General features: G+C 31.4%; 82 protein-coding genes, 9 tRNA genes, 2 pseudogenes and 1 riboswitch. Of the genes and pseudogenes, 41 read left to right on the forward strand and 52 right to left on the reverse strand.

Annotation, left to right across the window (positions count from 1 at the left end):
* A partial coding sequence (locus ACWI69_RS01010; protein WP_448820013.1) for a sensor histidine kinase occupies positions 1-840 on the forward strand: 840 nt, incomplete at its 5' end.
* Between the two features lie 41 nt (positions 841-881).
* Positions 882-2,444, forward strand: a complete 1,563-nt coding sequence (locus ACWI69_RS01015) for an ArnT family glycosyltransferase (protein WP_448820014.1) — start codon at positions 882-884, stop codon at positions 2,442-2,444.
* 93 nt (positions 2,445-2,537) lie between these two features.
* Here ACWI69_RS01015 and ACWI69_RS01020 read toward each other — a convergent pair whose 3' ends face one another.
* The 14 genes from ACWI69_RS01020 to ACWI69_RS01085 form a co-directional block, all read right to left on the reverse strand.
* Positions 2,538-2,780: a hypothetical protein gene (locus tag ACWI69_RS01020; protein ID WP_448820015.1), complete on the reverse strand. Its 243-nt coding sequence runs from the start codon at positions 2,778-2,780 to the stop codon at positions 2,538-2,540.
* Between the two features lie 148 nt (positions 2,781-2,928).
* On the reverse strand, positions 2,929-3,681 hold the full coding sequence (gene cobK / locus ACWI69_RS01025; RefSeq protein ID WP_448820016.1) for a precorrin-6A reductase: 753 nt from the start codon (positions 3,679-3,681) through the stop codon (positions 2,929-2,931).
* Positions 3,678-4,409, reverse strand: coding sequence for a precorrin-3B C(17)-methyltransferase (gene cobJ, locus ACWI69_RS01030; RefSeq protein WP_448820017.1), 732 nt, complete (start codon positions 4,407-4,409; stop codon positions 3,678-3,680). Before cobJ ends, cobK begins: the two co-directional genes overlap by 4 nt.
* Positions 4,396-5,382, reverse strand: coding sequence for a cobalt-precorrin 5A hydrolase (gene cbiG, locus ACWI69_RS01035; protein WP_448820018.1), 987 nt, complete (start codon positions 5,380-5,382; stop codon positions 4,396-4,398). The genes cobJ and cbiG overlap by 14 nt, the downstream gene beginning before the upstream one ends.
* A 6-nt stretch (positions 5,383-5,388) precedes the next feature.
* Complete coding sequence (cobM, locus tag ACWI69_RS01040; RefSeq protein WP_448820019.1) at positions 5,389-6,144, reverse strand: precorrin-4 C(11)-methyltransferase; 756 nt, start codon at positions 6,142-6,144, stop codon at positions 5,389-5,391.
* Complete coding sequence (cobI, locus tag ACWI69_RS01045) at positions 6,123-6,848, reverse strand: precorrin-2 C(20)-methyltransferase (protein WP_448820020.1); 726 nt, start codon at positions 6,846-6,848, stop codon at positions 6,123-6,125. Before cobI ends, cobM begins: the two co-directional genes overlap by 22 nt.
* Positions 6,848-7,423: a precorrin-6Y C5,15-methyltransferase (decarboxylating) subunit CbiT gene (cbiT, locus tag ACWI69_RS01050; protein WP_448820021.1), complete on the reverse strand. Its 576-nt coding sequence runs from the start codon at positions 7,421-7,423 to the stop codon at positions 6,848-6,850. The genes cobI and cbiT overlap by 1 nt, the downstream gene beginning before the upstream one ends.
* 3 nt (positions 7,424-7,426) lie before the next feature.
* Positions 7,427-8,056, reverse strand: a complete 630-nt coding sequence (cbiE, locus tag ACWI69_RS01055; RefSeq protein WP_448820022.1) for a precorrin-6y C5,15-methyltransferase (decarboxylating) subunit CbiE — start codon at positions 8,054-8,056, stop codon at positions 7,427-7,429.
* The gene (cbiD, locus tag ACWI69_RS01060) at positions 8,049-9,176 is read right to left on the reverse strand and encodes a cobalt-precorrin-5B (C(1))-methyltransferase CbiD (protein ID WP_448820098.1); all 1,128 of its coding nucleotides are present in this window, start codon (positions 9,174-9,176) and stop codon (positions 8,049-8,051) included. Before cbiD ends, cbiE begins: the two co-directional genes overlap by 8 nt.
* Positions 9,173-9,817 carry a precorrin-8X methylmutase gene (locus ACWI69_RS01065; RefSeq protein WP_448820023.1) on the reverse strand — a complete coding sequence of 215 codons (645 nt, stop codon included), beginning with the start codon at positions 9,815-9,817 and terminating at the stop codon, positions 9,173-9,175. The genes cbiD and ACWI69_RS01065 overlap by 4 nt, the downstream gene beginning before the upstream one ends.
* Positions 9,805-11,133 carry a cobyrinate a,c-diamide synthase gene (locus ACWI69_RS01070; protein ID WP_448820024.1) on the reverse strand — a complete coding sequence of 443 codons (1,329 nt, stop codon included), beginning with the start codon at positions 11,131-11,133 and terminating at the stop codon, positions 9,805-9,807. The genes ACWI69_RS01065 and ACWI69_RS01070 overlap by 13 nt, the downstream gene beginning before the upstream one ends.
* A complete protein-coding gene (cobD, locus tag ACWI69_RS01075; RefSeq protein WP_448820025.1) occupies positions 11,133-12,185 on the reverse strand; it encodes a threonine-phosphate decarboxylase CobD in 1,053 nt (350 codons plus the stop codon). Before cobD ends, ACWI69_RS01070 begins: the two co-directional genes overlap by 1 nt.
* 20 nt (positions 12,186-12,205) lie before the next feature.
* Positions 12,206-13,153 carry an adenosylcobinamide-phosphate synthase CbiB gene (gene cbiB, locus ACWI69_RS01080; protein ID WP_448820026.1) on the reverse strand — a complete coding sequence of 316 codons (948 nt, stop codon included), beginning with the start codon at positions 13,151-13,153 and terminating at the stop codon, positions 12,206-12,208.
* The gene (locus ACWI69_RS01085; protein ID WP_448820027.1) at positions 13,153-14,637 is read right to left on the reverse strand and encodes a cobyric acid synthase; all 1,485 of its coding nucleotides are present in this window, start codon (positions 14,635-14,637) and stop codon (positions 13,153-13,155) included. Before ACWI69_RS01085 ends, cbiB begins: the two co-directional genes overlap by 1 nt.
* Positions 14,638-14,763: 126 nt before the next feature.
* A riboswitch (cobalamin riboswitch) is annotated at positions 14,764-14,941 on the reverse strand.
* Positions 14,942-15,136: 195 nt separating this feature from the next.
* On the opposite strand from ACWI69_RS01085, the gene ACWI69_RS01090 reads away from it, so the two are divergent.
* The gene (locus ACWI69_RS01090) at positions 15,137-16,675 is read left to right on the forward strand and encodes a hypothetical protein (protein ID WP_448820028.1); all 1,539 of its coding nucleotides are present in this window, start codon (positions 15,137-15,139) and stop codon (positions 16,673-16,675) included.
* Between the two features lie 62 nt (positions 16,676-16,737).
* On the opposite strand, the gene ACWI69_RS01095 is transcribed toward ACWI69_RS01090, so the two are convergent.
* From ACWI69_RS01095 to ACWI69_RS01105, 3 genes are all read right to left on the reverse strand, one after another.
* A complete protein-coding gene (locus ACWI69_RS01095) occupies positions 16,738-16,971 on the reverse strand; it encodes a diol dehydratase small subunit (RefSeq protein WP_448820029.1) in 234 nt (77 codons plus the stop codon).
* A 27-nt stretch (positions 16,972-16,998) separates the two neighbouring features.
* On the reverse strand, positions 16,999-17,358 hold the full coding sequence (locus ACWI69_RS01100) for a YMGG-like glycine zipper-containing protein (RefSeq protein ID WP_448820030.1): 360 nt from the start codon (positions 17,356-17,358) through the stop codon (positions 16,999-17,001).
* An 85-nt stretch (positions 17,359-17,443) separates the two neighbouring features.
* Positions 17,444-17,605: a DUF6693 family protein gene (locus tag ACWI69_RS01105; protein WP_448820031.1), complete on the reverse strand. Its 162-nt coding sequence runs from the start codon at positions 17,603-17,605 to the stop codon at positions 17,444-17,446.
* 162 nt (positions 17,606-17,767) lie between these two features.
* Between ACWI69_RS01105 and ACWI69_RS01110 the strand changes: the two genes are divergently transcribed.
* The 4 genes from ACWI69_RS01110 (at position 17,768) to ACWI69_RS01125 (ending at position 21,700) form a co-directional block, all read left to right on the forward strand.
* On the forward strand, positions 17,768-18,445 hold the full coding sequence (locus tag ACWI69_RS01110; protein WP_448820032.1) for a flavin reductase family protein: 678 nt from the start codon (positions 17,768-17,770) through the stop codon (positions 18,443-18,445).
* A gap of 70 nt (positions 18,446-18,515) precedes the next feature.
* On the forward strand, positions 18,516-19,871 hold the full coding sequence (locus ACWI69_RS01115) for an MATE family efflux transporter (protein WP_448820033.1): 1,356 nt from the start codon (positions 18,516-18,518) through the stop codon (positions 19,869-19,871).
* A 13-nt stretch (positions 19,872-19,884) separates the two neighbouring features.
* Positions 19,885-20,805, forward strand: coding sequence for a calcium/sodium antiporter (locus tag ACWI69_RS01120; protein WP_448820034.1), 921 nt, complete (start codon positions 19,885-19,887; stop codon positions 20,803-20,805).
* A 61-nt stretch (positions 20,806-20,866) separates the two neighbouring features.
* Positions 20,867-21,700: an alpha/beta fold hydrolase gene (locus ACWI69_RS01125; RefSeq protein ID WP_448820099.1), complete on the forward strand. Its 834-nt coding sequence runs from the start codon at positions 20,867-20,869 to the stop codon at positions 21,698-21,700.
* 16 nt (positions 21,701-21,716) lie between these two features.
* Here ACWI69_RS01125 and ACWI69_RS01130 read toward each other — a convergent pair whose 3' ends face one another.
* Positions 21,717-22,370, reverse strand: coding sequence for a YczE/YyaS/YitT family protein (locus ACWI69_RS01130; RefSeq protein WP_448820035.1), 654 nt, complete (start codon positions 22,368-22,370; stop codon positions 21,717-21,719).
* 160 nt (positions 22,371-22,530) lie between these two features.
* On the opposite strand from ACWI69_RS01130, the gene thiE reads away from it, so the two are divergent.
* The 5 genes from thiE (at position 22,531) to ACWI69_RS01155 (ending at position 27,201) form a co-directional block, all read left to right on the forward strand.
* Positions 22,531-23,175 (forward strand): thiamine phosphate synthase, encoded by a 645-nt coding sequence (thiE, locus tag ACWI69_RS01135; RefSeq protein WP_448820036.1) that lies wholly within the window; start codon positions 22,531-22,533, stop codon positions 23,173-23,175.
* 133 nt (positions 23,176-23,308) lie between these two features.
* Complete coding sequence (locus tag ACWI69_RS01140; RefSeq protein ID WP_448820037.1) at positions 23,309-24,019, forward strand: complement resistance protein TraT; 711 nt, start codon at positions 23,309-23,311, stop codon at positions 24,017-24,019.
* Between the two features lie 122 nt (positions 24,020-24,141).
* Positions 24,142-25,692: a hypothetical protein gene (locus ACWI69_RS01145; protein WP_448820038.1), complete on the forward strand. Its 1,551-nt coding sequence runs from the start codon at positions 24,142-24,144 to the stop codon at positions 25,690-25,692.
* Positions 25,693-26,373, forward strand: coding sequence for a LytTR family transcriptional regulator DNA-binding domain-containing protein (locus tag ACWI69_RS01150; protein ID WP_448820039.1), 681 nt, complete (start codon positions 25,693-25,695; stop codon positions 26,371-26,373).
* Between the two features lie 18 nt (positions 26,374-26,391).
* The gene (locus ACWI69_RS01155; RefSeq protein ID WP_448820040.1) at positions 26,392-27,201 is read left to right on the forward strand and encodes an alpha/beta fold hydrolase; all 810 of its coding nucleotides are present in this window, start codon (positions 26,392-26,394) and stop codon (positions 27,199-27,201) included.
* A 56-nt stretch (positions 27,202-27,257) separates the two neighbouring features.
* Here ACWI69_RS01155 and ACWI69_RS01160 read toward each other — a convergent pair whose 3' ends face one another.
* From ACWI69_RS01160 to ACWI69_RS01195, 8 genes are all read right to left on the reverse strand, one after another.
* Complete coding sequence (locus tag ACWI69_RS01160; RefSeq protein ID WP_448820041.1) at positions 27,258-31,940, reverse strand: autotransporter domain-containing protein; 4,683 nt, start codon at positions 31,938-31,940, stop codon at positions 27,258-27,260.
* 32 nt (positions 31,941-31,972) lie between these two features.
* Positions 31,973-32,491 carry a hypothetical protein gene (locus ACWI69_RS01165; protein WP_448820042.1) on the reverse strand — a complete coding sequence of 173 codons (519 nt, stop codon included), beginning with the start codon at positions 32,489-32,491 and terminating at the stop codon, positions 31,973-31,975.
* A 227-nt stretch (positions 32,492-32,718) separates the two neighbouring features.
* Positions 32,719-32,795 (reverse strand) — tRNA-Met (locus tag ACWI69_RS01170).
* A 3-nt stretch (positions 32,796-32,798) separates the two neighbouring features.
* Positions 32,799-32,873 (reverse strand) — tRNA-Gln (locus tag ACWI69_RS01175).
* Between the two features lie 3 nt (positions 32,874-32,876).
* A tRNA-Lys gene (locus ACWI69_RS01180) sits at positions 32,877-32,952 on the reverse strand.
* 7 nt (positions 32,953-32,959) lie between these two features.
* A tRNA-Gly gene (locus tag ACWI69_RS01185) sits at positions 32,960-33,035 on the reverse strand.
* 15 nt (positions 33,036-33,050) lie between these two features.
* Positions 33,051-33,126: transfer RNA gene (locus tag ACWI69_RS01190), tRNA-His, on the reverse strand.
* Between the two features lie 7 nt (positions 33,127-33,133).
* Positions 33,134-33,221: transfer RNA gene (locus ACWI69_RS01195), tRNA-Leu, on the reverse strand.
* 113 nt (positions 33,222-33,334) lie between these two features.
* Here ACWI69_RS01195 and ACWI69_RS01200 point away from each other — a divergent pair.
* The 3 genes from ACWI69_RS01200 (at position 33,335) to ACWI69_RS01210 (ending at position 36,342) form a co-directional block, all read left to right on the forward strand.
* Entirely contained in the window at positions 33,335-33,481 is a 147-nt protein-coding gene (locus ACWI69_RS01200; RefSeq protein ID WP_448820043.1) for a hypothetical protein, read from the forward strand.
* Positions 33,482-33,571: 90 nt separating this feature from the next.
* Positions 33,572-35,392 carry a glutamine--fructose-6-phosphate transaminase (isomerizing) gene (gene glmS / locus ACWI69_RS01205; protein ID WP_448820044.1) on the forward strand — a complete coding sequence of 607 codons (1,821 nt, stop codon included), beginning with the start codon at positions 33,572-33,574 and terminating at the stop codon, positions 35,390-35,392.
* Positions 35,393-35,484: 92 nt separating this feature from the next.
* Entirely contained in the window at positions 35,485-36,342 is an 858-nt protein-coding gene (locus ACWI69_RS01210; RefSeq protein ID WP_448820045.1) for a DMT family transporter, read from the forward strand.
* 46 nt (positions 36,343-36,388) lie between these two features.
* Here ACWI69_RS01210 and ACWI69_RS01215 read toward each other — a convergent pair whose 3' ends face one another.
* The 7 genes from ACWI69_RS01215 to ACWI69_RS01245 form a co-directional block, all read right to left on the reverse strand.
* Positions 36,389-38,434 (reverse strand): TonB-dependent receptor, encoded by a 2,046-nt coding sequence (locus ACWI69_RS01215; RefSeq protein WP_448820046.1) that lies wholly within the window; start codon positions 38,432-38,434, stop codon positions 36,389-36,391.
* Positions 38,435-38,658: 224 nt separating this feature from the next.
* Positions 38,659-39,129: a C40 family peptidase gene (locus tag ACWI69_RS01220; protein WP_448820047.1), complete on the reverse strand. Its 471-nt coding sequence runs from the start codon at positions 39,127-39,129 to the stop codon at positions 38,659-38,661.
* On the reverse strand, positions 39,116-39,502 hold the full coding sequence (locus ACWI69_RS01225) for an META domain-containing protein (protein WP_448820048.1): 387 nt from the start codon (positions 39,500-39,502) through the stop codon (positions 39,116-39,118). The genes ACWI69_RS01220 and ACWI69_RS01225 overlap by 14 nt, the downstream gene beginning before the upstream one ends.
* Before the next feature lie 49 nt (positions 39,503-39,551).
* Positions 39,552-40,823 carry a hypothetical protein gene (locus ACWI69_RS01230; RefSeq protein ID WP_448820049.1) on the reverse strand — a complete coding sequence of 424 codons (1,272 nt, stop codon included), beginning with the start codon at positions 40,821-40,823 and terminating at the stop codon, positions 39,552-39,554.
* 68 nt (positions 40,824-40,891) lie between these two features.
* A tRNA-Thr gene (locus ACWI69_RS01235) sits at positions 40,892-40,967 on the reverse strand.
* A gap of 8 nt (positions 40,968-40,975) precedes the next feature.
* Positions 40,976-41,060, reverse strand: a tRNA-Tyr gene (locus tag ACWI69_RS01240).
* A gap of 7 nt (positions 41,061-41,067) precedes the next feature.
* A tRNA-Leu gene (locus ACWI69_RS01245) sits at positions 41,068-41,155 on the reverse strand.
* Between the two features lie 154 nt (positions 41,156-41,309).
* Here ACWI69_RS01245 and ACWI69_RS01250 point away from each other — a divergent pair.
* The 4 genes from ACWI69_RS01250 to ACWI69_RS01265 all read left to right on the forward strand — a co-directional run bounded on the left by ACWI69_RS01250 (position 41,310) and on the right by ACWI69_RS01265 (position 45,311).
* On the forward strand, positions 41,310-42,083 hold the full coding sequence (locus tag ACWI69_RS01250) for a threonine/serine exporter family protein (RefSeq protein ID WP_448820050.1): 774 nt from the start codon (positions 41,310-41,312) through the stop codon (positions 42,081-42,083).
* Positions 42,083-42,514 carry a threonine/serine exporter family protein gene (locus ACWI69_RS01255; protein ID WP_448820051.1) on the forward strand — a complete coding sequence of 144 codons (432 nt, stop codon included), beginning with the start codon at positions 42,083-42,085 and terminating at the stop codon, positions 42,512-42,514. Before ACWI69_RS01250 ends, ACWI69_RS01255 begins: the two co-directional genes overlap by 1 nt.
* An 87-nt stretch (positions 42,515-42,601) precedes the next feature.
* Positions 42,602-44,014, forward strand: a complete 1,413-nt coding sequence (locus tag ACWI69_RS01260; RefSeq protein WP_448820052.1) for an MATE family efflux transporter — start codon at positions 42,602-42,604, stop codon at positions 44,012-44,014.
* Entirely contained in the window at positions 43,971-45,311 is a 1,341-nt protein-coding gene (locus ACWI69_RS01265; RefSeq protein WP_448820053.1) for an MATE family efflux transporter, read from the forward strand. The genes ACWI69_RS01260 and ACWI69_RS01265 overlap by 44 nt, the downstream gene beginning before the upstream one ends.
* Before the next feature lie 31 nt (positions 45,312-45,342).
* Here ACWI69_RS01265 and ACWI69_RS01270 read toward each other — a convergent pair whose 3' ends face one another.
* Positions 45,343-45,981, reverse strand: coding sequence for a flavodoxin family protein (locus ACWI69_RS01270; protein WP_448820054.1), 639 nt, complete (start codon positions 45,979-45,981; stop codon positions 45,343-45,345).
* 115 nt (positions 45,982-46,096) lie between these two features.
* Between ACWI69_RS01270 and coaBC the strand changes: the two genes are divergently transcribed.
* The 5 genes from coaBC to hydA all read left to right on the forward strand — a co-directional run bounded on the left by coaBC (position 46,097) and on the right by hydA (position 52,804).
* Positions 46,097-47,281 (forward strand): bifunctional phosphopantothenoylcysteine decarboxylase/phosphopantothenate--cysteine ligase CoaBC, encoded by a 1,185-nt coding sequence (gene coaBC, locus ACWI69_RS01275; protein WP_448820055.1) that lies wholly within the window; start codon positions 46,097-46,099, stop codon positions 47,279-47,281.
* A 38-nt stretch (positions 47,282-47,319) separates the two neighbouring features.
* Positions 47,320-48,738, forward strand: coding sequence for a TolC family protein (locus ACWI69_RS01280; RefSeq protein WP_448820056.1), 1,419 nt, complete (start codon positions 47,320-47,322; stop codon positions 48,736-48,738).
* Positions 48,739-48,752: 14 nt separating this feature from the next.
* A complete protein-coding gene (locus ACWI69_RS01285) occupies positions 48,753-49,904 on the forward strand; it encodes an efflux RND transporter periplasmic adaptor subunit (RefSeq protein ID WP_448820057.1) in 1,152 nt (383 codons plus the stop codon).
* Positions 49,905-49,918: 14 nt separating this feature from the next.
* Positions 49,919-51,397, forward strand: a complete 1,479-nt coding sequence (locus ACWI69_RS01290) for a DHA2 family efflux MFS transporter permease subunit (RefSeq protein WP_448820058.1) — start codon at positions 49,919-49,921, stop codon at positions 51,395-51,397.
* Between the two features lie 63 nt (positions 51,398-51,460).
* Positions 51,461-52,804, forward strand: a complete 1,344-nt coding sequence (hydA, locus tag ACWI69_RS01295) for a dihydropyrimidinase (RefSeq protein WP_448820059.1) — start codon at positions 51,461-51,463, stop codon at positions 52,802-52,804.
* Between the two features lie 29 nt (positions 52,805-52,833).
* Here hydA and xdh read toward each other — a convergent pair.
* The 8 genes and pseudogenes from xdh to dpaL all read right to left on the reverse strand — a co-directional run.
* A pseudogene (gene xdh / locus ACWI69_RS01300) lies at positions 52,834-54,354 on the reverse strand (selenium-dependent xanthine dehydrogenase); the annotation flags it as partial.
* Between the two features lie 41 nt (positions 54,355-54,395).
* Positions 54,396-55,391, reverse strand: a complete 996-nt coding sequence (locus tag ACWI69_RS01305; RefSeq protein WP_448820060.1) for a 2Fe-2S iron-sulfur cluster-binding protein — start codon at positions 55,389-55,391, stop codon at positions 54,396-54,398.
* A 14-nt stretch (positions 55,392-55,405) separates the two neighbouring features.
* A complete protein-coding gene (locus tag ACWI69_RS01310; RefSeq protein ID WP_448820061.1) occupies positions 55,406-56,503 on the reverse strand; it encodes a 4Fe-4S binding protein in 1,098 nt (365 codons plus the stop codon).
* 16 nt (positions 56,504-56,519) lie between these two features.
* Positions 56,520-57,863, reverse strand: a complete 1,344-nt coding sequence (locus tag ACWI69_RS01315; RefSeq protein ID WP_448820062.1) for a nucleobase:cation symporter-2 family protein — start codon at positions 57,861-57,863, stop codon at positions 56,520-56,522.
* A gap of 21 nt (positions 57,864-57,884) precedes the next feature.
* The gene (ssnA, locus tag ACWI69_RS01320) at positions 57,885-59,210 is read right to left on the reverse strand and encodes a putative aminohydrolase SsnA (RefSeq protein ID WP_448820063.1); all 1,326 of its coding nucleotides are present in this window, start codon (positions 59,208-59,210) and stop codon (positions 57,885-57,887) included.
* 10 nt (positions 59,211-59,220) lie between these two features.
* Entirely contained in the window at positions 59,221-60,804 is a 1,584-nt protein-coding gene (locus ACWI69_RS01325; protein ID WP_448820064.1) for an N-acyl-D-amino-acid deacylase family protein, read from the reverse strand.
* A gap of 15 nt (positions 60,805-60,819) precedes the next feature.
* On the reverse strand, positions 60,820-62,007 hold the full coding sequence (locus ACWI69_RS01330) for a YgeY family selenium metabolism-linked hydrolase (protein ID WP_448820065.1): 1,188 nt from the start codon (positions 62,005-62,007) through the stop codon (positions 60,820-60,822).
* Between the two features lie 33 nt (positions 62,008-62,040).
* On the reverse strand, positions 62,041-63,255 hold the full coding sequence (gene dpaL, locus ACWI69_RS01335) for a diaminopropionate ammonia-lyase (RefSeq protein ID WP_448820066.1): 1,215 nt from the start codon (positions 63,253-63,255) through the stop codon (positions 62,041-62,043).
* 265 nt (positions 63,256-63,520) lie between these two features.
* Here dpaL and ACWI69_RS01340 point away from each other — a divergent pair, with 265 nt between their 5' ends.
* Complete coding sequence (locus ACWI69_RS01340) at positions 63,521-65,245, forward strand: sigma 54-interacting transcriptional regulator (RefSeq protein WP_448820067.1); 1,725 nt, start codon at positions 63,521-63,523, stop codon at positions 65,243-65,245.
* A 15-nt stretch (positions 65,246-65,260) separates the two neighbouring features.
* Here ACWI69_RS01340 and ACWI69_RS01345 read toward each other — a convergent pair whose 3' ends face one another.
* Entirely contained in the window at positions 65,261-65,959 is a 699-nt protein-coding gene (locus ACWI69_RS01345; protein ID WP_448820068.1) for a LexA family transcriptional regulator, read from the reverse strand.
* Positions 65,960-66,128: 169 nt separating this feature from the next.
* Here ACWI69_RS01345 and ACWI69_RS01350 point away from each other — a divergent pair, with 169 nt between their 5' ends.
* The 3 genes from ACWI69_RS01350 to ACWI69_RS01360 all read left to right on the forward strand — a co-directional run bounded on the left by ACWI69_RS01350 (position 66,129) and on the right by ACWI69_RS01360 (position 68,949).
* A complete protein-coding gene (locus ACWI69_RS01350) occupies positions 66,129-66,260 on the forward strand; it encodes a hypothetical protein (protein ID WP_448820069.1) in 132 nt (43 codons plus the stop codon).
* 347 nt (positions 66,261-66,607) lie between these two features.
* Positions 66,608-67,522 carry a glutaminase A gene (gene glsA, locus ACWI69_RS01355; protein WP_448820070.1) on the forward strand — a complete coding sequence of 305 codons (915 nt, stop codon included), beginning with the start codon at positions 66,608-66,610 and terminating at the stop codon, positions 67,520-67,522.
* A gap of 38 nt (positions 67,523-67,560) precedes the next feature.
* Positions 67,561-68,949, forward strand: a complete 1,389-nt coding sequence (locus ACWI69_RS01360; RefSeq protein WP_448820071.1) for an alanine/glycine:cation symporter family protein — start codon at positions 67,561-67,563, stop codon at positions 68,947-68,949.
* Positions 68,950-69,040: 91 nt separating this feature from the next.
* Here the strand turns inward: ACWI69_RS01360 and ACWI69_RS01365 are convergent.
* From ACWI69_RS01365 to ACWI69_RS01385, 5 genes and pseudogenes are all read right to left on the reverse strand, one after another.
* A pseudogene (locus ACWI69_RS01365) lies at positions 69,041-70,530 on the reverse strand (UxaA family hydrolase).
* Positions 70,531-70,556: 26 nt separating this feature from the next.
* Positions 70,557-72,098 (reverse strand): glycoside hydrolase family 28 protein, encoded by a 1,542-nt coding sequence (locus ACWI69_RS01370; RefSeq protein ID WP_448820072.1) that lies wholly within the window; start codon positions 72,096-72,098, stop codon positions 70,557-70,559.
* 12 nt (positions 72,099-72,110) lie between these two features.
* Positions 72,111-73,043: a carbohydrate ABC transporter permease gene (locus ACWI69_RS01375; protein ID WP_448820073.1), complete on the reverse strand. Its 933-nt coding sequence runs from the start codon at positions 73,041-73,043 to the stop codon at positions 72,111-72,113.
* 2 nt (positions 73,044-73,045) lie between these two features.
* Positions 73,046-73,924, reverse strand: coding sequence for a carbohydrate ABC transporter permease (locus ACWI69_RS01380; protein ID WP_448820074.1), 879 nt, complete (start codon positions 73,922-73,924; stop codon positions 73,046-73,048).
* Positions 73,924-75,045: a glycoside hydrolase family 88/105 protein gene (locus ACWI69_RS01385; RefSeq protein WP_448820075.1), complete on the reverse strand. Its 1,122-nt coding sequence runs from the start codon at positions 75,043-75,045 to the stop codon at positions 73,924-73,926. The genes ACWI69_RS01380 and ACWI69_RS01385 overlap by 1 nt, the downstream gene beginning before the upstream one ends.
* A gap of 228 nt (positions 75,046-75,273) precedes the next feature.
* Between ACWI69_RS01385 and ACWI69_RS01390 the strand changes: the two genes are divergently transcribed.
* Complete coding sequence (locus tag ACWI69_RS01390; RefSeq protein ID WP_448820076.1) at positions 75,274-75,609, forward strand: GntR family transcriptional regulator; 336 nt, start codon at positions 75,274-75,276, stop codon at positions 75,607-75,609.
* A gap of 15 nt (positions 75,610-75,624) precedes the next feature.
* Complete coding sequence (locus ACWI69_RS01395; RefSeq protein WP_448820077.1) at positions 75,625-75,966, forward strand: FCD domain-containing protein; 342 nt, start codon at positions 75,625-75,627, stop codon at positions 75,964-75,966.
* Between the two features lie 39 nt (positions 75,967-76,005).
* On the opposite strand, the gene ACWI69_RS01400 is transcribed toward ACWI69_RS01395, so the two are convergent.
* Positions 76,006-77,337 carry an MATE family efflux transporter gene (locus ACWI69_RS01400; RefSeq protein WP_448820078.1) on the reverse strand — a complete coding sequence of 444 codons (1,332 nt, stop codon included), beginning with the start codon at positions 77,335-77,337 and terminating at the stop codon, positions 76,006-76,008.
* Positions 77,338-77,529: 192 nt separating this feature from the next.
* Between ACWI69_RS01400 and ACWI69_RS01405 the strand changes: the two genes are divergently transcribed.
* The 5 genes from ACWI69_RS01405 to ACWI69_RS01425 all read left to right on the forward strand — a co-directional run bounded on the left by ACWI69_RS01405 (position 77,530) and on the right by ACWI69_RS01425 (position 83,714).
* Entirely contained in the window at positions 77,530-78,804 is a 1,275-nt protein-coding gene (locus ACWI69_RS01405; protein WP_448820079.1) for an ABC transporter substrate-binding protein, read from the forward strand.
* A 71-nt stretch (positions 78,805-78,875) separates the two neighbouring features.
* Positions 78,876-80,126, forward strand: coding sequence for an ABC transporter substrate-binding protein (locus ACWI69_RS01410; RefSeq protein WP_448820080.1), 1,251 nt, complete (start codon positions 78,876-78,878; stop codon positions 80,124-80,126).
* 9 nt (positions 80,127-80,135) lie between these two features.
* Entirely contained in the window at positions 80,136-81,836 is a 1,701-nt protein-coding gene (locus tag ACWI69_RS01415) for a hypothetical protein (RefSeq protein WP_448820081.1), read from the forward strand.
* 11 nt (positions 81,837-81,847) lie between these two features.
* Entirely contained in the window at positions 81,848-82,705 is an 858-nt protein-coding gene (locus ACWI69_RS01420; RefSeq protein WP_448820082.1) for a sugar phosphate isomerase/epimerase family protein, read from the forward strand.
* A gap of 31 nt (positions 82,706-82,736) precedes the next feature.
* On the forward strand, positions 82,737-83,714 hold the full coding sequence (locus tag ACWI69_RS01425) for a hypothetical protein (RefSeq protein WP_448820083.1): 978 nt from the start codon (positions 82,737-82,739) through the stop codon (positions 83,712-83,714).
* Positions 83,715-83,749: 35 nt separating this feature from the next.
* Here the strand turns inward: ACWI69_RS01425 and ACWI69_RS01430 are convergent, their stop codons facing one another.
* Positions 83,750-84,127: a hypothetical protein gene (locus ACWI69_RS01430; RefSeq protein ID WP_448820084.1), complete on the reverse strand. Its 378-nt coding sequence runs from the start codon at positions 84,125-84,127 to the stop codon at positions 83,750-83,752.
* A 177-nt stretch (positions 84,128-84,304) separates the two neighbouring features.
* Between ACWI69_RS01430 and ACWI69_RS01435 the strand changes: the two genes are divergently transcribed.
* From ACWI69_RS01435 to gltS, 3 genes are all read left to right on the forward strand, one after another.
* On the forward strand, positions 84,305-84,595 hold the full coding sequence (locus tag ACWI69_RS01435) for a GNAT family N-acetyltransferase (protein WP_448820085.1): 291 nt from the start codon (positions 84,305-84,307) through the stop codon (positions 84,593-84,595).
* Between the two features lie 73 nt (positions 84,596-84,668).
* Positions 84,669-85,316: a Dph6-related ATP pyrophosphatase gene (locus tag ACWI69_RS01440; RefSeq protein ID WP_448820086.1), complete on the forward strand. Its 648-nt coding sequence runs from the start codon at positions 84,669-84,671 to the stop codon at positions 85,314-85,316.
* A gap of 158 nt (positions 85,317-85,474) precedes the next feature.
* Positions 85,475-86,671, forward strand: coding sequence for a sodium/glutamate symporter (gene gltS, locus ACWI69_RS01445; protein ID WP_448820087.1), 1,197 nt, complete (start codon positions 85,475-85,477; stop codon positions 86,669-86,671).
* 60 nt (positions 86,672-86,731) lie between these two features.
* On the opposite strand, the gene ACWI69_RS01450 is transcribed toward gltS, so the two are convergent.
* Positions 86,732-87,127: a hypothetical protein gene (locus ACWI69_RS01450; protein ID WP_448820088.1), complete on the reverse strand. Its 396-nt coding sequence runs from the start codon at positions 87,125-87,127 to the stop codon at positions 86,732-86,734.
* A 279-nt stretch (positions 87,128-87,406) separates the two neighbouring features.
* Between ACWI69_RS01450 and ybaK the strand changes: the two genes are divergently transcribed.
* The 3 genes from ybaK (at position 87,407) to ACWI69_RS01465 (ending at position 89,637) form a co-directional block, all read left to right on the forward strand.
* On the forward strand, positions 87,407-87,880 hold the full coding sequence (gene ybaK, locus ACWI69_RS01455; protein ID WP_448820100.1) for a Cys-tRNA(Pro) deacylase: 474 nt from the start codon (positions 87,407-87,409) through the stop codon (positions 87,878-87,880).
* A 19-nt stretch (positions 87,881-87,899) separates the two neighbouring features.
* Entirely contained in the window at positions 87,900-88,925 is a 1,026-nt protein-coding gene (locus ACWI69_RS01460; RefSeq protein WP_448820089.1) for an AEC family transporter, read from the forward strand.
* Positions 88,926-89,040: 115 nt separating this feature from the next.
* A complete protein-coding gene (locus tag ACWI69_RS01465; RefSeq protein WP_448820090.1) occupies positions 89,041-89,637 on the forward strand; it encodes a YdcF family protein in 597 nt (198 codons plus the stop codon).
* A gap of 26 nt (positions 89,638-89,663) precedes the next feature.
* On the opposite strand, the gene ACWI69_RS01470 is transcribed toward ACWI69_RS01465, so the two are convergent.
* Positions 89,664-91,778 carry a type I restriction endonuclease subunit R, EcoR124 family gene (locus tag ACWI69_RS01470; protein WP_448820091.1) on the reverse strand — a complete coding sequence of 705 codons (2,115 nt, stop codon included), beginning with the start codon at positions 91,776-91,778 and terminating at the stop codon, positions 89,664-89,666.
* Between the last annotated feature and the right edge of the window lie 84 nt (positions 91,779-91,862).

A 91,862-nucleotide genomic window follows, 5' to 3' on the forward strand; every position in this document is an offset into this window, starting at 1 on the left:
TTTGCTTTCACAATATTGTTTAAAAAAATAAAAAAACAACTCTCTCTATTAGAAAATATAAATTCAAATATCACTTTGGAGAACTTAAAAGTTATAAAACCTACTAACTATTTTAAAGAGTTTGACAACATCCTATATTCATATGAAGATATGCTACTGAGACTGGATACACAAAATAAAAAACAAATCGAGTTTGTACAAAATTCATCTCATGAACTAAAAACTCCTCTTTTCATAATCGGTGGATATATTGATATGATTAAGCGTTGGGGGAAAAAAGACCCAGAAATATTTAATGAAGCTTTAACTTCTATTGAGGATGAAACAAAAAGTATGAACTTACTTATTGAAAAACTTTTATTTATTGCAAAAGAGTCTGAAATAAAGAGTGAACGAAATGAAGTTGAACTCTCTGAGGTCATTTTAGGATGTATCTCCAGCTTAAAACACCAGTATCCTGAATCTAGTATTAACTTTACTCCTGAGTATACAATCATTCAATCGGATGAGGGACTAATAAAATTGCTAATAAAAAATATTTTAGAAAATTCTATTAAATATGGAAAAAATGAGCCAATTGATATAACCATTGCAAACGATACTGAACAGAATCAAGCTATTTTAACCATTGAGGACCATGGACTTGGAATGTCTCCTAATGAACTACACCACATCTATGATCGATTCTTTAGAGCCAATAAATCTCGTAGTAAAGACATCCAAGGACACGGGCTTGGAATGTCTATCGTTAAAAGAATTGTAAGTCTTTTAAATTTGGATATAAAAATTTCTAGCGCTCCAAATGTAGGAACAACTGTTAAAATATTTTTTAATTTATAAAATTTCCACTATACTTTAAAAATTTCAAGGAGGCTTTACCGATGTTCAAAGATAAAAAACTTTTATCGATTTTAGGCTTAAGTTTTATCTCTTTCTTCAGTACAATTTGGATTCGAAAGGCAGATTTAATGGAATCCAGAAATTTTATTACTGCGAGAGAGATTGTTTTTAATAATAAATGGTTTGTCACGACTTTAAATGGACAATATCGATTTGAAAAACCTCCACTACCAACTTGGTTTACTGCGATTGTTATGAAAATTTCAAATAACTTTTCCGACGAATGGATACTTCGATTACCTGTAGCTTTAGTTTCCATTTTATTAATCTTTTATATATATCGATTTGTTCAAGAGTTGTCCAAAAATAAAACTCTCCCTTTTTTGGTGTCTTTTGTTGCTCTAACTACATTTATGATAACAAAAGTTGGAGGAGAAAATGCTTGGGATGCGTATCCATATATCTTCATGTTTGGATCAATCACCTATCTTTTAAAAAGTATAAATTCTAAAAGTAACTGGAACCTCCTACTGGCAGCTGTACTTTTAGCTGCTTCTTTGCTGAGTAAGGGACCTGTGGCTATCTATGGAATGTTTCTCCCCTTTGTTATATCGTATATTTGGGTTTATAAATTAAAAAAAATAAAAGATAACAGTGGAAGAATTACCATCTACATCTTAATAGGATTGATTTTGGCATCTATTTGGCCTATTGCTATGATTTTAGAAAACAAAGAACTATTTTTTGCAGTTATGGATAAAGAGAAAGATACATGGACAAGTAAACATATTAAAAGTTTTTTCTTCTATCTTAACTATTTTTACTTTATGGGAGTCTGGATGTTTTTCGCCATTGCCACTTTTTTTAAGAAATGGTGTCTAAAAAGCAATGATGAAAACAAACTTTTTAAACTTGGAATTCTTTGGTCCATTTTAACTTTCTTGCTACTGTCATTTATAAAAATGAAAAAAGAAAGATATGGTTTCCCAATGTATATAGTATCCTCTATTCCAATCGGCATCATTTTAAACTACTATTTAAACAGTAATTGGAATATTTTAAAAAAATCAGATAAAGTCTTATTTTATATCCAAGCTATTTTTATAGCAATTCTGTCTATTGGAAGCATCGGAATTATCTTATGGAAAAAACCTACTCTTTACTACTTAGCTATTCCATTTATTATTTTACTAGTGTATCTTTTCAAAGATAAGCTAACTGATAAAGAAAATTTTAAAAAAAGAGTAATATATCTAAGTGGCTTTCTTTTGCTAATAGTTAACTGTAACTTAACATGGATTGTCGAAAATGAAATTCGTAATAAAAAATCTTCAAATATAACGCCTTTGGAAACTCTGCAAAAAAATAAAAAACTGTTTAATATCTATTCAAATGATTTTACTATTGAGGATGTCTGGAGTGTTGGACAAAATATACTCACTTTGGATAATACTACCAATCTCCCTGAAAAGTTCTATATTCTATCTAAAAATTCTAATTTTGCTTTAGAAAATAACTATAATATAGAATCTAAAGAAACTTATAGCAGATTTAAAGATGATGATGCTCTTATATATATCTATAAAGTTATCAACAATAGATAGTTAATTTTACTTTTAAATATAAAAAGAAAAAAGACTGTGTCTACTCAGTCTTTTCTCTTTTCACTTTATTATCCACACTTTATCTAAAATAGTTTATCTCAATTTATTTATGATGAATTTAACATTTTTTCCACTGACCTCTGCAAGTTCCTCTTCCTCAACCGGCACAGCTCTTAAAATATTATTTTCATAGTTAAAAATCTCTTGTGTTTTAGTTATTACAGAACTTTTTAAAGAAAATTGGTTGTTCTTAATCTCCTTATTTTTTAGACCTTTTGCATATATATTTATCGCTAATAATAATCCTGCTGTAATATACACAATTTTTTTACTCATTTTTGACCTGCCTCCATATATTTCATATAACGTAAATATACAGTTTTTCATATAAAATGTCAATGTCATTATATAAATAATGAATAATATAATCATTTATATAATAAATAATTACTATATTTTAAATTTATGTTTTGTTAAATGTCATTTAATTTGTTTTTTGAATTATATGTTTTATAAGTTCTTTTATATCAGAGAATACCACTGGGTATTCTACATTTGGTCTGGACAACATTATTGATATTGCTCCAACCTCTCTTGCACTCTCTATTTTTTCTCTCTCTCCACCTGTGCTTCCACCTTTTTTACTCACAATATATTTTATATCAAGTTGTCTCATCATTGCAATATTTAACTCTTTGGAAAACGGTCCTTGCATAGCTATAATATTTTTAGGTAAAATCCCTAAATCCTCAGCTTTTTTTACCATTTCCCATTTAGGAAGAATTCTAAAATATATGTTTGATTTATTTTTTATATTTTCAAACCGGTAAAGATTATTACTTCCCAATGTTACCAAGATATTTCCCTCTAAAGTTTCTAAATACTTTATCATAAAATCCAACTCTGAAAACTCTACAACTCCATCTTCAGATACTAAATTCTCTCTCTCAAATCTTACATACTCAATACCACTCAATTTTGAACATTCAATAGCATTTTTAGAGACCTCCTCCGCATATGGATGGGATAAATCTACAATTTGTTCAATATTATTTTCTTTTACAAAACTTCTCATGTTATTTAGATCTAATCTTTTACAAAATATCTTTATATCTTTCATCTCTTCCAGCAACTTTCCACCATACTCTGTTGCAGTTGTCACTACCAGCCTCTTTTTAAAAGGAAAGGACTCTATAAAATCCCTAGAGTCCTTTGTTCCACCTATAACCCAAATCATATATGATACCCTCTTGGAGTTATCATTCTATCATTAGAAACATATGTTTTTGAGTTCCCTATTATAACAACTGTAAACATATCTATTTCATAATTTAAAAAGTCTTGTAAATTCGTTAAAGTATAGTTTTCGTCCTCTCTTCCAACGTGCCTCAACAACGCAACTGGAGTTTCTGGTGCTTTATGTTTTAACATTAGTTCTCTAGCTTCAACTATTTGAGTTGTTCTCCCTTTACTTTTCGGATTATAAAGAGATATTATAAAATCTCCCTCTGCAGCTTTATCAATTCTTTTTGTTATTACATCCCAATCGGTTAATAAATCACTCAAACTTATTGTCGCATGATCATGCATCAAAGGAGCTCCCACAACTGCCGCTCCAGCCACTGATGATGTCACACCAGGAATAACCTCAACTTCGTATCCCTCTTTTTGAGCTATCTCTATCATTATTCCAGCCATTCCATAAATCCCAGCGTCTCCACTACTAATCAATGCCACATCTTTTCCAGACTTAGCAATTTCCAACACTTGCTCACATCTAGCAACCTCTTTTTTCATCCCAGACACATAAAATTCTTTTTCGGCAAACTCATCTTTTACTAAGTCTACATAAGTTATATATCCTGCTATTACATCCACATTTTTTAAAATTCTATAAGCTCTGACCGTAATATCGTCCATATTCCCTGGACCTATTCCTACAACATATATTTTACCTTTTTTCATAAACAGATCTCTCCTCATAGATAGAAATTGTTATTCCATCCTTTTTTGCTTTTATTTCTATAAATTTTCCATTTTTACTTGATGTTAAATATGCACATGGTTCCGAGACAGCTCTTACACCTATCTCTTTTTTAACAAAATCTGATCCTTGAAACATATTTTCCACTGTTAATATCTCTTCTCTACTAACAATCTTTAACTCTTTTCCCAATTTTCTGACAGTTTCAACAATTCCTTTTTCATCAGCTTTCAAATCCACCGTTGCAAAATGTTTTATACTTTTAACCGAAAGATTATATTTTTTTAATGTCTCCATTAAAAATTCATAAACTTTCTCCTCTTCAATTCCTCTTCTCGATCCTATACCTATAACTAAATTCTCAGGATATAGATGTATGGTTTCTATGTTTTCTTTATTTGAAACAATCATAACTCCTTCTGGATTTTCATCACATATATTCTTAGGAAGGCTCAACTCAACATTTTTCCCGTCCACTATCAAAGATGTAACTTTTTTAGCCTTTTCTAAAGATTCCAATCTACAATTTAATTTTTGAGATAAAGTGTCCACTGCTATTTTTCCTGTTACATCTGAACTAGTTGTTATAATTGGAACCAGTCCAAATATCTCATGAAGCTTTTGAGCCAAATCGTTTGCTCCACCTAAATGTCCAGAAAGAAGAGATATTACAAAATTCATTCCTTCATCTATTACAACTACTGCTGGATCCGTATCTTTAGATTTTATTAAAGAAGCAATTTTCCGAATAACAATTCCAGTTGCCATTATAAAAATATGTCCATCATATTCATTAAAAACACTATTTAATTTATCAGTAAAATTTTCTATCTGAATACTGTCAGCTATTTTAAATTTTGAAAGGGTAAAAACATCAACTCCTTTAATTTTATTCCCAATCTCTATTCCATTTAGCCCTGCTCCCCTTGTTACAGTCCATACTGCCAGCTTCACTATTTCTCAATTCCTTTTTCTGAATTCATGTGTAAAATATTTATCATATAGTAAAGATTTCTCATATTTATCCCCTAAAAAATCTCCTACTAAAATTTGAGCTGTTTTAGTTATATTGTCTTTTTTAACTTTTTCTTCAATTGTTTCTAATGTTCCTAAAACAATTTTCTGATCTTCCCAAGTAGCTCTTTGAACAACCGCTATCGGGGTAGTCATTGGATAATGGGTTGCCAACCTCTTTACAACATCACCTATCATATGTACCGATAAGAAAATTGCCATTGAAGCTCTGTGTGACGCTAACGACTCTAAACTTTCTTTTTCTGGAACTGGAGTTCTCCCTTCTAATCTTGTACAAATTACTGTTTGAGATATACTAGGTAGAGTAAATTCTTTTTTTACTGCAGCTGCTGAAGCTAAAAATGAACTCACTCCCGGAATTACCTCATATTCTATTCCATGCTCATCTAGCATATCCATCTGTTCTCTATGAGCCCCGAATATTGCAGGGTCTCCCGTATGTACTCTAACAACTTTTTTTCCCTCTTTTACAGCTTTTACAGTTACATCTATAACCTCTTCTAAAGTCATTGAGGCTGAGTTATAAATCATTGCCCCATCTTTATGACATTCTATAACTTGTCTTGGAACTAAAGAGCCCGCATAAATTATCACATCCGCTTCCTTGACCAATCTTTGACCTTTAACTGTAATCAATTCTGGGTCTCCCGGTCCTGCTCCTATGAAATAAACTTTTTCCATTGATTGATACCACCTTTTTTTAGTATTAACGTTGTAAAGTAAGGAATCTCTTCCTCGTTCATCTTTGTTAAATCAAAATTTATCTCCTGCGTCTCTTTACCACAGTTTGAAACCATTATTACATTTTCTAAATTTCCTGTAATTTCCAACCCTTCCCTAAGTTTATCAAAATTTCTAGATACCTTCATAAATACAATATTATCCGCCGAATTTATTTCACCAACAATATCTGTTTCCCCATTTAATGATACCACTTTTAAAGATTCCTCTCCTATAACCAGTGGTAAATTAAATCTCGAAGACATATCCGAAAAAGATGATATTCCAGGGATTGTCTCCACTGGTATCATACCGTCTAAATATTCAAGAATATAAACATATGTGCTATACGTCATTGGATCGCCAATTGTTAAAAATCCAACTTTCTTCCCATCCCTTAAATGTTCAAGTATCATATCAGCATTTCTTTTTCTAAACTCTTTTCTGGCTTCTACACTTTTTAACATTGGAAACTCAACAAACAAAGTTTCTGCTCCATCTTTTAAGTATTCTCTGGCTATTTCGTATGCCGTACTTCCCTCAGACCTTTTAGCCTCCGGTAAAACTACCACATCCAGCTCTTTAAAAGCTCTTATAGCCTTTAGCGTTAACATTTCAGGATCTCCCACTCCCACTCCTATTCCATAAAACTTTGCTGTCGACATTACTTCGTTTCCTCCTTATCCGCTGCTATTATATATATTGGATTTTCTCCATACATCATTGTATATGGTCCTACATTCTTGCCTCTAGATACAATAACATTTACAACTTCTATATTTTTAAAATTTAACTCTTTTAAAAGTTTTGTAGCATCCGCTAAAGTCTCTAAAGTTATTGCATTTATAACCACTCTAGAGCCCTTTTTTGAGTATTTAATAAAATGTTCAAGTATAGTTCTCATTGAACCTGTTGACCCACCGATAAACATTCTATCATACTTTATAGTTGGTATTGCTTCTGGAGCTCTACCAACAACCACTTCTATATTATCTAATCGAAACCTATTTATATTTTCTTTTAAAGTTTCAATACCTTTTTCTTCTTTTTCAATGGCAAAAACTTTACCATTCCTTAAATATGTCGCTGCCTCTATTCCTATAGTTCCAGTTCCAGCCCCCACATCTATTAAAACAGAATCATCTTGCAATTGTAATTTTGCTATAGAAATTGCCCTAATCTCTTGTTTTGTCATAGGTAGCTCTTTTTGAACAAACTCTTTATCATAAATATGTCCCATCTCTCAAACCTTTCTTATAATTGTTACATTCATTCCATATTTTTTATTGTATTTTGTGTAATCTTTAACTAAAAATCTTGTAATAGCTTCATCTTTGTAGGAAAGTCTCTCTCCTACAATAATTTCAGCATCTATAACTCCATTTTTCACAAGTGTTTTGCTTATTTCTATTGGATTATTTTCTTCGTCGGTCAATAACACTACTCCACTTTTACTATTTTTAAATATCTCTATATAGTCATTTTTTCTCCCATGAACACTGCAAAGTTGATAGTGTTCCCAAGTCAATTCTATTTTAGAAAATAGATATTGGAAAGAGGATATTCCCGGAATAACATTAAACTTTTGTTCAGGAAAACTCTTTTTTAAATACGTAAGTAAACTATAGTAACCTGTATCCCCAGAAACTATAAATACCATATTTCTATCTAAATTTTCTAAAACGAATCCCTTCATCTCCTCCAATTTTTTCATGACGTAGGTATGTTGGTCAGTTAAAAGAGAGCTAATCTCTTCCAATTGTCTCCCACCACCTATTACTATCTCTGAATTTTTTATTCTGTCTATCCCTGCCTTTGTCATATAATCAAGATTTCCCGGTCCAAGTCCAACTACTGATATCTCTTTACTCAATTTTTATCTCCTCTAACATACTGTAAAATCTATCACTATATCCTAAAATGTCTCCTCTGTAATTAAAAAGAATTGACTGAAACTCTATATTATCTCTTGAAAACTCAGTTGATTTCTTTGCTACTTTATTAGCAATTAAACTAAATAAACTCTCTTTTTTAGATATATACTCCGTGGCTTCTTCGGCTGTATTTGCCTCTAAGACTTTTAAAATATTTTCTCTAGGTTCATCTATCAAGATAGCATTTGCTGCAATTATTTCCAATCGAGCATCAGCTACTCGACTATGAGTATTAAAAATTCCACCTGCCACTTTAATAGCTTTCCCTATGTGTCCAATCAATAGTATTTTTTTAAATCCTAACTTCACTGCACTTTCAATCATAAAACCAATATAGTTACTCGTCACAACCATCTGTTCAATATCTATATTATTATCTACACAAAATTGCTTCCCGTGATTTCCAAAAGCGAATACAACCCATTCTCGAGGGCTATTTTCTTTCAAAACTTTTAACTCAGCAAACATAGATTTAGTAAGTGCATCTTCACTCATAGGCTTAACTATTCCAGTAGATCCTAAAATAGAAATTCCTCCCGTTATTCCCAGTTTTCCATTAAAAGTTTTCAAGGCTCTTTCCCTACCTTTTGGAACATAAATAGTTACTACTACTTTTAGTCCAGACTCTTTAAGTAGTGGATTTAGAACCTTTACTATCATCTCCTGTGGACCTGGATTTATTGCTGATTTTCCCGGTAGAACTTTAAGACCTTTTTTAGTCACTAATCCAACTCCTCTCCCACCTACTATGAGTAGATTATCAAACCTATGGGCTCTTTCTATATCCGGTAATCTCTCCACAACTCTTACCTTAGCACATACCTCTATGCCATTTGTAACATCTGGGTCATCTCCTGCATCTTTCAATACAACGCCTCTTGCCCAGTTATTTCCTCTTTTTTTCGAATGAACTGGAATATTCAACTTTATTCCATTTAGTGTTGTTATTTCGACACTTTCACCTATCTTTTTTTCCATCAAAAGATTTAATGCAACAAAAGCTGCCACACAAGCACACGTACCAGTTGTATATCCTGTTCTTAGTTCTTTCTCCATCAGAATCCTTCTCTCTTATGCAACTGATATAGAATTCCGTGAAGTATTGAAACAGCTACAGGACTTCCTCCTTTTCTACCTCTAACAATGATGTATGGTATTCCACTTCCCGGTAGAATCTCTTTTGATTCAGCTGCTCCCACAAATCCCACAGGAACACCGACTATTAATGCTGGCTTTTGAACTTTTCCAGAATCTATAAGTTCTTTTAATCTAAATAGTGCTGTCGGTGCATTTCCAATCAGATATATATCCGTATTTGGGTCTTTTGCCGCGTGTTCTATTCCAACTATCGATCTAGTTACCCCTCTTTCCTTAGCTTCCTTTGCTACGTCTTTATCTGAAACTAAAGAATATGCAGAATATCCATATTTATCCAAAGTAATTTTACTTAAACCATTGGCTATCATATTGGTATCACAATATATTTTTCCACCTTTTTTTAAGGCCTCCAGACATGATTCAACTGCATCTTCTGAAATCTCCAATAAATCTGCATATTCAAAATCAGCTGTTGTATGTATAACTCTTTTTACTATCGGTAAATGAACAGAGGAAAATTGTTTTGCTTTTTCTCCCAGCTCTTCCTCTATTATTTCAAAACTTCTTATCTCTATGTCTTGTGGTCTTTTTATATACGCCATCTTTTTGCTCCTTCTAACATCTGCTTTAATATATCCAAATTTTTAAAAAAATGTAAGTGCGGGTATCCCGCTATAAGATTTTTATTTTTATAGCCACATAGCCACTCTCTACCATCAAATTTTGTTAATTTAAAAACCCTTTCATCATAACCCGTCTTATCTATACTGGAATAGTGAAACTCATGAGCTTTTCCGCTCAGCGCACCAAAACTTATATCCACATATCCAAATCTACTAATAAAAAGCTTCCCTGTCATTTTTACACTACAATCTATTAATTGTGCCATAGAATAACTTTTTTCATCCAATGTTTTTATTCCTTGACTAAGATACATAAATCCTCCACATTCTCCATAAATATGTCCTCCAGACCTATGAAACTCTCTTAAAGAATCTAAAAACTCTCTATTGCTTGACAGTTCTTCCAAATAATTTTCTGGATATCCTCCACCGAAATACAATAAATCAACCTCAGGTATTTGCTTATCTTTTATAGGAGAAAACTCTATAAGCTCTATACCCATTCTCTGTAAAAGTTCCAAATTATCCTCATAGTAAAATGAGAAAGCTTTATCTTTAGCTACTCCTACTTTTAACCCTAGATATAAATTTTCAATATTTTTAAAAATATCTACATTTTTTTCTGACTTTTTCAATCTAGCTATATCCTCTATTTTTTTTAAATCAATAGTCTTTTTAATCTCTTCTTTTAAAATCTCTTTTTTATCCTTTAAATCTTCAACTTCATCCGCTTGAAGTAATCCTAAATGTCTACTGCTGATTCCTAAGTTCTCATCTTTCCTCAGGTAGCCTAAACATGGTATTCCTGCATAGTTTTCTATGGCGTCTTTTAACATTTCGTAGAGTTTTTCACTATTTACTTTGTTTATTATAACCCCAGCTATATTAACTCTTGGATCTAAATTTTTATAGCCTAAAACCTCTGCTGCAATACTTGTACTTTTTCCTGCTGCATCCACTACTAAAATAACCGGCAAATTTAAAACTCTCGATAGATGGGCAGTGCTATAGTTATCTAGAGAATTTCCTAATCCATCATAAAGCCCCATAACCCCTTCAACAATAGATATTTTTTTACTATGTTTTTCAAAACTATACTTCACACCATCTTCACCCATTAGAAATAAGTCTAAGTTATAACTTTTATTTCCCGTTATAAATTTGTGAAAACTAGGATCTATATAGTCCGGTCCTACTTTAAAGGGTGCCACATCTTCAAAAACTGCCATAAGTCCCATAGATATTGTAGTTTTTCCTATACCACTTTTTGTTCCTGCTAAAACAAAACCTTTCATTATCTCAGCACTCTCCTTAAAGCCTCCAATACTCGCTCATTCTTTTTTCTATCTTTTATTGCTAATCTTATATAACTTTCATCTAAAAACATAAAGTTCGAGGCATCTCTTACTAATATGCCATTCTCTATCATTTTTTTTCTAAAACTTTTAGCGTTATCATTTAATAATTTCACCAGTACAAAATTAGTTTCTGTTGGAGTTACCTCTATATTCTCAAATTTGCGTAGCTCCTCATAAAACCATATTTTTTCTTTCTTTATCCAATTTTCAGTTTCATGTATATATGAAGTATCTAAAAGCATAGTTTTCCCAGCTATTTCTGCTATTCCATTCACACTCCACGGCTCTCTAATATTTTTTATTCTATTCAAAATTATTTTGTCATATGTTAATCCATAGCCCAATCTAACTCCCGGAAGTGCAAAAAACTTAGTCAATGCCCTTAAAATGAATATATTTTTATTTTTTAATGAAAACGCTGTTTTATCTTTCCATCTCTCGATAAATTCAATAAAAGCCTCATCTATAAATAGTTTTTTATTTTTTTTCTCTAAAAAATCAGCAATTTTTTTTATTTTTTCAAGGTCTTGAAACTTCCCAGTTGGATTATTTGGATTACATATAACCACAACATCCTCATCTGTTATAAACTCCAGTAGCTTATCTTCATTTAAAGAAAAATCTTTGTTCAACGGAAAGAAAGTTACATCTTTTCCTCCAGCTCTAGCAGCTCTTTCATACTCTGCAAAAGTTGGTGCGACTATCAAAATTTTCTTGCATTCTATTGCCTTCATATACAAAAATAAAACTTCTGTGGCACCATTTCCCACTACCACATTTTCTATAGAGCAGTTATTATAGTTAGCAATCGCCACTCTTAGCTCCGTATAATCTATATCTGGATATTTTTCCAAAGATTCAAAATTTTCTATAACTGCCTTTCTAAAACTATTTGGAACACCCAAAGGGTTTATATTAGAACTATAATCCAAGACATCTATCCCACTATCTCTTTTCAATTTATATATATTTCCACCATGTAAATCCATATTATTTCACTTCCCGTATCTTATAGTAGTTGAGTAAATATTGTAAATAGAATCATACCTACAAAAGATGTCATAAACATTATTCTATAACATTTTTTAATATCGTCACATTGAAACTCTTTTAATTTATCTCCTATTGTAGGCTTTTCAAAATATTTTCCAAAATATTTTGTTTTACCACCAAATTGAACTCCTATGGCTCCTGCAAAAACTGCTTCCGAATGACCAGAGTTTGGACTCGAATGATTTTTTCTGTCTCTAAAAAACACCTTTAACGGTCTTTTTATCCCCATTCCCAATATAAAAGTCGCAATTGGAATTATTAACAAACCAGATAATCTTGCTGGAATAAAATTAAAAAAATCATCCACCTTTGCTGAAACCATCCCAAAGTCTATATATCTATCATTTTTATATCCAACCATTGAATCGAGGGTATTCACTGCCTTATATCCCATTGCCAATGGCAATGCCAATGAAATTCCTCCAATTGTCATTAAACTTCCTAAAAACGCATAAAACATAGGAGCTATCACCCCATCAACACTATTTTCAGCTATTGTTTCCATTGTACTTCTCACAACTTGTATCTCATCCATTTCACCCGTATCCCTACTAACTAGATATGAGAGCTCTTTTTGAGCCTTTTTTAAATCTCCGCTTTTTAGAATTTTATATACTTTAATCCCTTCTGCCCCTAAACTCTTTGTTGCTAGAGTTGTATACAAAAAGAAAATTTCTAAAAACTGGGATGCCTTAGCTATATGGTATGAAAGTATTCCTGTTGTAAGTATAACTGTAAAAGTTAATAACCCGCCATAAACTCTTTTATTTTTCAATGAGTAGATTCTATTTTCAATAAAAGTTATATATTTTCCAATAAACCTAACTGGGTGTGGAAACCAATAGGGATCACTTAAAACTAAATCAAGTAGATACGCTATCCAAATCTTTAAAATGAAGTTCATTAGTTCTCCTCCAAAATCTTATAAATAGCTTTCATATCTATATTTTCTCTAAATATTCTTTCTAATTTATCCAACTCTTGGAGTCTATATTCATCAAAAGTTATTGCACTGTTTCTCTTTTCCAACCCTTTTTTCTTTCTTATATTATTTAAAATAAAATCGGTAAACTCTCTATTATCAAAAATACCATGCAGATATGTTCCAAAAATATTATCTTTTACTGTTGCTATTAATCTATTATCTGAGGTTATTGATTTTTCTTTCCCAGTCGTTACTCCCTGATGAATTTCATATCCCTTAACTTCAATATTTCCCAACCCCTTTAATAGCCCCATCTCTCCTTTTAATAATCCTGTATACTGCGTCGTCACTTTTTCTTTTTCCATTGTAGTTTCTATATCTAAAAGTCCCAATCCCGGTAGTTCTTTTATATCTCCCTCCACTCCATAGGGATCCAATACTTTTTCTCCTAAAATTTGAAATCCGCCACATATACCAATAATAGGAGTTCCCTTTCGAGAAATTTTTATAATCTCTTGTGCAATTCCTTTTTCTTTTATATCTTTTAAATCATCTATTGTATTTTTAGATCCAGGTATGACTATCAAGTCCTCATCTCCCAACTCATGAAATGACGTCACATAATTAACATCTACATCCTTATTTGCTAGTAAAGCATCAATATCTGTAAAGTTAGATATATGTTTAAGTTTTATAACTGAAACTTTTATATCTCCTTTTTTTGATTTAATCCTACTAAACTTTTCTGTTACTCCATCCTCGTCCTCTATGTCTAGCTCAAAGTATGGCATGACTCCTAAAATTGGAACCCCTGTCAGTTCCTCTATCTTTTCCAGTCCCGGCTTTAATATATCAACATTTCCTCTAAACTTGTTTATGATTACACCTTTTACTCTAGCTTTTTCCTCTGGTTCCATCAAAGATATAGTTCCGTATATCGACGCAAAGACGCCCCCTCTATCTATATCTGCAACTAAAATAACAGGAGCATTCACCATTTCAGCTAAACCCATATTCACTATATCATCCTGTTTTATATTTAACTCTACCGGGCTTCCAGCTCCTTCTATAACACATATTTGATTCTTAATCTTAATTGTATTATAGGCTTCAATTATATCTTTTTTTAATATCGATTTGTAATTTCCGTACTCAAGGCCTCCCATATTGCCGATAGATTTTCCATTGACAATAACTTGAATTCTCCTATCACCTGTAGGCTTTAATAAAATTGGATTCATAGTATAATGAGCTTCTTTTTCACACGCCATTGCTTGAAGTGCCTGTGCACGCCCCATCTCGTGTCCTTCTTTTGTTATATACGAATTCAATGCCATATTTTGAGATTTAAAAGGTGAAACAGTATATCCATCTTTAAAAAATGCTCTACATAACCCTGTAACTGTTATACTCTTCCCTGCACCTGAAGATGTCCCAACAACCATTATGTTCTTATGTTTCATTATATCATTTCTCCTAACTTATGAAGTTTATCGGAAATATAAAAATTGCGAAAATGAATAGAATATTGCTAATTAGAATTGAAATTGACAGTTCTAAATACAAATCTGTTCACCGCAGATTTTATATTTTCTTTTATATTCATGGCAGATATCCTGACTCAGATTCATCCTACTCTTAGGCCTTCCCATAAAAACTACAGTGGCTTAGTCTAATTTCGTCCTCCTTACAGTGGCGGGACCGTGCGAGATTTTCACTCAACTTTCCTTTTAATCAAATTATTGAACCATAAACAATATACATATTTATCATAATTATACATAATGATTATGTACAAGTCAATCTTTTTTAACGGTTTATGTTTAAAAACTAAACTATAATCGCTTAATATTTTATATAAATAAATCTATAGAAATAAATTTTAATAATAAAAAAGAAACTTTAATTTTTATTTGTAGATTAAATGTAACATATTAATTTTTTATAAGGGAGTGGTTAAGTATGAACGATGTTAAAACAAGTAAACAACCTCTTATCGTAGAGGATAGGATTATCAATGTACCTCCGTTGTTTGCAGAACTTTTCGCTTTAAATCCTAAAAATTTTAAAAAATGGCTAGTTGGAGCAAAAAATTCAAGCAAATCTTACGAAGATCTCAAGGTAAAAGATATCTTAAATACAAAAGTTAATGCTACTGTAGATGACGAAGCATTTCTTTTAGACATAACATTTGGGAATACGACACATAAACTATATCTAAAAAAACCTCAAGCTAATAAAGGATTAGATTTTATACTTACAGAAGGCGATAAATTCAAAATAGAAACTAATTTACACCTTACTGCAATAGGTGATAATAAATGTAATATTCACCTTGAAACAACACTGTTGGAAAGTAAGTATCGTTTTCACCCAATAGTGTCATTCGAATTGAAACACTTCTTCAAAAAAAGTTTAACAAACTTTATTGAGGAGTGTGAAAAAAGCTACAGCACTTTTGAAAGTGAGGAAAAAACTATAGAAGCCGAAGTTCTGAGTTTCTATCAAAACAATATAACTGCTTTTAATTCCTTGATTGAGCCACTAAAAAATGATTTAGGAGAAGATTCCTATTTGGAAATCCAAAAAAAATTAAAAACTTTGGGTATGGATACATCTGATAAAGTTACTAAAATTTTTACAAACTTAGCAGGAGTTATTCCCTCAGAAGATTTATCATTGATCAACGATAGAATTATTCAGTTTATCAAAGAGCATATATTTGTTTTAAAAGGTATTACTAAAAAAAGTAATTCAGAAAATTTAAAAGATATTAGCACTATCACCAAATTACAACTAGACAATATAAACTTTATCGTACCGCAAATATTAAAAGATATAGATTCTAGCAAAATTGTCGAAATTGAAAATCAATTGAGTGATTTATTAGCTACTATTGTTAAAGATATTGAAGATATTATAGATGAGATTAAGAATAAAGTTCCACCACAACATTTTAAAGATTTGGAACTTGGATTTATAAATATTCTTAAAACTGATTTAGATTCTGCTCAATCATTACTTGATAAAATAACTTCTGGAAATGCGACTCTTACAGCTAAAGAAGCTAAAATTTTAAGCTACTTGAAGGAATCTGTTGCTAAAGTGGAAACTACTGCGAATAATCGAGATAATCAAGCCTATGTTTCTGTTTTAAATATGATTGAAAAATCTTTAGACCAAGTTGAACAAGATATGAAAAATATTAGTTCAAATATAACTGCTGATAAAATTGAGTCTACAAAAACTTTAATAAAGTCAACAACTGACACTTCATATAAGGCTTTAACAAGCTTCTTATCCACTATGACTCCTGAAAATTTGGAAAGTAATAAGGCAAATGTTGATAAAAAAATAGATGAAATTTTAGATAGATACGTTAAAGCTATTAAAATAATTTCTCCTTCAATACCAGATGAAAAATTATCTAGCATGAAAGAAAAAGTAAAAGAGTTACTGACAAAGGAGTATGACTCGTTTTGTATATCAACTAAGAAATAAAATTTATAAAAAAATGTAGCTCCTAACAGGGCTACATTTTTTCATTAAAACCTTTTTTACTCCTAGTCCTTTCTGAGCTTTCCTTTCATCTCATAAAACACTACAGCTCTTCTAACAAAGTTAGCGTTCACTATCGCACCGTATTCGTTTTCAAGTTCGTCAGCCATAGCTAAGAGTTCCTCTTTGGATAGTCTATTAGCTCTTAGAGCACTATAAACTTCCAATATTTTTTCATCCAAAACACTTTGTAATACGATATTACCCGACAATTTTCTACTTGTAGTTTTTGAATTCATTTCTATCCCCTTCAACTGGAGTTCTTCTTAATAAGGCTGACTATAGTAAGGTTTATTGTATTGTGGTTGATTATACTGTGGCTGATTGTTATAGTATGGTTGATTATATTGTGGCTGGTTGTATTGCGGCTGATTATTGTAATATGGTTGTTGGTTAGTATCTTTTATAGCTTGTGTTTGATCCTGAACTGAACCAACTAAAGCTCCAGCTGCTGCTCCTATTCCTGCCCCTAAAAGAGTAGCTCCTGTATCTCCACCTATTGCTTGCCCTAAAAGTGCTCCTGCACCTGCTCCAACTGTTGTTGATCCAATTGTATTCGATCCAACATTTGAGCAACCTGATAAAATCATTACTGATAAAACTGATAATATTAAATATTTTTTCATATAAACTCCTCTCCTAATAGTTCTTTGATGTTTTTAATATTTTTTAATTATTTAAGTCCCTATTTAATAGCTTTCATATTCATTGCTATTCTTCCACAATGACAGTTCTATTTATCATAAACTTTATAAGGGAGAATAAAAAGAATGGAGAGGCTAAGCCAAAAGTTATTATGACTAAAATTGTCCATCCCAGTAAAAATAACAAACTATCTGCAAATCCTACATCACATCTTAATCTTCTTGCCATTTTTCTTCACCTCTTTTTATTTATTATCTTATTCTATAATAATATATTTTTTCTTTTAAATTTACAAGATTTTTCTAAATATCCGTATGATATTATAGACATTAAATAATTAATATTGTATAATAAAGAGATAAAATAAAAGAGAAGTAAGGAGCTATCATAATGACAAAAGAACTATTTAAAGGAAGTGTAGTTTTAAATCCTGTTCCTGCTGTAATTATAACATCTAGAAATAAAGATGGAGTAAATAATGCATTTACTGTTGCATGGACTGGTACTATTTGTACTAATCCTCCCATGCTTTCTATCTCTATTAGACCTGAGAGATTATCGTACGAATACATCAAAGAAACAATGGAATTCACAGTCAACCTACCTAACACTTTCCAAGTGAGAGAAACTGATTACTGTGGAGTTATCTCTGGAAGAGAGGTCGATAAAATCAAACATCTTGGATTGACAGCTAAGCCCGGAGAATATGTTAATTCACCATATTTAGAGGAGTTTCCTATAAACATTGAATGTAAGGTTAAACAAATTATACCTCTTGGAACTCACGATTTATTTTTAGCTGAAGTGGTTGGTTCTCATATCAATAAAAATATTATTGATGAAAAGGGTAAGATTCATTTTGAATGGGCAAATTTAATTAACTACTGTCATGGTGAGTATTTTCCAATGTCTAAAAAACCTATCGGTCAGTTTGGTTTCTCTGTTGCTAAAAATCCCCTGTTAATAGAAAAATATAAACATATAAAGTCTTATACAGAATACAAAGATGAAAAAAACAAGAAAAAACCTAGAAAAAAAATTAAGGGAAAAATTAAAAAGAAAAAATAAAATACAATATAAAAGAGCAGATGGGCAGCTTATAACCCATCTGCTCTTTAATTTACAAAAGGAGTGTCGTATGTTTCAAAAGTTTAAATTCGAAAAAAGTTTTATTAAAATGTTAATGGCTCTAGCCATTCCCATCATTTTACAAAGTTTAATCACAGCATCATTAAATCTTCTTGATAACATTATGGTTGGAAAACTTGGAGAAAGCGAAATTGCTGCAGTTGGCTTATCCAACCAGTTTTATATGATTTTTTTCTACTCGGTAGCTGGTATCGGAATGGGAGCTTCTATTTTTATGTCCCAACTTTGGGGTAAAAAAGATGTAAAAAAAATCCATGAATTTTTGGATTTATCTCTTATAATCTCCCTTGGAGTCTCTATTCTATTTGCTGCAGTAGCATTTATTTTTCCGGCAAATATAATCCATATTTTTTTAAATGACCCAGTTGTTACTTCCTTAGGGATTAGTTACTTAAGAATTGTTGCTGTAAGCTATATTCTATCATCTATAACTCTAGCTTATTCAATGGCCTTACGAAGTACAGCACAAACTAAATTACCTATGTATGGAAGTATTGTTGGAATTGCTTTTAATGGTCTTTTAAATTATATTTTTATATTTGGTAAATTGAGAGCTCCTAAAATGGGAGTAGCTGGTGCTGCTTTAGGAACAACTATTTCTAGAGCTATGGAGCTTAGTTTTATTTTATTTATGATTTATAACTACAACAATGTTATTGCCACAAAATTTCATAGTTTAAAAGAACTATCTATAAAAAAATTAAATGAGTTCTTTAGAATCGCCTCTCCAGTTATTTTTAATGACATCATGTGGATTTTAGGAATTTCAACCTATTCCATTGCTTATGCTAAGCTCGGTGTTAATGCTACTGCAACCATGCAAATTGCAATTACTGTCAATAATATGTTTAATATATTTGGTATTGGTATTGGAGCTGCTTCAGCTATAATCATTGGAAATAAAATTGGTGCTGGTTTAAGAGAGGAAGCTCACTTTCTTTCTATAAAAATCTCTCAATTTGGAGTTTTCTTGGGAGTAGTTATCGGTATCATCTTCTACCTTATTTCACCTATTTTTGCAGGAATATTTAAAATAACTCCCGAAACTGCTAAAAATGTAATTGCCGTTTTAAAAATAATGGCACTCTTTATTCCTGCAAGATTTTATGCTATTATACAGGTAATAGGTACTTTAAGAGGTGGTGGAGACGTTGTTTATGCGATCACAACTGAGATGATTGGAATTTGGATTATAGGAATTCCTATGGCTTTCACAGCTATTCATTTCATCCCTGAACTATCTATAACGACTTTATACTTCATAATCTGTTTAGAAGAGCTTGTCAAATGTGCAATAACTTATCCACGTGTTATGTCATATAAATGGATTAGAAGCTTAGTTTAACTCAGGAGGAATTATGTTATCTTTAATTATTTTACTTATTGGAGTTATCTTTCTAGTTTTGGGAGCGAATTATCTTGTTGATGGTGCTTCTGTCATAGCTAAAAGATTCAACATTCCGAATATTGTTATTGGACTTACAATTGTAGCTTTTGGAACTTCTGCACCAGAGCTTGTCGTAAACGTTATTTCAGCCCTAAATGGGAAATCTGCTATTACTTTAGGAAATGTTATTGGAAGTAATGTCATAAATATCCTTGTTATTTTAGGAATTACAGCTATTATCTATCCACTGACTGTTTCTAGAAATACTGTCAAATTTGAAATACCAATAGCAGTTTTTGCTTCAGTTTTAACGTATCTTTTATCTAAAAATGGAATTTTAAGTAAACTTGATGGAGTTATCCTACTAGGTTTTTTCATATTATTTCTTATGTATAACACCTATCTAACTGTTATAAACAGAGAAGAAAGCGAGCTAGAAGTAAAAAATTACTCTCTACCTATCGCTATCGGCGTAACAATCCTTGGATTTATTCTTCTAGTTTTTGGAGGAAAATTCATTGTTGATTCCGCCGTCAATCTTGCTAGAAACTTTGGAATTTCCGAAAGAGTAATCTCTATTACAGTTGTTTCTTTAGGAACATCTTTACCAGAATTGGCGACCTCCGTAGTTGCTGCCCTTAAGAAAAATACTGATATTGCTATCGGAAACGTTGTCGGTTCTAATATCTTTAATACATTCTTCATCTTGGGGATATCAGCTGTTATCACCCCTATAAATGTTCCAAACAGTGCGTTTATAGATTTAATTCTAAATATGGTTGCATCCGTTCTTCTTTTGGCATTTGTTTTAAGAAATTATAGATTAAATAGAATCCATGGTCTTCTATTTTTAACAATCTATTCGACTTATTTATATTCTCTTTTCAGATAGGAGAAAAAAGGAGGCGATTCAAATCGAAATAATCTATAACAATTGTGAATCTGCTATCGGAATTGTTCAAATAATACATGGTATGAGTGAATACTCTAAAAGATATATGGACTTTGCAGATTTTTTGAATAGAAATAGATATATTGTTGTTCTATCCGACCATAGAGGACATGGTGAAGATGCTCTAAAAAATGGAACTTTAGGAGCTTTTAGTGGTTCTTTTGACATTCTAGTTTTTGATCAAGTCAATATAAGCAAAAAATTAAAAGAACAGTTTCCTAATCTACCCATCTGTATTTTAGGACATAGTATGGGATCTTTCATAGCCCAAAAACATATGAAAGTATATTCTAAAGAAAAGTTTAGTTACATCTTTATGGGAAGCTGTTATGAAAGAAAATTTATGACTTTTATTGGAAAGATTCTCTTTAAATCAATCTCTTTCTTTACTAATAATCCAAAAAAAATTTTTAATAATATTATTTTTTTAGGTACTAATTCTAGAGTAAAAGAAAAAGGTAAAAATAGTTCATCTTGGTTAAGTAGAAACCCTGAAGTTGTCAAGGAATTTTTGAATAACCCTCACTGTGGTTTTAGCTATACGTCTAAGTTTTATTATAATTTTTTAGATTTTTTATCCAAACTTTACAATAAGCCAAGTTTCAACTTCATAGATAGAGAAACACCGATTTTAATTATCTCTGGAGAAGATGATCCAATTGGTCTTTACGGCATAGGAGTAAAATCTCTTTATAATTTTTACTTAAATTTAGGATTCAAACTTTTATCCTTAAAACTCTATAAAAATTGTAGACATGAAATTCTAAATGAGCTAAATAAATCTCAGGTGTATGAAGATATTCTACTCTGGATACAAAAAGAAGGAAGAGATTAAATCTTCCTTCTTTACTTTATTTTAATACTTTTCCTTTTAAAAACTTAAATTCTGATATCAAGCTTCTATGTTCTAATTTTTTTATGTCTTGACTGTTAAGCTTAAAAAAATATTGAATCAATGGTCCTACACAAAGAGATGAAACTACAGTCCCAACTCCTATTGTACCTCCTAAAACATATCCAATTCCTAATACAACAATCTCTATACAAGTTTTTATTTTCCACAGTGGATGACTCGATTTTTTAGTTAAAACTACCATCAGTCCATCTCTTGGACCACATCCAAGTCCAGTTGAAATATACACATAACAACCATAACTAAATATTAGTATACCCACTGCTAAAATAAAGATTTTTTTTAGTAACATATCTCCCTTAGGCACTACATCTAAATAGATATACATATCAATAAATATCCCCACCAATAAAAAATTTATTACTGTCCCGCTTCCAATTGGCTGTTTTAAAAACATACTGAGTAGAACAACAACAGCACCGACTAGAAGATTTGCCTCTCCCAACGTTATTCCAATACTTCTATTCAATCCTTGATTTAAAACGTCCCACGGAGATAGTCCTAAATTAGAGTTTAAAATAGTTACAACTCCCAATGCACATAATAATAACCCCAATACTAATTTTAAGTATCTCAATATTTCCTGCTTCATAGTCTTTTCCTTTCATAATTTCACTTGGAACATTATATCACTTTTAAGAAAAAAAGAAAATTTTATTTGATTTTTTTTTCATTTACCGTAAAATGTCCTTATTAGTGATTACTCTATTATGAATTAAGAAAAAATATGAAAATGAATTGGAGGTTTTTTAATGAAAAAATTTGATTTACCTACCGGAGTTTACGCAATCACAGATTCAAAATCTGGAAAAGACAAAAATTTTTTAGAATACTGTGAAGATCTTTTAAAAGGTGGTGCTAAAATTCTACAATACAGAGAGAAAAACAGAGATTCAAAAAAACTCCTAAGAGAAGCACAAGATTTAAGAAAACTAACACTAAAATATAAGGCACTTTTTATAGTTAATGACTACTTAGATATCGCTCTTTTATCCGAAGCTGATGGAATTCATCTGGGGCAGGATGACCTTCCTATAAGAGAAGTAAGAAAAATTTTGGGATATGATAAAATTATTGGAATTTCTACTCATAATCCTCAAGAAGCTCAACAAGCTATCGCAGATGGAGCTGACTATATCGGTGTGGGTCCAATTTTTCATACAGAAACTAAAGAGGATGTAGGCGACCCAGTCACACTAGAATATCTAGACTTTATAAATAAAAATATCAGTCTTCCCTACGTTGCAATTGGAGGAATTAAGGAAAATAATATAGATAAAGTTTTATCTATGGGAGCAAAATCTATCTGCCTTGTTTCTGAATTAGTTGGTGCAAATAATACTTTTGAAACAACTAAAAAAATTAATAATCTTATTAAAAACTGGCATAAAAGTTAATAAAATATCAAATTTTGTACATTAAAACAGATATTTTATGTAAACAAATGTGGGATTTCATGTAACTTTTATTTACAAAAAAAAATTTAATGGTTATAACAAACTAAAAATATATAAATTAGAGGTGACATTGATGAAGAAAATAGTATTGTTTATCATATCAACTTTGATATTCTTAACAGGATGTAGCAGTGTAAATACAGTAGTGAAAAAAAGAAACTTAGAGGTACAGACTCAGATGTCGGAAACAGTTTGGCTAAATCCAGAGTATATCGGAGATAAAACCATTTTTGTTCAGATAAAAAATACAACTCCAAAACCATTAAATATTGAAAATAGTATAAAAAGTCTTTTAATTTCAAAAGGATACAGAGTAATAACTGATCCTAAAAAAGCAAATTATTGGCTACAAGCTAATATTTTGAAAGTAAATAAAGAAGATTTGAAAAATAGTAATCCAGCAGAAGCGGGGCTAGTTGGTGCAGGAATAGGTGGAGTCTTAGGTGCATATAACACTGGTTCTGCAAATACTGCAATTGGATTGGGATTGATAGGTGGTGTTGCAGCTACAGCGGCAGATGCTTTAATTGAAGACACGTATTATGTTATGATAACAGATATAGTAGTCAGTGAAAAAACAGATAAAAAAGTAGGTGTAGACAATGTAAACCTTATAAAACAAGGAACAAGAGGAGTAGCTGCCACAAAATCTGTAGATTCTGGTAATATGAATAAATATCAAACACGTGTGGTTAGTACAGCAAATAAAGTTAATTTAAAATTCGAAGAAGCGATTCCATTACTGGAAAGAGAGCTTATAAACTCAATTTCTAATATTTTCTAAACAATACCCCAATCAAATTTTCTCTTATAAAAAGAAAATCTTGATTGGGGTATATTTTTCTTGTGTATTTTTCACAAGAAAAGATATAATAAAAAATATAACAAAAATAATAAGGAGAGAAAATGAACAAAAAAAGTCTTATTTTCATTTTTTTAGTAACTATCTTATTTTCCTTTAAATTGTTGGAGTTATCTAAAACAAAAAAGGATTTTATATATGTAGTTCCTAAAATAAAAAATTTTGAAGTGTTAGAGAGAAATATTGGAGAATACACACTATCCCCAATTAACGGTAACATTTTAAAAGAGAAAATAGAACAGCGTAATTTTTTAAATGGTAGTTTGTTTTATAACGTTCCAAATGGAGAGTACCTCTTACAAGGAAAATACAAAGGTGATTCAGATGAATATATTTTGAAAAAGCAAAAAAATTGGGAAAAAATATATCTAAATTTAGAAGGTGTAAAATTTTCTAAAATGCAGGAGATTTTTTTAAATTTTTTAACAGTGTGCTTAATAGGGTTTAATATCTTTATATACTTGAATAGCAGACATAGAATACCTAAAGGTAATAGTTTAAGAGTCATATTTTTTCTCTTAATAGGAAAAATGCTATTTAGCTTGCGTATAGGATTTCAAAATAATTATCTAATTATTGCTGAGTATGCAATAACTCGAATACTTTTATTTTTATTAATTTTTTATTTTTTGGAAAATATATTATCTAAAAAATTTAAAAAATTTAGAATTTTTATTTGGTGTTGTTTAGGAGTTGTTTATTTTTATATTATAGTAACACTATTAATACTATATTCCCCACAATTTTATGTATATCTACTGGAGGAATCACCCAAATTTTTAAATACAATTAGAATAGCTAGAAAGGCAGTAGATTTGACTAGAATAATCTTTGTAATAACAATTTTTCAATTTTTTATTCAAAGAAGAAAAGTTCGAAAAAAAATATCTTTCAGTTGGATAGTAGTAGGAATAACATACTTTGTCTTAGAATTTTTTAGAGAATTATTTCCTGCAGAAAGAAATTTATACTATTTTATTGAACTGATGGAGATATCCTATATCTACTGGTGTCTTGTTTTTTATATTTTTAAAATATATACAGAAAATGTGATGAGAGCTATAAGATACTCGATAGGTGCAACCTTGAGTTACATTTCTCTTTTTTACTTTGAAACTTTAACAGAACCAGCAGTCATCTTAGGAACTATAATTATTTTAGATTTTTATACGAATATTTTTGAAAATATTATAAAGTATAAAAATGAAGCCATAGATAAAATATATAACAGGTTGTGTTTGGTTAGAGATATTAAGACATTTGAAAAGATTCTTCGAAAAGAAATTTTAAAAAATGTGACTTTAAAGGATCTTGAAATTAAGGTACTACTCGATCCAGAAGAGTATGTAAACTTTATTGTTGAAAATGATGATAGTGATGTTGTTATTCCAAAAGAGATGATAAAATTAGAAGAGTACAGTTCAGCATACAGAATTGGATTTAATGAAAATAAATATATAGCTCTGATTTTTATTGAAGAGGGGGATACTCCTTTGACGATAGAAGAGCAAAATTTTTTGCTAGATCTTTCTGATAAAATTTCAAGTATAGTTAGCAAAATCCGATTGGACTCTTTATATGAGGAGTTGATTTAGATGATACTAGGAATAGATGTAGATAATAATTTAAAAATAATTTTAAGTGAAGTTATCCCCTATAAATGTATAGATTTAAGAAAAAATAGTGATGAAATACGAAATGTTGATGTCGTTGTTATTGATTCTAAAGCGGAAAAACTAAATGAAAAATTAATTGAGTATAAAAAATTAAATTTAAAAATAGTCGTATTAGTCGGTGAAAACGAAACCAGAGAGATGAGAAAATTATTTTTGAGTAACTTGATAGATGATTGTCTAATTAGAAAGGATATTTTCGAATTAGAAGAGTGCATACAAAAATTAGAGAAAAAAGATAATAACCTTAGCGCCTTTTATCTATTTGATAGTTTTAAAAGAGGAATATATGATTTCTCTGAGATAAATTATATAACATATTCAAGCGTTTCACGGAGAACAGAGTTTCATCTAACAAATTCAGAAATTTTTGATATAAAGAAAAACTTTTCAGAAGTAGAAGAGAAAATTATCCATACAAATATTTTTTATAAATTGGATAGAGGAACTATAATCAATGTTCAATTAGTAGAAGTTCTAGACTATAAAGAAGAGATAATAGTTTTTAAAAATAGAGAATTTATCTATACAAGTAAACTAAAATTGAAAGAACTTGAAGATAAATGTAATTTGATGAACAATAGAATTGTTCTAGGTCTATAATATTGGGGTGATGATGATATGTATGTTACATTAAGAGAAAATAAAAAAATAAAAGTAAATATTTTAGGTGAGGGCGAGCCTATAATTTTTGTCCATTCCTACCTTTGGGATAGTAATCTGTGGAAACCTCAATTAGAAAAACTTTCAAAAAATTTTAAATGTATCTCCATAGATTTATGGGGACATGGAGAATCTGACCCCTTAAGTAAAGAAGATAGTTGCTCACTAAAGGATTTAACACTGGATATTATCAATATAGCTAATGAACTGGATATAAACCAATTCAATTATATTGGTTTGTCCGTTGGAGCTATGTTAGGAACTTATTTAGCACTAGATTACAGCGATAGAGTTAAAAAATTGATTTTGATGGATGGTTATTCCGGAAGCGAACCAGTTTTAACTCAAGAAAAATATCTTAGCTTATTAAATAGTATTGAAAATCTAAGGTATATCCCTGAAGAACTTGCAAATATAATTACTCCAATGTTCTTTAGCAAAAATGAAACGCTTATAGAGGGTATTCTTTATAAAAATTTTAAAAATGAACTTATAAATAAAAAAGAAAAAAATATTGACACTATTGTAAAACTAGGTAGAGCTATTTTTCAAAGAGAAAATCTTTTAGACCGAATGAAAAATATTAAAAATCCAATACTATTTTTAGTTGGAGAGGAAGATATGCCTAGACCTCCACATGAAAGTCTCCAAATGAGTAGTTTAGTTAAAAATTCAGATTTAGTTATTATTCCCAAGGCTGGTCATATCTCTAATTTAGAAAACCCTAGTTTTGTAAATACTCAAATTGTAGATTTTTTAAATAAGTAAAACAAAAAAGCAGGAAGAAAACAGACATTCTTCCTGCTTCTGCTATATTCAAAATTTTAGAATTTATACCCTAATCCTAATACAACCTTATTTGTACTTGTACTACTTCCAAATTCATATCCATAAGATAAATCGTAGAATAGTCCGTTCTCTTTTTCAAAGCTAGCTCCAACTCCCACAGTAGTTCTTGCATTTCCTATATCGTATCCATCTACAGCAAAATAGCTTCTTCCTACTCCATTAAAACTTGCAGATAGCTTCTTATTGTTATCTCCTGTAGTAAATTTCTGATTAAACGTAAGTTTCAACTCACCTTTAGTTCCAGAATTCTGAATCTCTTTTACGAAATCTATTCCTATATCAAAATTAACTAAACTTTGACTTACAGAATCTACAGATATTGCCCAAGGATTATTCCCCTCATTTATTGAATCTTGATTTAAATAGTTGTAAGAAGTAGCTAATCTAGGCTCTAATCTCATATCAGCTTTAAAATCATATATATACTTAGCTTCTGCAAATATATTAGCACCATTGTTGTTAAATTTATCAGAGTTACTAAAATAATCATAAGCGTTGTTAATTTTGTTTGTAGAGCTATATTTATTATGTTGATATCCTCCTCCTACAAGGAATCTAAAGTTCTCATAAGCCATTTTTCCATATGCTCCAAAGTAAAATGTATCTCCCTCTAGTTTAGCGTCAGTTGAAGTATATTTAGCATTTTGTTTTCCAGCTCCAAAACTTAGACCTATGGATGTGTTACTAGTTACTCCATACTCTCCCGCCACAAGAGCTCCAGCGGTCATAAAAGTCATATCAGGTGAATTCGCATCCTCATGTCTTCCTATTCCTTCAGCTTGAACTAGCCACTGGTCAGCTTTTGGCACAGCTGTAAATTTTTCAGTTCCCAATTGATATAGATTCATACTGTCATACGCAAGCTTATTTCCAAGAGAATATACATTTCTGTATTTAGTTTTAAAAAGTAAATTTTCAAGGTCAGATTCAGTTCCATATGTTATCGTGTTATAGACATTAGACCACGTTTGAGAAGATGTAATACTTTCAATAATATCTTCTAAACCTGGACTCATTCCCATAGCTTCAGCTGTTTTTATTGACAGATGTATAACAAAATCTGGGTCTGGAAGAAGTAATTGTGTTGTTTCCCAACTAAGATCATAAATAAATTGAGTAGCCTGAACCTGATTCTTATTCAAATTCACTGTAGTACTTTCTAAAGTAATATCAGCAGAAATTAATCCCTTGTTAACTATATCAGTAGCATCAATATAAAGAGTTCCGTCTCCCTCTATAACTTTATTAGCTGAACCTTGAAGAGTCAGATACTGTCCAGCTTCTCTTTCTTCAATTTCAAGAAGAAGTGCAGTGTCCCGTTCAGATAAATTAAGATGGGTAGTAGTTGCTCCATCAATTCTTACACTATTTGTAAATATAACCTTATCTTTAAAATTAACTTTTTCAAATTCATCTATTGTTCCAGAGAAAGTAGTTTGAAAACTTATAAGAAGATTTTTTGTAATCGAAACGCCTTGTCCATTCATATTTAAAGTGTCATACCCTATCCCTCCATTTAGTACAGTTTCTTCAGTAGAAAAGTTTATAGTAGAGGAATCTAAAGTTAAATAATCATCACCATTACCAAGTGAAACGATTCCATTAATTATAGAGTTTTCAATAGTAAACATATCATTGTCATGTCCACCTAAAATATCTCCGTAAATCTCAGAGCTATTAAACACAACTTTATTCTCTCCATCTCCAACCATAATACTTCCTTCAATTAATGAATGTTGTATAGTAATTTCGTCAGCCCCAGCTCCTGTAATAACGTCCCCTTTAGCTCCATTTATACTATTAGCTGTTATAGCTGAATTTAGAATAGTTATATAACTTGCACCTAAAGCTTCATGAAAATCTATATTTCCAGAAAGAAATGATTCTTTCAAAGTTACAGTCAGATCATCTACAACAGGTGAAGGGGTAATTGGCTCTGCAATAGTAATATTTCCTGTTATATATCCATTTTCACTGGTAAAAGTACTATTCTCTCTCATTCCTACAGCGATATCATAAGCATTAATTGTACCACCAGAAAGGAGAACTTCAGAACTATCCGTAATATATAATCCCTTGTCAGCCGCATTTATCGTTCCTGTTATAACAAGAGCTGATTTTTCAGCATTATCAGCAATCACTAAATAATCGTCACGATTAAATTCAGATGTGACATTTAAAGTTCCTACAAGTTCAGTCCCGTCAAGTATAACAGTTCTAGCAGTAGAAACAACTCCCTCTCTGTCAAGGCTTCCGTTTCCAGTGATAACATATCTATTGTAATCTGTATCAAGATCTATTTTATCCTTATAAATCTCTACAATACTTTCACCAGCATAACCTATTATATTTCCATTGGAATCTTTAATAACTCCATAGTCATTATAATTTCCACTGAAAAACTCATCTAGATATGTAGGTTCTTCGGGAACAAAATTTGCAATTATAGTTCCATTATTAATCGCCCATGAAAGTTCATTTTCATCAGTGGACATAGCTAAAGACCCTTTATCGTTTAGGATAATAGTTCCTTTATTTTTTACAGTTGCTCCATCTAAAGCTTCCATCCCTATACCATAACCTGTTACCTTTATATTTCCCTCATTCAAAGCAAAAGCTCCAGAACCACCCACTCTTATACCAACACTGTAACCAAAATCTTTCGATAAATCCAAAGTTTTTATAGAAATATTGCCTTTATTTATAAATTGATTATTCAAACCTATTAACTCTACTCCTACAACACCTCCATCTGCCACAAGTTCAATATTTCCAGTATTCAAAATATCTCCATCATCTCCCAAAAGCCCTATTCCCAATAATTCGCTACTAATATCTCCACTATTATTGATAGTAGTTTCATTTCCTACAACATAAACTCCGATAAAATCAGATGTGATAGTCCCAGAATTTTTAATATCTGTTTTAAAACCTAAAGAGGCTATTCCAATACCTTCAGATAAAATATTTTTGGTATTTGATACCTCATTATAGTTTCCAATAGCTTCTATCCCCAAATTTAAAGCTTTCAAATTCCCTGAGTTTTTAATCGTGTTATAATCCCCTTCAGACTTTATTGCCACAGAAGAACTATCTATCTCAGCGGTTAAATTTTTTCCATCTAGAACAAAAGCCGTATTACTAATAACATTGTAGTCACCTAACGATTCAATACCAGTCTGAGCTATAATTTTACCTTGATTTTCCACATAATTAACATTCCCAATAGATTTAATTCCAGTTATAGCTTGTATTACAGCCTGAGTTGGTGTTGGCTTTATTAAACTTCCTATTTGAGTACCTACACCAGTACCCGTATTTTTAATAATATTATTGTATAATCTTACTTCATTTACCTGACTATCAACTGTAGTAGATAAAATCCCAACCTCAAGAGCTGTAATTTTACCTTGATTATCAATAGTATTATTATTTCCAGTAGATTTAATTCCAACTTCTTTAGCTTCAATACTTGCTTGTGAAAACGGATCCACAAGTGGGATTCCACTTCCATGACGAGAGTTTGTAATAATATTTCCATCTCCCTCAGAAACAATAGCATTTTTAGCAACAATTTTACCTTGATTATCGATAATATTATTAGCACCAATAGATAAAACTCCATCTTCAACTGCCGTAATTCCAAAATTCATTCCCTCAAGGAGTTCTCCTATATCTCCACCTACAGCTCCAATTATATCTTGAATAAGTGAACCTAAAGCAACTCCCTTATTCGTTATTTTATTGTTATCTCCTTCCGAAACAATTCCTCTTCCAGCTACTGTAAAAGTATTAGTAATATCTTTATAATCTCCTTTAGAGTTTATACCAATTCCAGCTCCATCCCCGCCAATAAGACCTAAAAGTGTGTCTAAATTCAAATCTGGAGATTCCAAAAGATCACCTATATTCTCTAAATTTAAGCCTATATTCAGTATAATCCCATTATTATGTATCTTTGCAAGATTTTCAACAGAACCACTACCATCAGAATTGATTCCAATACTACTTCCTGTCACAACTATAATTCCTATTCCACCATTTATTAAATCTAAATTATTAGATATATTCACGTGGTCACCTTCTGTATCTATTCCCACTGTTTTTCCAAGAACTATATTCCCATCAACAAAATCTAAACCAACACCTACTATAAATGAATTATTTGTAACAGCACCTATTGAAGCAGAAGATTTTGTCACTGCTTCATTTATAAACTTAATTCCAGCTGAAGTATCAGTCAAAAGAGATAGGTTCACCAATGTACCATTGTTTATAACACTATTTCCCACTCCCTCAGAATAGATAGAATAACCTTTTAGAAGATTGGAGCCCATTGATTCAGGTAGTTCAATATCACCTATCAAAGGAAGTCCTAAGGTTATAAGAGTTCCTTCGTTAATAATCGAATTACTATCACCCACAGAACTCATTCCAAGAGCTGAAATCACAGTTCCAGTATTTAAAAGTTCATTGCTCATACCACTGGAGGTAATACCAGGAGCACCATAGATGTTCCCAGTATTAATAAGAGCATTGCCATTTCCTTTAGAAGCAATTCCCATTATACCGTAAACATCTCCAGTGTTAACTACCGTATTTCCATCACCTTTGATAACTGCCACAAATCTGCCATTGATATCGGCGTTATTAGTCACACTATTTTCGTCACCCTTAACGATTGCACCGACTATAGTGGAGGAAACGTTATACCCCCCCCATTCTCAGAGGCAGCAGAATTTTTATTTATTCCAAGAATCACTTCATTCCCATTGCCTTCAACTATTGTTCCAATTATACTTTCAAGCTCATTCATTGAAACTTTATTTTCATCACCAAGTATGAGAGTTCCAAGAACAGCCTCAACTCTCTCAGCAATAATTTTATTTTCATTACCCGCTATTGCACTTCCTATAATACTTCTAATATCCTCGTAATCATATTCAGCACCATTTCCAACTATTATTTCATGTTTTGACAATTCAATCTTTATTATCTCTATAACTTCTTCAATTAAATAATCAATTGGCCATTTAGAAAATCCCGGATCATCTACCTCATACTGTGTATTAGTATCTTTTATTTCAACATTTTTTGTTTCCAAAGCAAAAGCATTTGTCCCTAAAAGTATTGCGACTACACTACCTACAGTTATATTGATTTTTCTCTTAAGAAATCTCTTACAAACTTTCTCATACCTCTCTAACATTTAACCCTCCTCATACATTTTTTATATTTAAAATACAAACTGTTAGCAATAACAACAGTAATTAAAAAAATTTTAAATATTATGAGTGGATATACTTTTAATCGTTAAAACTTCCTTTATTTTTTTTCATATGTAATGAATTTTAAAGATAAAAAAAACACATCTTCCTAAGAAAAATGTGCTTATGCTTTCCTCTATTTATTTTTGAGCCATTTCAAGAATCTAAATGGTGCCTAGAAAAGGATTCGAACCTTCGACCGCTCGGGTATGAACCGAGTGCTCTAGCCAACTGAGCTATCTAGGCTAATGGCTGGGGTGGCTGGATTCGAACCAACGCATGACGGAGTCAAAGTCCGTTGCCTTACCGCTTGGCGACACCCCAAAATGGTGCGTCATACTGGGCTCGAACCAGTGACAACACGATTAAAAGTCGTGTGCTCTACCATCTGAGCTAATGACGCATCTTTATGGAGCGGGAGACGAGGGTCGAACTCGCGACATTCAGCTTGGAAGGCTGACGCTCTACCAACTGAGCTACTCCCGCATTTTAAAATTTTTATGGGGTGACCGACGGGATTCGAACCCGCGACAACCAGTGCCACAAACTGGCGCTCTACCAACTGAACTACGGTCACCATAAAATGGTGCCTGGGGCCGGAATCGAACCGGCACGCTATCAGATAGCTCAGGATTTTAAGTCCTGTGCGTCTACCTATTCCGCCACCCAGGCGTTGATTTATCAGTGTTACTTTTAACAGAATCATAGTACCATTTTTTTTATAAAAAGTCAACTTACTTTTTTGTTTTTTATAAAATTTTTTTTATTGCAACTTTTCTCAAGTTATGATACCATTGAGTGACTCTGTATTTAGAAGAATTAAAAAGAAAATAAGCGCCAGAACTTTTTTTAAGTTGACGAGGACTGGAATCATCGAACATTCGGCGGGTATTCCAGAGGTGACTACAACCTTAGACCTTCTACAAATCTAAAGGGTGACTTTTAGGACAAAGGAAAGTAAGTAGTGATTCTTCTTAAATATAAAGAACATTGAAAATTAAATATTTTAAGGAGGATTTTTTATGTGTGGAATTGTTGGTTACATAGGAAAAGGAGATGCTAAAAACGTAGTTTTACAAGGTCTTGAAAAGCTTGAGTACAGAGGATATGATTCGGCAGGTATTGCAATCATAAAAGACTCTAAAATCATAGTTGAAAAGAAAAAAGGTAAACTAAAAAATTTAGAGTCTCATTTGGAAGGAATGGATTTAAACTCTCATATCGGTATTGGTCATACTAGATGGGCAACTCATGGTGAACCATCTGATAGGAATTCTCATCCTCATTTTAGTGAAGATATGTCTATTGCAGTAGTTCACAATGGAATTATTGAAAATTATTCAATCTTAAAAAATGAACTTATTCAAAAAGGTTATAACTTCAATTCTGATACAGACACAGAAGTTGTAGCTCATCTTATCCACTCGCTTTATAAGGGAGATCTTTTTAAAGCTGTTACAGAGACGTTAAAATGTCTTAGAGGTAGCTATGCTCTTGGAGTTCTTCACAAAGATTTTCCAGATCAAATTATTTGTGCGAGAAAAGATAGCCCTCTTGTAATTGGAATAGGTGAAAATGAAAACATTATTGCTTCTGATGTTCCCGCACTTCTAAAATATACTAAGAACGTGTATTTTTTAGAAGATGGAGATATAGCAAAATTAACCGCTGATTCCATTGAAATTTTTGATAAAACTTTAACTTCTGTAGAAAGAGAGATTAAAGTTATAGAATGGGATTACGAACAAGCTACTAAAGGTGGATTCTCTCACTTTATGATCAAGGAAATTTTTGAACAACCAGAATCTATTAGAGAAACTTTAAACAGAAGAATCCAAAATGGAGTTATTGATTTTTCTGATGTTTTATCCGATAGTGAGATTGAAAGATTTGACATGATTCATATTGTCGCTTGTGGAACCGCATATCACGCTGGTCTTCAAGGACAACATGCGTTAAGAGAAATTTCGAGAATTAACTCTTTAGTTGAAATCGCATCTGAATATAGATATATGAATCCTTTTGTCAATGAAAATACACTGGCTATTTTTGTAAGTCAATCTGGTGAAACACTAGATACTCTTGCTGCTTTAAAAGAAGCAAAAGCCAGAGGAGCCAAAACATTGGCAATTACCAATGTTGTTGGATCAACTATTTCAAGAGAAGCTCATAGTACGATATATACTATGGCTGGACCAGAAATTGCAGTTGCATCAACAAAAGCTTATACAACACAAGTGGCTATTTTTCAACTACTAGCTATATATTTAGCAGAAAAGAAAGGAAGAGTATCCAGAGAAAAAGCAAATAAGCTAATCTCTTCTTTATATAGTATTCCAGAAAAAATTAAAACTACTTTAGAGAACAGTGAAACTATTAAAAATGTTGCAAATTTTATGAAAGATAAAAATAATGGTTTCTATATTGGAAGAGGTGTCGATTTTGCCACTGCTTTAGAAGGATCATTAAAAATGAAAGAGATTACATATATCCATACTGAAGCTTTTCCAGCTGGAGAATTAAAACACGGATCTATAGCTTTAATTGAACCTGAAACTCCAGTAGTCGTTATAGCTATGCAGTCAAACCTATTAGAAAAAACAATATCAAATATAAAAGAACTAAAAGCTAGAGGAGCACATATTATAACTATTGCAAGAAAAAATTGTAAAGAAGCTATTGATGTCTCCGACAATTTTATTGGGGTTGAAGATATCGAAGATGTTTTTTCTGTATTGTTAGCGATTATTCCATTACAACTTTTATCATATTTTACATCTTTAGAGAAAGGTATTGATGTGGATAAACCTAGAAATCTAGCAAAATCTGTAACTGTTGAGTAATTAAAAAGAGCCTGATAGGCTCTTTTTTTGTACTTATTAAGTAGAATTTAACATTTTTTCATGTTATAATACTTTTACTTTAGGAGGTTATTATGAATGATGATAGATTAAAAGGTACAATTTGGATGTGTATTTCCGCTTTAGGTATGGCACTAATGGGAGCTACCGTTAAATTTATTGGAAGTGAAATATCAACTTTTGAAAAACTTTTTTTTAGAAATCTTGTTGGAGTAATTATGTTACTGTTCACTATAAAAGGACAAAATATAAACATTTGGGGAAGTAGCAATCGAAGCAAATTATTTATGGTTTATAGATGTGTTACTGGATTGACTGGTGCAGTTCTATATTTTTATTGTATAAACAAACTATATCTAGCTGATTCAGCTCTACTAAATAAACTTTCTCCATTTTTTGTAACTATTTTTGCAACACTTTTTTTAAAAGAAAAATTAGAGCGACACCAAGTTCCAATTTTAATTGTAGTTCTATTTGGTGCTCTTCTTGTTATTAAGCCCAAATTTAGTTTTGAAATGCTCCCTGCTTTAGCTGGGTTTCTATCTGCTATTTTTGCCGGTGGTGCTTATACTTTAGTTAGATATCTTAGAACTATGGAGGAACCTGCAACTTTAGTTTTATGGTTTTCAGCTTTTTCCATGTTTGGTATGGTTCCACCTATGCTAATCGAAGGATTTACTGTTCCTAATAATGTTCAATTATTTTATCTTATTTTAACTGGCGTATTTGCAACTATTGGGCAAATCGGTCTAGCACACGCCTATAAATATGCTCTAGCTAGTGAGGTTTCAATCTATCAATATTTAAGTATTATATTTTCAGCTATAATAGGTTTTATATTTTGGAAAGAGATTCCTGATATTTTAAGTATAATTGGTGGTCTAATAATCATTGGGGCTGCTATCTTTAATTATAAATTATCAAAAAAGTGATTGCAAAAACAATCACTTTTTTATTTTATTATATCCAATTCCTTCTTTAAAATATATATGAAATACCAACAGTCACTGCTCTTCCTACTGCAGGATAGTATTGTCTTCTAAATTTCCACTCATTGTTCTCATAGTTATCATCCCAATATCCAGCATATTCATCATATTTTTTATCAAATATATTTTCAATTCTTCCTGTTATCATTAAATCTGGTGTAATTTTATAGTAAGCAGATAGATCGAATGTCACATATTCGCCTGTATTTTTTCCTCTTAAATTCTCTAAATCATCTAAATCGTATGATTGACTATAATAGATTCCTTCAAAAGTTGTAGAAAATTTCTCACTGAAATTATATGTCAATCCACCTGTTATTTTCCAATTTGGGACACTTGGTATTTCAGAACCTGCATATTCCCCATCTATAACTTTACTCTTTATATAAGTTACAGATGATTTTAAAATTAATCGATCTATGTAATGCTCAATAACCCCTTCAAATCCAACTCTTTCTGTCTTTCCTATGTTGTAATTTACCATACCTGTAAACTCTGGTGGTATTGCCGAATATATTTCATCATAAGTTTTCTTATAAAATGTTGAAAACGAAAGATAAGTATTGCTAATAAAATCCTTAATCCCAACTTCTACTGTATCTTGAAGTTGTGGGTTTAATTTTTCCGAATTTTTTGTGTATCTCATTTCAGACGCTATTGGAGTTCTAAAAGCCCTATTATACGAGATATATGTAGAACCAGTATCTGAATATAGATAGTTTGCACCCAATTCATAAGAGTAGTTATTATATTTACTATCATCTTTTGTCCCTATTTTTTCCCAACTATTTAAACTTGCATCTCTCCAATAGAAATTATATTTTGAATAATCGTATCTTATTCCTTGACTCAGTTGTAACTTTCCATACTCATATTTGTTCATAAAAAATGTTCCAAAGTTCTCTTTATAAGAGTCACCTGATTTTACAATTTTGTAATCTGTTATTTTATCTTTTCCATTTGCTCCTAGTCCAGTCACTTTTTTATATTCTTGTCCAACTGAATAGGGCTTAAATACTTCATCCAAATAATCAACTCCAAATATAAAGTACCCATTAGAATCATATTCATGTTTTATTTGAGTTTTGATATATTTCCTTTCATCATCTCCATCTCTTTTATAATTCCCATTATAATTGCTATCTTTATCTCTGCTGAAATTACTATTTTTCCTGTAATAATAATTTCCATATATTAGAAACTCCGTATCTGAAGATATATTTTTAGTAATTTTTAAATAGTTATCATTTGATTCATATTTAGTTCCGGATATTTTCCCCGGATTTTTTCTATCATTTTCAGATATATATTTAGGAACTGCTACTCCCAATTTATTTTTATCTCTATTATAAGTGTACTTGTACTCAATTTCTCCATCTTCTAAAAAATATTTAACTTTTAAATTAAGTGAATGGTTTCTAAAATCCTCATGTTTCCTCCAACCATTATTACTATCTTCAACAAAAGCCACCTCAGTTAAAAGTCTCTCTGTTATTTTTGTACCATAAAGAAATCCATATTTTCTAGTGTCATAGCTCCCATAATCTCCAAAAATATTTCCATAAAAATCTTTATTTTCAACATTCTTAGTTAATACATTAACTACACCCCCTATAGCTTTATCCCCATAGAGTATATTCCCTCCCCCGGGAATAACCTCCACTCTCTCTATCATTGCTAATGGTAAGTTTGATATTTGACTAGGTGATACTGGTACTCCATCCAATGTCACTAAAGAATTTCTATCGCTATACATAGAGTTTAGCCCTCTTATATCAAATTTTATTGTTCCTGCATATCTCGTCACTCTTACTCCTGGTACATTTTTTAATACATCCACCAAATCTTTAGCACCGCTATCTTTGATTTCCTGTGAAGTGACAATACTTATATTTGCAGAAGTATCTCTCACAGTAGTCTCAAAGTTTTCAGTTGTTATAACACTATCATTCAATTTAACAACTTTATCTGGATTCTCTCCGAAAGATATAATTGAAAATAGTAAATAACTCATTCCTAATAACTTTTTACTCATTTTTCCTCCCATTTTTTCCCCATAAAAAACAATAACTTAGGGTTACGTGGGATTTTCACCCATCTTTTTCTATTAAATTTTTTGGTATGTAAAATACTTTTATAATATAGTTCTTTTATTTTTAATTGTCAATTATTTGAAAGTAGTATTTATTATTTGAATAAATAATTTCAATTGTGACATATTTTATAATAAAAAAAAGAAGTAGAATTCCTACTTCTTTCCTATAAAACTCTTCTAACCTGCCAAAGATGTTTACTCCAGTATTTATCTATTTCCGAAACTATAACACCTTTTGACGTAGACGCGTGTAAAAATCTATTATCACCTAAGTAGACCCCTACATGGTGTGTCCTTTTCCAACCTATTTTAAAAAATACTAAATCTCCAACTTCCCATTGACTACGTTTTTTTACTTTACTTCCTTCTCGAGCCATATCCTTGGTTGTTCTTGGCAATCTCTTAGTAAATTTTTCTCTATAGAGGTGTTGCATTAGTGCTGAGCAATCTACCCCACTTTTAGTAGTACCTCCCAGCCTATACTTAGTTCCCTTCCAACTTCTATAAAAAGTTGTTATTTTAGCAGTTCTTTCTTTTTTTTCTCGTTCATTGATTCTAGCTGATGAACATCCTGTGAATATAATTAAAATAAACAAAAGTAATATCTTTAAAAGAAATCTATTACTTTTTAACAAAATTTAATTTCTCTCCTGAAGTTGTGACCACTGTAACTCCATCTTTTGTTACTTCAACCTCTTTTGAATCTTTAAGTTTTTTTAAATACTCTTGCTCTTGTGTCATTAAATTCTCAGGACCCATCATTCTAGTCGCTCCAGGCTCTTGTACTGAAATTTTATTTCCATCCAATGTATAGTTTGCAAAATACCTATTGACACCAGAGCTTCCACTGATTTTGTCTTTTTCAAAAGCAATATCTATCTGACTTTCTGGAAGCGTTCCTTGAAGAGTATAAGCATTTCCTATAATTTGAGAACCTATATCCTCTTTTTTCCCAAAACATCCTGTGAATAACACAATTGTAATTAAAAATAATACTATTTTTTTCATCTCTTCACCTCTCAATATATTATTATTTTCTATTTTAACATGTTAAATTTTAATTTTCTACATAAAATTTTAAATTTATCTTGTCTATTATATCACCATTTTTATCTATTATTTTATATGATATCTCCGTTCCTTGAGCAACTTTGGCCAAATCATCAATCAAAACAAAAACTTCTCCTTTCTCAACCTTAAGCTTCATATTTTCTAAAGTAATAACCTTCGAGTTTCCTAAATTATCTATCACTTCTACAATATTTCCAAGCTTTATTTTCATATTTTTATAATTTCTATCTATGATATCTGACGACTCAATTTCATAGTAATTACCATTTTTTTCTAAATTTTCAACATAGATTCGATCTTGGGCACTATGATTTTTTCTTATACCAATAGTCTTAAAAATCTCTCTTTCTCCATTTAAAATAATTATTTTATCTATTAGAGGCTTTTTTTTATTTTTATAAACTGCACTTAATATGTTACCTGAAATTTTGTAATTTGAATTATATCTTATGTCTTTTGGCAACTCCACTCCTATATAAATCTCTTTCGAATTTTTGAATACATCTCCATAATTTAGCTCTTCTATAAATATACCCGGATATTTTTCTATTAAAGGAACAATTTTAACATCATTTTTATAATGATTATTTTCTGAATTATCTCCTTCTATAATTGCATTAGGAGACAAAATCAGTCTCAATCCATCCAACTTATCCTTACTTTTAGTTATTTCCAAATCATAGTCACTCAATACAATTTTCTTAACTATTAAATATTTTTTTTCATACTCTTGTTTTTTTAAAATTGGAGTCCTATAGTCAAAATCTAAATATATATCTGGATTAAATTCAGGCATCTCTATATTTAACAACATTATTTCATTACCACTTGGATAGGTGTATTCTATTTCCAATCTATAGTTTTTCTCCTCCAAATTCCATTCAGAAAGTGCTAATTCTATCTTTTGTCTATTTAGACTTTTCCACTTCAAATCTACTACTAAACCGTCCAAATCTATATTTTCCATTTGAAAAATATAATTATTCCAATCCACCTTTTCTTCTCTTATTATTTTCCCATCTTTTTTTATTGTAACCTTTTCTAAATCTTTACTAATTTGTAAATTTTTTCCTAATATTTCAACATTTGAAAAATATCCTACTGTATTTGGGTAGGTTGGTACTGGAATATCTGAAACAATCAGATAATGTCCTTTACCCAATAACGGTTCATTATATTTATACTTCAAAGTTAATTCATTTCTTCCTGCCATAATATTTGTATAAACTAAAAATACTAATATAAATATATTTTTCATAGTTCCTCCAAAAATATTTTTTGATAAAAATAAAAAAACTCCTAATTAAAGGAGTTGCCAATCTTTTATGGTGCCGCTTATCGGAGTCGAACCAATCACCTACTGATTACAAGTCAGTTGCTCTACCAGATGAGCTAAAGCGGCTTATAAAATGGTGGTGAGAGAAGGATTCGAACCTTCGAAGGCAGAGCCGTCAGATTTACAGTCTGATCCCTTTGGCCGCTCGGGAACCTCACCACTTGTATGGTGCCTGGGGCCGGAATCGAACCGGCACGCTATCAGATAGCTCAGGATTTTAAGTCCTGTGCGTCTACCTATTCCGCCACCCAGGCGTGATTGCTTTTGCTTTCAACAAACTAATAATACCACAATTTAAAATTTCTGTCAATAACTTTTTTATTTTTCGTCAATGCCTTTATTGCTTTTTAGAAACTTTAATGTTACTATTTAGATATGTTTTAAATTTTTATATCCACAGGAGATTTTATGCCAAAAAAACAACTAATTACTGAACACCGTGTTCTTCAACTAGCAACTTTTGCCGGAAAAATAGTTCTTACTAGTGGAGGTGAAGTCTATAGGGTTGAAGATATTATTGCACGAATCGGTCACCATTTTAATCTAAGAATTGATTGCTTTGCCACATTGACTTGTATTATTGTTTCAGGAAAAAATATTGATGATGAAGTTGTTTCTTTAGTAGAAAGAATTAACTCTCGATCTACCAATTTAGATAAAATTCATCAAGTTCATAAATTAATAAACGAGATTGAAAATTACTCGTTTTCAGAATTAAAAAAATCTTTGGAAGATATCGATCGAATTCCCTCTTATGGTTTTGGGATGAATTTTATTGCCTCTGCTTTAGGAGCCGCAACCTTTGTCGTTCCCTTTAAAGGTGGACCAAACGACTTTGCTGCTGCTTTTATTTCGGGATGTGGTGTTGCTCTATTTTCTTATATCATTTCAGGATTACGTCTGAATAGTTTTTTTATAAACTTGATTTCAGGAGCCATTTGTGCTTTTGTTTCTAATATGTTTTATATCAATGGGATAATTACAGATCCCTCAATCAGTATAATATCCTCTTTAATGCTGTTAGTCCCCGGAGTCGCTTTTATAAACTCTATAAGAGATGTTATAGCTGGAGATTTGGTTTCTGGTACTTCAAGAGCTATGGAAGTTCTTATGATTGGTGGGGCTATAGCCATTGGGGCAGGATTAGTTACAAAACTTTTTTTTAATTTTGGAGGGCTTTAATGTTTCTTATAGAGGTTATTTTTGCATTTTTTATTACAGTTAGTTTTGCTATTCTTTTCAATGTCAGAGGAAAACTTATCATCTTCTCTGGAATTGGTGGGGCTATTAGCTGGTTATTTTATTTACTTTTTACAAAAAAAGGTTTTTCCTATTCAACATGCTATCTTTTAGCGACAGCAATCACTGCCTTCTATTCTGAAATTATGGCAAAAAAATTACAAACTACAGTCCCAACACTACTTATAGCTGCACTTATACCTATGGCACCCGGTGGTGGAGTCTATTATACTATGCTGTATTTGATTCAAAATAAATATCAGGACTCTATATTAAAAGGTATGGAGACATCTATAATTGCTGGCTCTATGGCCCTTGGAATAATTTTAATGACTACATTTTTTAGAATTTTTCACCTTACAAAGAGATCTTGATTTACTTTGAAATACATACGTTGATTTTCTTAATCTTTTAAGCTATAATTATATTCATACTCTATTTTTAAAGATTGGGGGGAATATATGAAAGAAAAACATAAAGAAATGGGAGAGCAGCCCATTGGTCAACTGCTTTTAAAATTTTCGCTTCCTGCTATGATTGGAATGTTTGTAAATGCTCTATATAATATAGTAGATAGAATTTATATTGGAAATATACCAGAAATTGGTCCTGTTGCTATTGCTGGAGTTGGAGTTGTTTTTCCAATAATGATAATCTCTCTAGCATTTTGTCTTCTAATAGGACTAGGTGGAGCGACTAATATCTCTATTTCGTTAGGAAGAAAACAAAAAGAATTAGCCGAAAAATTTTTGGGTAATGCTACTTCTTTGTCAATTATATTTGGTATTATTTTAACTTTTGTAATAATTTCCACAATGGATTTGTATATCGGAAAATTAGGAACAAGTCCTACTACAGAACCATTTGCTAGAGATTATTTAACTATTGTGGCTCTTGGCTTCCCTTTTTTAATGGTGGGATACACCACTAATGCAGCTGTTAGGTCGGATGGAAATCCTAAAATATCAATGATTACTCTATTACTTGGAGCAATAACCAATATTATTCTAGACCCCATTTTTATATTTGGGTTAAATTTAGGAGTTAAAGGAGCTGCACTTGCCACTATTATTTCTCAAATTGTTTCTGCAATTTGGACTGTTGGTTACTTTACATCAAAATTTAGTGGAATCAAACTTCATTTTAAAAATTTGCTTCTTGAATGGAATAATGTTAAAGAGATTTTTATTATCGGAGCAGGACCATTTGTTTTACAATTAGGTTCCAGTGCTGTTAATTTCATTTTAAATAGTAGTCTTATGACGTATGGAGGGGATATCGCTGTTGGGGCTATGACTATCGTTAACGCTGTTAACACTTTTATTCTTATGCCTATTTTTGGTATCAATCAGGGAGTTCAACCTATTCTTGGATTTAACTACGGAGCTAGACTCTTCCATAGAGTTAGACAGGCTTTTATACTCGCTGTAAAGGGTGCTGTTACTATATCGACCATTGGATTTTTTGCTATTCAATTTTTATCTAAATATTTTATAGTAATTTTTACTAATAGCCCTGAACTCTTAGATGCTGCGTCAAAAGGTCTTAAAATTTTTACACTGATGTTTCCTTTTATAGGTTTTCAAATTATAGCTGCTGTTTATTTCCAAGCTACCGGAAAACCTAAAACTACAATGTTTTTAAGTTTATCCAGACAAGTTTTATTTTTAATTCCTATTGTTCTAATCTTTGCTAGAATTTGGGGAGTTCTTGGAATTTGGATGGCTGTGCCGTCCGCAGATATACTATCTGTTATTGTTACTTTTATTATGACAAGAAAAGAGATGAAAAATCTTAAACTTTTAGAAAATGAAGAGGACTTGAAAAAAAATGCCGACAAAAATCAATCAACTAGCGAATCAACCCATCAATAAACTATTTTATAAATTTGCTTTTCCTGCTTCAATAGGAATGCTTATCAATTCTCTCTATGTTGTTGCTGATGGAGTTTTTATATCAAGGGGTATCGGAAGTATTGGAATTGCCGCAGTTAATATTGGATATCCTATAATCAATTTAACAGCTGCTCTAAGCCTTATGTTTGGAGCTGGAGGTGCCACTCTAATCTCCTTGCATAGTGATGATCAAGAGTTTAAAAATAAAAGTTTTTCATATACAATTATTTTAAATCTTATTTTTTATATTTTAATAGCTTCTATCGTTTTCATCTTTCCCAATAAAATAATGAAATCTTTGGGGGCAACTGAGCCTTTACTTCCTATGGTAAAAGATTATATGTATCCTTGTGTTATAGCTACATTTTTTTTGATGTTATCAATCTCTTTAAATGCTATTGTAAGAAATGATAACGCCCCAAAAAAAGCTATGAATTCACTTTTTATAGGTGCAATAACAAATATTGTCTTGGATTATATTTTTATTTTCAAACTGAGAATGGGAATTGAGGGAGGAGCCTATGCCACTGCTATTGGTCAAATTTTATCAGCTACATATCTTTGTATGCATTTTCCAAAATCTACTTTTAGATTAACTTTTGACACCAAAAATATTCAGTGGAAATTAATGGGAAAAATTTGTTCTTTAGGGTTCTCATCTTTTATTTTAGAATTTGCAGTTATGGTGATAACAATTCTTTTAAATATAACTCTTTCTCAAACAGAAGGACAAATAGGAGTTGCTGCCTACGGTATAATTTCATATTCATTTGTCATTTATAGAATGTTATTTACAGGTTTAGCTCAAGGTATACAACCTTTAGTTAGTTTTAACTACGGTCGACGTAATTTCAGAAGAGTTTTAGAAATTTTTAGATACGCACATAGATTTTGTTTTGTCGCTACTACAATAGCTTTGATTTTAATAAAACTCTTTGCCTTAGATGTTGTTAAAATTTTTACTGATGAATCTTACCTATTTGAATATACAGCCAAGGGTTTATTTTTATACTCTAGTGCTATTATCTTCGTAGGAGCCAACTTTATGAACATCTCTTATTTACAAGCTATGGATAAAGCTTTTTTAGCCAATATAATCTCCGTTTGTAGAGGTGTCGTTTTTATGGGGCTTGGAATTATCATTCTTCCGAAACTTCTCGGAGTTGATGGAATTTGGTTGACTCTTCCGTTTGCAGACGTACTGACGTTTATTCTAACTCTTACAATATTTAAAGTTCTTGGTATCAATAGAAATTTAAAAACTTCCAGTATATAAAAAACTCAGAGAAAATTCTCTGAGTTTTTTGTTATCTTACAAAATGTGTATATCTTTTATTTTCCTTTTCTGGAGGAATGATTGTATCCTTTGTATAATCAACCATCTTTAAAAGCCAAGCCATATTTTTTCCCAGAACTCTCATTATCTGCCTTCCCTCTTCGTCTTGCTCCACCTCTCCTGGTTTTAATCCATGTATCACACTCCAATAATTTGCTGAAGGCATTAGCATTTCTGAATAGTTTAGATAATTATTTAATTGATCAAATGTTGGAACTCCTCCTGACCTTCTTACAGCGACAACTGAAGCACCAACTTTATGTCTAAAGAGTCCTCCATTAACCGATGCCACATAGAATGCTCTGTCTAAAAAAGCTTTCATAGTCGCTCCCAATGAAGCGAAATGGACTGGTGACCCCAATAAAACACCGTCAGCTTCCTTAATTTTCTGAATCCATTCATTCACAAAATTTTCCTCTCCCATAACACATCTCTCGTCTCTATTCTTTGCACATCCATTGCAAGCTATACAACCACGAATAGCCTTGTTTCCCACATGAACTATCTCTAACTCTATCCCCTCTTTTTCTAACTCTTCTCCCACCATTTTCAATGCAAAATATGTATTTCCCTTTTCTCTTGGACTTCCATTAAATGCGATAACTCTCATAAAACCTCCTTTGATTTAACTATAATTTTAATTATATAACAAATTCTATTTTTTTTCAGCTTAAATATAGTATAATATATAAAAAAGATTCTAATTTTTCACTTGGGAGGATAATATGAAAAATATTTTAATTGGAGTTACTGGTGGAATTGCAGCTTATAAGTCCGCTAACATTGTCTCAATACTAAGAAAAAAAGGATATAATGTCAAAGTTATAATGACTGAAAGTGCCACTAAAATAATTACACCTCAAACCTTAGAAACTCTTTCTAGAAATAGAGTCATCACAGATATGTGGGAACGGAACCATCAAATTGAAGTTGAACATATATCTCTAGCTGAGTGGGCTGATGTTTTTTTAATCGCTCCTGCAACTTATAACATTGTGGGAAAAGTTGCAAATGGAATTGCAGATGATATGTTATCTACTGTTGTTTCGGCTTGTAAAAAACCTACATATTTTGCTCTAGCTATGAACGTAAATATGTACGAGAATCCAATTTTAAAAGAAAATATAAAAAGATTAGAGAAATTAGGCTATAGATTTATAGAGTCAGATGATGGTTTTTTAGCTTGTAATGTAAATGCCAAAGGACGATTAAAAAATGAAAATGAAATTGTTGAAATTATAGAAAAAGATTTATGTGTTCCTCTTCCAAAACTGTTAAAAGGAAAAAAAATTATTATCACTGCTGGTAGAACAGAGGAACCTCTAGACCCAATAAGGTATTTTTCAAATAGATCAAGTGGACAGATGGGATATTCTCTCGCTAAAGTAGCTGTAGATTTAGGGGCTGAAGTAACTTTAGTTTCTGGTCCAACAAACCTTGAAATTCCACATGGCTTAAAAGAGTTTGTCAGAGTAAGAAGTGCTGTGGATATGTTCGAAGCTGTTATGGCGAGATTCGATTCCCAAGATATCGGTATAGCTTGTGCTGCTGTTGCAGATTATAGACCTAAAAACTACTCTATTGAAAAAATTAAAAAATCAGATGGCGAATTAAATATTATACTAGAAAGAAATCCAGATATTTTGTTCACTATGGGCGAAAAAAAGAAAAATCAAATTTTAGTTGGATTTGCTGCTGAAACTGAAAATATTATGGAAAATGCTAAGAAAAAATTGGTTAAAAAGAACCTAGATTTTATTGTTGCCAACAATGCAGAAAATATGCAAAAATCGACTAATAGTATACAAATTATTAAGAAAACTGGAGAGAATATTATCTATAAAGAACAGCCAAAATCTGAAATTGCAAAATATATTTTTAATGAAATTTTAAAAGAAATTAAAAATTAATCTAGTTATTTAATAAACTTTTGTCAGGAGTGAGAACTATGAAACCCTATACTTTTTTTGTTATTTTACCTATCTTACTAACAGGCTGTCTTGGAACTCCAAAAGTCACTGAAATTCCTATCAAGACATTAATTACAGAAAATAAACCACAAAACAACACTGTCTTTTTTAAGTCACAACAATGGTGGCGTACTACGAACAATTCGCAATTAATATCTCTTATTGATGAAGTTTTAAAAACAAATAGTGACATTAAAATTGCTAAACTAAATATTGAAAAAGCAATTTACACACTAAACTCAACAAAAAACTCCAATTTATCAAGTGTGGATTTAGCGGGTAGTTGGAGTAGAAATCATGTTTTAACATCCCATGTACAAACTGACCTTCCTATAAAAGATATAAAAAATAGTGATACCATTGATATGGGAACTTTAGCTATTCAAGGGCAATATATTTTTGATATTTGGGGAAAATTCAATGCTTTACAAAATCAAGCTCAATACTCAAAATTAGCTGTAGAACTTCAGAGTGAATGGAGTACCCTTACTCTTTCAACAACAGTCGCAAATCTTTATGGAAAATATATACTGCTTACAAAAGAGGAAAATATATTAAGAAAAAAATTAAATATCGCAAAAGATATTTTAAGTTCTCAAAATACTCTTTATCAAACTGGTCTTGGAACTAAAGATAATATTTTAAACGCTAGCAATAATGTTAATTCTTTGACCCAAAAAATTACAGATATTGGTTCACAAAAAAATATCTTAAAAAATAGTTTTTATGCTCTTGTTGGAAACGTTAATTCAGAAAATATAGATAATATCTTATTATCACTAGACCAAACTGCTCCCAATTTTGATTATTTTTTAGATATTCCTCAATATATTGATTCGGATATTGTTATCAATAGACCTGATATTAAATATTATCTAGCCTTGATCAACTCCCAAAGAGAAAACTTAAAATCTTTAAAAGCTGATTTCTATCCTAGATTTTCTATAACTGGAAAATATCAATACCAAAACTTAGATATCCAAGACTTACTAAAAGCTCACAGCACATTGTGGGAATTTGGACCTAGCTTATACTTACCTCTATTCAATAGAAATGTACTTACTCAAAACTACAATATTGCTGGTATCGATTTGAATATTTTTATTGAAAATTATAATAATAACTTGATTAAAGCCTATCAAGATATCAACAGTAATCTCAGTGCTTTAAAAACATCAAAAACAAACAATATATTGGAAGAAAGAAATTATAACAATGTAAAAACCACATATAGCGACAAAAATACTTTATATCAAATTGGTAGTTTATCAAAACTTGAACTTTTAAACTATCAGAATAACTTACTTGATACAGAATTAAATTTTATTGAAAATAGTTTTACTCTATATACAAATCAAATTAACTTGATTGGATCCCTTGGTGGCTACTACAAATAATGAGGTGAAATAAATTGGAAAATCAAACTACAAACAAAAATGAAAATGAAACTAAAAATAGGAAAGAAGCTAAAAAAAAGATAGGAATATTCCTTTTGATTGTCATTATTATTGGAATTATATATTTACTTTATTATTTCTTTTTTTTGAAGGGATATGAGGAGACTGAAAATGCCTATATTCATGGGAATCAAGTCTCTATAACGACACAAATTAACGGAGTCATCAACGAAATTAATGTAGAAGATACTCAATCTATAAATACTGGTACTCCTGTTGTTAAATTAGATACTATTGATTATGAAATTGCTTTAAAAGATGCCGAAACAAAATTAGCAGAAGCTATCAGAAAATATCACATCTTACAAAATAGTATAAAACTTAATGAAGATAATGTGTCGATTGCCAAGGCAAATTTAACTCTCGCTGATAAAATGTTAAAAAGACAAACTATCTCCAGTGGTGCTGATATAACAAGTAAAGAAAACTTTGATACAGTTAATTTTAAATATATAGATAGTAAAAATAGCTACGAACAAAGTTTAATAAATCTTGAAAACAGTAAAATTCAAGCCTATAGCAGTAGTATATACACTCATCCTCTTGTTGTCTCTGCTATTGAAAATTTGAAAAATGCTTACTACAATCTAGAAAAAACTAAGATATTTTCACCTGTATCTGGAACTATAGCTCAAAAACAGGTTGAGTTGGGACAGCAGGTTCGAGCTGGTCAAACTCTTTTCACTGTCGTTGATTTAAGTAAAACTTGGGTCAATGCAAACTTTAAAGAGACTCAACTTGGAAATATTAAACCCGGAAACTATGCTGAAATCACCAGTGATTTAAACGGTAAAACTTATAGAGGAGTAGTCTCTGGATTATCAGCTGGCTCTGGCAGTGCTTTTGCTTTAATTCCGACACAAAATGCTACTGGAAACTGGATTAAAATTGTGCAAAGAGTCCCTGTTCGTATAGATATCGATCCCGATAGTCTAGAAAAAAATGGAGTTTTACCAATCGGTACAAGTTTAACTGTCAAGATCGATACGAATAAAAATGTTGATATTCCAAATCAATTTAAAGAACAAAAGTCAGAACTTTATAAAATTGATGAAAATAAATTGAATATATTGATTGAAAAAATAGTTAAAGATAATAGCTTTTAAGGAGGTTCTATATTATGAACTCATCAATTATTTTCGCTACGATCGCCCTAGCTATCGGCTCTTTTATGAATGTCCTTGATATGACCATTGTCAATGTTTCCCTAAGTCATATTGCAGGAGATTTTGCTGTAGCTCCAGACCAAGGTACATGGGTTATAACCTCCTATGCTGTAGCTGAAGCAATATTTTTGCCTCTTATTGGTTGGTTGACCAAACGTTTGGGAATCATTAAACAGTATTTAGGTGCAACACTACTTTTTACTCTAGCTAGTATGCTATGCGGTATCAGCCCTTCCTATAGTTTTCTGCTGACTATGAGAATTTTACAAGGTGTTGTTGGAGCTAGTATGATTCCACTTTCTCAAACTCTCATGTTGCAACTATATCCAAAAGAAAAAAAGGGAATTGCCCTCGGTATTTGGTCTATGACTATTGTTATTGCTCCTGTTATCGGTCCTCTTTTGGGAGGATGGGTCACTGATACTGCTTCTTGGAGATGGTGTTTTTATATCAATCTTCCTTTCGGAATTATATCTAGTCTAATCGTCTACTATATCTTCAAAAAAGATATAGCTAAAGAAAAAACAATTAAAGAGCCTGTGGATATAATTGGATTTATATTTTTAGCCGTTGGTGTTGGGTCTTTACAACTTATGTTAGACAAGGGAAATGATTTAGATTGGTTTTCTAACAATACTATCATTGCACTTAGTATATCAGCTTTTATTTTTTTAGTTCTTCTGGTCATCTGGGAGTGGCACCATGAATCACCAGTTGTCAATGTTCGATTATTTTTAAACAGAAATTTTTGTGTGGGATCATTCTCCCTGATGTTTTCTGTCTTAGCCTATTTTAGTGGTGTCGTTGTCATACCACTCTGGTTGCAAAATTATATGGGATATACTGCCTTTGTCAGTGGAAAATCAACCTGTACTTTAGGGTTAGCTATTTTGATGGTAGCTCCTATACTAGGTAAAAAAATAGATCATCTAGATTCTAGAAAAGTAGCCGCTTTTGGATTTTTTCTATTGGGAATATCCACGTTTCTAACATCAAATTATTCACCCCAAATAACTCCAAGTTATATTGGGCTAACCAGATTTTTTAATGGTTTTGGTGTGGGTATATTCTTCATATCCCTAAACACATTAACACTCTCAAACATCAGTAATGAGAACCTAGCTAGCGCATCTGGAATATACAACTTTATGAGAAATATTGGTAGTAGCTTAGGAACATCTTTAGTTATTCCTGCATGGAATCACACAATGGCTTTTCATCACACTATGATGGCTTCTGGCATAACATCTGCTAACACAAATATCAGTAGTACTATTGCTACCTCTGCACAATCTTTAACTTTAATAAATCAACAAGTTGTTGTTCAATCATCTATTATGGGAATTAACGATATCTTAATGGGAAGTGGAGTTATATCTCTTTTATTAATTCCATTTCTTTTCCTAGCCAAATCAACTAAAACAGCACTATAATATGGAATAAAAATTGCTTACTATAAGGGGTAGTAAGTAATTTTTTTATTGGAGGTTTTATATATGCAAAGTTTATTAAAAAATGGTTTTGTTCTAACTGAAAACGGCTTAATAAAAACAGATATTCTCGTTGAAAATGAAAAAATTAAAAATATTGGAAATATCACTTCAGAAAATTTTAATAGAATAGTTTATGATTATTCTAACAAATTTATTATTCCGGGTGGTATTGATGTTCACACTCATTTTAATATTGACGTTGGAATAAAATCGATAGATGATTTTTATTCTGGAGGTCTTGCTGCTATTTATGGTGGAACAACAACTATTATTGACCATCCCGGTTTTGGTCCCGATAAATGTCCATTAAATTTTCAAATAAAAGCCTACACAATGTTTGCAAAAAATTCTCCAGTTGATTACTCTTTTCATGGAGTTCTCCAGCATATCCCCGAGGATATAGAGGAGCAGATGCTAAGTTTAAAAAAACAAGGTATTACAAGTTTCAAACTATATGTGACCTACACATACCTAATGGATGATTATAAAATTTTAAAAATATTTGAAACTGCTAAAAAATTAGATATTGTTATCTGTGTCCATGCTGAAAATCATGGAATAATTGAATTTTTAAAGGAGAAATATAAAAAAGAAAAGTTGACAACCCCTATTTATCATAGTAAATCAAGACCCGATTACAGTGAAAGTGAAGCAGTTTATAGACTTTTAATTCTAGCAAAAACTATCACTTTTGAAAAATTATATTTCGTTCATATATCTTGCAAAAAATCTTTGGATATTTTAAAAAAGTTTAAGGACACTGGAATGAATTTCTTTGTTGAAACTTGCCCTCAGTACCTTATTCTCAATGAAGATTGTTATCTTGAACAAACTGGTGAAAACTATATTTTGAGCCCTCCCCTTAGAGATAAAGAGGATAATATCGCCGTTCAAAACTCTATAAACTCAAACTATATAGATGTTGTTGCAACAGATCACTGCACTTTTTCTCTTAAGGATAAAGCTTTGGGGAAAGATAATTTCTTAATCTGTCCAAACGGCATTCCCGGAGTACAAGAAAGAATTCCTATTATGTTTTCTGAAGTTTTAAGAGGAAACATAACAGCCAAAAGTTTTTTAAATACTTGTTCATTAAATCCAGCCAAAATTTTTGGTCTGTATCCTCAAAAAGGAAGTATTAAAATCGGAAGTGATGCTGATATAGTTATTCTCTCAGCAGAAAATTTCAATTTTACCAATCCTATTTCAAAAGCTAATTATAGTGTTTTTAAAAATTATACTTCTCTAGTTAAAGTTGATTCTACTTTTATTAGAGGAAATTTAATTTTAAAAAATGAAAAATTAATACTTCCAACTTTTAAAGGGGAGTTTCTAAAAAGAAAATAGAAAAGGGAGAGAAGTAAAATCCTCTCCCTCTACTTTTTATAAGCTGTTTCCTTCAGTGGCAATGATGTTCTAAGCTTTCCATCATATTTGTAATATGCTCCTTGAACTGCAGGTGCTGTTGGTATTACAACAATCTCTCCAACCCCCTTAGCCCCATAGGCCAGTTCCTCTTTATTTTTCTCTATAATTATAGGTTCAATTTCTGGAATATCTGTTGATCTTAAAAGACCAATTGTTCCAAACTTTGATTTTATAACTCCTTTCTCTACTTTTAAATCTTCAGTTAAAGCGTAACCTAAACCCATCACTACTCCACCTTCAATTTGCCCCTCCACATTTTTAGGATTTATTGCTCTTCCAACATCATGTGCCGCAACGACTTTTTTTACCTTTCCATCCTCCCCCAAAACAACAACTTGAGTTGCATATCCATAAGCTACATGACTTTCTGGATGCTCTTTTTCAGAATTCATTGGGTCTGTTATTCCAGAATATTCCCCTAAAAACTCCTGACCTTCCAATTGTTTTAAAGATTTATTTTCCAAAGCATCTTTTAATTTCAATGCAGCTCTTTTCGTTGCTTCTCCTGTAAAAACTGTTTGTCTTGAAGCAGTAGTAGTTCCAGAGTTTGGAGTTCTACTCGTGCTAGGCATTTCTACAACTATATCCTTTGGCAACAATCCTGTGGCTTCACAAACCATCTGTAAGGCAACAGTCCCCATTCCTTGTCCTATGCAAGCCGCACTTGTTCTTATATGAGCTTTTCCATCTTCTATTGAAATCAAACATCTACCGATATCGGGTAATCCTACTCCTATTCCAGCATTTTTAAACGCACAGGCTATACCAACTAACCTATTATTTTCATAGACATCTTTAACCGCTAATAAAGTTTCTTTCAAAGCTGTCCCTGAATCTGCAATCTGTCCATTTGGTAAAATCATACCCGGTTCTATAGCATTTCTATAACGTATTTCAAAAGGTGAAATTCCAACCATCTCTGCTAACTTATTTAGATTACTTTCAGTAGCAAATGCTGATTGAGTTACTCCAAATCCCCTAAATGCACCACCAATCGGATTGTTAGTATACACCGCTATCCCCTCTATATCTATATTGTGATAGTTATATGGTCCTGCTGCATGAGTACACGCTCTTTGAAGTACAGGTCCTCCTAAAGAAGCATAAGCTCCCGTATCTGCTAAAATTTTGGCTTTCATTCCCAAAAGTTTTCCATATTCATCACACGCTGTCGTCATCTCTATTTTCATTGGATGTCGCTTAGTACTCACCACCAAACTCTCTTGCCTAGTCAATGTAAATTGAACTGGAACTTTCAAGTTCCAAGCTAAAAGAGCTGCGTGATGCTGAACAGACATATCCTCTTTTCCACCAAATCCACCTCCTACATAAGTGCTCTCCACTTCAACTTGAGAAGGTTCCAATCCTAAAAGCCTTGAAATTTCTCTTTGCTCATCATAGACACTTTGAGAACTTGTCATTATTTTTATACCATTTTCTTTGGGTATAGCTGTGGCACTCTCTGGTTCTAAGTAAGCGTGTTCTGTATATGGAGTATGATATGTATTTGTTACAAAACATACTTGGCTTCTTGTATAGCCTTATCTATATCTCCTCTTTTTAAAACTTGTTTAAATAATAGATTTCCCTTTTTATATATTTTTGGAGCATCCTCTTCTAAAGCCTCCTCAGGATTAACTAATGGTTCTAATACTTCATATTCAACTTTTACTAAATCTTTAGCTTTTTTTAAAATCTCTTTAGATTTTGCTCCTATTAAAACCAAAGCATCTCCCATATACCTAGTTATTTCACCTTCGTCTATCAAAGCGTCCCAATCTGATATAAAAGATAGATGTCCTATATTCCGATACCCCGGAACTTCTTTTGCCGTTACGACTCCCACAACGCCATCCAATTTTTTTACTTCACTTGTATCTATTTTTTTTATTAAAGCTCTTGGATGAGCTGTTCTCACTGCTCCCCCAAATATCATTTTAGAAACTTTTATATCCTCTGCATATTTTCCAACACCCAATGTTTTTTCTTTGGCATCAACTCTAAAAGTATTTTCTCCAACTAACCCCTTACATTTTACTTTGGGTACAACTTCTCCATTTCTAAAAATTCTTGCGGCTTCTTGTATAGCTTTTATTATTTTTACATACCCTGTACACCTACAAATATTTCCACGTAATGCTAATTTTATCTCCTCTTTAGTTGGTTCTAAAGTTTTTAAAAATACACCTTTCGCACTGACTACCATACCGGGGATACAAAAACCACATTGAACCGCTCCTTCGTTTGAAAAGGCATATGCAAATACATCCCTTTCGTACTCTGTCAATCCCTCTACCGTAAATACATTCTTTCCTGCCACTTTCTCCGTTGTAAGTAAACACGCTCTAAATGGTTTCCCATCAACAAGAACCATACAAGCACCACAAGCTCCCTCTCCGCATCCATTTTTTACTGCTATAAAATCCATATCATCTCTTAAAAAATCTAATAGATTTATATTTTTTTCTGTCTCTACAAGTTTCCCATTTATAGTTATTCTAAACATAGAGTCCTCCTATTCTATCTTGGTATTGACAACGCTTTTGTAGGACATTTTGATACACAAACTCCACATCCAAAGCATCTCTCTATATCTATAACTGCCTTCTTATTTTCTATCTCAATAGCTTTATAACCACAAACTATTTTGCAAATTCCACATCCTATACACTTGTCTAACTCAACTTTTGGCGGAACTGTCATATAGTTATTCTCTTTAATATTTTCCATATGCTTTATTGTTATCCCTCTTATTTCATCCAATGAACTATATCCATGAGCATCTAGCCAGTTACTAGTTTCCTTAGCGATTCTACCAAAAGCTTTAGGTCCCTCTATTATCCCTTGAGTACAAACTTGAACAGCTGTTGCACCAGCCATTATATATTCTATTACATCCTCTCCCTTTGTAACTCCTCCCACCGCAAAAATTGGGATTTTTACCGCTTGCGCAAGTTCATATACCACTCTCATAGCTATTGGTTTTATCGCCGCTCCTGACATCCATCCATATCCGCTTTTACTTCCCATATGTGGTTTTCCAGTTTCTAAATCGATTGATAAGCAAGGTCCCACAGAGTTTATTGCAACCAGTCCATCTGCACCTGCAGTCTCTAATGCTCTAGCTACATCTCCTAAATTTTCAACCCCTGGTGATACTTTCATAAACACTGGCTTTTTTGTTAGCATTTTTGCCATTTTTAAAGTATTTAACATGGGTGTTAAATCCCTTCCTACATAGTGACTTGAAATTTCATAGGCATCTGCAAATTTATCAACCATAGGTATCAGTTTTTTTATATCCTCTTTCACATATCCAAGACCTATTATAAGTGGCTCACCTGCAATTTTACATTTTTCATATTCCTGCTCTACCCAGTGCTCTGGAGATAATTCTGACCACAACTCCGTATTTAAAAAATGATGTCCTTTAAAATCATACATGCAAGGTTTTGGAATTTCCGCTGCTTTACTGGAGATTGTCTTGGCAACTACCCCTGCTGCTCCCCCTTCTATTGCTTCTTTTATAGCTTCAGCATCTTTTGATGGTGGTCCCGCTGCCACTATCACTGGATTCTCATACTCTAGTCCTGCAAAATTCACTCTTATATTAGCCATTTTTTCCTCCCAAAATCTATTTTTTATTAAGCTCATTGAATACAATATTTAAAATTAAGACCGTTAATGCCCCCAAAGTCACTGGACTTTGAAATAAAATTTTTCCCCATTGAGGAAAATTAGTAAATAGTTGCGGTGCTGCTATTGGAGATAATGCCATACCCAAACTTGTAGCTACTATTACAAGATTTTTATTTCCATCATAACTTATTGCCCCTAACCTTTTTATACCGTTAGCCGCAACTATCCCAAACATTATTATTCCTGCTCCACCTAGTACAGGTAAGGGAATTGATGTTAAAACTGCTATTAACTTAGGAAAGAAACTAACAACCAACAGAATTGCTCCAGCCGCGGTTCCAACAAACCTGCTTTTTACCCCTGTCATTGCAGCTATTCCCACATTTTGACCAAATAGGGAGTGAGGGAAACTATTAAAAAATCCAGATATAATACTTGTTAAACCATGTCCTCTTAAACCAGCCACAATTTTTTCCTGATTAGGTTCTACAGAGCATATATCAGACAGGTTTATCTGATTCCCCGTAGCATCTGTCATTATCACTAATTGAACTAAAAATAATGATAAGATAGCTGTTAATTCAAATTTTGGAAATCCAAATTGCAGTGGTGTATTTATTGTGAAAGCTGTAGCTTCATTTATGCTGGAAAAATCACTTAATCCCATTGGAATCGCTACCAACGTTCCTAAAAAAATACCCAAAAGAATTGCAATATTTCCTAAAAATCCTTTTGATAATTTTTGAATACCCAATATTATTACCACTGTTATCAACGCTAAAATTATATTTTTAATACTTAGATAACTTGAATTTTTAGGATTTCCAGCTATCCATCTCAAAGCTACTGGAATTAGTGACAATCCCATTGATGCCACAACAACTCCTGACACCAGTGGTGGAAAATATTTTAGAAGCTTCCCAAACATTGGTGCTACTAGAAATGCAAAAATTCCAGATACTATTGTCGCTCCAAACATAACCTGTAAACCAAAAATTGGATCCGTACCTCTATAACTCAATCCTACAGCAACTAAAGCTGAAACCCCTGCAAAACTCACTCCTTCAACTATTGGTAGTTTTGCTCCTACCTTTCCATGTATATCTAAGGTTTGAATAAATGTTCCAAGCCCAGCCATCATAAGTGTTGCACTCACTAAAGTGTTTATCTCTTCTTGACCTAGTCCTAAACTCTCTCCCAAAATCATAGGAACAGCTATAGCTCCTGCACACATTGCAGCAACATGCTGAATTCCCAATAAAAACATATCTTTTACCCTTAATTTCTGATGAACCTCTTCAACAACCTCTTTATCTAATTCCATAATTTTAACACCCATTTTTCCTCCGTTTTTAGACTCTTATTCTCTTAACCACATTTTTTTTGAAACCATTCTTGAATTTTTAAAAACCTCTTTCTCATCTAATGTCAATATTCTTCTATCTTTCATAACTACCTGACCATCTATAATTGTTGTTACAACATCTCTTCCCATAACTCCAAATATAAGATGACTATTATAATTTTCTTCATCTATCTCTGTCAAAGGATTGTAATTTACAATAATAATATCTGCTACTGCTCCACTTTTTAAAATTCCCATTGGTTCTTGAAAATATTTTTCTGCTATTTTTCTATTATTTTCAAAAAGCATTGTCGGTAATTCTAGCCAAGCAACTGATGGATCTCGCTTTTCATGCTTATGAATCATATTTCCAACTTTTAAAGATTCAAGCATATCACTTGTATATCCATCAGTTCCCAATCCTAAATGTATTCCTTTCGAATACATCTCTAACACTGGAGAGCATCCCACAGCATTTCCCATATTAGATTCTGGATTATGAACCACATTTGTTTTTGTATTTTTTAGAATCTCCATCTCTTTTTCATTGATGTAGATACAATGGACTCCTATTGTTTTCTCACCTAAAATACCAAATTTTGAAAGTCTCTCAACAACTCTTTCCCCATACTTCTCTAACGAGTCGTTCAAATCACCTATACCTTCAGCTATATGAACATGATATCCGACATCCAATCCATCTATAGAGTTTTGACATTTTTTCAAAGTTTCATCACTCAATGTAAATGAAGCATGGAGTCCAAACATTCCTTTTATCATATTTCCTTGTTCTCTTTGACACTTCTTTATAAATCTTATATTTTCATTGATTCCCTCTTCGGCAATCTCTAAACCATCTCTATCTGAGACCTCATAACATAAACAACTTCTAATTCCCACTTGCTTTGCAGCTTCTTCTATAACATCTAAACTCCCGCTTATAGAGTTTGGACCAGCATGATGATCAAATACAGTTGTTACACCATTTTTTATGGAATCTATGTATGTTGTCAATGCACTATATTTAATATCTTCGTGGTTTAATTTTTTATCTACTTTCCACCAAAGATTTTCTAAGATTTCTTGAAAATCTTTAGGTGTTTTGCCAGAGGATTTCATCCCTCTAGCAAAAGCACTATAAATATGGTGGTGTGTATTAATAAAACCCGGCATAATTAGATTACTTTCAGCATCAATAAACTCTTCATTGGGATATTTATTTTTTAAAATATCACTTTTTCCAACTTCTAGTATTTTTCCATCTTTTATTAAAACTCCTCCATTTTCAAAATATGGATATTCTTTATCGTGGGTAATTACTCTTCCATTTCCAATTAACATAAAACCACCTCTATTTTTTTCTAATAACCTCTCCTGCAAGAACTTTATTGTAATTACCATTTTCCAGTACAATATCTCCGTTTATTAAAACATAGTCTATTCCCTTAGGATATTGTATTGGGTCCACATATGTTCCCTTATCAATTACCCTCTCTAAATCTACAACTAAAATGTCTGCAAAATACCCCTCTTCTACGACTCCTCTATTTTTTATCCCAAAAGATTTAGCAGCTTTTTTTGTCATTTTAAAAATAGCCTCCTCTATTGCTAAGATCTTCTGCTCTCTAACATATCTTCCTAAAACTCTCGGAAACGAACCGTAAGCTCTTGGATGGGGTTTTCCAGTTAAAAGTCCATCTGTACAAACATTTTGCTCTGGTCTTTTTAAAATTTTAATAACATGTTCTTCTAGTCCATAGAAATCGACCATTCCCACGGCATTTTCCTCTTCTAACAAAAGATCAAAAGTTGCATTATATGGATCTTTTCCTCTAACTTTTCCAATCTCCAAAAGATTTTTTCCAATCAAATCACTATTTTTTTCAGTTTTTACTGATGTTACAAATATTTGATCTAACCCTGCAAATTCCACAAAGTTATCCCATCCCGGAATACCATTCTCCATATCATGAATCATTTTATTTCTACAACTTTCGTCCTCAAGTCTTTTCATCAATTCATCTGTTCCACCAGCATGAGCCCAAGGAGGTAGAATCACTCCTAACATTGTACTTCCTGCCGCATAAGGATATTGGTCAAATGATACCTCTATTCCCTCTTTTTTAGCTTCTTCTAGCAAATCTAGCATCTCATCTAAATATTTCCAATTATTTTTTCCACAAACTTTAAAATGGGAAAAATGTATTTTTACTCCAGATTTTTTTCCTATCTCTATAACCTCTCTCATAGAATTAACTATCGTATCCGCTTCGCTTCTTTGATGAACCACAAACACTCCATCAAACTCAGCAACTACCTTACACATTTCAATAATCTCTTTTGTTTCTGAATAAGCACATGGTATATATATAAGCCCTGTCGATAGTCCAAATGCCCCAGCTTCCATCTCTCTTCTTGTTATTTCACACATTTTCTCAATCTCTTCATCTGTAGCTGGACGCCCGTCTAATCCCATAGCTTCCATTCTTATATTTCCATGAGGAACTAAATATGCTTCATTCAATCCAACCCCATTTTTTTCCATCATTTTTAAATAGTTATCAGTAGTTTCATATTCCCAATTAATTTCATCTGATTCTCCATCTAGTCCTGCAATATTTTTTCTCCAAGAGCTTATATATTTTTTAGGCAATGGTGCCATTGAAATTCCATCTTGTCCAAGAACCTCCGTTGTTATCCCCTGTCTTATTTTTATTTCATTATATGGATTTACTAAAATCATCAAGTCAGAATGACTATGAGTATCTATAAACCCCGGACAAACTATTTTTCCAGTTGCATCAATAGTCTTATCACTCTCTTCATCTATTTTACCTACTGATTTTATTACATTATTTTCAATTAATACGTCACCTAAAAATGGTATTGTATTATTTCCATTTACAATCAACCCATTTTTTATTAATATTTTCATAAGCTCTCCTTTTCTCTATTTTTGGTAAAGAGATTTTAAAATTCCATAATAACCTTCTGTTCCCTTTATTAATTGCTCAACCTCTATGTGCTCGTCTATTGTATGAGCTAAGTTTTCTCTTGATGGACCAAAACCTACTGTTGGTATTTTCGCTTCTCCTGCATAGTGAGAACCATTTGTACAGAATGAATATTGTGTTATTTCAGGGGTTAATCCTACTGATTTTAATCCCTCATAAGCTATTTTTGTAAATTCATCATCTTTCTCATATAACCACCCTGGGAAAAATCTTTCTCCCTCTATTGTATTCCCTGTGTAACATCTCTCTTTGCCAACGGAATATGATACTTTTATCTTCATTTGCGGATCATTTTCCATAAGTTTTTGTGCTAACTCTTGCAATGATTTTATTACACTTTCCATTGTTTCTCCAACTAAAAGCCTTCTATCATAAGTAGCTCTACAATACTCAGGTACCACTGAAGCTCCCGGATATGGTGCTGACTTTATATCTACAAGTTCTAAAATCCCTTTCCCTAAAACGGAATGCACTGGTGGTTCCAATTTATTTATCTCTTGAACTACTGTAGCCATTTTATAAACTGCATTTATTCCTTTGTCTGGATTTGCTGAGTGTGCTGGTTTTCCAAATGTTTCTACAACTATTTCTCCTCTTCCTCTTTGACCTATTTTCAAGTTAAGTTCTGAACACTCTCCAATTACAACATAATCCGGTTTTACTGCTTCACTTATTTTTCTTGCTGCAATTCCCTCAAAACACTCCTCATGGACAACTCCGGCTACATATATTTCCCCTTCGAAATCTTTATTACAATCTTTGGCAAAATAAGCACACGCTGATATCATGGCTCCAACTTGTCCCTTCATATCTGATGTTCCTCTACCGTATATTTTTCCATCAGATATAGTTCCACCAAAAGGATCAAAGGTCCATTTACTTTTATCCGGAACTGGTACCGTATCTATATGTCCATCAAATAATATTTTTTTACCTGATTTTTTACCTTTAATTTTTCCAACTATATTTCCATACTCATCTACAAAATATTCATCAAATCCAAGTCTATCAAAAGCTTTTTTTATTACTTCAACTACTTCTCCCTCTTTTCCTGAATAGCTTGGTGCTTTTATTAACTCTTGACATAACTCTACAACTTTATTTTCTCTCTCCTTAGAAAACATTTTTTCCTCCTAAAACCTTTATTTTAAATTTAACTATTTTGTACATTCACCAAACCAAACTATATCTCTATATCTCTTTGGATCTGTATCTCCCTCTGTACTAAACAACAATACTTTTGAATCTTTATTAAGTTTTAATCTATCTCTTAGCTCTTTGTATTCATCATTTGTCATAATTTCATAGAGAACTCCCATAGTTACAGCCCCTGATTCTCCAGATTTTACTCTTTCATCTCCATCTAAAGGATTTCCTAATATTCTCATCCCATTTGCCGCACTCCAGTCCGGACATGATAAAAATGCCGTGCTATGATTTCTTAAAATCTCCCATCCTATTGTATTTGGTTCTCCACACGCTAATCCAGCCATTATTGTTTGCATAGCTCCACCCACAAATCTTGGTTTTCCATCCTTTGCTAAAGCTGACTTATATAAACAATCTGCTAAATCTGATTCAGCTATAACTGTAATCGGACAATTCTTTCCATATATAGAGGCAAATACTCCTTGAACTGCACCAGCTAAGGACCCCACTCCAGCTTGAACAAATATATGTGTTGGTCTATCTATCCCATAACCTTTTAATTGTTCAATAGCTTCTAAAGCCATAGTTCCATATCCTTGCATAATCCACGCTGGAATCTCTTCATATCCTTCCCACGCTGTATCTTGAACTACAACTCCATTTGTTTCTTTTGCATTTCTTGCTGCAAGTCTTACTGCATCATCATAATTCATATCTGTTATTGAAGCTTCTGCTCCCTCTTTTCTAATGTTTTCAAGTCTTGTTACAGATGATCCAAAAGGCATATACACAACAGATTTTTGATTTAATTTATTAGCTGTCCAAGCAACACCTCTTCCATGGTTTCCATCTGTTGCTGTATAAAATGTTACATCTCCTAACTTTTCTTTTATATCTTTAGAAATTAACCTTTCATAACCTAGGTTAGATATATCCTCATCTAATCTTGAAGCTAAAAATTTTGCCATAGCAAATGATCCACCTAAGACCTTAAATGCATTTAATCCAAATCTATATGATTCATCCTTTACAAATATTCTATCGAGTCCTATACTTTTAGCTATATTATCTAATTTAGCTAGTGGTGTTTCTTTATATTGTGGAAAACTACTATGAAAGTTCTTTGCTTTTACTACCTCTTCTTCAGTTAAAATATTTAAGCAACTTTCATAGTTTTCTCCCTTTTCAATCTCATTAAAAGTATATTTAATTCTATTTTTCATGTCTCACTCCTTGTCAATTTTTGTCTCCGTATGTTATAATAAGCAATTTCCATTCCAAAACAAAATTTTAAAAACACTATATTCGAGTCATAAATGTTATTCTTGAACATTACGTATATATTTTTTATATTTTTAAAAAGAAATATTTTTATGTTATATTATCATTATGATAAATATTATCATAATGATAATTCTTCATCTCTTGGTCTTTCGGAAAAAATATATTCCTAATTATCATTATGAGAATTTTTTAAGGAAGTGATTTATGGAAAAGATATTAAACAATCTAAAAAAAGATATTCAAAAATTTGCTGAAACTATCTCTCAAATTATTCAAATTGATGTTGAAATTATGGACAAAAATTTTATTAGAATTGCTGGAACTGGTCGGCTTAAAAATAAAATTGGACGATCTATGACAGAGGAATCCCATATCTATAAAAAAGTTTTAGAAACTGGAAAAGAATATGTAATTTTAAATCCAAAAGAGAGTATCCATTGTAGTAAGTGCCCATCTATTGAAAACTGTAAGGAAAAATTGGAAGTTTCAACACCTATTTTTTTAAACAATGAAGTTGTTGGAGTTATTGGACTTATTTGCTTCAATAATCAACAAAAATTAAATTTTATTGATAAACAGGAAAAATATTTAACTTTTTTAAAACAGATATCCGGTTTCATTTCGTCTCAAGCCTATCTATTTTTAGAAAGTTCATCTGCCGAATCCAAAAAAGAATTTTTAAAAGTTATACTTAATAAGATAGAGGAGGGGATTCTAATATATGATAATAACTATCAATTGACTCATATGAATGAGGTTGCCATAAAACTTTTTAATACTAAAATACTTCAAGAAAATCTTTTTATCCAACCTTTAAACGACAATTTTCTAGGAAAAAATGCCTATTCTATTATCTATAATGATAAAAAACTTGATGTTTTTGGAGAAATTTTTACTTTCTCCTCCTTTGAAAAGGTACTGATCTTTAAAGAAAAAAAGTCTATCCACAACTCAATACTACACGTCACAAATTCAACCACAGGAACTCTTGTTAAAGATTTTATTTTCTATTCAGATTCAATGAAAAAGATATTTGAGCGAATTAATAAAATATCAAAAAATCCATCCACAGTTTTAATAACAGGTGAAAGTGGAACAGGTAAAGAGATAATTGCCAGAACCATTCATATGAATAGTAATAGAGTCAATCAACCTTTCATAGCAATAAATTGTGGAGCTATTCCAGAAGCTCTTCTCGAAAGTGAATTTTTTGGTTATGTGAAAGGGTCCTTTACAGGTGCTGATCCCAGAGGAAAGATTGGAAAATTTGAGCTTGCCAATGGTGGAACTCTATTTTTGGATGAAATTGGAGATATGCCTTTATATATGCAAATTAAGTTACTGAGAGTTTTACAGGAAAGAAAGATTATAAGAATTGGATCAAATCAACTCATTGATGTAGATGTTCGGATTATCGCTGCAACAAATCAAAATTTAGAACACTTGGTGGAGACAGGGGAGTTTAGAAAAGATTTATATTATAGACTCAATGTTGTTCCTATCGAAGTTCCTCCTCTAAGAAAAAGAACTGGCGATATCTTTATTTTTGCAGAACATTTTGCTGAAAAATATGCTACTCTTTTTAAAAAAAATTTTACTAGTATTTCATCTGAAGTTTTAAATATCTTTGAAAAATACGAATGGCCAGGAAATGTGAGAGAACTTGAAAATACAATTGAATATATGATTAATTTAATGGGTGAAAGCGGAGTTTTATCGTATAATCACCTTCCACAAAAATTGCTCACAAATAAATCTGCTGAAGCTCCCCAAGAAAGAAGCCTCAAAAGCATAGAGATTGAAATGATAAGTAATCTTTTAAAAAAATATGGAGATTCAACAGAGGGAAAAAAACAAATTGCCAAAATTTTAGGAATTGGAATTGCAACTCTATATAGAAAAATAGAGCAATATAATTTAAAACACTAGGATATTACCATATTCCTAGTGTTTTCTTCTACTTTCTATAACAGCTCCATAGCATTTTAAATACTCTAACTCTTCGCCAGATATCACAATATCTGAATATCTCTTTTTGTCATTATTGTCAGACACAAGTCTCACTTCATTTTTATTAATTTTAAGCCGTTTAACATATGTTTGATCGTGATAACTAAATACACATACCTTCCCCTCTATCATCCTCATTTGATTCTGATTAGGATCAATTATAGCCAAATCTCCATCTGATAAGGTAGGGAACATGGAATCTCCACTGACTTCTACTAAAAACGCATTTTTAGGTAGCTCTACATCTTTAATAGTAGATAGTATCTCTATTCTTGTATTGTCTTCAAAATTTATGTGCCCTAATCCAGCAGCTGCCTTACCTAAAACTGGTAGAGATATCATCTCTGCCAGTTTTTTACTCTTTATCTCTTCCTCTTTTTTCTCCAATCTTTTTTTTATTAAATCCGGAGTTCTATCATAAGCAACTATATATCTGATTTCATCCGCTTCTTTATCTATTCTTATAAACTTTTCAATGAACCTTTCCACAAAATCATCTTTAGGAATTCTAATTCCTTTTCTATAATGTCCTACCACAGATAGAGAAGAATCTGTTTGTTTTGCTATATATTCCAATGTATAATTATTTTTCATCATCATTTTTTCTAAATAATTACCAAATTTAGTCTTCACATTATCCTCCCTTCTTAATTCTTTTTCCTTATTATACTATTTTTCTACAAAAATGTAAAAAAATATTTGATTTTTTTTCTACATTAAAGTATAATTTCAGTAGATAGATTTTTATTTTTTTTATTTTTTTATTATACATTTATGTAGAAAAATCTGAGGAGGGATTTTTATGAGATTTAAAAGAGTTTCTAATCATTTTTGGAGAGTTGAATCTAATGGAATTTTTATTGTTGGAACTTGGGAGCAGTGCCAAAAAGAACTACTTAATCTATGTTTAGATAAATGCCTTTTAAAAAACTAATCTCCCTATTAACTAAAAATTTTGGATAGTACCTCTCTAATTTTACTATCCTTTTTTTATTTTTTGCTTCAATAAATTTATTCTATCAATATAAAGTATTTATTTTTTCTATATTTAGTTTTTCTATTTTTTTAATATTAATTTCACATATTTTTGTACAAATATTTTTTTATTAAAATTCCTATTCCCCTTATTTTTCGAGACTTTTAATAAAAATTAGAAATTTAATATAATTAAAAAATCAGAAATTAATTTCACATTGAAACAATATATTTTACTTTATCTAACTATAAAAAGTATTATAATTATATACAAAGTCTAGTTATAGTACTTTTAGGAGGTAAAAAATGCAAGAATTACTAGAGAAATTGGTTAAAAAGCACAAAAAAACAACCGAATTGGGGAAAGTAGCAAATTATATCCCTGAATTGGAAAAAACAAATCCTAAAGATCTTGGAGTATATATTTTAGATAATGAGGGGAATGAATATTTTGCTGGAGATTATGATAACAAATTCACAGTACAAAGTATCTCTAAAGTAGTTGCTCTTATGCTCGCTATCTTAGATAATGGAGAAGAGTATGTTTTTTCTAAAGTAGGTATGGACCCAAGCGGGGACCCATTCAATTCTATCAGAAAATTGGAGACCTCCAGTAGAAGAAAACCATATAATCCTATGATTAACGCTGGAGCTATCGTTGTATCTTCAATGATTAAAGGTAACGACGCAAAAGATAAATTCAACCGACTTCTTGAATTTTTTAAAAAAATAACGGAAGACCCTTCTCTTGAACTAAACTCCAAAGTTTATCTAAGTGAATCTGAGACGGGTAATAAAAACAGAGCTATTGGGTATTACTTAAAATCCGAAGGGATTATTGTAGGAAATGTGGAGGAAGCTTTAGAGGTTTACTTCAAACAATGCTCTATTGATGTAACCACTAAAACAATTGCCAAACTTGGTCTTTTTCTAGCTAATGAAGGACAAACCAGTAGTGGTGAACAAGTCGTCTCAAACAGAGTCAGCCGAATTGTAAAAACGCTTATGGTTACGTGTGGAATGTATGACAACTCTGGGGAGTTTGCCGTAAGAGTCGGTCTACCATCAAAGAGTGGAGTTGGAGGAGGAATTGTTTCTGTTGTTCCACACAAAATGGGAATTGGTATTTATTCCCCCGCTCTTGATCAAAAAGGAAACCCGATAGCTGGTGTCTGCCTCTTAGAAGATCTTTGTAACGAACTTAAATGTAGAATATTTTAAACACACACAATCTATTACACATTATACGAGGAGGAACAATGTATATTATTAACACACTTAACAACATTTTATGGTCTTATGTTTTGATTGCAGTTCTTATTATCTCCGGATTATATTTTACTTTTAAATTAAAATTTGCAAATATAACCGAAATCAAAGAGATGTTTAGAGTTATGTTTGAAAAAGGCAATGGAAAAGGAGTTTCACCATTTCAAGCATTCTGTATTAGTGCCGGCTCTAAAGTTGGAACCGGAAGTTTAGCGGGGGTTGCTCTTGCTATATCAGTCGGTGGTCCGGGTTCTATATTTTGGATGTGGATTTTAGCTTTGGTCGCTGGTAGTCTAAGTCTGGTAGAAAATACTTTAGCTCAAATATATAAGAAAAAAGAGGATGGTATATTTGTTGGAGGACCAGCATATTATATGGAATTGGGTATGAATAAAAAATATCTTGGTGTAGCATTTTCTATTCTGATTACAATTACGTACGGCTTTATTTTTAATGCCGTTCAAGCTAACACAATTACAGTAGCTTTTCAACATGCTTACGGCATTGATCAATTTTATGGAGCTATCGTTTTAACCGTATTAACAGCTCTTATTATTTTAGGTGGAGCTCATAGAATAGCAAAAGTTTCAGAGATTATTGTTCCTATTATGGGTGTATTTTATTTGGTTGTTGCTCTTTTTATAGTTCTAAAAAACATCTCAGCTCTTCCTAAAGTATTTTCATTGATTATGACAAATGCTTTTGATCCCGCTGCTGCTGGTGGTGGAGTTCTTGGAATTATTGTCATGGAAGGTATCAAAAGAGGTCTTTTCTCAAATGAGGCGGGTATGGGTTCTACTCCAAATGCTGGTGCCAGTGCTTCCACTGATCATCCATTTAAACAGGGATTAGTTCAAACTTTAGGAGTTTATGTAACTACACTAGCCATCTGTTCTGCTACAGCCTTTATTATTCTTTTCTCTGGAGTGTTGGGAAATACACCTCACAAAGGTATTGAACTAACTCAAACTGCTATGATACATGAACTTGGAACTTTTGGTAGAATTTTCTTGATAGCCTGTATATTTTTATTTGCTTTCTCATCAGTTATCGGAAACTATTTCTACGGAATTGTCAATATAGCCTATACCGAAAAAAAATGGCTTGAAAATCCATTTAAGATTGTTGCTCTCGCTATGGTTTTCTGGGGTTCTATCAAAGATGCTCCCTCAGTTTGGGCTATGGCAGATTTATTTATGGCACTCATGGCACTTTTTAATATCTATGCTATCACTAAACTTCGAGTTCCAGCTATTGAATGTATCCATCAATATTTAAAAGAGAGAAAAGCTAACAGAAATCCAGTTTTCACCAAAAATGTTCTTTCTAACTCCACTGGTGTAGAGTGTTGGGATGATAATGGAGAAGTTCCTCTTTAATTTCTCAAATGAGTATAGTCTATTAAGCAAAAATGGATGGACAATTAAGTCCATCCATTTATATATATTCCAACTCTTAAATAATTTTTCTTTATAGTGTCACACCATTTTTAAAAATAGCTATCTCTTTGAAGTTAGTAATCTCATTATTCGTTTTTCTACCTTCAACCACTTCTATTATATAGTCTACAAAATCATTTAACATATCTTTCATTGTAACATTACTATTCAACAATTTTCCTGCATCAAAATCGATCCATTTTGGTTTTTTCCTAGCTAATTCGCTATTTGTAGATATCTTTATTGTTGGAACAAATCCACCATATGGAGTTCCTCTGCCTGTTGTAAAAAGAACTATATGTGCTCCAGCAGTTCCCAAGGCTGTTGTAGCAACCAAATCATTCCCCGGCGCTTCAAGAAGTACTAATCCCTTCGATTTAACTACCTCGCCATATCTCAACACATCTTTAACTTTAGAAACTCCTGATTTTTGAGTACATCCCAACGATTTATCTTCCAATGTTGATATCCCCCCTCTTTATTTCCCGGAGATGGATTTTCATAAATAGACTGATTATACGATATAAAATATTTTTTAAAATCGTTGACCATACCTACTGTTTTATTGAATATATCCTCATTTATACATCTCTTCATAAGTAACGTTTCTGCTCCAAACATCTCTGGAACCTCTGTTAAAATTGTCGTTCCATTGTGTTCTACTATATAATCAGAAAATTCACCTACCAATGGATTTGCGGTTATTCCAGAAAATCCATCTGAACCTCCACATTCAAGTCCCACAACTAAATCTCCGAACTCTCTTTCCACTCTTGATTCAGAAATAACCTTGTCATACAACTCCTTCAGAAGTTCTACCCCCTCTTCAATTTCGTCCTCTGAATCTTGTGCTATTAAAAATCTTACTCTCTCTTCATCGAATTCACCCAAAGTTTCTTTAAACTCTTTCACTTGATTATTTTCACAACCCAGACCTAAAACTAAAACTCCCCCTGCATTAGGATGCGTCACTATATTCTGAAGTGTTGTTCTGGTTGTTATATGATCTTCCCCCAGTTGTGAACAACCATAGTTATGCTTAAATACATTTAATCCATCTAACATAGATGTGTCAAATCTTCTCTTAAACTCCTCTATTATATTCTCTCCAACCCCATTTACACACCCTACAGTTGGAATAATCCACAGCTCATTTCTAATGCCTATTTTATTATTTTTTCTTAAATATACATTTACTTTTCTTCTTTTAGTCCCATTCAAATCCAAACCTTCTGAATCCACATACGAATATGTATTCAAATCATTTAAGTTTGTTTTTAAATTGTGCGTATGTATCCATTGTCCCGCTTCTATATCTTCCAAAATATGACCTATTGGCATCCCATATTTTATTATGTCTTTATTTTTTTTCAATGGTTTCAGAGTAAATTTATGTCCTTTTTTTATATCTTCTTTTAATTCAATCTTTAAATTTTCAATTTCTACAATGTCTCCCTTATTTATAGGCAAAAGAGCGACTGCAACATTATCTTTTTTATTTATTTGTATATATTTTTTCAATTTACCCTACTCCTTTGAAGAATTTTTCACTCTTTTTTTCCTTGAATTCGTATTTTTTCTCCAATGTTTCCAGACAAAATAACATTTTCAAAAGTTACGTTTTCTGCATTTGCTATAAAAAAACCACTTTTACTCTCTTTTTCAATATAAGACATCATAGCTGGATAATCCCCTTCTACATCTTCCTTTGTAAAATTTATCTCTATATTTTTAAATCTTATATTCTCAATAGGTTTTTCCGGCAAACCATATAAAAACCCAGCACAAATCTCTGTATTTTCACATATGATATTTTCAAAATCCAAATTTTTTATATGAGGTGTCCCCTTATCCACTGGAAGTTTTTCCTTTGTATAAACATACTCTGTTTTTCCATCTGGATCACAAAAATAAAAGGAATTAAAAACAAATGGAACTTTAACTTCATCCATATATACGTCTTTTACAGTAATTCCATCAATAACTCCCTGCTCTCCCCTACCTCTTCTTGTTTTTACTCTAATTCCCTTGTCCGTTTTATAAAAAATACACTTTTCTATATTTATATTCTTTACTCCCCCAGACATTTCGCTCCCTATAACTACTGCTCCATGTCCATATTTCATCAGACAATTCCTTATTTGAAAATTTTCAGATGGTGTTTTTAATCTTTCCCCCAAATATAACTTTCCAGATTTTATTGCTATACAATCATCTCCAACTGAAAAATCTATTCCTATATACTCCACATCTTTACATGATTCCGGATCTATTCCATCAGTATTTGGAGAGTCTGCTGGATTTTGAATTTTTAAATTTATAAACTTTAAATCTTTAGAAAAAAATGGATGAACTGTCCATGATGGAGAATTTTTTATTGTTATCCCCTCTAAAGTTATATTCTTACAATTATTTAAAAATATTGTTCGTGGTCTCCATGCTCCTCGCTTAACTTTTGCATTCTTCCACCAGTTTTCTTCAGAGGCCTGACCATTTATCATCCCCTCTCCAACTATCTTTACATTCTCTACATTTATTCCTGTAATAATTGATGAATAGCTATCCAACGGGTTCCCTTCCCAAGTTCCTAAATAATACTCCTCATCTTTTTCGTTTTCAATCAATCCCGGAAGTATTCCAAAATTATCACGATTAGTGTCTCCTAAAATTTCGGCTCCAACATCTAATTCAATAGTTATATCGCTTTTTAAAAACAGAGATGTCAGCAGATACTTTCCTTCAGGAATATACACTCTCCCATTTTTAGGACAAGACATAATAGCCGTTTGTAAAGGAAGAGTATCATTTGATACTCCATCTCCTTTCACTCCAAATCTCCTAACATTCAATGAAAAACTTTCACTCTCTGTCATAAGCTCTACTTTTTGCAACAATAGATTTCCATCATAAATTTCTAAAACATAACTCGTTTCTGGTTCTAACCCATAGACACTATTGACTGTTTTCTCTATCTCAAAACTCTGTTGTCCTACCTTAACTCCCAATCTTTTTTTTAAATAAAATTTATCCTCATTATTTATTTCAAAAGTAAAACTTCTTGAATTTATCAGTACTATATTTATCTCCATATTTTACCTCTCTTATCCTTTTACCCCTCCAGCTGAAATTCCATCTACAAAGTGCCTTTGAGCACAGAAAAATACAATTAACGAAGGTGTTAGTCCTATTATTGACATTGCTAAAATTTGATTCCAATTGACATTACTACTCACATCCATAGACATTTTCAGTGCCAATGCTACCGGATATTTTTCAACACTCGATAAGTAGATTAAAGGTCCCATAAAATCATTCATTGTCCACATGAATTGAAATAATGCAATCGATATTATAGCTGGTTTTAACATTGGAACCATTATATATACAAGTGTTTGTAAAGAGTTACATCCATCCACACAGGCAGCTTCTTCAATTTCTTTAGGAAGTCCTCTTATAAATTGAATCAACATAAAAACAAAGAAAGTATCTGTGGCAAAGGCTGCTGGAACAAATAGTGGCAAATATGTATCTAACCATCCAAAATTTTTATACATTAAGAATTGAGGAATTCTTAAAACCACATTTGGTAACAAAAGAGTCGATATCAAGATTCCAAACATTATCTTTTTACCTGGGAACTTAAATCTTGCAAAACCATAAGCTGTTAAAACTGCTGACACAATTGTTAAAGCAACTTTTGGTATAACAATCTTAAATGTATTTATAAAGTATGTTGTAAATGTGTATTCTGTTGAAGTTTTCCATCCATTTATATACCCACTAAAATCAAACTTAAAATCTTTTGGTATAAATCCTATATTTGTAAAAATATCCGCATTCGTTTTAAAAGAAGCTCCTAATAACCAAACCAAAGGATATAACATAGCTATTCCTACTGTAGCAAGAGTTAGATATCTCAGTCCAACCTTTATTCCTGATATTATACTTCTTTTTTTAGCTCTTAGCAGATTTTCTTTTCTTATATCACTCGAAATTCCATCTATCGCTATCCCTATATTTTTTACATTTTCCATTTTTATTCCTCCCCACTATCAGAGTAGTGCACCCAATATTTTTGACTTCTAAATGAAAATACTGTAAATACCATTATTATTAAAAATAGCATCCATGATATTGCTGAAGCATACCCCATTTGATAATAATTAAACGCATTGTCATATATCAATAATGGTAATAATTTCGTTGAGTTAAGTGGACCTCCCCCTGTTATGATATATGGACCATTAAATTCTTGGAAAGCTTGAATAAGTTGCATAATAAAATTAAAAAATATAACTGGTGATATCATTGGAATCGTTATATTTAAAAACATCATTGTTTTTGAAGCTCCCTCTATTCTTGCTGATTCATATAACTCCTCCGGTATATTTTTCAAAGCCGCTAAAAATATCACCATTGCTGATCCAAACTGCCAAGCTCTTAAAAGACTTACTGTAAATAGTGCATATTTTGGATCTCCTAACCACGATATAGGATCCATTCCTAAATATCCGATTATTATATTTATCAAACCTTGATCCGAAAATAAAAATCTCCACAAAACAGCAATTGCAACACTTCCACCTAATATAGATGGTATGTAGTAAGCTGTTCTAAAAAAGTTTATTCCTTTTAATTTATAATTTAAAATATTGGCTATAAACAGTGCAAAAGCTAATTTTATTGGTACTGTTATAAATACATATTTTAAAGTATTGGATAAAGTTTTTAAAAATAATGGGTCGCTAAATAGCTTTATATAGTTTGAAAAACCTACAAATTTTGGTGCACTTAACAGATTATAATTTGTAAAACTTAACCAAAGTGACGAAACAAATGGGTATGCTGTAAAAATCAAAAATCCAATTATCCAAGGAGCTATAAATAAATATCCATTAATTTGCTTACTTTTCACTACTCATCACATCCTTTTTCTAAATACAAATATTCGCTATATGCCATTAAAAATATTCCACTACCTTTTACATCATCAGAAACTACTGGTTCTGATAAGTAGTATTCATAACTTCCATCTCTTTCTTGACCACCAAATCCACCTAATCCTGCAACTAAACAAATCCCATTTAAAGTTAAATTTTTATTTTCTTCTTCCTTTAGATACTCTTCACAAACTCCTTCAAATACTTTTTTTCCAATCCCCGAGTATTTTTCACCTATATATCCCAGTCTTGAACCTTTCATCATAGCATAAGCTACCATCAAAGACCCTGAAGTTTCTAAATAATTCCCCTCTTCACCTTGCTTATCCACAACCTGATACCACATATTTTTGTCTAAATCTCTGTATCCATCTATTCCTCTTATCGCTTCTTTAAATAGAATTTGAAGTCCTCTGTATTCATTAAAAATCTCTTCAGACATATATTCTAAAGTGTCCACTGTCGCCATTAAATGCCATCCTATAGCCCTCAGCCAAAAGTTTTTAGAAAGTCCTGTTTCTGGTACTATCCAGCTACATTTTTTAGCAGTATCCCATCCGTGGTAATGAAGTTTTGCTTTTTCATCAAACATATTTTCTCTGACATTAATAAAATGTTTAAAAATATCTCCATAGTTTCTCTTTCCATTAAATTCTGTTTCATATCTTATATAAAAAGGCTCTACCATATACATTCCATCTAACCAAACTTGATTTTCATATCTTTTTTTGTGCCAAAAATTTCCTTGTGGAACCCTTGGATGTTCTAAAATTTGGTTATATAATTTTTCAATTGCTTTTCTATATCTTTCATCCTTTGTAAAACTATACACATCAAACAAAACTTTACCTGCATTTATGTTATCTATATTAAACTCATCTTTTTCGTAACCCTTTATAGCCCCATTTTCATCTATAAACTCTTTGAGATAGTTGTATATAAAGTTTAAGTACTCATCTTTTTTTGTCGTTTTATACAATAACATTGCTCCTTGCAATAAGCATCCATCTTCATAACACCATTTTCCTTTATATGACTTATAACTATTCAAATAGTCACTTATATACTTCTTAGATCTAATATTTATAGAATCCAATTTTGTTACCTCCCATAATTATTTTACACTAGTATCCTAGTAAACATTTTGAAAAAAGTCAAGTTTTTTTATTTTAAAATAGTTTTTATTGTTTTTATATCGAATTTTTTGTTTTTATAATGTAAACTTGAAATCGGTTTTATCAGAATTTTTATATTAAAATTTTGCACATTTTAATATTTCTGATATAATAAATACAGAATATTAAAGAATTATTGGAGGTATACCTTGAACTTATCAAAAATCAATCGTCAATTTGGTGAGAATGCAAAAAATTTTATATATAGAGTTTTAAAAACAAATATAATGATCCTCAACATTAAACCTGGAACTGGCATCAGTGAATCTGATATCGGTGAAACTCTAGGGGTTAGCCGAACACCAATTAGAGAATCAGTTGTTAAACTATCTGAAGAAAGACTTATGGATGTCTACCCTCAAAAGGGATCGTTCGTATCATTAATTGATTTAAAATTAGTTGAAGAAGCTTTTTTTATGAGAAGAACTGTTGAACGAGAAGTTTTAAAACTAGCTACAATAAGTTTCTCAGATCAAGCTCTTTAATAGCTTGAAAAAAATTTGAAATTTCAAAATATCATTGCTCAAATTGAAGAGGATCACACAGAATTATTTTTTTTAGATAATGATTTTCATAGAATTATCTACAAAGAAGTGGGAAAGGAAAGGGTTTGGGAAGCAGTTCAGTCGTTGAGTACTCACTACGATCGTGTTAGATTTTTGGATGCCATTGAAAAAACGAATCTAGTTCCAACCCTTGATCAACATAGAAATATTATCAATATAATCAGGGAAGGAAATACCGATAAAGTGGATGAAATTATCGACAAACATCTTTCAAATTTTAAAAATAAAATGGGATATCTGATTGAAAAGTATCCTGATTACTTCTTAAAATCTTAAGATATAAATAAAAACCTACTGTTATTTATGAGTAGGTTTTTATATTTTTCTTTCCCAGTCTACTTTTTTATACAGAACAAATGAGAATACTAGAGCAAAAAGATTGCTAAATAACATAGAATACCATATTGAAAACTCATATAAAAGCAACACATTCTCAAATATAAATATAAAGGGAACTCTAAATATCCAAACTCTTCCAAAATGACAATACATTCCAAATTTTGTATGACCAGTACCTTGAAATACCGCTGCTAAAGGTTGAAATATAGCCCATGGAATAACACTTACCAACATAATTTTTAGATAATTTATTGAATGACTTTTTATTTGAATATCTGAAGTAAACATATCTACAACTGGATTTAAAATCAAAAACAAACTGACCATTGATACCATTCCGACAAACAATCCGCAAATAACTCCAGTTCTTAACATATCCTTTGCTTTTTTTATATTTCCAGCTCCAACATTTTGTCCTACCAAAATGGCAACTGCTGTTCCTATTCCATTTATCAATACATAAATTATATTATTAATTCTATTCCCCACTCCATAGGCCGCCAAAACTTCCGTTCCATATTTAACGACAAAAACATTTATTATTATAAAACTTAAAGAGTTGGTGACCGTTGTAAGAGAGGAGGGAATTCCTAGTTTCAATATTCTATAGAAAACCTCTTTTTTTATTTTTAAAAATTCAACTCTTATCTCTTTTTTTAGATAGAGTTCATATATACAATAACCACCTAAAACTATATTTGCTATCAATGTCGCCGCTCCAATTCCATATAACCCCAGTTTAAATTTATTTATGAATAAAGAGTTTAAAAATATATTTAAAACTGTTGAAATTGCTATTAAATATAAAGGATTCATACTTTTTCCTTTTGAATTTTTTATAGTTACATATGCTGAAATTATAAAAGTCATTGGAATTGTCAAAAATATAAATTTTATATAGAGACTACTCTTTTCTAATAACTCTCCACTCGCTCCTGAAAATTCCAATATTTTTTCACAAAAAATAAAAGATAGGATTGTTATACATAAAGAAACTGCTATATTTATACTCAATAATTGACTATTTGTCTGTATGACCTCCTCTCTATTACCTTTTCCTACCAACTGGCTTATAATAACTCCTCCACCTACCGCAAAACCCCCACCTACACCAACTATCATCTGGGTGATTGGACTTGTGAATGATGAAGTCGCCAATTCTACTCCCCCCACTTTACCCATATAGTAGGAATCTGCCAAATTGTATAAATTTTGTAAAAAATTTGATAATATTATTGGACTAGCTAACAAAATTAAATTTTTCAAATCTCTTTTCTCTAATCCCACTCCTCTAATTTTTTCTCTCATTATGATAATCCTCCGTTTATTTCATACTATTTTAGAACTTTTTAATTTAAAAAAATATAATAAAAGTTTGACTTTTTTATTTTTTTAAGGTACATTTTAGTATAAATACATTTCAACTTGTATCCTAGAATGTTAACATACTAATAAACAAGTTTCAATGAGAAAATTTTTTATACACGGGAGGTATATTTTATGAATTTCAAAAAATTGCTTTTATTGAGTTCAGTTGTTGTAGGGATGGTACATCCAACAATCTCTTTAGCCAGTTCTAAAGTTGTGAACTTAAAAATGTCTTGGTGGGGTGGAGACGATAGACACAAAAAGACTTTAGAAGCTTTAAAACTTTTTGAAGAGAAACATCCAAATATTAAGGTCAAAGGAGAATACGGTGGATGGAGTGGATGGCAAGAAAAAGTTACTACTCAAATAATTGGAAATACAGCACCAGATGTTATGCAGATTAACTGGAATTGGATCGATCTTTTTTCAAAAGATGGAAATGGATTCTATGATCTAAATAAACTTTCAGACACTATTAACCTTAATAACTATGACTCTGAGATACTTGAACAATGTTCTGTCAACGGAAAATTAAATGCACTCCCTATTGGAATAACTGGGAAAGTATTCTATATAAATGAAACGACTTATGCTAAAGCTGGACTTCCAATTCCTAAAAATTTTGATGAGATGCTTGCGTCTGCTAAAGTTATTAGAGAAAAACTAGGAAATGATTACTACGCTTTTGATACTGATGCTTATGGTGCCCTTCTTCTTATGCTTTATAAATTGGAACAAGAGACTGGGAAACCATTTATTGTTGATAACAAAGTTGCTTATACAGAAGCTGAATTTGTTGAAGCAATCAATTTTTATAATAATTTAGTTGAGCAAAACGCTTTGCCATCTCTTAAAGCTAGAGCTGCAGCCGGATTTATACCTTTAGATCAACACCCTAGTTGGATTCAAGGTAAATATGCTGGAACTTACGAATGGGATAGTTCGGCTCAAAAATGGCAAGATGCTCTTGAAGGAAATCAAAAACTGGTTTTAGCTGATTTTCCAATAGAGTTTGGAGAAAATAAATCTGCTTTCAATAAAGTATCTATGGCTTATGCAATTAAGAAAAATACTAAGCACCCTAAAGAAGCTGCCACATTAATAGAATTTTTAACAACAGATCCTGAAGCTGTAAAAATCCTTGGAACTTCTAGAGGAATTCCTTTAAATGCTGCTGCTGTTGAAGTATTGGAGAGCAATGGGCAACTTACTGGTTTATCTTTCGAAGCTAATACTGCTGTTAAAAACTTTGCAGGTAAAGGTATTCACCCACTTTTTGAACATAAAAAATTAAACACTGATTTAAGAGGTGCTATTGAAACTTTAGGATATGGTCAAGCAAATGCTGAGCAAACTGCTAAATCAATTATATCTATCACTAACGAATTTCTATCACAAAATCAATAAAAATATATTATTAGGAGAATATCTATGAGTTATAAAAAAGTTTTTTTCTATCATTAACTGCACTATCTATTTTGACATCATGTAACAAAGATAAAAAAAATACATCTTCTTCAACTCCAGCCAATCAAGATATAACTTTAAGGGTTTCATGGTGGGGCGGAGATGATCGACATAAAAAAACTATAGAAGCTTTAAAACTTTTTGAAGAGAAGCATCCCAATATAAAAATCAAGTCAGAGTACGGTGGATGGCAGGGATGGCAAGAAAAAATCACCACTCAAATGGCTGGAAACATAGCTCCTGATCTTATGCAAATTAACTGGAACTGGATAGATATATTTTCTAAAAATGGAGATGGTTTTTACAATTTAAACGATCTTTCTGACCATATCGACTTGAATCAATACGATAAAAATATTTTAGAACAATGTGCTGTCAATGATAAATTGAATGCTATTCCCTATGGTGTAGCTGGAAGAGTTTTCCTATACAATAAAACAACATATGATAAAGCTGGATTACCTCTTCCTAAAAGTTTTCAGGACATTGTCACTTCAACTCAAATAATGAAGGAAAAACTTGGAGCTGATCACTTTGGATTCGAATCCGATTACTACGGTGCTCTTCTTCTTATGCTTTACAAACTGGAACAAGAAACTGGAAAACCATTTATTGTTGACAATAAAGTTGCCTATACTCAACAAGAGTTAGAAAATGCGGCTAATTTCTATTTGAATTTAGTCAATACGAAAACTATACCATCTCTAGAAGATAGGGCTGCAGCTGGAAATATCCAACTGGATCAACATCCTTCTTGGATTGTTGGAAAGTTTGGTGGTACTTATGAATGGGATAGTGCTTCTTTAAAGTGGAGAGACTCTTTGGAAGATGGGCAAGAACTTGTTGTCGGTGAATATCCAACAGATTTTGGACCTCATAAATCTGGTTTTTCAAAAGTTTCTATGGCTTTAGCAATTAATAAAAACACAAAATATCCAAAAGAAACTGCTGAATTACTAAATTTTCTAATTTCTGATCCTGAGGCTGTAAAAATTCTTGGAGTATCTAGAGGAATTCCTGCCAATAACTCTGCAGTTGCTACTTTAAAAGATGCTAATCTTTTAGATCCATTTATCTTAGATGCCAATAATAAGGTTATCAACTTTGCAGGTAAAGGTATTCACCCTCTATTTGAACATAAACAGCTACATGTAGCCTTAAAAGATATCGTGGACAAACTAGGATATAAGCAATTATCACCTGAAGACGCTTCCAATCAAATAATCAATGTCACAAATGAATTTTTAAAAGAGAATAACTAGGAGGAATTCATGAATAAAACTTTCAAACTTTCACTTTTCTTAGGGCTAACAACTTTGGCTCTAGGAAAAGTTGATTATACTGAAGCTGATAAAGCAAGACTCGAGACTGTTAAAACATTCTATAAAAATATAGTTACAAAGGGTCAAAGCAAAATTAACCCAACTCCACTTTTAGCTGATGGTATAAATATTTTAACCGAAGAACCTGTTGAGTGGATCTATCCCGATGGAAAAAATGCTAAAATCTCCAATTTTGCTAACCAGCAAAATTTTTTAAGAACCTTAGTTATTTTATCTGAAGTTACAGGGGATCCTCAATATAAAAATACTGCAATTAGTACAACAAAATACTTTTTAGATAACTTTACCGATAAAAATGGGCTTTATTATTGGGGAGGTCATAGATTCGTAAATTTAGATACCCTAAAATTAGAGGGACCCCAAGATAAAAATCAAGTTCATGAATTGAAAAACCATTTTCCATATTATGAATTTTTATATGAAGTAAATCCAACAAATACTAAAAATTATGTAACTGCTTTTTGGAATGGTCACATTGAAGATTGGAAAACTTTAGACATGAGTAGACATGGAAATTATAATAAAAAATTAGATATGAATATATTTAAAAATAACACTCCTATTGATATCGTAGTTACTGAAAATCTACCTATACTTCCAGAAACAAAAGGATTGACATTTATAAATGCAGGTTCTGACCTATTTTATTCAGCTTTTATTTTAAACAGCTTCGAGAGCAATTCTGATATGGTCAACTGGGCAAAAACACTTTTAAGACAGTATGAACTTGCTAAAAACCCTAAAACTGGTGCACCAGTTTATCAGTTTTCTTCACCAAAAAAAAGTGACTGGCCACCTAAATCTGATTCAGATACTAACTCTAAATATGGTGACAGAGCTTACAGACAGTTCGGTCCTGAATTTGGAGATATTGCAAAGGAAGGAAATGCCTTATTCAAGGGAAATGCAAAGGCTATTGTGGTGGATAACGCTTTAGTACTGACTGAAATTTATAAAAAAACTGGAGATAAAGACCTTTTGAACTGGTCAACAAACAATCTAAAAAATTTCTACAAAGTGGCTTTTGACTATGAAACTGGTGAAATTAAACCAATTTGGAATGACGGAACTGATTTGACTAACTATACCCTAGTTAGAGATGGGTACTATGGAAAAAAAGGAAGTAAATTAACTAAAACAAAGCCGACTACTGAAGAGTATGCTATTGCTCTAATTAGGTCTTATGAAGTTTCTAAAGATGGAGAACTATGGAATCTTGCCAGAGTAATGACAAACAAAACGTTTTCTCTTGGTGATATAGGAACAAGTGACGGAAAAAATATTAAACTGGACTTTAAGACTAAAAACTCTTCACCATATGCCTTACTTCTGATGACTGATTTATATGACATCACCAAAAATGATGATTATTTAAAAATGGCAAAAGTTATCGGTGACAATATTGTTAGTACTAAATTTAAAAATGGTTATTTTGTAGAAAGTTCAAATTATTTAAATTCAAGAATTGATTCCCCAGAAGCTTTTGCTTTAGTTACTTTAGATGCAGCTCTAAAAGGTAAATCCAGCTCTATACCTAAACATATAAGTAATGGCGGATATATCCACGGAGAACATATGGAAGGGGAGTCTGTATACGATAAAAATGTAATCTATAAAAAAACAACTTAGGAGAATCATCCATGATTAAAATAGGACTTAGAGCCCATGATATGGGTAAATATGCTTTAATAGATTTTCCAGAATTATTGAAACTAATTAAATCTTTAGACGGTCAATGTATTCAACTAGCTCTTGGAAAATCTTTTAATGAATTCAATATTTCAAAAGAAAACTTAAATAATGAACTCTCTCAATATTTCAAAAGAAATTTAGAGAACGAAAATATAAATCTTTCAGTTTTAGGTTGTTATATAAATATGGGAAATCCTGACACCCATATGAGAAACAAAGAGATTGAAAAATTTAAGTATCACTTAGATTTTTCTAAAAATTTTTCTGGATGTATTGTAGGAACTGAAACTGGTTGTTTAAGTACCGATTATACATACACACCATTAAATGATACTGACGAAGCCTTCAATATTTTTTTAGATACTTTAAAAAAATTGGTCAGCTATGCTGAAAAAACTCAGACCTTAGTAGCCATTGAAGGAGTTAAAAAACATATTATATCAACTCCTGAAAAACTAAACCTAGCTCTAACAACCGTATCTTCTAAAAATTTAAAAGTTATATTTGATCCTGTTAATTTCTTAGATGTTACTAATTTCCAAAATCAAAAAGAAATAATAGAAAAGTCTTTTGAACTTTTTGCTGATAAAATCGCAATAATTCACATAAAAGATTTTAAAATAGAAAATAATATTTTTAAAGTTGTTCCTATTGGTCAAGGAATTTTCGACATGGATACTTTGATGAAATGTATTGAAAAATATAATTTAAAAGTTGATCTTTTATTAGAAAACTCCAGTGTTGAAACCGCAAAAGAGTGTATTTATTTTACAAAAAATTCATATAAAAACAATAAAAATATCTAATCATTTTTATTCAAACAAAGGGGGAGACAAAGTGTCTAAAAAAATTATTTTATTATTGGCAAGTATTTTATCTGTGAGTGCCTTTGCACACACGGTTGAATTTGGTTTTGAAAACGAGCAATACGAAAGCAGATATAATACATCTGATGTATTTATGCCATATGTTAGTGCGACTATCAATCCATCTAAGGAATCAAATTTAAAAATTGATCTTAAATATATATATCAAGATCAATATGGAAAAGAAAGAGCTGAAGGTAGTAACAATAGATTCAAAACTCAAAGAGATAGGTTCGAGATGTTTGCAAGCGGTTACAGCTATAAAAATGGAGATTTTGCTTTTACACCTAAAGTTGGTTTCAGGTACGAACAATGGTCTATCAACGATAACTCTTTAAATCACCAAACAAAAAGAAATCTTAGTCTAAGATTTTTCCCAGATATGAACTACAAACTAACTAATACTACCAGCCTTTACTTAAGTGGATTTACAGGACCTCTATTTACTGAAACAAAACAAGAATCTAGAAAAGATTCTGGTTACAAAAAAGGTAACTTAGATACTAACTACTACTATGGTGACTGGTACCAAGAAGTTCAACTGATTGGAATTAAACAAGCACTTCCTAATAAAGATTCTATATGGGCATCACTTTATAATGAATACAAATATCTAGAACATTCATCTGAGTATATGCGTTGGCAATTAAGAGGAGGATACAACTGGGGAGTTACCAGTAAATTGGCTATCAATCCGTTTATTAGATACGATATATATCATAAAGAAAAAGGAAAAGAGTCTGCTTCTATAAGTGGAAGTAATCATGGTAAAACGAGAGACAAAGATGAGACAAGAGTAGGTACAACATTCAGCTATAAATTTGACCCTACACTTACACTGGTAGGAGAAGTTTACTGGCAAACAGCAAAAAATATAGCATACAACGGTAAAGCTTCACCTGATAGAGATAGAATGTTTTATAAACTTGGTCTAAGAAAAGCTTTCTAATTAAAAAGAGCCCTCTTCATATGAGAGGGCTTGTTTTATTGATGAATTATCTTTTTACCATTTTCTATTGGTTCTCTCTTAGATAGATGTATTATTTTATTCACAGCAAATTCTGCGTACTTATCCAATATCGCAGGTAAATCTGAATTTTGAATTAAATCGATATATATCGGGTCATCTTTTATTTTCGGTGCCACTCTATATTTTATATCTCCATTCATCTCCACTTCAAAATCACCATTGAACTCTCCATAAACCGGGTCTAAATTGAGATCTATATCTTTTACCATATCTGCCACTATCATTGAAAATATTTTTTTTACTTCCTCAGCTCCTTGTGCTTTAGACATTCTCGTTCTATAATCTCCCCAATATTTGAATTCTACCTCCGAAAATGATTTTTTATCTGCCATTTTTTACCTCCTCAACTCTAGTTTTTACAGGTTTCTATTCCCTATCTACGCTAATATATCAATTCTTCCTTTTTTCTTTTAAATTTTCTACTGTGTTTCACAGTTTTTTTATTTTTTTTAAAAGATAGTGATATTTTTTTAGTAAAAACAAGTTATATTAATTTTAAGGAGGTTTTTATGAAAATAATACATGATGAAAAAAATTCAAAATTTTATATAATTAATGAACAAGGGTTAGAGATTGCAGAGTTACTATACTCTCTTGATCCCCATAAAAAAACACTTAAATTAAACTCAACATGGGTCGAAGAGGAATACCGTCATAAAAATTTAGCTACTACTCTAGTTGAAAAACTTATTGTTTTTGCTGAACTGAATAATTTAAAAATTGTCCCAATCTGTTCTTTTGGAAAAACATATTTCAAAAGATATGCCAGCAAATACCGAGATATTCTGCTTTCACAATAATTTTATCTTGTTTTTATCAATATATTTTTTTATAATACTGAATATATAGATAAAATATTTTGGGAGGATTACTATGGGAAAAAAGGTTGTCATTTCTTTTAGTGGGGGAAAAGATAGTGTGTTATCTTTACATAAAGCAGTTTCATTGGGTTATGAACCAATTGCTCTTATGACAACAATCAATAAAAATAAAGGAGATTCTTGGTTTCACGATATATCATCTGATCTTTTAAAACAGGTTTCACTAGCTATCAATATTCCCTTGCTATTAGTGGAATGTAGTGGTGAAAATTATGAAAATACATTTGAAATAGCTTTAAAAAATATGAAAAATTTAGGAGCTGAAGCGTGTATTTTTGGTGATATCGATATTGCACACCATAGGGAATGGGGAGAAATTAGATGTAAAAATACTGGTCTTGAAGCTATTTTTCCTCTATGGCAAGAGAATAGAGAAACTTTAGTCAAAGAATTTATAGACTTAGGATACAAAGCTATTATAAAAAAAGTAAATTTAAAAAATATGAATGTAGATTTCTTAGGAAAGACTTTAAGTCACAAACTTTTAGAAGAGATTAAAGCAACCGGTTCTGATGTCTGTGGAGAAAATGGAGAATACCACACATTTGTATATGATGGACCTATTTTTTCCAAGGAGATTCCATTAAAAAATACAGGGGATATAATTAATGAAAACACTCTAGTTTTGAAGAGTTATTAGAGTTGTATATATAAAATGAATCGTTTATACATACAATAAATAAGTGATATACAGCATAAATATGCTGTATATTTTTTTATATTTGTATATTTTAAATGCTATATGTACAATTATAAATATAAAAGTAAGTAAAAAAATCATTACTAGGAGGATTTTTTATGTTCACACACACATTTAATATGGCAGAAACTTTGGCAATAGCAGTTTGTTTATTATTGATTGGAAGGTGGATTAAAGGAAAAGTATATTTTTTTGAAAAATTCTTTATACCCGCTCCTGTTATTGGAGGAGTTATATTTTCTATTATCTCACTAATCGGCTATAATATGCAGCTTTTTGTTTTTGATTTTGATGGTTCATTAAAAAATCTTTTAATGGTGGCTTTTTTTACTACAATAGGGTTTTTAGCAAGTTTAAAAATGCTAAAGAAAGGTGGACTTCAAGTTTTTACCTTCTTACTTGTCGCAGTTATACTCGTTGTTATTCAAAATGTTGTCGGTGTTTCATTGGCTAAAGTCTTCAATTTGAATCCTCTAATTGGAATTGCTGCTGGTTCTGTCCCTCTTACTGGTGGACATGGAACTTCGGGAGCTTTTGGACCTGTTCTTGAGGCTGCTGGTGCCACTGGTGCTATGTCGGTTGCAATTGCTTCAGCTACTTTTGGACTTGTTGCCGGATGCCTTATCGGTGGACCTGTTGGAAAAAGACTCATGGCTAAACATAATCTGGATTCGCCTAGAGAGATTGAGATGTTTCTTGATGGAAATGAAAATCCTTCCGACACAAAAATACTTTTAAATGAGGATCTTTTATTTAGAGCTATTGTTTATATTGTTTTAGCTATGGGAATCGGTGGATTTATAACACCTTTGGCTAAAAATTTGGGGATTGTACTTCCTATATATATTGGACCCATGATTGTTGCTGCTATTATCAGAAATATCGCTGATGAAACTAAAATAGAAATTCCATTGAATGCCATAAATGTTGTTGGGAATATCGCACTGCAACTATTCTTGGCTATGGCACTGATGTCTATGAGACTTTGGGAACTGGCTGCATTAGCTGTTCCATTAGTTGCTATTCTTTTAGTTCAAAAAGTAGTCATGGCTTTATATGCTTATTTCATTACATTTAGAGTTATGGGTAAAGATTATGATGCTGCAGTAATGGTTGTTGGTCATTGTGGATTTGGAATGGGAGCTACACCCAATGCAATGGCAAATATGGAATCCTTCACAGCCGCAAACGGTCCTTCTCCCACAGCATTCTTTGCTCTTCCGTTAGTTGGATCTCTTTTTATAGATTTTGTTAACGCTTCCATCATAACAGTATTTATCAATATGTTTTCTTAACTTGATACATTTTTCTAAAATAGAAAAGGAGAGTTTTCTAACTCTCCTTTTTCTTTTTCATCACTGATTCAATATCACTCTTGTCCCATCTGCCATTTCCAATATCTGACTTCTTTGGTCTGAGTATATAACTCTAGCAACTGGTCTTCTCACTTGATTATACTCTTGATAACTTGGTCTTGGATTTCCATAAAAATTTTGAGGGACTCCCATGTTTCCATATTTTCTATTGGCATTCTCTATTACAGCTTGCCTTTCATACCCTCTACGTATTTGAGTATCTAGCCTTCTTAAATCCTGCTCATGTTTATATTCACTTTGGTTGTATTGCGATCCTAGAATTAAGGCAGATCCTGTCACGATAGCTGCTCTTGTTCCTCCATTCAATTCTCCCCACCAACTTGCATAACTCAATGAAGAGGATAGAAGCAACAGCAAAAGTATTCCTTTTTTCATTTGTACATCACTCCTTAAATGTTGATACTATATTATAAATCGTTTTATAACAAAAAGCAACTTTTGTATATTTTGTTATATCTATGATATAATTAAAAATATAAAAATTCAGTGATAAGAAGTTTTTTAAAAATATTTTTACAGCATCACTGGACATTTTTTTAATTATTAAAATTAACCGCTTATGTTGTATATAATCATTTTTTTTAATCTAAAGATATCTTTTTTATTTCTTATACAGCATATACGGCTATAATTTGTAAGGAGAGTACTATGGCTATAAAAAAAACTAATGCAATGAGGGAGCTTGATAAAGCTAAAATAAAATATGATATCATTGCCTATGATGTTGATGAAAACTATCTGGGAGCTATTAGTGTTGCATCAAAAACTGGAGCAGATATAACTAAAGTCTTTAAAACATTAGCTCTTACAAATGATAGAGATGAACTTTTTATTGTATGTATCCCCGGAAGTGATGAAGTGGATTTAAAAAAAGTTGCTTCATTTGTCAATTCTAAAAAAGTCGATATGCTTGAACTTAGTAAACTAAAAGAAAAAACAGGTTATATAAGAGGTGGATGCTCACCCATTGGAATAAAAAAGAAACATCTGACATTGATACATAACAGTTGTTTACAAAAAGATTTCATATTTATAAGTGGAGGACAAAGAGGTCTACAAATTAAAATTAATCCAAATGATTTAATAAACTTTCTCAATATGAAAGTTGAAAATCTTATCATTGAATAACTTTTCTAGGAGTGTAATTATGAATACAACAAATTCTATTGTTACTGTGCTATCTGATAAAAATATTATTGGAGTTATGTCCTCATCTATTTCTATTATGATTCTGGGTTTTTATTTGGGAAAAACTGACAAATTAAAAAGTTCTTTCTCAATACCTTTAGGAGAACTTATATTGTCAATATCTATTCCAGCTCTATCTTTTAACGCTTTCATGAAAGATTTTAATAGAGAAACTTTTATTAATGGAATAAATATTTTAATTTGGAGTTTTTTAATCCATCTATTTTTAATAGCTATTGGCAATATTTTTTATAAAAACTTGAATATGAACAAGCAAATGACATTAAAAATAATGTCTGTTTTTGGAGGAGTTACTGTTTTTGGGATTCCAATAGCCCAAGCCTTATATGGAGATTTAGGGGTTATATACTCCTCAATTTTCTCTATTCCCTACAGAATTTTACTTTATTCTTATGGCTTTATTAAGATGTCTAGCATAAAAATGGATAAGAAAAATCTCAAATCTATGTTTTTAAATCCAGTTATTCTAGCAACTTTCACTGGGCTTTTTATATGGATGTTCCAAGCATATCTTCCTCAAGTAAACATAAGTGGACAAAATTTTTCTATTTTAAGAATTGATAAAACAGCATTTTGGATATATAAACCCTTATCTTTTTTAGCCGGTTTATGTTCACCACTAGCATGGTTGGCGGCTGGATTAAAATTATCTGAGTTACCTATTAAAGAGTCATTAAAAAATTCTATAGCTTGGCAATTCTCTGTTGTCAAAACTATTTTGATTCCTCTTTTAATACTACTTATTATTTTTGGAGCCAATCTCCTTGGTGTCCTTCAATTATCCAGTATTAGCTTAGGAGTTATAACTATTATGATGGCAACTCCAACAGCGTCTGTTGTCATAGCTTACTCTTTAAAATATAATAAAGAGCCATTAACTACATCAAGTTGTTCTTTTTTATCAACTGTTTTTAGCTTGGTTACAATCCCTATTTTAATAGCTTTTTTACAAATTTTTGAATAATTTAGTGATAGTCCTAAAGTGAATTGACTTTACGAATAAATACTAAATTTGACCACTACTATTGTATATAAAAAAAATGTCCACTTGTGATGTAAAAATGTTAGGAGGAATTCAAATGTATTTTAAAAGTTTTAAAACAATTGTTGAAATTTGTGTGGCAATTGGACTCACTCTTTTTGTAATTGCTCTGGGAACTATTCTTATGGATATATATAATTCAAAAAATATAGAAATGAAAAATGATTATGTTATTATTTTAGGAGCCGGATTACAGGGGAATAAACCAAAAGATGTTTTAAAATATCGATTAGATAAAGCAATTGATTACTATAAAAAATACCCTAATGTTATTTTTATTGTTTCTGGTGGAAAAGGGAAGGATGAAATCATCAGTGAAAGTAAAGCTATGAAAAATTATCTTATTTCACACTCCATCCCCCAAAATAATATTATTGAAGAAAATAAATCTACAAAAACTTTAGAAAATCTTATTTTTTCTTACAACCTTATTCCACCCAATATAAAAAATATCGGTGTTATAAGCAATGATTTTCATATGTATAGGATTAAGTTTTTTGCAAATCTATTGAATTATAAGCTCAATCCTATCTATGCTAAAACACCCCTTAAAAATAAAATTAGCTTATTTACTCGAGAAACTTTAGCCGTTATTTACTACAGTCTCAAAAATATTTTTATCAAGATGCCATAAAAAAATCCTTTACTAGGACAGCAACCTTATATCGAGCCTCCAATACCTTTAAACTTCTCTACAAAAGCGGATATTTTTTGAAAAACACTCTGCTTTTTAGTTAAATAGTTAGGATTGAGAGGACTCATTTTAGGGATAATCTCATTTAAATCAGTTCCATTATCACTAGCTTGTTCCCTCTTCAGTGATGTCAGTATATATCTTTTAGCTGCATCTACATTAAGTTTTTCCTTTCTAATCAACTCTTCAGCTTCTTTTTCCTGTTCTATTTGAGCGAACGAGAAAAAAGCATCTATTATATTTGCTTTGTCATCAAATCTATCCAAATCTGTCTGATTTATAAAATCAACTATGAGACTCTCTTTTGCACGACTTCCAGCACTCGATCTAATTAAACGTCGTATATCTTCAATCAGTATTTCTTTACTATTTACATTTTTATATTTTTCAAAAATTAACTCAAGAATATAATCCAAGTTTATCTCCTGTGATTTTAAAAGATCTACTTCAAACACAACATCATCCCAATCGATTGTGGAATTCTCTTCAACTTCCTGCCTCTTTCCACGACGAAGCCACTCACGAATATCATTGTATGTGGAACGATAATCTTGAATCACTCTCTCTTCAAGCATTTCAATTTCCTTCATACTCGCTATATCTTCATCACTAACATAATACATAGCTTTGAACTCCTCAACTAATTTTGAATCATTCACATCAAGAGATTGCAAAGCTTTTAATCTCGTAAACTCATCATAATTTTGTAATATATTCTCAATTCTTAAGTATTCTCCAAAGAGTCTAGCAAAATCCTTTTTATCCTTTTCAGTAATAATGTCATCAACATTAGGAAAACGAGTGCTTAATTCTCTAACTACTTCTATATAACCACGACGTGCCCCACCCGTACTAATATCAACAAATCCTTCCAAGTACTCTCTATAACTTTTCTCAAGAACTACATTTTTTGTATTTTTATCGCCAAACAGTGTTATAGCATCTATTGTCGCTGTTTCTAAATCTCTAAAAGTGACAATATTTCCAAAAGTTTTTGTAGAATCATAGATACGATTTGTTCTTGAAAATGCCTGTATAAGCCCATGATAACGTAAATTTTTATCAACAAACAGCGTATTTAACGTTGGAGCATCAAACCCTGTTAAAAACATTCCAACTACAATTAATAGGTCAATCTCCTGTTTTCTTACCCTATTAGCAAGATCACGATAATAGTTTTGAAACTCTTTACTATCAATTCCAAAGTTTGTTTTAAACATTGTATTATAATCATTGATAGCTAAAGTTAAAAATTCCTTTGCACTCTGATTCATTGCTGATGGTTCAAAAGTTTCGTCAACAATATCTCCTATGGAATTCTGTTCTTCATTAGCTGCAAAAGAAAAGATAGTTGCAATTTTTAAAGGTTTCTCACTATTCTTTTGTAAGTTTGCTAATGTCTCATAATAAAGTTTTGCTGCATCAACACTACTCACAGTAAACATTGCATTAAATCCTTTTCCAGTGTTATATGCACGATGAGTTTTTATTTTAAAATTGTTGAGAATATACGTTGATATCTCTCTGATTCTTTCAGGATGTAAAAAGGCTTTTTTTGCTTCCGCTGAAGTTAGCTTCTCTTCATCCTGTTCCATCTCAATAGATTTAAACTTAGGACGAACATCATTATAATCCACTTTAAACTTGAGAACTTTCTCATCTCTAATCGCATCAGTAATAACATATGAATGTAGCTCTTGACCAAATACACTTGCAGTTGTTTCAGAGCCTAAAGCATTTTCTGGAAATATTGGTGTACCTGTAAACCCAAACTGGTAGTATTTTTTAAATTTTTTAGCAATATTTTTTTGAGCTTCACCAAATTGTGAACGGTGAGCTTCATCAAAAATAAAAACAACTTGTTTATCATAGATTGGTAAATTTGCTTCACTTTTTATTAAATTATTTAACTTCTGAATAGTAGTCACAATAATTTTATTGTCATCTTTCTCAACGTTTCTTTTAAGTCCAGCAGTGTTTTCAGATCCATTGACACTGTCTGGAGAAAAACGCTGGTATTCCTTCATTGTTTGATAGTCTAAATCTTTTCTATCTACAACTATGAGCTTTTTATCTTCCATAAAATTCTTTCTGTTGCAGCTATTTGGTACGGTCTCATAATTAACAATATGTTATTTGAATCAAAAACAGAGTAGTGTAATAAT

This window comes from Cetobacterium sp., from assembly GCF_977044495.1.

Coding starts and splice junctions, on each gene's coding strand:
- ACWI69_RS01015 (WP_448820014.1), top strand. CDS start 882: ATGTTCAAAGATAAAAAACTTTTATCGATTTTAGGCTTAAGTTTTATC.
- ACWI69_RS01020 (WP_448820015.1), bottom strand. CDS start 2,780: ATGAGTAAAAAAATTGTGTATATTACAGCAGGATTATTATTAGCGATA.
- cobK (WP_448820016.1), bottom strand. CDS start 3,681: ATGATTTGGGTTATAGGTGGAACAAAGGACTCTAGGGATTTTATAGAG.
- cobJ (WP_448820017.1), bottom strand. CDS start 4,409: ATGAAAAAAGGTAAAATATATGTTGTAGGAATAGGTCCAGGGAATATG.
- cobM (WP_448820019.1), bottom strand. CDS start 6,144: ATGGAAAAAGTTTATTTCATAGGAGCAGGACCGGGAGACCCAGAATTG.
- cobI (WP_448820020.1), bottom strand. CDS start 6,848: ATGTCGACAGCAAAGTTTTATGGAATAGGAGTGGGAGTGGGAGATCCT.
- cbiT (WP_448820021.1), bottom strand. CDS start 7,423: ATGGGACATATTTATGATAAAGAGTTTGTTCAAAAAGAGCTACCTATG.
- ACWI69_RS01065 (WP_448820023.1), bottom strand. CDS start 9,817: ATGGCGTATATAAAAAGACCACAAGACATAGAGATAAGAAGTTTTGAA.
- ACWI69_RS01070 (WP_448820024.1), bottom strand. CDS start 11,133: ATGAAAGGTTTTGTTTTAGCAGGAACAAAAAGTGGTATAGGAAAAACT.
- cobD (WP_448820025.1), bottom strand. CDS start 12,185: ATGGATTTACATGGTGGAAATATATATAAATTGAAAAGAGATAGTGGG.
- cbiB (WP_448820026.1), bottom strand. CDS start 13,153: ATGAACTTCATTTTAAAGATTTGGATAGCGTATCTACTTGATTTAGTT.
- ACWI69_RS01085 (WP_448820027.1), bottom strand. CDS start 14,637: ATGAAACATAAGAACATAATGGTTGTTGGGACATCTTCAGGTGCAGGG.
- ACWI69_RS01090 (WP_448820028.1), top strand. CDS start 15,137: ATGAACGATGTTAAAACAAGTAAACAACCTCTTATCGTAGAGGATAGG.
- ACWI69_RS01095 (WP_448820029.1), bottom strand. CDS start 16,971: ATGAATTCAAAAACTACAAGTAGAAAATTGTCGGGTAATATCGTATTA.
- ACWI69_RS01100 (WP_448820030.1), bottom strand. CDS start 17,358: ATGAAAAAATATTTAATATTATCAGTTTTATCAGTAATGATTTTATCA.
- ACWI69_RS01105 (WP_448820031.1), bottom strand. CDS start 17,605: ATGGCAAGAAGATTAAGATGTGATGTAGGATTTGCAGATAGTTTGTTA.
- ACWI69_RS01110 (WP_448820032.1), top strand. CDS start 17,768: ATGACAAAAGAACTATTTAAAGGAAGTGTAGTTTTAAATCCTGTTCCT.
- ACWI69_RS01115 (WP_448820033.1), top strand. CDS start 18,516: ATGTTTCAAAAGTTTAAATTCGAAAAAAGTTTTATTAAAATGTTAATG.
- ACWI69_RS01120 (WP_448820034.1), top strand. CDS start 19,885: ATGTTATCTTTAATTATTTTACTTATTGGAGTTATCTTTCTAGTTTTG.
- ACWI69_RS01130 (WP_448820035.1), bottom strand. CDS start 22,370: ATGAAGCAGGAAATATTGAGATACTTAAAATTAGTATTGGGGTTATTA.
- thiE (WP_448820036.1), top strand. CDS start 22,531: ATGAAAAAATTTGATTTACCTACCGGAGTTTACGCAATCACAGATTCA.
- ACWI69_RS01140 (WP_448820037.1), top strand. CDS start 23,309: ATGAAGAAAATAGTATTGTTTATCATATCAACTTTGATATTCTTAACA.
- ACWI69_RS01145 (WP_448820038.1), top strand. CDS start 24,142: ATGAACAAAAAAAGTCTTATTTTCATTTTTTTAGTAACTATCTTATTT.
- ACWI69_RS01150 (WP_448820039.1), top strand. CDS start 25,693: ATGATACTAGGAATAGATGTAGATAATAATTTAAAAATAATTTTAAGT.
- ACWI69_RS01155 (WP_448820040.1), top strand. CDS start 26,392: ATGTATGTTACATTAAGAGAAAATAAAAAAATAAAAGTAAATATTTTA.
- ACWI69_RS01165 (WP_448820042.1), bottom strand. CDS start 32,491: ATGTTAGAGAGGTATGAGAAAGTTTGTAAGAGATTTCTTAAGAGAAAA.
- ACWI69_RS01200 (WP_448820043.1), top strand. CDS start 33,335: ATGATACCATTGAGTGACTCTGTATTTAGAAGAATTAAAAAGAAAATA.
- glmS (WP_448820044.1), top strand. CDS start 33,572: ATGTGTGGAATTGTTGGTTACATAGGAAAAGGAGATGCTAAAAACGTA.
- ACWI69_RS01210 (WP_448820045.1), top strand. CDS start 35,485: ATGAATGATGATAGATTAAAAGGTACAATTTGGATGTGTATTTCCGCT.
- ACWI69_RS01215 (WP_448820046.1), bottom strand. CDS start 38,434: ATGAGTAAAAAGTTATTAGGAATGAGTTATTTACTATTTTCAATTATA.
- ACWI69_RS01225 (WP_448820048.1), bottom strand. CDS start 39,502: ATGAAAAAAATAGTATTATTTTTAATTACAATTGTGTTATTCACAGGA.
- ACWI69_RS01230 (WP_448820049.1), bottom strand. CDS start 40,823: ATGAAAAATATATTTATATTAGTATTTTTAGTTTATACAAATATTATG.
- ACWI69_RS01250 (WP_448820050.1), top strand. CDS start 41,310: ATGCCAAAAAAACAACTAATTACTGAACACCGTGTTCTTCAACTAGCA.
- ACWI69_RS01255 (WP_448820051.1), top strand. CDS start 42,083: ATGTTTCTTATAGAGGTTATTTTTGCATTTTTTATTACAGTTAGTTTT.
- ACWI69_RS01260 (WP_448820052.1), top strand. CDS start 42,602: ATGAAAGAAAAACATAAAGAAATGGGAGAGCAGCCCATTGGTCAACTG.
- ACWI69_RS01265 (WP_448820053.1), top strand. CDS start 43,971: ATGCCGACAAAAATCAATCAACTAGCGAATCAACCCATCAATAAACTA.
- ACWI69_RS01270 (WP_448820054.1), bottom strand. CDS start 45,981: ATGAGAGTTATCGCATTTAATGGAAGTCCAAGAGAAAAGGGAAATACA.
- coaBC (WP_448820055.1), top strand. CDS start 46,097: ATGAAAAATATTTTAATTGGAGTTACTGGTGGAATTGCAGCTTATAAG.
- ACWI69_RS01280 (WP_448820056.1), top strand. CDS start 47,320: ATGAAACCCTATACTTTTTTTGTTATTTTACCTATCTTACTAACAGGC.
- ACWI69_RS01290 (WP_448820058.1), top strand. CDS start 49,919: ATGAACTCATCAATTATTTTCGCTACGATCGCCCTAGCTATCGGCTCT.
- hydA (WP_448820059.1), top strand. CDS start 51,461: ATGCAAAGTTTATTAAAAAATGGTTTTGTTCTAACTGAAAACGGCTTA.
- ACWI69_RS01305 (WP_448820060.1), bottom strand. CDS start 55,391: ATGTTTAGAATAACTATAAATGGGAAACTTGTAGAGACAGAAAAAAAT.
- ACWI69_RS01310 (WP_448820061.1), bottom strand. CDS start 56,503: ATGGCTAATATAAGAGTGAATTTTGCAGGACTAGAGTATGAGAATCCA.
- ACWI69_RS01315 (WP_448820062.1), bottom strand. CDS start 57,863: ATGGGTGTTAAAATTATGGAATTAGATAAAGAGGTTGTTGAAGAGGTT.
- ssnA (WP_448820063.1), bottom strand. CDS start 59,210: ATGTTAATTGGAAATGGAAGAGTAATTACCCACGATAAAGAATATCCA.
- ACWI69_RS01325 (WP_448820064.1), bottom strand. CDS start 60,804: ATGAAAATATTAATAAAAAATGGGTTGATTGTAAATGGAAATAATACA.
- ACWI69_RS01330 (WP_448820065.1), bottom strand. CDS start 62,007: ATGTTTTCTAAGGAGAGAGAAAATAAAGTTGTAGAGTTATGTCAAGAG.
- dpaL (WP_448820066.1), bottom strand. CDS start 63,255: ATGAAAAATAGAATTAAATATACTTTTAATGAGATTGAAAAGGGAGAA.
- ACWI69_RS01340 (WP_448820067.1), top strand. CDS start 63,521: ATGGAAAAGATATTAAACAATCTAAAAAAAGATATTCAAAAATTTGCT.
- ACWI69_RS01350 (WP_448820069.1), top strand. CDS start 66,129: ATGAGATTTAAAAGAGTTTCTAATCATTTTTGGAGAGTTGAATCTAAT.
- glsA (WP_448820070.1), top strand. CDS start 66,608: ATGCAAGAATTACTAGAGAAATTGGTTAAAAAGCACAAAAAAACAACC.
- ACWI69_RS01360 (WP_448820071.1), top strand. CDS start 67,561: ATGTATATTATTAACACACTTAACAACATTTTATGGTCTTATGTTTTG.
- ACWI69_RS01370 (WP_448820072.1), bottom strand. CDS start 72,098: ATGGAGATAAATATAGTACTGATAAATTCAAGAAGTTTTACTTTTGAA.
- ACWI69_RS01375 (WP_448820073.1), bottom strand. CDS start 73,043: ATGGAAAATGTAAAAAATATAGGGATAGCGATAGATGGAATTTCGAGT.
- ACWI69_RS01400 (WP_448820078.1), bottom strand. CDS start 77,337: ATGAGAGAAAAAATTAGAGGAGTGGGATTAGAGAAAAGAGATTTGAAA.
- ACWI69_RS01405 (WP_448820079.1), top strand. CDS start 77,530: ATGAATTTCAAAAAATTGCTTTTATTGAGTTCAGTTGTTGTAGGGATG.
- ACWI69_RS01415 (WP_448820081.1), top strand. CDS start 80,136: ATGAATAAAACTTTCAAACTTTCACTTTTCTTAGGGCTAACAACTTTG.
- ACWI69_RS01420 (WP_448820082.1), top strand. CDS start 81,848: ATGATTAAAATAGGACTTAGAGCCCATGATATGGGTAAATATGCTTTA.
- ACWI69_RS01430 (WP_448820084.1), bottom strand. CDS start 84,127: ATGGCAGATAAAAAATCATTTTCGGAGGTAGAATTCAAATATTGGGGA.
- ACWI69_RS01435 (WP_448820085.1), top strand. CDS start 84,305: ATGAAAATAATACATGATGAAAAAAATTCAAAATTTTATATAATTAAT.
- ACWI69_RS01440 (WP_448820086.1), top strand. CDS start 84,669: ATGGGAAAAAAGGTTGTCATTTCTTTTAGTGGGGGAAAAGATAGTGTG.
- gltS (WP_448820087.1), top strand. CDS start 85,475: ATGTTCACACACACATTTAATATGGCAGAAACTTTGGCAATAGCAGTT.
- ACWI69_RS01450 (WP_448820088.1), bottom strand. CDS start 87,127: ATGAAAAAAGGAATACTTTTGCTGTTGCTTCTATCCTCTTCATTGAGT.
- ACWI69_RS01460 (WP_448820089.1), top strand. CDS start 87,900: ATGAATACAACAAATTCTATTGTTACTGTGCTATCTGATAAAAATATT.
- ACWI69_RS01465 (WP_448820090.1), top strand. CDS start 89,041: ATGTATTTTAAAAGTTTTAAAACAATTGTTGAAATTTGTGTGGCAATT.
- ACWI69_RS01470 (WP_448820091.1), bottom strand. CDS start 91,778: ATGGAAGATAAAAAGCTCATAGTTGTAGATAGAAAAGATTTAGACTAT.